Source organism: Escherichia sp. MOD1-EC5433, from assembly GCF_002966005.1.
GTDB lineage: Bacteria > Pseudomonadota > Gammaproteobacteria > Enterobacterales > Enterobacteriaceae > Escherichia > Escherichia ruysiae.
In genome coordinates, this window is sequence record NZ_PTRL01000011.1 from 1 (window position 1) to 100,224 (window position 100,224).

The window sequence follows — 100,224 nt, forward strand, 5'->3', positions numbered from 1 at the left end:
CCTCTTTACCGCTTTCACGCAGGCGGCTGGCGGTTTCCAGTACCTGATCGCTTTGCAGGCGGTTTGCCAGTTCCTGAATATTGCTGTTCCACTGCGCGCGCGGCAGGCTGTTGATATGCGCCAGCGCGGCTCTGTCCTGGTCGTGACCGGAAAGATACAGTCCGTAAGCGTAAACCTGCTCCGGGTCGTTCGGCTTCTGTTGCGCCAGGCTGCGCATTAACGTATCGGCCTGGCTGCGTTGCCCGGCCAGCCAGAGATCCTGCGAAAGCCGGTAAGTAATCCACACACTGCCGGGATCGAGCGCCAGCCGCTGACGCTGAAGTGCTGCCGCCTGTGCCCATTTACCCTGATTTTCCAGTGCCTCCGCCTGCTGTGATAAGCGGTCGTTTTGCAGGCTGCGTTCGATGTCATCAACGCTGCGCCGCTGGCTGGCAGAAAGCGAGGCAATAAACGCTTCGGCTTTTTCCGGCGACTGCTGGCGATAAAGATTCGCCAGCCCGCGCACGGCGTTGGTGTTGCCGCTGTCCATACGCAAAGTCTGCTGATAATAGCGTTCGGCAGCGGGGTAATCTTTACGTGCCATCGCCACATCACCCAGCCCCAGTACCGCATAGCTGTCGGCGTTATCGACATTGCGCGCCTGCTGGAACAGGCGTTCTGCCCGGTCGGGATTATTGGCTTTCAGCGCAGCATCGCCCTGCTGGATCGCCAGCCAGTAGCGGTTCACCTTCAGCAGACTGTTCCATTTGTCGTTGTTGCTGCTGTTCGGATCCAGCGCGAGGGCTTTTTCCAGATTCGCCACCGCATTAGCGCGATCGCCATTCTGGGAATACGCCTGCCCCAGCGCCCCAAGTGCTTCACTGTCTTTCGGGTTAGCGCGCACCGCCTGTTGCAGTTCGGGAATGGCTTTACCTGCCATGCCTGAGTCCACAGCGGCTAAACCTTGCGCACGGGCGCGGAAATTAGGATCGGCCAGTTGCTTTTGTTGTTCTGCCAGTTGCGATTGCGCAGCCACCACATTATCGCCATCGCTAAAAACAGAGAGATATTTTTTCAGCGCCGACACGCTGGCGTCGCTGACGGGCATATCTTTTATCTGCCCGTACCAGATTTTAGAAGCCCCCTCGCGCCCGGCGTTAGATTTCGCCATCTGTTCCAGTACGGCAAAACCTTCGTCACGGCGATCGCTGCTAAACAGCAATAGCGCCAGATTGTTTTGCAAACCTGTATTGCCCGGCGTATCCGCATTGATGCGTTTTAGCTGATTAATCGCTTCGCCACGGCGAGCCGGAATTTTCGCTACCGTACTCCAGTACTCGACGGCAATGTCACCTGCTGGCGGCGCTCCGTTGAATAGTTTGTTGTAACCCGCCACGGCTTCTTCCGCATGACCGGTGGTGGCCTGCAATCGTGCCTGTTGCAGTGCCTGACGACCATCCGGCGTGGAAAGTAGCATTGTGGTACGCGATGATTTATACGCATTTGAACTCGGCGCTAATTGCGACAATCGTTCGAGTTGTTTTTGCGCACCATCAACATCGCCCTGACGTAACAGAGAACGGAAACGGGCGGCAACGACATCCGGGTTATTCGGATCAATAAGTTCCAGACGATACAGCGACTGCTGCACCAGGTCTTCGCGGTGGGTCGCTTCGCCCACACGAACCTGTTCCAGCAACTGTTGCTGGGCGGTTGGTGCCGCCTCGACCATCGGCATCACGGCCAGACCGAGGGAAAGCGTAAGAATATTTAGTGTGAATTTGCGCATTCCAGGCCCCAGTCAGGTAATAACTCACCTTTTGTCGAGAAGCGGAAACGGTGTTGATCCCAGCCTTGTCCAAACAGGGTCAACACATAGTTGTAATAGGCATCGCTACCAGGAAAGTTATCTGCAATACGCTGACGCTGTACGGCCTGGGCATCACGATCCTGAAGAAATGGCAACATAGCCGCAGAAAAGCCGACTGGCCCTTTACCCTGCGCTTTACCCGTAGCGACATCGACTTTCTCCGGCGGATAGCCGTTTTTCTCGGTGAATGTCGCCATCGGTTTAAAACGGTTGAGCATCCGCGCTTTTTGCGGATCGCTGTCGGGCATCATGCCAACCCACATATAGACGCGAATAGCGTCGTAACTGCTGATCAGCGTTTTCTCTGGCTTTAACTGCCAGCCTTTGTCTTTCTCATAGCGTACCCAGTCTGGTGAAAAACCTTTCGGGGCGGTTTCCAGCAATAAACGTTGATTCGTTTCGCGCAACGTGGTCCACGGTGCGCCAAAGCGGGTGAAATACTGCGCCAGCGTCGGGGGCAAATAACTTGGGTTAAAACGCCAGGTGTTATTCTCGGCAAAACCCACTTTGCCCGGTAACAGCATGGAACCCAGTCCCGGCACTGTCACCACTTCCTCTTGCGCAATGCGTTTTAACAACGCGCTGCCAATGTCAGTATAACGTTGCTCTTTCCACAATCGACCGGCCTCCAGCAGTGACCAGGCCATCCAGATATCGCCGTCAGAGGCTGAGTTGCTGTCCAGCACTTCCCACTTCGCATTCTCTTTCTTGCCCCATAGCCAGGCGGGCAAATGCTCTTTTAACGAGCCCTGGGCAAGATTGTTCTGTGTCCAGTCGAGAAGGTTATCGAAAGCAGCACGGTCGTTAGCCGCCAGAGCAAAGAACATGCCGTAACTTTGCCCTTCGGAGGTGGTAATTTTGCGCGCATCACTGGGGTCAATGACGCGCCCCTCCTGACTGATGTAATCCTTTTTAAACTGCTCCCAGGCAGGCCAGGTACAGGCTGCCTGAACACTAAAGGCAGCCAGCAGCAGCATCGTCACGATTCCACTACGCAAAACATTCATCATCAATTACTCATTATCCGGGTTAAGACGACGACGGCTGATGATACGCAGCAGACGCCACAGTACCCAGGCCAGCAACACCACGCTGATTGCCGCCAGCACCGCCAACAGAATCGGGTGATTAGCCAGTGCATACCACAAACGTTCGAACCACGGCAGATGTCCAACGTAATAGATGTCGCCGACACGCAAACTGTTAACGCCAGATTCACGGATCACGGCTACCGAGCCGAACATGGTGGCGCGTTTGCCGCTATCGTTCACCGCATCGTTAAGCATTTCGTAACCGCGCGGACTGTCAGCCAGGAGAGCAATCACGCTGCGCTGGTCGTTATACGGTGACTGGAAGCCAATCACCGCTGCCATCGCGCCGGAAGAGGTCAGCGTTGACTGAGTTTCTGCCGCGCGGTCGTTTTCGTCCGGCACAATGCCGGGGAATGGCGTCTGGCGCATTGGCGTTTTCACCCAGCTTTCGGTGGCCTGTACCAGCATGTCAATCTGCTTGTCGTCTTTTAATTTGTCCGGGATACCACCGACGATCATGATGTCGGCATCTTTACCCTGAATGGTGCTGCCATCATCGGTCACGGTCAGGTTAATCGCCGGGAAGCCCGTCTGCGCGCCGATAAAGCCAACGGTATTTAGCAGCGTTTCCATCTGTGCTTCGTTGGGCGCTTTCGGCATTACGGTGATGGTTTGCGACAGATCCGCCATCCGGCTGAACGGGAAGCCCGCATTGGCAAACGCGCGCAGATCCGGCATCGGGATGAAGTGGTAATACTTCGAGAAGTCGATGGTAGAGTCGTCGCCAATCACCACATGGTTCTGCACCGGCTGGAAGGTAATACAGTTATCCACCGATCCGCCCGGCATCGGGTTCATGTACTCAAAGTCGAAGCGCAGCTGGTTGGTCGCCCCCAGCTTCAACGCCGGAATAGAGACATCCGTTTTGCCGTCCAGCAAACCTTGTAATACCGGAATACGCAGCAGCAGGCGGTTCGCCTCCTGTTTGCTACTCAGGTTAAATGATTGCAGGAACTGGTTGTTCAGGCTGATATCCATCCGCGAGCTGTCTTTCACCGGCGGCATGGTGTAGCGATAGTTGATATCCATATCAATACCGGTACTGCGCATCAGGTAGAGATCTGGCGGCAGATTTAGCGAAACGTTAATCGCTGCTGGTTCCAGACCGCTGGACTGTAACTGCTCTTCATAGGTTTTTAGTTCGCCAAAGGTGACAGGACGATCGGTACGCACCCAGTTCGGCGCATCGTATGGCTTACGCGGCAGCAGCGGTTTGACTTCATTCACCACTACGCTATCGCCACGGAACAAAATATTGCCCTGGGCGATACCTTTCGCTGCCTGCAACAGGTCTTTGTCGTCACGACCAAACACGACCAGCAGTTTGACGTAAGGATTTTCCGGGTGGTTGATCATCTCAATCACCGGGGCTTTTACCGCCGGATGATCGCGCAGGAAGTCCGGGCGTTTGTCGTTAGTCGCAAAAACAATCGCATTGCGATCGGGAAGCTGGTTATAGAGTACCGGGAAGTTCTGCCCACGCCAGCCGGAACGGGAACCAAACCACGAGGCAACAATGGCGGAAGCCTGTTGCAGAGCAACATCCGGCGCGCCCGCAAAGACCATCGGTAAGGTGTTAGCACGGTTATCGCGTGGGTCAAAGAACGGAATCGGGAAGTGCGACAGGTCATTCTTCACATTCAGTGATTGATACGTCAGATCCAGTCCACTACTGCGCCCGACATCCAGCCAAAGTGTGGTGCTGGCTGGGTTTTCGCACACATCCTGATAATGACCGACAAACTCCAGCCGCACGCGGTTGAAGTCGGTAATAAACAGCGGGTTAATCGGCATTTGCGCCAGCGTCTTTTTGCCCAACTGCTCTTTAGTCACTGGTAGCACGCCCATCAGTTCATCATTGAGATAAACCTTTAACTGCGACTGAACTGGCAGCAATGACGGCGATGGCGTGTATTCGAGATTGAGCATCGCCTTCGTCACCACTTCGTCGCTGCGCATACCAAACTCAATGCTGCCGTTCGGGTTGATACCACGCAGCACCATGCTGCCCGGCGGCGGCGCGATTTGCGCAAAGGTCAGCTTCACATCACGCGAAGAGCCGTTCTGCGCGACGACTGGCGCATCCGCTCCCTGCACGCCCGGCATCACCTGCCCCACCTGCGGATTTTGTTCCGTCTGGGCAGGAACAACTGGCTCAGCATTGATCAGTGGTTGCGTTGCTGGCGTCGCCTGCGTCATAAAAGAGGGGAATGCGCTCATCCCCATTGCCACTGCACAAATCCAGAATAGTTTTCTTTTCATCGCGTTATCATCATTGTTGAGCCAAAGCCTGATCCGATGGTTGTACCGTTTCGCTCCGCTCCGGGCGGCGCGGAATGAACGAAACAACCCAGGAAACCAGAGAAGTCAGCGCACGGAAAATACCCTTCACTGAAGAAGGTGCAAATTCCGCCAGATGGCGGTAGCCACGGAAGCCGAGCTTCAGAATATCCAGCAGACTTTCCAGCGGCTTATCTTCCGGGTAGCTGTCCTGCCAGAGCGCCCATGTATCCGCACGGGCAAACGTACACTGCACAAAATCGATATGTTGCTGGGTGGTGAGCGGCATCAATTGCAGCCCGACTTCGTTACCCATCACGCGTGCCACCTGGGTCGGGAAGACGTATTCCTGTTGACCGCGTTTGAGCAGCAGATTCACTTTCTGCCCTTCGAGGATCTGCGCCTGACCGTGGATTTTGATCCCCAGCCCACCGTCGGAGAAGTCCTGAACGGTGCAGGAGAAAAGGTGACCATCTTCGCGGGCAATTGCCGCTGGCATCGTCATCTCAACACGATGCGAACGACGAACCTGTTTACTTTCAACCGATACCGCTACCGCGCCGCCGAGAATAATCAGGTTGTAGAACACCCACACCATACTGACGACAACGGTAAGCATTTCGGTTGGCGGACCATAGAAGTAACGCCAGATGCCAACAGCGACACCAACCAGGTTGAGCAGCACGAGGAAGATGTACGGTCTCGAGATCACCCAATCGACATACTCTTCCTCTACCAGGCCCCCTTTGGCGGTGACGTTAAATTTGCCTTTGTGCGGGTTAATCAGCGCCACCAGCGTCGGTGGTGCGATATACCATGCCAGCACTGTTTCGTAGATTTCACTCCAGAATGAGTGGCGATATTTGCCCTGAATCTTCGAGTTAGTCAGGCTGGCGTGGATCATGTGCGGCAGCACAAACAGGGCGATCATCAACGCAGGTGCGTAGATGATATAGGCATGAAGCAGCAGGAACGCCAGCGGCGCAGTCAGGAAGATCAGCCGTGGAATGCCCGACAAGAAATGGAACATGGCGTTGACGTAGCACAGCCGTTGCGCGAACTTCAGCCCTTTACCGGTGAGCGGGTTATCAAGGCGGAAGATTTGCACCATCCCGCGCGCCCAGCGAATACGCTGACCGATATGCGCTGACAGACTTTCGGTCGCCAGCCCCGCCGCCTGCGGAATGCGCATATACGCGGAGGTGTAGCCACGACGGTGCAAACGCAAAGAAGTGTGCGCATCTTCAGTTACCGTTTCGACGGCAATACCGCCAATCTCATCCAGCGGTTTACGGCGGATCACCGCACAAGAACCGCAGAAGAAAGTGGCATCCCACATATCGTTGCCATCCTGCACCAGACCGTAGAACAGCGTGCCTTCGTTCGGCGTTTTACGAAAACGCCCCAGGTTGCGTTCAAACGGGTCCGGCGAGAAGAAGTGGTGCGGCGTCTGCATCATCGCCAGTTGTTTTTCTTTCAGGAACCAGCCCATGGTCATTTGCAGGAACGAGCGCGTTGGCACGTGGTCGCAGTCGAAAATCGACACAAACTCGCCTTTGGCATATTTAAGCGCATTGTTGATATTGCCCGCTTTCGCATGTTCATGAGTGGTACGGGCGATATATTTCACCCCTACGTTTTGTGCAAACTGGCGAAACTCCTCCCTGCCACCGTCATCGAGGATCCAGATATTTAGCTTATCTTTCGGCCAGTCGATACCCAGCGAGGCATAGATAGTGTTTTTCACCACGCTGAGATCTTCGTTGTACGTCGGCACAAAAATATCCACCGACGGCCACAGCGACATATCTTTCGGCAACGGCACTGGCTGACGATTCAACGGCCATACGACCTGGAAGTAGCCGAGCACCAGCACAATCCATGCGTAAGTTTCAGCGAACAGCAGAATTAAACCGCACACCAGACTGACCGGATCATCCCAGTTCAGCGTGGAGGTGTAACGCCACCAGATATAACGGCACGAGACAGTGAGCGACAGCACAATCAGCATCAGTGCAGAGAAGCGTCCCGGCATTCGCCGTACCATCAGAGCCACGCCCCACAGCAACATCAGGAAGATAAACTGCGACAGCGGGTTAAACGGCTGGGTGACGCAAATCAGCGCCAGAATCAGCGAGAATGTCACAATGATGCCAAGAATAAAACGCCGCGCTCCGGCGCTCAGATGTCCCAGCTCTTTTTTCTCATCAAGATGTTGCGTGTTATGGCTGAAGCGAGCCGGCAATTCATCCATCCATTGATGATAACGCCCACGAATATTCTGCAAGCGTGAAAACGACCGCCAGCGCGGTTTCGGCGTTTCTCTGCGCGAAGCACTGATCAGCAACCAGCAGGTCTGGATGACATAGCGCACAGGATCCAACGGACGCGGGCGCGAGGCGTTGATATGAGGGAACAGGATTTTATGTTGCGCACGAATACGCTGCCAGCGCGGGTGCTCCAGCGGAATAAAAATCCAGGCAAGGATCAGCCAGAAACAGCCGAGCGTCGCGCTGAAAGGCGACGCGCCATGACGACGATATTCCCGATAACGCCCAATAAGACGTGCGTTAACCGGCGGGATAAGCAACCACCGGGTCAGGATACTCATGATGCGCTCCCGACTGGCGTTTTCAGCCCGGAATAGTTCAACAGACACCAGTTCGCCAGCGTCAGAATTTCTTCTGCCGCCAACGCATCGCTACGGTATTCGCCCAACGGTTGTTTCGCCGCCAGACATTCAGCCATCGCTTCATCACGATGGATCAACATTGGCAACAAGCGCCGCTGGCTTTGCAACCATAGCTGATAAATATCGTCCTGAACCTGGCTGCCTACACGAAAATCATTAATCAAAATATGCGCGCCAGCGGGCAGTGCCTGCTGATGCAGCCGAATATGACAGTTAGCATCCACGTTGACGATTGCCAGGGTGTGATCGCACAGGCTCATGATTTGATGCGTTATCTGCGAGGCGTCGCGTGGTAAATCGATCAAAATCCATTGATAACGCCCGCTGGTCTTTAGTTGCTGAATACCGCTACAAATCTCGCCCAGCCGTGTTTGCCAGTGCTGGGGATTTTCGTGTTCTTCGAGAGTCAGTTGACCAAAGGGCAGCAGATCGAGCTGCGAGGTATAGCGTAGCCCGGCATCACGCCAGTCCTGGCCATCCAGCATGGCTCTTGCCCAGCCCTGGCGGTGAGAAAAATCAACGTTGAATGACAGGCGCAGCAAATTGTCCGGGCAGGCATCCACCAGCAGGACATTTTCTCCCAACATTTGCAATGACCAGCCTAACGCGGCAGTGATCGTTGTCGTTCCCACGCCACCCCGCATCCCCTGCAATCCCAGAACGGCCATTCACCACACCCCTACTTTTTTTGCGCAAACTCAGCCAGCAACGGCCAACGTTTTAATGCCGCAGCCAACTGCTCTCGTTGGGAAATATCGGCATAATCAATATCAGGCAGTGAAAAAGCCTGTTTTAACGCCAAAATATCATTCTGGAAGATATAGCCTATCGCGGGATCAGGCAGAATATCGGGTTCGTTGTTATTCATTATGGTTGATCCCTATAAAATAAACATATTACACAGCAAGACAATTTCGCCGCTTTATTGCTTATGGCAGCACAGAAACCCGCTCATTTTTTGACTTTCCGTTACGCAACAGAAAAACTAAAAAACGAAAAGGCTGATATCACAAGGTTTCTGGCCTGTTAAATTGATTCACATGCTAAATCTGATAAGTTTTAATTTCAATGGTAGGTTTATTTCTTAGCTTTCGCTAGTAAACTGATAATCAGACAAAATGGCGACTTGAGGGACACTGTGGACCCCGTATTCTCTATCGGTATCTCATCCTTATGGGATGAGCTGCGACATATGCCAGCAGGCGGCGTCTGGTGGTTTAACGTCGATCGTCAAGAAGATGCTATTAGCCTGGTGAATCAAACGATGGCTTCTCAAGCTGAAACCGCGCAAGTCGCGGTCATTAGCATGGATAGCGATCCCGAGAAAATTTTCAAATTAGATGATTCTCAAGGACCAGAAAAAATAAAATTATTTTCAATGCTAAATCATGAAAAAGGTCTATACTATTTGCCCCGTGATTTACAATGTTCAGTTGTTCCCAATAATTACCTGTTCATTCTTGTTTGCGCAAATAACGCATGGCAAAACATTCCTGCCGAGCGCCTTCGCCTATGGCTGGAAAAAATGAATAAATGGTGCAGGCTAAACCATTGTTCACTGCTGGTAATTAATCCCGGAAATAATAACGATAAACAATTTTCATTGTTACTGGAGGAGTACCGTTCGCTTTTTGGACTTGCCAGTTTGCGTTTTCAGGGCGATCAGCATCTGCTGGATATTGCTTTTTGGTGTAACGAAAAAGGCGTCAGCGCCCGTCAGCAACTGACCGTCCAGCATCAAAATGGCGTCTGGGCGTTAGTTCAGCGCGAAGAGGCGGAGATCCAACCACGCAGCGATGAAAAACGTATTCTCAGTAATATTGCCGTACTGGAAGGCGCGCCACCGCTATCGGAACACTGGAAGCTATTCGACAATAACGAAACGCTGTTCAATGAAGCGCGTACCTCTCAGGCCGCGACGGTCGTGTTCTCTTTGCAGCAAAATGGGCAAATTGAACCGCTGGCCCGCAGTATTCATACATTGCGTCGCCAGCGTGGTAGCGCGTTGAAAATCCTCGTGCGGGAAAATATTGCCAGCCTGCGCGCCACCGACGAACGTTTACTGTTGGCCTGCGGCGCAAATATGGTTATTCCATGGAACGCCCCGCTCTCTCGCTGTCTGACAATGATTGAAAGCGTGCAGGGACAGAAGTTCAGCCGCTATGTACCGGAAGATATCACCACGCTGTTGTCGATGACTCAGCCGATTAAACTGCGGGGGTTCCAGAAGTGGGATGTATTCTGTGACGCGGTCAATAATATGATGAATAACACCCTGTTACCCGCTCACGGGAAAGGCGTTCTGGTGGCTTTGCGCCCGGTGCCTGGTATTCGCGTTGAACAAGCTCTGACGCTGTGTCGCCCTAATCGTACCGGCGATATTATGACGATTGGCGGCAATCGACTGGTGCTGTTCCTCTCTTTCTGCCGGATTAACGATCTGGATACCGCATTGAATCATATTTTCCCACTACCTACTGGCGACATTTTCTCTAACCGCATGGTCTGGTTTGAAGATGACCAAATCAGCGCCGAGCTGGTGCAAATGCGTTTACTCGCCCCGGAACAATGGGGGATGCCGCTGCCTTTAACGCAGGGTTCCACGCCAGTCATCAATGCCGAACACGATGGTCGCAACTGGCGACGCATACCTGAACCACTGCGATTATTGGATGATGCTGTGGAGCGTTCATCATGATGACCATCAGCGATATCATTGAAATTATTATCGTTTGCGCACTGATATTTTTCCCGCTGGGCTATCTGGCGCGGCATTCTCTGCGGCGTATTCGTGACACTTTGCGTTTGTTATTTGCTAAACCTCGTTATGTAAAACCGGCCGGTACATTACGCCGTGCGGAAAAAGCCAGGGCAATCAAAAAATGACTCAATTTACCCAAAACACCGCTATGCCTTCTTCCCTCTGGCAATACTGGCGCGGCCTTTCTGGCTGGAACTTATATTTTCTGGTCAAATTTGGCCTGTTATGGGCGGGATATCTTAACTTCCATCCGCTGCTTAACCTGGTGTTTGCCGCGTTCCTGCTAATGCCTATTCCGCGCTATAGCCTGCACCGTCTACGCCACTGGATAGCCCTGCCAATCGGTTTTGCATTGTTCTGGCACGACACCTGGCTGCCAGGCCCGGAAAGTATCATGAGTCAGGGTTCGCAAGTGGCTGGTTTCAGTAGCGATTATTTAATCGACCTCGTTACTCGCTTTATTAACTGGCAGATGATCGGAGCCATTTTTGTATTGTTAGTGGCGTGGTTGTTCCTGTCACAATGGATTCGTATCACCATATTTGTCGTCGCTATTCTGGTATGGTTGAACGTACTTACGCTGGCTGGACCAAGTTTCTCCCTGTGGCCAGCCGGTCAACCGACCACGACGGTGACAACGACGGGCGGTAATGCAGCGGCAACGGTCGCAGCCGCAGGAGGTACGCCGGTGGTGGGTGATATGCCTGCGCAAACCGCGCCGCCGACAACGGCGAATCTTAATGCATGGCTGAATAATTTCTATAACGCCGAAGCGAAACGTAAATCGACCTTCCCATCCGCGCTTCCGGCAGATGCACAGCCATTTGAATTGCTGGTCATCAACATCTGCTCACTCTCCTGGTCGGACATTGAGGCTGCCGGGTTAATGTCGCATCCGTTATGGTCGCATTTCGATATTGAGTTCAAGAAATTCAACTCTGCGACCTCATACAGCGGCCCGGCGGCGATTCGTCTGCTGCGCGCCAGTTGTGGGCAAACTTCGCACACCAATCTGTATCAACCAGCCAATAATGACTGCTATCTGTTCGATAACTTGTCAAAACTGGGCTTTACCCAGCATCTGATGATGGGGCATAACGGTCAATTCGGCGGCTTCCTGAAAGAAGTGCGCGAAAATGGCGGTATGCAGACAGAATTGATGGATCAAACGAATCTACCGGTTATTTTGCTGGGCTTTGATGGTTCGCCAGTTTATGACGATACCGCCGTACTTAACCGCTGGCTGGAAGTTACTGAAAAAGATAAAAACTCCCGTAGCGCCACGTTCTACAACACGCTCCCTCTGCATGATGGCAACCATTATCCTGGCGTCAGTAAAACAGCGGACTATAAAGCGCGGGCGCAGAAGTTCTTTGATGAACTGGATGCATTCTTTACCGAGCTGGAGAAATCTGACCGTAAAGTAATGGTGGTGGTCGTGCCAGAACACGGCGGCGCGCTGAAAGGCGACAGAATGCAGGTATCTGGCCTACGTGATATCCCTAGTCCATCAATTACTGATGTCCCCGTTGGCGTGAAATTCTTCGGCATGAAGGCACCACATCAGGGGGCTCCGATTGTCATCGACCAACCAAGCAGTTTCCTGGCAATTTCTGATCTGGTTGTTCGCGTTCTCGACGGTAAAATTTTCACCGAAGACAATGTTGACTGGAAAAAACTCACCAGCGGATTGCCACAAACAGCACCGGTATCCGAGAACTCAAACGCGGTGGTGATTCAATATCAGGATAAACCGTACGTTCGCCTGAACGGCGGCGATTGGGTGCCATACCCGCAGTAAACGCGAAAAAGGCCGCAGAGTTTACCCCTGCGGCCTGGTCCGGGCGCAAATTGCCATTACGGCAGCCTGACGCCCGCACGACACGTTACTTCCGCTTATTCAGCCAGCTCACGATCATGCTGGCGAGAATGCCAGCAATGACCGGAGCCGCTAAATCGTGCCAGAAGACCATGCCTAACTGCGCGAACGTCATATAGCCGCCTGTGTTGTAATGACAACGTTTCGCGGCTATTCTTGAGTTGTTTGGGTTCAAGATTAGCCCCCGTCATATTGTCAGGTATATACCTGCAACGTGCGGGGGTTTTCTCTCTCCAGCAACCAATGCCACCAGGGATAAAGCCCCCGCAACATTGCGCCTCACCGGACTCTTCCGGCTTGAGGCTGATTCTACGACTGTTTTTCTGCTTCGAAATCCATCACTTCTTCACTCTGTGCTGTGCATTCCGCACAATATTACCGGCTTGCAGCCGTTGCATTTTTCTTACGAAAAAGGCCGCAGAGTTTCACCCCTGCGGCCTGGTCCGGGCGCAAATTGCCATTACGGCAGCCTGACGCCCGCATGACACGTTACTTCCGCTTATTCAGCCAGTTCACGATCATACTGGCAAGAATGCCAGCAATGACCGGAGCCGCTAAATCGTGCCAGAAGACCATGCCCAGTTCTGCGAGCGTCATATAGCCGCCTGTGTTGTAATGACAACGTTTCGCGGCTATTCTTGAATGGTCTAGAGTCAAGAATGGCCCCCGTGATGTTGTCAGGTGCATACCTGCAACGTGCGGGGGTTTTCTCTTTCCAGCAACCAATGCCACCAGGGATAAAGCCCCCGCAACATTGCGCCTCACCGGAATGTTCCGGCTTGCCGCTGATTCTACGTCTGTTTTTCTGCTTCGAAATCCATCACTTCTTCACTCTGTGCTGCGCGTTCCGCAGAATATTACCGCCTTGCAACCGTTGCATTTTTCTTACGAAAAAGGCCGCAGAGTTTCACCCCTGCGGCCTGGTCCGGGCGCAAATTGCCATTACGGCAGCCTGACGCCCGCATGACACGTTACTTCCGCTTATTCAGCCAGTTCACGATCATACTGGCAAGAATGCCAGCAATGGCCGGAGCCGCTAAATCATGCCAGAAGGCCATGCCCAGTTCTGCGAGCGTCATATAGCCGCCTGTGTTGTAATGACAACGTTTCGCGGCTATTCTTGAGTTGTTCAGGTTCAAGAATGGCTCCCGTGATGTTGTCAGGTGCATACCTGCAACGTGCGGGGGTTTTCTCTCTCCAGCAACCAATGCCACCAGGGATAAAGCCCCCGCAACATTGCGCCTCACCGGAACCCTCCGGCTTGCGGCAGATTCTACTGACGCTTTCTGCCCCTGGCACCTGCCTGTTTTTCACTTTGCGCGATACATTCCAGCTTATTTTCATGTTTGCAGAATTTTCACTTTACGCATTACCCGCGATCTGACACCAGGCTAGTAGTGAAATGCGCAATTTTGTAGAATTGCGCTCCTCGCGATTCTCCCCGGTGAATCCGTTGCCTCATTCTTAGCACACTGCGTATTCGACTTCTCCGCCTGTTGCACAAGAGAAACGGGGGATAACCATCTTTGCGGGGCTGACTTCTTTCTGGACAGGACTTTATGCAGGACAACACATTACAACTACGCGATCAAAAATTACCATTTACGCGATATGACTTCGGCTGGGTTTTATTATGCATAGGAATGGCAATTGGTGCCGGAACGGTGCTGATGCCAGTACAAATTGGGCTAAAGGGAATTTGGGTATTTATTACCGCCGCCATTATTGCTTATCCGGCAACCTGGGTAGTGCAGGATATTTATTTAAAGACACTATCTGAAAGTGACTCCTGTAATGACTACACCGATATTATCAGTCATTACCTTGGGAAGAACTGGGGAATATTTCTTGGTGTTATCTACTTTTTGATGATTATCCACGGAATTTTTATCTATTCCCTCTCCGTGGTTTTTGACAGCGCCTCGTACCTGAAAACCTTCGGTTTGACCGATGCCAATCTTTCACAATCTCTACTTTATAAAGTGGCTATTTTCGCCGTACTGGTAGCTATCGCGTCAGGTGGAGAAAGGTTATTGTTTAAAATTTCCGGCCCGATGGTGGTGGTCAAAGTGGGCATTATTGTGGTGTTCGGTTTTGCGATGATCCCGCACTGGAATTTCGCCAATATAACCGCGTTCCCGCAAGCCTCCGTCTTCTTCCGCGACGTTCTGCTTACTATTCCTTTTTGCTTCTTTTCTGCGGTATTTATTCAGGTGCTTAACCCGATGAATATTGCCTATCGTAAACGGGAAGCGGATAAAGTACTGGCAACTCGGCTCGCGCTGCGTACCCACCGGATTAGTTATATCACGCTCATCGCGGTGATCCTGTTTTTTGCCTTTTCGTTTACCTTCTCAATTAGCCACGAAGAAGCCGTTTCTGCCTTTGAACAAAATATCTCGGCACTGGCACTGGCGGCGCAGGTGATCCCTGGGCATATCATTCATATCACCTCTACGGTGCTGAATATCTTTGCCGTACTGACCGCATTCTTTGGCATTTACCTCGGTTTCCACGAGGCCATTAAAGGCATTATTCTCAATCTGTTAAGCCGAATTATTGATACCCAAAAAATTAACTCGCACATGCTGACTCTGGCAATTTGCGCTTTTATCGTCATTACGTTGACGATTTGGGTTTCATTTCGGGTATCGGTGCTGGTGTTCTTTCAGATGGGAAGTCCGTTGTATGGCATTGTGTCGTGCCTCATTCCGTTTTTCCTGATCTCTAAAGTCACACAACTGGAAAAACTTCGCGGGTTTAAAGCCTGGCTGATTCTCTTTTACGGCATTTTGCTGTGCTTGTCGCCACTGTTGAAGTTGATTGAGTAAACCGGAGCGCATGGCCCCGGTTTTGTGAGTTAACGCTGCGGATTTTCATCCTGATCAACAGCAAAACAAGCTACCAGTTGACCGCCGTAGTCTTTTAGCTGCGGCTGCAACTGGGTGCAGGGGCCGAAGCGCCGACGACAGCGGGCGTTGAAGGCGCAACCCGGCGGTGGATTCAGCGGGCTTGGCAGTTCACCGGTGAGCTTGATGCGCTCGCGGCGATCGTCCGGATTCAGGCGCGGCGTCGCGGAAAGTAGCGCCTGAGTGTACGGATGGCGCGGGTTATTGAAGATTTGGTCTTTCGTTCCCTTCTCCACGCAGCGGCCCAGGTACATCACCATCACTTCATCAGCAATGTGCTCCACCACCGACAGGTCGTGGGAGATAAAGACATAAGAAAGCCCCAGTTCCTGCTGCAAATCCATCATTAGATTCAGCACCTGCGCACGCACTGAGACATCCAGCGCAGAAACCGGCTCATCGGCAATCACCACATCCGGGTCGAGCATCAGACCTCGGGCAATGGCGATACGCTGACGCTGACCGCCGGAGAACATGTGCGGATAGCGGTCGTAATGCTCGGTTTTCAGGCCGACTTTCGCCATCATCGACAGGGCTTTTTCCCGACGCTGTTCTTTGCTTAAGCTGGTGTTAATAAGCAGCGGCTCTTCGAGAATTTGCCCAACTTTTTTACGCGGATTCAGCGAACCGTAAGGGTTCTGAAAGACAATCTGGATTTTCTGCCGACGCAGCTTCTGCGCCTGCGGATCGTGCTTGAGCAGATCCTGCCCCTGGTAATACAGTTCACCACCGGTAGGTATTTCGATCATCGTCAGCAATCGACCAAGCGTCGATTTACCGCAACCGGATTCACCTACCACCGCCAGCGTTTTACCGCGTTCAAGGGTAAATGAAACGCCATCCAGCGCCTTCACCAGACGTTCCGGTGCGAACATGCCTTTCTTCACCGGATAATGTTTTTTCAGGTCGATAGCCTGCAACAGCGGTTGTTGCGAGGTGGCCTCTTGCGTATTCATAGTATGGGCCTCCCGGCATCATCAAGTGGGTAATGGCATTTGGACTGACGCCCGTCAGCGAGCATATTCAGCGCCGGTTCTTCAGCGCGGCATCTGTCAGTGGCATAGGGACAGCGCGGGTTAAGCAGGCAGCCGTTCGGGCGGTCGTACTTGCCGGGAACGACACCAGGCAACGACGCCAGACGTTCTTTGTCCTGAGCAAATTCCGGCAGCGCGCGTAGCAATGCCTGAGTATACGGATGACGCGGCGCACGGAAGATGGCGTGAGCATCGCCCGTTTCCACCACCTGACCTGCATACATCACGATGATTTTATGTGCCGCTTCCGCCACCAGCGCCAGGTCATGGGTAATTAACACCAGCGTCATATTCTCTTTCTGCTGTAGCTCCAGCAGCAGTTCGATGATTTGCGCCTGAATGGTCACGTCCAGCGCGGTGGTCGGTTCATCCGCAATCAGCAGTTTTGGCCGACAGGCAATTGCCATCGCGATCATTACACGCTGGCTCATGCCGCCGGAAAGCTGATGCGGGTAAACATCCAGACGCGACGCCGGATCGGGAATGCCGACCTGATTCAGCAGGTCAATTGCCCGCTGACGGCGGGTACTTTTGTTACCGCCCTGATGCACCTTAATCGCTTCCATAATCTGGAAACCCACGGTGTAGCACGGGTTGAGACTGGTCATCGGGTCCTGGAAGATCATCGCTACTTCGGCACCTACCAGATTGCGGCGCTCTTTTTCCGAGATACGCTGCAAATCCTGGCCGTTAAATTCCAGCTTTTCCGCCATCACGCGACCCGGATAATCAATCAGCCCCATAATCGCCAGTGAACTGACCGATTTACCCGAACCGGATTCACCCACAATCCCGACCACTTCGCCCTGTTTCACGCTGTAGCTGATGCGGTCTACGGCGCGGAATGGTGCGCTTTCGTCACCGAAATGCACCGATAATTTATCTATATTTAATAACGCCATCTCGAACCTCTTACTGCTTCAGTTTGGGATCGAGCGCGTCACGCAGACCGTCACCCATCAGGTTAAATGCCAGCACCGTCAGCAGGATCGCCAGACCAGGGAAGGTCACGACCCACCAGGCGCTTTGCGCGAACTGCAACACGTCGGAGAGCATGGTGCCCCACTCCGGCGTTGGCGGTTGTGCCCCCATGCCGAGGAAACCAAGAGCAGCCATATCGAGAATGGCGTTAGAGAAACCGAGCGACGCCTGGACAATCAGCGGCGCAAGGCAGTTGGGAAGAATATTGATAAACATCTGCCGCAGCGCCCCGGCTCCCGCCACGCGGGAAGCGGTCACGTAGTCGCGGTTCACCTCCACCAGCACGGCGGCGCGAGTTAAGCGGACATAGTGCGGCAAGGCAACGAAGGTCAGCGCCAGCGCGGCGTTACCAATCGACGGGCCGAAGATAGCCACCAGCACCAGCGCCAGCAGCAGGCTTGGCAGCGCCAGCATGATATCGACCACGCGCATGATGATGTTATCGACCAGGCCGCCGAAGTAGCCGGCGATCAGGCCGAGAATAACGCCCATAATCAGCGATAACACCACCACCAGACAGCCAACCAGCAGCGACAAGCGTGCGCCGTACATCAGGCGCGACATCACATCGCGACCGACGTCATCAGTGCCCAGCAAGTGCGCCATGCTGCCGCCTTCCTGCCAGGCTGGCGGGGCGAGCAGCGCATCGCGGAACTGTTCCGCCGGGTTATAGGGTGCAATCCAGTTGGCAAAGATCGCGATAAACAGCACGATGACGACATAAACCAGTCCGACGACCGCGCCTTTGTTGCGTTTAAAATAGTGCCAGAACTCCTGTAAAGGGGTCATCGGCACCGGTGCAGTAATCACTTTATTTTCAGTAACCTGTGACATGATGTTCCCTTACTTCTTATGACGAATACGCGGGTTCACCACGCCGTACAGCAGATCGACCAGCAGGTTGACGAGGATAATCATCGTCGCCACCAGCAATACGCCGCCCTGCACCACTGGATAATCGCGGCGTTGCAGTGCGTCAATCAACCAGCGACCAAGACCGGGCCACGAGAAGATGGTTTCAGTCAGAATCGCCCCCGCCAGCAGCGTCCCTACCTGTAGGCCAATAACGGTTACCACCGGCAGCATGGCGTTACGCAGCGCATGGACGATAATCACCCTAAGGCGGGTCAACCCTTTGGCTCGCGCGGTGCGGATGTAATCCTCGCCCAGCACTTCCAGCATGGAGGAGCGCGTCATACGCACAATGACCGCTAGCGGAATTGTGCCCAGCACCATCGCAGGTAAGATCATATGGGCGACGGCATCGATAAAGTTGCCGTCTTCACCCCAGATGGCGGTGTCGATTAGCATAAAACCGGTTAACGGATTGGAATCATCGAGGAACACCATATCGCTCACGCGACCGGAGACGGGCGTCAGGTTCCAGTGCACCGAAACCAGCATGATCAGCATCATGCCCCACCAGAAGATCGGCATCGAGTAGCCGGTCAGCGCCAGGCCAACCGCAGTGTGATCGAAAATGGAACCGCGTTTAACCGCAGCCAGCACACCAACCGGAATACCGACTGCCGTAGCAAAAATCATCGCGCAGACGCCAAGTTCCAACGTGGCCTGGAAGCGCGGCACGAACTCTTCCCAAACCGGGATGCGGCTTTTCATTGAAATGCCAAGATCGCCATGCATAACGCCCCAAATGTAATGGAGATACTGCTGCCACATCGGTTTATCTAAGCCGAGTTCAGCCAGCAGCTGCGCGTGACGCTCTGGGGAGATCCCACGTTCGCCCGCCATGATCATCACCGGATCGCCGGGGATCATGTGGACAAAGGCAAAAGTGAGAAGGGTAATACCGATAAACGTGGGGATGACGAGTCCCAAACGTCGGAGAATAAACTGCAACATAACCCGGATTCTCTATAGTGACCCGCAGCCTGGAACTGCGTGTCTGTATTGCTCACCAATCAATTCCCGCCCGTGCCGGACAGGGAATGAAGTATTGCTGCCGGATGGCGCTGTGCGCAGAGGCACAGCACCACCGGGTATGGCTTTTAATTATTCGATAGAGACGTTTTCGAAGTGATGTTTGCCTAATGGATCAACCACATAGCCTTTAACTTCTTTGCGTACCGGTTCAAACACGGTGGAGTGAGCGATGATCAGTGCCGGAGCCTGATCGTGCATCACTACCTGTGCTTGTTTGTACAGTTCAACGCGCTTGTTGTGGTCGTCGGTGGCACGCGCCGGTTGAATCAGATCTTCAAACGGTTTGTAGCACCATTTTGAGTAGTTGGAGCCTTGTTCAGAGGCGGCGCAGCTGAACAGGGTGGCGAAGAAGTTATCCGGATCCCCGTTATCGCCAGTCCAGCCCATCATTACCGTTTGGTGCTCGCCATCTTTCGCACGCTTGAGGTACTCGCCCCATTCGTAAGTGACGATTTTGGCCTGTACGCCCACTTTCGCCCAGTCTGCCTGAATCATCTCCGCCATGCGGCGAGCGTTCGGGTTATACGGACGTTGTACCGGCATCGCCCACAGGTCGATGGAGAAACCTTTTTCCAGACCCGCTTCTTTCAGCAAGGCTTTCGCTTTTTCAGGATCGTAGGTGTAGTCCTGAACGTCGTCGTTATAGCCCCACATGGTTGGCGGGATCAGGTTTTTCGCTGCTACGCCCGCGCCCTGATAAACCGCTTTGATGATCGCGTCTTTGTTCACCGCGTAGGTCAGAGCCTGGCGAACTTTCACGTCATCGAGCGGTTTTTTCTGCACGTTATACGAGAGATAACCGACGTTCAGCCCCGGCATTTCCATCAGATTGATGGATTTATCCTGCTTCATGCGAGCGATATCTGCCGGGTTCGGGTACGGCATCACCTGGCATTCATTCTTCTGCAATTTCGCATAACGCACGGAAGCGTCAGGAGTAATAGAGAAGACCAGCGTATCGATCTGCGGTTTGGTGCCCCAGTAGCCATCAAACGCTTTGTAGCGAATACGGGAATCTTTTTGATACTGCTGTAACTGGAACGGGCCGGTGCCGATCGGGTTGAGGTCCAGTTTTTCCGGCGTACCGGCTTTCATCATCGCGTCAGCATATTCTTTTGACAGAATAGAGGCGAAGTCCATTGCCAGGTCAGCGAGGAACGGCGCTTCCGGGCGAGTCAGCACGAACTGAACGGTGTTATCGTCCACCTTTTTCACTTCGCTGATCAACTCCGGCAAGCCCATGCCTTCGAAGTATTCGTAGCTGCCGCCAGAGACTTTATGGTATGGGTTTTGCGCGTTTTTCTGACGATCAAACGAGAACACCACGTCATCGGCGTTCAGTTCGCGCGTCGGTTTGAATTCTTTGTTGTCGTGCCACTTCACACCTTTACGCAGATGGAAGGTATAGGTTTTACCGTCTTCGCTGATTTCCCACTTTTCAGCGAGGCCCGGGATCACTTCGGTGGTGCCGATTTTAAATTCAACCAGGCGGTTATAAAGCGGTACGGAAGAGGCGTCATAGGTGGTGCCGGAGGTAAACAGCTGCGGGTTAAACCCTTCTGGCGAACCTTCTGAGCAATAAACCAGAGTTTTAGCCTGAACACTTGCTGCGACGGTCATAGCCACCAGGCTGAGACCAAGCTTCAGCATCCCTGACTTTTTCAAGGAAATACGCATTATTCTGCTCCAATTGTGATGTTTGTTGTTTTAACCCTTTGCAGTGGGTTGTCGCTGCCTGACCTTTTTTGTTTTTTGCCCGGTCGGGTCAACGTTATGAGGTGGGGATGCCGTACTAATTAACATCAGTGTAACAGTGCGGATCCTCCATAAAATGCCCCTCGTGACCTACAATCTGTCAACAGAATGTGAAAACGTCAATACAGCTAACCGGGATTTACACCAACGGTGAGAATCCACAAACAAAGATTAAAAAAACTTCAAACCGCTATTTGCAGCAGAGAAATTTGTGCTACTCCAACATAACCAGAACAATCAGCTTAATATTTAGCAACAATTGGTGATTAAGTTTTATGCATTTAATGAAAAAAATCTGAGGAAAAGGTGGATATCTGAGCGATTAATACCATGAACGCTAAAACGCACAGCGGAAAATGCCAGCGCCAGCCATAAGTAACGCAATAATAGATTTAAGCAAATATAAAAAAAGACAATGGATTCTGTCACAAATTCGTTAATGGATAGTGAGATGTGGGGCGCAAATTTGGCAGGGAAATGTGTGGTGTGTAGGTTGGATAAAGCGGTCGCGCCGCATCCGACAATGGGCCGGCACATTTGCCTGATGCGACGCTGGCGCGTCTTATCAGGCCTACCGGAAGAGATGCAATTTATTGAATTAGTACAACCCTGTAGGTCGGATAAGGCGTTCACGCCGCATCCGACAATGGGCTGGCACATTTGTCTGATGCGACGCTGCTGCGTCTTATCAGGCCTGGGTTCGAGCGGGCACAGATGCAAAAAAGCCTGCTCGTTAAGCAGGCTTTTCGAATTTGGTCGGTGATAGAGGATTCGAACCTCCGACCCCTTCGTCCCGAACGAAGTGCGCTACCAGGCTGCGCCAATCACCGAATGCGGGGCGCATCTTACTGCGCAGATACGCCCTCGTCAATCCCTTAATAGCAAAATGCCTTTTGATCGGCGAGAAAGTCAGCAGGCCGTTTAGTTAGCCACAACGGTCTTCGCTTGCGGGATGTGACACCAGTTGTTGTTTTCGTTAATTCCACCATCCGGTGAAGTATAGCCGAGACAGCCCATGATGGTGTCGTACAGCTCTACGTGACGGCGCGGTACTTTCATATCGGCTTCTTTTTTCAACTGCGCGAATGCCTGCGCATTGGCCGGATTTTCCAGATATTTATCTGACATCCAGACCATCATCGGTACGCGGAACTGCTCCGGTGGTGCATATTCGCGTGGTGTACCATGCAAGTGCTCACGCTCGTTAATCGACTCACCGTGATCCGCTGCATAGAAAATAATGGCCTTCTTATCGCGGAATCTGTCGATCACCGAGTCGATAAAATGATCTACGTAGGTAATGGAGTTATCGTATGAGTTAATCATCGGCGCTCTTGGACATTTGCGATCAATTGCATAACACTCTGGCTTCCACTGGGCAAACTCACGTGGATAACGCTGAGTATAGTTGTAGTGCGACCCTTTGGTATGCAGCACAATCAGATGCTTACCTTCTGGTTTTTTCTCCAGAGAACGTTCAATTTCATTAACCAGCAACATGTCGTCTACCGCTTTCCCACGGTTACGTGGCTCAGCCGCGATTTGCTCACGGTAGGCAATGTTGTCAGCCATGGTATTGCTGTAGAACCACATCTCGCTCTGCATGGCGTACAAATCAGAGCTAAAACCCAACTGCTTGAGAACCGCAAATACGTTCTGCTCTTTGAGCGTACGTTGAGGGTTATCTTCCGTTCCGCCCTCACGAACAAACATACAGCGTAGTGATAATTTAGTCGCGGTATCGCAAGAATAACCACGGTACATCACCAGATTTTTCTCTTTCGCCAGCTTCGGCGTGGTATCACGCTCGTAACCCAGCATCCCCATATGATCCCAACGCGTGGTTTCACCAATAATGAAAATCACATAGGTGTCGTCGAGATTTTGCGTCGGGGTATAGGTGAATTTTTTCGCCGGATTCATCAACGAACGATTGTCAGAAGATTCATCCACTTGCGCCCAGGCGTACAGACCCAGCGCAGAAAGCCAGTTCGAGGGTAAATAAGAGTTCGCCAGCACCCCGCCATAACTTGGCATATCCACCCCAGCCATGCGGTCTGCACGCTTTTGTGCTACATCCATAAGACGGATTGGGCCCCATACCAGCAAGCCCGCTAACAGCACAGTAAGCGCGCTACGCCAGCGTGTTTTCGGGGTACAAAGCTGACGCCAGAAGGTGTCTTGTGAGCGGTTCATCCAGATAAAGAGCAACGGGATAATACTCACCAGTACAACCCATGCGATAAGTGTCCAGCCAACCACTTCTTTCGACAGGTCGATGTCGGTGGTCATCACCGAAGCGACAATCCCGTAGCCAATCATGACGTTCATAAATGTCATGTAGTAACTGGCTCCGGCAGAAATCAGCACCAGCAATGAAGCCAGCACTTTCCAGGCCGTTCTGCCAAAGAGTGAAATTAAGCGTAAAAAGAAGAAGGTTGCCAGAACCGTCCCTGCCAGTTCGATAACCGCCGAGACACCATTAAGAAAAGTGAAGTTATGCGCGTAACCATCAAACCGACGGAAATAGACTGCGCAATTCATAAACAAACCAATATAGACAGCGAGCAAAAAGCTTAGCTTTTGCTGCGTTATCGTTTTGATATATCTCATGCAAACAAACCCTGGAAAAACAGGTGATAACACCCTGCATAATGGCCTTTCAAGCCAGGCAAGGGAAAAGTGCGAAGGTCGTCAGATAAGGAAAATCTGCACACGCTGATAAGTAGACCACAGCAAAGGGAAAAAGTGTGGGGAAAGAGTGTGCGTGAAGCACAAATTTACAAAAATACAAGTATGAAAGGAGACTTTCATTAATTGAACACTTAAAAGGGCCAGCTAACTGGCCCCGACTTTATCAATGACTCATCCTGAATTGTTTTGATACATTGGCTCATTCACGGTGAAAAATGTGCCACTCTATCTCAGGACGAGACTGAAACCAGTCGCCAAACTTAACCATGCACCTCACGAAACGCCCTGAGCCCTGGTTGGCGAATGGTCGTAGAGAGCGCCAGTGACAGAATCAACAGGGCGAAAATCACGTAGAAGGTCACATAGAAACCGCCAAACAGTGAGGCAATAATCGAGCCGCAAATACTACCAATACCGAAACCGAGGTAAATTACACCGTAGTTTTTCGCCAGATTATTAAGTCCAAAGAACTCGCTGACCAGTGACGGGAACACCGTGATTGTACCGCCGAAGTTAAAGGCCACGCAGGCAATCGCTGCGAAGAACGTTAACGCATTGAGTGGAGCAAACAGTAGTGCCGCCATGCCCACCAGCGAAACTACCTGTCCAATGGTGATGACCCGAATACGAGCAATTTTGTCAGACAGAATACCCAACACCAGACGACCAGAAAGGTTAGCAATAGAAATAACCGTCACTGCATTGGCTGCGGAAATTGCATCAAGATGCGCCAGACTCTGGGCGATATCTTTCGCCACCCCAATTACATACAGACCGCTCATGCAGGCAGTCAGGAACATCACCGCTAACATCCAGTATTGTGGTTTTCGCATCGACTCTGCCAGAGTGAAATCATTTTCCACCACACCATTATGGGTTTTGACTTCCTGTTTCGGCGCATCTTTCATTAAGGTCGCACCAAAAACAATCATCACCAGCGCAATCGCACCCCAAATTATAAAGGTTTTTTCCAGACCGACCGTTTCCAGCAGTTGCGTGTCGATAAATTTGAAACCCAGGCTACCCAGGCCATAGGAACCAATGGCGAATGCGGAGATCAAACCTTTACGTTCCGGGAACCACTTCACGCAGTTAGAGAGCGTCAGCAAGTAACCCGCGCCATCTGCCAGACCGACCAGCACACCGGCACTCAGCCACAGCATCATCAGGTTGTTGGAATGCGCGGTCAGGAAGAAGCCTAATCCCAGCAAAATACCGGAAGCCATAGTGACGCGTTTAACGCCAAAACGTTCCTGTAATTTTCCCGCGACAGAAGAAGAAATTGCCAGTCCCAGACTCAACAGGCCAAAAGAAAATGCCACCTGGCTTACCGGTGCATCTAGTTTGGCGGAAAGTGCACCGTTAAACAGGCTCCAGGTATAAACCGAACCCAGGGCAAACTGGGTAATAATAGTACCGATAAGCGTCAGCCAGCGCGTACGTTGATAGTTGGAAGGTGTCATGGCAGTGTTCCTGCATTAATAAAAAGGAAAGGTCTCTGCCGACAACCATATCGAAGTGCACTTTATGCCAGGGGAAAAACGGCATGAAATGCCATCAGAACGGAATGAAATGCCTTAGTTCAGGAATGAATGACGTGACAAATATTCACCGCAATAATAATTATGTCAGTTAGTACCCACTATCAGCACAATGATTGTTATACACGGCCTTGAATTGTAAATGACAAGTTAAAATCTGGCGCTAACGCCCATGCTATACAAATAATCATTATTATTGTTGCTGTTTTCTGCCTGAGATAACGCGGCATAAGCGGCAATATTTGGATTAAGCAACATATCGGCTCCCACCGTCACATCAAGCCAGTTGCCGTTCTGATTTGTCGCCGTCATGCGGCTCAGGCCTGATTGAGCCTTCCAGATATTCTCGCCAAATTGCTGGTTATAGCTGATTTGCGCCCAGGGACGAAAATCACCAAGCCGGGAATCAACACGCCAGCCTAATGTACTGACGCTGGCATGCCATAACGGATCGGTCAATGTTGCAGTGCTGTCGCCAAACTCGTTATACATCGAATTGGTCGTACCATCATAATGCAATGCGGCGACTGGGCCTGTTGTAACATGTTCATATAAAGGGAAATTCCAGCCCATACTCATACTGCTGGTCACATCCACAGGCGTATCCTCCGCCAGATTGACTTCCAGTCCCAGCGCCCTTTGGCTACTTTGAATACGTTGCGACAAAATATCATTGTAATCAGGTTGGTGATCGCTATCCCAGGTATAACGCTCCGTAGTATGCCCAGGCTGCGTATCAACGATATATTCTTGTTGCCAGGCATAAGCTGTGTTGAGAAAAAGAGAACTGGTTACAACGCTCGCCAGCAAACTTAACGTCCAGTGGCCACCGCATTTTTTTATGATCATTAACACGACTCCAGGAAAGAGCCGAATTCGGCGATATTATTGTCATTGTATGAAGGATATCGGGCATATTAGCCCTGTATTAAATATTGACTTTTTCACCGATGCGTCAAGAAAAGCAGGTGAAATTTTTACGACCGGGTATATAACGAGGGAAAGTATGGAACGTTGCGGCTGGGTGAGTCAGGATCCACTTTATATTGCCTACCACGATAATGAGTGGGGCGTGCCTGAAACCGACAGTAAAAAACTGTTCGAAATGATCTGCCTTGAAGGACAACAGGCTGGGTTATCCTGGATTACCGTCCTCAAAAAACGTGAAAATTATCGAGCTTGTTTTCATCAATTTGATCCCGTCAAGGTTGCGGCAATGCAGGAATACGATATCGAAAGACTGGTACAGGATGCCGGGATTATTCGCCATCGTGGAAAAATCCAGGCCATTATCGGCAATGCGCGCGCTTACCTGCAAATGGAGCAAAACGGCGAACCGTTTGCCGACTTTGTCTGGTCGTTCGTAAACCACCAGCCACAAGTGACACAAGCCAGAACATTGAGCGAAATCCCTACTTCAACGCCCGCCTCCGACGCGCTCTCCAAGGCTCTGAAAAAACGCGGCTTTAAGTTTGTTGGCTCGACGATTTGTTACTCCTTTATGCAGGCATGTGGGCTGGTGAATGATCATGTGGTTAGCTGCTGTTGCCATCCGGAGAACAAAACATGATTCGGGAAGCGCAACGTTCGGAACTGCCCGCGATTCTGGAGTTATGGCTGGAAAGCACAAGCTGGGGACATCCCTTTATAGAAACAAGCTATTGGCGTGACTGCATTCCGCTGGTACGTGATGCATATCTTGCCAACGCCCAAAACTGGGTGTGGGAAGACGATGGTGAATTTCTCGGTTTTGTCAGCATTATGGAGGGACGATTTCTGGCAGCAATGTTCGTTGCACCGAAGGCCATCAGGCGCGGTATCGGTAAGGCGCTGATGCAATATGTACAGCAGCGCCATCCCCATTTGTTGCTGGAGGTTTATCAAAAAAACCAACCGGCGCTAGATTTTTACCATGCGCAGGGGTTTCATATTGTCGACTGCGCATGGCAGGAGGAAACCCAACTCCCTACCTGGATTATGGATTGGCAGGCGGATCAAACGCCGTAAGCGACAGCTCCGGGCCATTATATTTTTCCAGCCACGCCAGCGCCGTGTTACCCGCACAGCCATTCCCCAGCCGCGAGCTGGGAAGGTCTTTAGTTAGCACGTTAACCGCACCATTTTTACAAATGGCGCCAGCAGATAAATCCAGATCTGGCCATGCACCTTCGTGAATACAAATCACGCCTGGCTTAATACCTTCGCTAATGACTGCTCCGGCAAGGATTTGCCCGCGCGAGTTCCACACCCGAACTGTATCGCCATCTTGTATGCCGCGCGCCCGCGCATCCTCTGGGTGAATGGTGACAGGTTCACGATTTGCCACCGCATACAATTCGCGTAGAGAACTATAATTCAGCTGACTGTGCAGACGATGTGCCGGGTGAGCAGAAAGTATCTGCAACTGTTCCGGTTCGGCATTGCCCTGCCACTCATCCGGCTCCAGCCACGTTGGATGTCCCGGACAATCCCGGTAACCATAATCCGCAATGCGCTGCGAGAATATTTCAATCTTGCCGCTGGCGGTTTTTAACGGATGAGCCTGCGGATCGCGGCAGAAATCGGCGAAGCGAATAAACCGCTCACTGTCTGGGTTTTCCGGCATCTCAATTAATTGGTTGGCTTCCCAAAATTCATCAAATGGCGGCAATTGTACCTGCTGACTTGCCCCACGCTGCCGGGCGACGTTATAAAACGTTTCCAGCCATTGCAGCTCACTTTTTCCTTCCGTAAATCGCGCATAACCGCCCTTTTCCCACCGTTCGCTTAATTCAGCAAAAACATCAAAATCATTACGTGCTTCATCACGCGGTGGCACCACTTGTTTCATCGGCACCAGATGCTGATTGCTGTAATCTCCGGTCATAGTGAGATCATTACGCTCAAACGAGGTGGTTGCAGGGAGGACAATATCGGCGTGTTTCGCCGCCGCCGTCCAGAAGCATTCAGATATCACCACCAGCTCTGGTTTTTGCCAGGCGCGGATCAGGCGATTAGTATCCTGATGATGAGTAAAGTTGGCGCCGCCCGCCCACCAGATAAAACGAATATCCGGAAAATGTCGGTTCATGCCGTTGTGTTGATATGCGCCACCGGGGTTTTCTAATGCTTCAACGATACGGGCAACGGGGATTTTATCTACTGCATCGGTACCGCCAGGCAAACTACTCTGCATGGAAGAGAGCACCGCAGCGCGGCGGGTCGGATTGCCGCCATTAGCAAAATGGTAAGAAAGGCCAAAACCGCCACCGGGTGTGCCGATTTGCCCCAACATTGCCGCCAGCGTGACGATCATCCAGTGTTTTTGCTCACCAAACTGCTGGCGCTGCATTCCCCATCCCGCCATCAGCATCGTAGTGTTTTGGTGGAAAATAGCCGCCAGCTCGCGAATTTTCTCCGCTGAAATGCCGCAAATCTCCGCCGCCCATTCGGCGGTTTTCGCTATTCCGTCGTTCTCACCCAGCAAATAAGAAGCGAAGATGTCATAACCCGTGGTGCAACGCGCCAGAAACGCCTCGTCGTGCCAGCCATTTTCCACCAGCGTATGGGCGATCCCCAGCATTAGCGCCACATCGGTGCCCATATGTGGCGCTATCCACTCCATTTTATCGCCAAAGAAATCGACGGTTTCCGATCGCATTGGATCAATGCAGATCAGCTTTTTCCCGCTATCACGCAATGCGGAAAAATAAGAAAGTCCCTGCTCATCAGACGCATTCCACGCAATTTTCAGCGTATTTAGAGGGTTAGCACTCCACAGCACCACCACATCGCTATGTTGCAGCACCAGCGGCCAGCTGGTCTGCTGCTGATAGACTTCGCTACCCCCCACGACATACGGCATGATCGCCTGTGCCGCGCCGGTCGAATAATCCCCCAGATGTCCGGTATAACCGCCTGCCAGCGCCATATAGCGTTGTAATAAAGTTGACGCTTTATGCAATACACCGTTTGAACGCCAGCCGTAGGAACCAGCAAAAATCGACGCTGGTCCATAAGCATCACGAATACGTTTATGTTGGTGGTGGATGAGCTCCAGCGCCTCATCCCAACTCACGCGAACAAATTCATCCTGCCCACGAATGCCTTGCGGGGTTTCTGGAGACGCGAGAAAGCCTTTGCGCACCATTGGAAATCGCACCCGCGTATTGCTGTGAACCTGGTCGCGAACCGCGCTCTGCAAGGAGTTTTCCAGCTCTGTTGCTAACGCGCCACGCGAGCTAAACACGGTTTCGCCGTCGGTTTCAACCAGCATGGGTCCCCAGTGGGCGGCAGTAAGAACGGAATAACGTGAGGATGAATTGGCCAAACCGAAGGCTCCTGAAAGGTTAGATGTATTGAGCAGTTAAATATTACTTACAAATTTCCGAGTATTCCCAGGAATAATCTTCATGTTCACACGGCATAATCTCCCGCCACGGCACCCGTGAACAAGAATAAAAAGGTTATTAAGGATTAACAATGAAGAAACGTGTTTATCTTATTGCTGCCGTCGTGAGCGGCGCTCTGGCGGTATCTGGCTGTACAACTAACCCTTACACCGGCGAACGTGAAGCAGGTAAATCTGCTATCGGTGCAGGTCTGGGCTCTCTCGTTGGCGCGGGTATTGGCGCACTCTCTTCTTCGAAGAAAGATCGCGGTAAAGGTGCGCTTATTGGCGCAGCCGCTGGCGCGGCCCTGGGCGGCGGCGTTGGTTATTACATGGATGTGCAGGAAGCGAAGCTGCGTGACAAAATGCGCGGCACCGGCGTTAGCGTAACCCGCAGCGGGGACAACATTATCCTTAACATGCCGAACAATGTGACCTTTGACAGCAGCAGCGCAACTCTGAAACCGGCTGGTGCTAACACGCTGACTGGCGTGGCAATGGTGCTGAAAGAGTATCCGAAAACAGCGGTTAACGTGATTGGTTACACCGACAGCACGGGTGGTCACGACCTGAACATGCGTCTCTCCCAGCAGCGTGCGGATTCCGTTGCCAGCGCGTTGATCACCCAGGACGTGGACGCCAGCCGCATCCGTACTCAGGGTCTTGGCCCGGCTAATCCGATCGCCAGCAACAGCACCGCAGAAGGAAAAGCGCAAAACCGCCGCGTAGAAATCACTTTAAGCCCGCTCTAATCCCTTTCATGCCGGGTGATGCAGAAATCACCTGGCATTCTTCAGTTTTCCTTCATCATGTTTCAGGCTAAGGTGATCGCCTTATCAGTGAATGGAGAGAAGAATGAAGCCGTCCGTTATCCTCTACAAAGCCTTACCTGATGATCTACTGCAACGCCTGCAAGAGCATTTCACCGTTCACCAGGTAGCAAACCTCAATCCACAAACCATCGAACAAAACGCGGCGATTTTTGCCGAAGCTGAAGGTTTACTGGGTTCAAACGAGAATGTTGATGCCGCATTGCTGGAAAAGATGCCAAAACTGCGTGCCACATCAACTATCTCCGTCGGCTATGACAATTTCGATGTCGACGCGCTTAACGCCCGAAAAATCCTGCTGATGCATACGCCAACCGTATTAACAGAAACCGTCGCCGATACGCTGATGGCGCTGGTGTTATCTACCGCTCGCCGGGTTGTGGAGGTAGCAGAACGCGTAAAAGCAGGTGAATGGACCGCCAATATCGGCCCGGACTGGTACGGCATTGATGTTCACCATAAAACACTGGGCATTGTCGGGATGGGACGGATCGGCATGGCGCTGGCACAGCGCGCGCATTTTGGCTTCAACATGCCAATTCTCTATAACGCTCGCCGCCACCATAAAGAAGCAGAAGAACGCTTTAACGCCCGCTACTGCGATCTGGATACGCTGTTACAAGAATCAGATTTCGTTTGCCTGATCCTGCCGCTAACTGAAGAAACTCATCACCTGTTTGGCGCGGAACAATTCGCCAAAATGAAATCCTCCGCTATTTTCATTAATGCAGGGCGTGGCCCGGTAGTTGACGAAAATGCGCTGATTGCAGCGTTGCAGAAAGGGGAAATTCACGCCGCTGGTCTGGATGTCTTCGAACAAGAGCCATTGCCAGTAGATTCGCCGTTGCTCTCAATGGCAAATGTCGTTGCAGTACCGCATATTGGTTCAGCCACTCATGAGACGCGTTATGGCATGGCTGCCTGTGCCGTGGATAATTTGATTAATGCGTTGCAGGGGAAGGTTGAGAAGAACTGTGTGAATCCGCACGTCGCGGACTAAGCCGCGACTGCGTGGAGTAAAGCCCGATAATCGCTCGGGCTTTTACTCTTTATTGGGTTGCAGTAACTGCCGTAGTCCAGGCCTGATTAAACGCCTGATGCTGTGCCGGTAATGGCGCAATCAGTTTGTTATATTCACTCGCCTGCTGTGAAGTCGGGAACTGGATGCCATTCGCGACAAAGCTCACCTGAGTACCTTGTTGAGCGATGTAGTCCCCCACCATCACCAGTTGCTGCGTAAACGTTTGAGCCGCCGGAATCAGCGGTTGCAACGCATCAGCTGGGGTCGTCACTACTTTAGTGAATGCCTGATCAAAGACCGGTTTCAGGTCATCGGTCTGTTTTAGCGCAGAGTGTGCGGCATCGGCCTGCAACTTCGCATTTTGCAATTGTTGCGCCAGTACGCCCAGAGATCCGTTCATTTCACGCAGTGGACCACTTTGCGTGACATAATCCTGTGGTACGCGAATCGCGTTAACGCTGTCTACAACCGGACGCAGACCGGAATCCATCGCCTGATTAACCTGTTGGGAATAGCCATACAGGATCGCGTAATCAGAGACAAAAGGACCAAACTGTTTTTTCTGATCGGCAGTCAGGGTTGGTAGACGTTCACCGCTACGCATCACTGTATTCTGCAGGAAGTCGATAAACGCTTTACGCTGATCGCCTTCTTTATCAAAACACCCACTCAGGCTAACTACCATTAATAACGCCGCAAGAGGCGCAAACCAGCGAGAGCAGGACTTTCCTGTCGCCATTTTCTTACTCCTTTCACCCAAAAAAAGCGCACAACGACACACGCGTGTCTGACGCTGACAAGGATAGTCCAGGACAGGCTTACAGGATACCCTTTATGCATAATCTTCCTGGGAAAATGATGTAGAAAATGAAGAAGAGTTAATTTGTTGTTTTATTGTTAAAAACAGGCATTACTATTGCGTTTTTGTGGCCAGCCCCTCCCTTCTCTTGGTAGCCAAATTTTCGGAATCTTTACAATCCCAGGACGCAACGAAATATATCGGCATTAATCATATTGTTAGGCGACTATAAGTCACGGCAACTTAGCAGCTGAATCGAATCATACTTAAATCACTCACGGGTTTCTCCCCGCTGTGTCTGCTTTTCCCGACTATTCTTAATGAGCTTCGATGAAATTCACGATCCCGCAGTGTGATTTGAGGAGTTTTCAATGGAATATAAAGATCCAATGCATGAGCTGTTGAGTAGCCTGGAACAAATTGTTTTTAAAGATGAAACGCAAAAGATTACCCTGACGCACAGAACAACGCCTTGTACCGAAATTGAGCAATTACGTAAAGGGACAGGGTTAAAAATTGATGATTTCGCCCGGGTTTTGGGCGTATCAGTAGCCATGGTGAAAGAATGGGAGTCCAGACGCGTAAAGCCTTCCAGTGCCGAACTAAAATTGATGCGCCTGATCCAGGCCAACCCAGCATTAAGTAAACAGTTGATGGAATAGACTTTTATCCACTGTATTGATGTTTACGGTCCTGATGACAGGACCGTTTTCCGACCAATTAATCATAAATATGGAAAATAATTGTTGCATCACCATTCAATGCGTGGCTTAATGCACATCAACGGTTTGACGTACAGACCATTAAAGCAGTGTAGTAAGGCAAGTCCCTTCAAGAGTTATCGTTGATACCCCTCGTAGTGCACATTCCTTTAACGCTTCAAAATCTGTAAAGCACGCCATATCGCCGAAAGGCACACTTAATTATTAAAGGTAATACACTATGTCCGGTAAAATGACTGGTATCGTAAAATGGTTCAACGCTGACAAAGGCTTCGGCTTCATCACTCCTGACGATGGCTCTAAAGACGTGTTCGTACACTTCTCTGCTATCCAGAACGATGGTTACAAATCTCTGGACGAAGGTCAGAAAGTGTCCTTCACCATCGAAAGCGGCGCTAAAGGCCCGGCAGCTGGTAACGTAACCAGCCTGTAATCTCTGCTTAAAAGCACAGAATCTAAGATCCCTGCCAATTGGCGGGGATTTTTTATTTGAAAAAACGCTTTAAATGTAGAGAAGAGCAGTCGCAGGAGCAATCCAGATCTGGCACAGGAATATTCGGACAAAAGTCCGGCATGTGGCAATCACGACAGACCGCACCATCACAGCCGGTACAATCACAATCATTATTCTTCTTTTTACGTATACTCTCACCCAGGCGTTGTTTCTGCCTGATTGTCTGTGCTGCAAGTCGGCAATCTGCAAAACGCTGACGTATCTCGCTCCACCCAGCAAGAACACCTTTCTGTTGAATAATATTTTTGACGGCACCAGAACATCCCTGCGTTTGGTACAACACACTGTAAGCACAGCGATATCCTTTACGAGGAGAAAGATGTCGTTGATAAAACATTATCAATAGTAAAAGCAGCTTATTCATGAATGCTCCGAGCCATTCCTGTTCCCGATGTAAAAACTGATCTAATAGCCAAATCCATTCGCTTTTATTTTAAATAACATTCATTAAACAGATAAATTTGGGTGCAATGAGAATGCGCAACGCCGTAAGAAAGGCGGGAATAATTTCCCGCCAGAGACTCTTACTTTTTCAAATTGCAGGCTAAAAATGCCGCCAGCTCATAACTCCCCTGTTTAATATGCAATTCACACAGTGAATCTCTTATCATCCAGGTGAATAATAAAAGCGTGAAACAAATCACTATTAAAGAAAGTAATCTATATTTCTGCGGCATTCCCAGCCTCCTGTGTTGATTTCCAACGAGTAAGAGGCTAACCTTATGGTGTCTATGCATAGAGGGGCCTCACTTTGATTTATAGTCAGGTGGGGCTTTTCTCTGTCTGCCTTTTGGTGAATACCTGAGACAAACAGTCTCAAGCACCCAGACTTATTTTAGCGTAATAACTCTTTTCCTCTCCTTAATAAATTCCGAAAAAAAATCTCATGAAATTAATATATGAGATAATTTTTATTCAGCAGAAGATTATTACAGGTAGCTGTATTATTTAGTGATAAAAAAAGTCTGCCATCTGGCAGACTTTTTAACAAAGGAGTTATTACTGCAGTAAAGAAATATCCGCAACGCGCAGGAATAATTCGCGCAGTTTTTCCAGCATGGTCAGGCGGTTGATACGCAGATCTTTATCATCAACCATAACCATTACTTTATCGAAGAAGGCATCAACCGGTTCACGCAGCTCAGCCAGCTCGACCAACGCATCCTGGTAACGACCTTCAGCGAAGTACGGCTCCAGCTTGTCGCGCAATACGACCACCTGCATCGCCAGTTTAATTTCTTCCGGCTCTTTCAGGGTGGAGGCATTCACGCGATCGCTCAGCACTTCGTCTGATTTCGCCAGAATGTTAGATACACGCTTGTTCGCCGCCGCCAGTGCTGCCGCTGCTTCCAGGGTACGGAAGTGCGATACTGCTTTCATACGCGCATCGAAATCAGCCGGACGAGTCGGACGACGCGCCAGTACCGCCTGGATGGTGTCGACGGTGTAACCTTCGTCCTGATACCAGGCGCGGAAGCGACCGAGCATAAAGTCGATAACGTCATCAACCACATTGGCGTTAGTCAGCTTATCACCGTACAAGCGCACCGCTTCTTCGGTCAGCGTTTGCAGATCAAGATTGAGGTTCTTCTCAACGATAATACGCAGCACGCCCAGCGCCGCACGACGCAGCGCAAACGGGTCTTTATCACCTTTCGGATGCTGACCAATACCGAAGATGCCCGCCAGGGTATCCATCTTGTCAGCAATCGCCAGTGCACAGGCTACCGGGTTAGACGGCAGGGAATCACCAGCAAAGCGCGGTTGATACTGCTCGTTCAGCGCCACCGCGACATCTTCCGCTTCACCATCATGACGCGCGTAGTGCATACCCATAACGCCCTGGGTGTCGGTGAACTCAAAGACCATGTTGGTCATCAGGTCACACTTGGACAGCAGCCCCGCACGAGTTGCGTGGTTAACGTCAGCGCCAATCTGTTCAGCGATCCAGCCAGCCAGAGCCTGAATGCGGTCAGTTTTATCGCGCAGTGTCCCCAACTGTTGCTGGAACAGTACGGTTTGCAGGCGCGGCAGGTTATCTTCCAGACGTTTTTTACGGTCGGTGTTGAAGAAGAACTCGGCATCCGCCAGACGCGGACGAACGACTTTCTCGTTACCGGAAATGATCTGCTGCGGATCTTTCGACTCAATGTTGGCAACGAAGATAAAGTTCGGCAGCAGTTTGCCGTCATTCGCATACACCGGGAAGTATTTCTGGTCACCTTTCATGGTATAAACCAGTGCTTCAGACGGTACAGCGAGGAATTTTTCTTCGAATTTCGCGGTCAGAACAACCGGCCATTCAACCAGCGAAGCCACTTCTTCCAGCAGGCTTTCGCTTAAGTCAGCATTACCACCAATCTTACGCGCCGCTTCTTCAGCATCGGCTTTAATCTTCGCTTTACGCTCTTCGTAATCGGCAATGACTTTACCGCGCTCACGCAGAATTTCCGGATACTGATCGGCATTGTCGATGGTAATTTCCGGCTCACCCATAAAGCGATGTCCGCGAATTACGCGATCGGACTGAATACCCAGAATAGTTGCCGGAATGACTTTATCGCCCAGCAGCAAAGTTACGGTGTGCACCGGACGCACAAAGTGCACGTCAGACGCGCCCCAGCGCATCAGTTTCGGGATCGGTAATTTCGCCAGCGAAGTGGCTACCATGTTCGGTACAAGCGCCTCGGTGCTTTCGCCTTTCACGTGAGCGCGATACAGCAACCATTCACCTTTGTCAGTAGTCAGACGCTCAGCCTGGTCAACGGAGATCCCGCAGCCACGCGCCCAGCCTTCTGCTGCTTTACTCGGTTTGCCTTCGGCGTCGAAAGCCTGGGCAATCGCCGGGCCGCGTTTTTCGATTTCACGATCCGGTTGCGCTTCCGCCAGGTTAGCTACTTTCAGCGCCAGACGACGCGGAGCAGCAAACCATTGAACGGTGCCATGAGCGAGGCCAGCGTTATCCAGCTCCGCAGTAAAGTTCGCAGCAAAGGACTCAGCCAGGCTGCGCAGTGCTTTTGGTGGCAGCTCTTCAGTGCCGATTTCCACCAGAAAAGTTTTCTCAGACATAGCCGCCTCTTACTTATCTTTGTTGCACATCGGGAAGCCGAGGGCTTCACGGGAAGCGTAGTATGCTTCTGCCACTGCTTTGGTCAGGGTGCGAATGCGCAAAATATAACGCTGACGCTCGGTGACGGAGATAGCTTTACGCGCATCCAGCAGGTTGAAGCTGTGGGCGGCTTTCAGAATACGCTCGTAGGCAGGCAGCGGCAGCGGATTTTCCAGTGCCAGTAGCTGCTGCGCTTCTTTCTCGTACTGCTCGAAGCAGGTGAACAGGAAGTCCACGTCCGCGTATTCGAAGTTATAAGTGGACTGCTCCACTTCGTTCTGATGGAACACGTCGCCATAAGTGGTTTTACCCAGCGGGCCGTCGCTCCAGACCAGGTCATAAACACTGTCTACGCCCTGAATGTACATCGCCAGACGTTCCAGACCATAGGTGATCTCGCCGGTAACCGGTTTACACTCCAGACCACCAACCTGCTGGAAGTAAGTGAACTGAGTCACTTCCATGCCGTTCAGCCACACTTCCCAGCCCAGACCCCAGGCACCCAGCGTCGGGTTTTCCCAGTTATCTTCCACGAAACGAATATCGTGGATAGTCGGATCCATGCCCAGCTCTTTCAGAGAACCGAGGTACAGCTCCTGGATATTGTCCGGCGATGGCTTAATCACCACCTGGAACTGATAGTAATGCTGTAAGCGGTTGGGGTTTTCGCCGTAGCGACCATCGGTCGGGCGACGAGAAGGCTGGACATAAGCAGCCGCCATCGGTTCTGGCCCCAGCGCGCGCAGACAGGTCATTGGGTGAGAGGTTCCCGCGCCGACTTCCATGTCCAATGGTTGAACAATGGTGCAGCCCTGGCGAGCCCAGTAATCCTGTAAGGTCAGGATCAAGCCCTGGAAGGTCCTGGTATCAAACTTTTGCATATTATTTCGTGCTGGATACGTGTGGATTTAAAGGAAGGGATCAGTATACCCGCTGGATGGAAGATATACAGTACGAAACGGGAAAAAGCAGGGCTTAACGCATGGAAAGATGCAAAAAATGGCCATCTGCGTCAAAAGAACAGACAAACTGCTCTTTCCGAAAGGTATAGCCGCGCATTTCGTAACTCCCCTGGAACTGTTCAAATGCGGTGACGTCGATTTTTTGCTCGCCGGTGTTATAACGTTTTGCTGCCTGATCCTTGCACAAGGCTTCCATATTCAACGAACGCAGAGGATCAACTTTTACCCGTTGTGCTTTCTGTACGGGTGGCGGTGTCGAGCATCCCACTAACACCATAAGCGCCATTGCCGGAAAGAAATAGTTCATCATCATTAAATTACCGTCTGGTTTGCAGGTGAGTCTTATTATTTATATCGGTATAGTGGCTGATATCTTACGAATTTTCTTAAGCCTCTATAAGCTGTAGTGATAAAACTCAGATTATTCCAGTGCGCCAACCGAATGATTTATCGGTCAGACTTTTTTTAACCAGATACAGAGACACAGATGCAGCCCAAAATTTACTGGATTGATAACCTGCGAGGGATAGCGTGTTTAATGGTGGTGATGATTCACACCACTACCTGGTATGTGACCAATGCCCATAGTGTTAGCCCCATCACCTGGGATATCGCGAATATTCTAAATTCTGCCTCTCGTGTCAGCGTACCCCTATTTTTCATGATTTCCGGCTATCTCTTTTTTGGCGAACGTAGCGCCCAGCTGCGTCATTTCTTACGTATCGGCTTATGCCTGCTGTTTTATAGCACTGTCGCACTGCTCTACATTGCACTGTTTACTTCCATCAATGTGGAGTTATCGCTGAAAAATCTGCTGCAAAAGCCGGTGTTTTATCACTTATGGTTTTTCTTCGCGATTGCGGTGATTTATCTGGTTTCGCCGCTGATTCAGGTAAAGCACGTCGGCGGTAAAATGTTGTTGGTGCTAATGGTGGTGATTGGCATCATCGCCAACCCAAACACTGTGCCACAGAAGATCGACGGTTTTGAATGGCTACCAATTAACTTATATATCAATGGCGATACCTTTTACTACATCCTGTATGGCATGTTGGGCCGCGCCATTGGGATGATGGACACGCAACATAAGCCACTGTCGTGGATGAGCGCCGCACTGTTTATAGCCGGGGTATTTATTATCTCTCGTGGGACATTATATGAATTACGGTGGCGCGGAAATTTTGCCGATACCTGGTATCTTTACTGTGGGCCGATGGTTTTTATCTGCGCAATTGCGTTACTGACTCTGGTAAAAAATACACTGGATACGCGTACTGTTAGCGGGCTTGGACTGATATCCCGTCATTCTCTGGGTATATACGGGTTCCACGCGTTGATTATCCATGCGCTGCGCACCAGTGGTATTGAGCTTAAAAGCTGGCCAATACTGGATATTATTTGGATCTTTTGCGCGACGCTGGCAGCAAGCTTGTTACTTTCTGTGCTGGTGCAACGAATCGATAAAAACAGATTAGTGAGTTAAGTAAAAACCCGGTCACACTGGGCTGACCGGGCTTACCTGGATTATTCGCTATATTCTTCCTGCGCAGCCATCGTTTCTTTTGGGGCGTTGATTCCGGCATCACGGATATTTTTCTGCACCGCTACTGCACCAAACAAGCTTAAAAAGAAGGCCAGACCATAAAAGCCTTTTTCACTGAGTAATAACGTTGCATTCCACAGACCTACCATCAGTAACGCGACAGAGATGATAAATACCACCAGGCAGGTCATATAATAAATAGATGTGGTAGGAATACCTTCATACTTATCCCGAACGGTCTTTTGATAGGAAGCTGCCGAAAACAGCCCTAACACCAATACGGCAAAATAATATCCCTTTTCATTTAACTGCATCTCTGCATTCCATAGCCCCAACAGATAGGTAACGATACCACCAGCAAGAGCTACCCATGACACAATACTGAATGCCGGAGAATAGGTTGATATTTTGTTTTCCATCACAGATTTCCTTTCATTCCTGAACTATTAAGAGCTTTATGGCGATCATGCCGAGCGAAACAAGCGCATTTGACCAAACAAGCAAACAAAAAAGGCAATCGGGTAGATCACCATTTCATAAGCGTTAATGGGTGCGTTTAAAACGCCGATAAACAAAAGGCCGATAGTGATTAACGCAACTAACTGGCAAATGCGAATAAAGAAATCATCCAGTTGCCCGAGTTTCTCTGCGCGCAGATAGGCATAGTTGCCAAAAGTCCCCGTCATTAACACGCCAAGAAAATAGCCTTTGCCACTTAACAATGGACATGAGATCCATAATCCAATCAGATAAACCAGCGCCCCGACCACAAATAATAGTTTTGCCACAGTCTTTGAGGTTTTCATAACGATCTCCGTATCTACCGGTGATACATTACGAGTAACCAACGAAAGACAAAACTGAAAAACACCATTAACAAATGATTTTCAGAATAAATCCATATAAAAAATTAATATATTCTAAATATATATAGATGGAGATTATCCCCCGCCACATAAGGCAGGGGGAAATATTATGCCATTAGCGGCAGAAGTTGCTGATAGAGACGACGGAACGTTTCACGCCGTGGCTGATAAGCAGCATAACGCTGCGCGTTCGGCAGATGCGACTGTTCTAAAGGAAGTTGCGGCAACAACTCAATGAGAGATTTAACTGGATTTACCGCAATCTGTGCCAGCCTTGCTGCGCCTAATGCTGGCCCCACATCCCCCCCCGTGCGGTAATCCAGTTGCTGACCGCTAATATCCGCCAGCATCTGACGCCAGTACTCGCTACGCGCTCCGCCACCAATCAGTGTAATGCTTTGCGGTTGAATGCCACAGGCATGTACGACATCCATGCCATCCGCCAACGCATACCCCACGCCTTCCAGTACCGCGCGTGCCAGTTCTGCGGGGCCGTGTTGATGGGTGAGGCCGAAGAAAACGCCCTTTGCCTGTGGATTATTGTGCGGCGTACGCTCGCCAGAAAGATAAGGCAAAAACCAGACAGGATCGACGCTCTCATCGGCCTGCTGGGCTGCGGCAATTAAAACAGGGACATCACTCAGACCGGTTAATTTCGTCGCCCAGTCCAGACACGACGCCGCACTCAACATCACAGACATTAAATGCCAACGCTGCGGCAATGCATGACAAAAGCTATGTACGGCACTTTCCGGCTTACTTAGGAAACCTTCGCTCACCGCAAAATAAACGCCTGAAGTCCCCAGCGATAACATTGCCTGGTTGGCATCAACCATACCCACACCAACCGCGCCAGCCGCATTATCGCCGCCGCCCGCAACAACCGGCACTGCATTCATTCCCCACGCTTTTGCAACCTCAGGTAGCAAAGTGCCGGTAATTTCGCTGCCTTCGTATAATGCTGGCATCTGATCTCGAGATAACTGGCAAGCCTCCAGCATAACATCACTCCAGTCACGCTTTGCGACATCCAGCCACATGGTGCCAGCTGCATCAGACATATCACTGGCGAATTCTCCAGTCATCCGCAGACGCAAATAATCTTTCGGCAATAATACTTTGTCTACCTGAAGGAATATCTCTGGCTCATTTCGCTGAATCCACAGCAATTTAGGCGCGGTAAATCCGGGCATCATCAGGTTGCCTGTAATATCCCGCGACTGCGGAACTCGCGCTTCCAGCAAAGCACACTCCTCCGCGCAGCGCCCGTCGTTCCACAAAATGGCGGGACGTAGCACCCGCTGCTGAGCATCAAGTAAAGTTGCACCATGCATTTGCCCGGCAATACCCAATGCTTTAACGTCTCGCAGAGAATGCTGTTCACCCAGAGTTTTCATCGCGCGACCAGTCGCCAGCCACCACTGTTCCGGATCTTGCTCCGACCAGAGTGGATGCGGACGCGAAACGGTTAGTTTTTCCGTTTGCGAAGCGACCACTTCACCTTGCTCGTTGAGCAAAATAACTTTTACGCCCGATGTGCCAAGATCTATCCCGATATACATAGCGATTGTTCCTTAAAAAAATGCCCGGTATCGCTACCGATAACCGGGCTTGCGGACTGCACAATTAGCCGTTATTTGTCGAACAGATAATGATTTACCAGATTTTCCAGTTGCTCCTGGCGTCCACTCTGATGCACCGGCGCCAGATTGTTGTCCTGAGCATATTTTGCTAAATCAGCCAATGACATTTGGCCTTTCAGGATTTGCTGACCCAGTTCGCTATTCCAGCCGGAATAACGCTGCGCTACGCGTTTATCCAGTTCGCCGTCTTCAATCATGCGTGCTGCAATTTTCAGTGACAGCGCCATCGTATCCATCGCCCCAATATGACCGTAGAACAGATCGTATTTATCAGTGCTCTGACGACGTACTTTGGCATCAAAGTTCAGACCACCGGTCGTGAAACCACCTGCTTTGAGGATTTCATACATTACCAGCGCGTTCTCTTCCACGCTGTTCGGGAACTGGTCAGTATCCCAGCCCAATTGCGCGTCGCCACGGTTAGCATCGACAGAACCGAACAGACCAAGCGCAATGGCTGTGGCAATTTCATGGTGGAAAGAGTGACCCGCAAGCGTCGCGTGGTTCGCTTCAATATTCAGTTTAATCTCTTTTTCCAGGCCAAACTGTTTCAGGAAACCGTAAACCGTTGCGGCATCGTAATCATATTGATGTTTGGTCGGTTCTTGCGGTTTCGGTTCGATAAGCAGCGTGCCCTGGAAACCGATTTTATGTTTATGCTCAACCACCATCTGCATAAAGCGACCAAGCTGTTCACGCTCCTGACGAAGATCGGTATTCAACAGAGTTTCGTAACCTTCACGACCGCCCCACAGCACATAGTTTTCACCACCCAGTTTATGCGTTGCTTCCATCGCGGTAACAACTTGTGTAGCTGCCCAGCTAAAGACCTCGGGATCTGGGTTCGTCGCCGCGCCCGCGCCATAGCGAGGGTTAGTAAAGCAGTTAGCGGTTCCCCACAACAGTTTCACGCCGCTCTCTTCTTGCTTGCCAGCCAGCACATCGACCATTTGTGCAAAGTTATTGATGTACTCTTTTAACGATGTGCCTTCCGGGGAAACATCCACGTCATGGAAGCAATAAAACGGCACATGTAATTTGTGGAAAAACTCGAATGCGACATCGGCTTTACGCTTCGCCAGCGCCAGAGCTTCGCCAGGCTGCTGCCACGGACGATTAAAAGCGCCCACACCAAACATGTCCGCCCCGTTCCAGCAGAAGGTGTGCCAGTAGCAGGCGGCAAAACGCAAGTGGTCTTCCATACGCTTGCCCAACACCAGTTCGTCGGGATTGTAATGACGGAATGCTAACGGGTTAGAGGATTTCGGACCTTCATAACGAACGCGATCGAGCTGGTCAAAATAGGCTTGCATAATGAACTCCATAATCAGGTAATGCCGCGTGTGATGGATGATGTCGTAATATTGGGCACTCCCTTTCAGTTGCTCAATTATGTTATTTCACACTGCTATTGAGATAATTCACAAGTGTGCGCTCGCTCGCAAAAATAATATGGAATGATGAAATTGGGTGATTTCTCGAATAGAAAAATGCAACAAGTACAATTAATCAACAAAAGTAAGATCTCTGTCATAAATCAAGAAATAAACCAAAAATCGTAATCGAAAGATAAAAATCTGTAATTGTTTTCCCCTGTTTAGTTGCTAAAAATTGGTTACGTTTATCGCGGTGATTGTTACTTTTTTAAGCTGACCTCTAACAACAGAAGGCCTCTGAATCATGAAAATAAAGAACATCTTACTCACCCTTTGCACCTCACTCCTGCTTACTAACGTCGCAGCGCACGCCAAAGAAGTAAAAATAGGAATGGCGATTGACGACCTTCGTCTTGAACGCTGGCAAAAAGATCGGGATATCTTTGTTAAAAAAGCAGAATCTCTCGGTGCAAAAGTATTTGTACAATCTGCGAATGGCAATGAAGAAACCCAAATGTCGCAGATTGAAAACATGATTAACCGGGGCGTCGACGTTCTTGTCATTATTCCATATAACGGTCAGGTATTAAGTAACGTTGTAAAAGAAGCCAAACAAGAAGGTATAAAAGTATTAGCTTACGACCGCATGATTAATGATGCAGATATAGATTTTTATATTTCTTTCGATAATGAAAAAGTCGGCGAACTGCAAGCAAAAGCCCTGGTTGATATCGTCCCACAGGGCAATTATTTCCTGATGGGTGGCTCCCCGGTCGATAACAACGCCAAGCTATTTCGCGCCGGGCAAATGAAAGTATTAAAACCTTATGTTGACTCAGGAAAAATTAAAGTCGTTGGCGACCAATGGGTTGATGGCTGGTTACCGGAAAATGCGCTGAAAATTATGGAAAATGCGCTAACTGCCAACAATAACAAAATTGATGCGGTTGTTGCCTCAAACGATGCTACCGCTGGCGGGGCGATTCAGGCATTAAGTGCTCAAGGTTTATCAGGCAAAGTGGCAATTTCCGGTCAGGATGCGGATCTCGCGGGCATAAAACGTATTGCTGCCGGTACGCAAACTATGACGGTGTATAAACCCATTACGTTGTTGGCAAATACTGCCGCAGAAATTGCCGTTGAGTTGGGCAATGGTCAGGAACCAAAAGCAGATACCACACTGAATAATGGTCTGAAAGATGTTCCATCCCGCCTGCTGACACCAATCGATGTTAATAAAAACAACATCAAAGATACGGTAATTAAAGACGGATTCCACAAAGAGAGCGAGCTTTAAGCGTCACGCTCCGGCGCTGACCGGGGCGTGATTTCTCTCCATGCCGCGTGAACTGATTGGCTTAGGTGGAGTCGTTATGTCTTATCTACTTGAAATGAAGAACATTACCAAAACCTTCGGCACCGTGAAGGCGATAGATAACGTCAGCTTGCGGCTAAACGCTGGCGAAATCGTCTCACTCTGTGGGGAAAATGGGTCTGGTAAATCAACGCTGATGAAAGTGCTGTGTGGAATTTATCCTCATGGTTCCTACGAAGGCGAAATTATTTTTGCTGGCGAAGAGATTCAGGCAAGTCACATCCGCGATACCGAACGCAAAGGTATCGCCATCATTCACCAGGAATTGGCCCTGGTGAAAGAATTGACCGTGCTGGAAAATATCTTCCTGGGTAACGAAATAACCCACAATGGGATTATGGATTATGACCAGATGACGCTACGCTGCCAGAAGCTATTAGCGCAGGTCAGTTTATCCATTTCACCAGATGCCCGCGTTGGCGATTTAGGGCTTGGGCAACAACAACTGGTTGAAATTGCCAAGGCGCTTAATAAGCAAGTGCGTTTATTAATTCTTGATGAACCGACAGCCTCATTAACTGAGCAGGAAACGTCGGTTTTACTGGATATTATTCGCGATCTACAACAGCACGGTATCGCCTGTATTTATATTTCGCACAAACTCAACGAAGTCAAAGCGATTTCCGATACAATTTGCGTTATTCGCGACGGTCAGCACATTGGTACGCGTGATGCTGCCGGAATGAGTGAAGACGATATTATCACCATGATGGTCGGGCGAGAGTTAACCGCGCTTTACCCTAATGAACCACATACCACCGGAGATGAAATATTACGTATTGAACATCTGACAGCATGGCATCCGGTTAATCGTCATATTAAACGGGTTAACGATGTCTCTTTTTCTCTGAAACGCGGTGAAATACTGGGTATTGCCGGGCTGGTCGGTGCCGGACGCACCGAAACCATTCAATGCCTGTTTGGCGTTTGGCCCGGACAGTGGGAAGGGAAAATATATATTGACGGAAAACAGGTGGATATTCGCAACTGCCAGCAAGCGATCGCCCAGGGTATTGCGATGGTGCCAGAAGACAGAAAGCGCGATGGTATCGTTCCGGTAATGGCGGTTGGTAAAAATATTACTCTCGCCGCACTCAATAAATTTACCGGAGGGATCAGCCAGCTTGATGATGCCGCAGAGCAAAAATGTATTCTGGAATCCATCCAGCAACTCAAAGTTAAAACATCCTCCCCCGACCTTGCTATTGGACGTTTAAGCGGTGGCAATCAGCAAAAAGCGATCCTCGCACGCTGCCTGCTATTAAATCCACGCATTCTCATTCTTGATGAACCCACCAGGGGTATTGATATTGGCGCTAAATACGAGATCTACAAATTAATTAACCAACTCGTCCAGCAAGGTATTGCCGTTATTGTCATCTCTTCTGAATTACCTGAAGTACTCGGCCTTAGCGATCGTGTGCTGGTGATGCATGAAGGAAAACTAAAAGCCAACCTGATAAATCATAACCTGACTCAGGAGCAGGTGATGGAAGCCGCATTGAGGAGCGAACATCATGTCGAAAAGCAATCCGTCTGAAGTGAAATTAGCCGTACCGACATCCGGTGGCTTTTCTGGGCTGAAATCACTGAATTTACAGGTCTTCGTGATGATTGCAGCGATCATCGCAATTATGCTGTTCTTTACCTGGACCACCGATGGTGCCTACTTAAGCGCCCGTAACGTTTCCAACCTGCTGCGCCAGACCGCAATTACCGGCATTCTCGCGGTAGGTATGGTGTTCGTCATAATTTCTGCTGAAATCGACCTCTCGGTCGGCTCCATGATGGGACTATTAGGCGGGGTCGCCGCTATCTGTGACGTTTGGTTGGGCTGGCCGCTGCCACTCACTATCATTGTGACATTGGTTCTGGGGCTGCTTCTCGGAGCGTGGAATGGGTGGTGGGTCGCGTACCGCAAAGTCCCGTCATTTATTGTCACCCTGGCAGGTATGTTGGCATTTCGCGGCATCTTGATTGGTATCACCAACGGCACGACCGTTTCCCCCACCAGCGCCGCGATGTCACAAATTGGGCAAAGCTATCTACCAGCCAGTACCGGTTTCATCATCGGCGCGCTTGGTTTAATGGCTTTTGTCGGCTGGCAATGGCGCGGAAGAATGCGCCGTCAGGCTTTGGGTTTGCAGTCTCCGGCATCTACGGCGGTGGTCGGTCGCCAGGCATTAACGGCTATCATCGTTTTAGGCGCAATCTGGCTGCTAAATGATTACCGTGGCGTTCCCACTCCTGTTCTGCTGCTGACGTTGCTGTTACTCGGTGGAATGTTTATGGCAACACGGACAGCCTTTGGGCGACGTATTTACGCTATTGGCGGTAATCTGGAAGCGGCGCGGCTATCCGGGATTAACGTTGAACGAACAAAACTTGCCGTGTTTGCTATCAACGGTTTGATGGTAGCCATCGCCGGGTTAATTCTTAGTTCTCGACTTGGCGCTGGTTCACCTTCTGCGGGGAATATCGCCGAGCTGGACGCAATTGCAGCATGTGTGATTGGCGGTACTAGTCTGGCAGGCGGTGTGGGGAGTGTTGCCGGTGCAGTAATGGGGGCATTCATCATGGCTTCGTTGGATAACGGTATGAGTATGATGGATGTACCGACCTTCTGGCAGTATATCGTCAAAGGTGCGATTCTGTTGCTGGCAGTATGGATGGACTCCGCAACCAAACGCCGTTCCTGATTTTGATAAAAATTTTCTCAAAGCCGGTAACGTATTACCGGTTTTGAGTTTTTGCATGATTCAGCAGGAAAAGAACCATGTTTACTAAACGTCATCGCATCACGTTGCTGTTCAATGCTAATAAAGCCTATGACCGTCAAGTAGTAGAAGGTGTAGGGGAATATTTACAGGCGTCGCAATCGGAATGGGATATTTTCATTGAAGAAGATTTCCGCGCCCGCATTGATAAAATCAAGGACTGGTTAGGAGATGGCGTCATCGCCGACTTCGACGATAAACAAATCGAGCAAGCATTGGCTGATGTCAACGTCCCTATTGTTGGGGTTGGTGGCTCGTATCACCTGGCAGAAAGCTATCCGCCCGTACATTACATTGCCACCGATAACTATGCGCTGGTTGAAAGCGCATTTTTGCATTTAAAAGAGAAAGGCGTTAACCGCTTTGCTTTTTATGGTCTGCCAGAGTCGAGCGGCAAACGCTGGGCCGCCGAACGCGAGTATGCCTTTCGTCAGCTTGTGGCTGAAGAGAAGTACCGAGGTGTGGTTTATCAGGGGCTGGAAACCGCACCAGAGAACTGGCAACACGCGCAGAATCGGCTGGCAGACTGGCTGCAAACACTGCCACCGCAAACAGGGATTATTGCCGTCACTGACGCCCGGGCGCGGCATATTCTGCAAGTATGCGAGCATCTGCACATCCCCGTACCGGAGAAATTATGCGTGATTGGCATAGATAACGAAGAATTGACCCGCTATCTTTCGCGTGTCGCCCTCTCTTCTGTTGCGCAGGGTGCCCGACAAATGGGCTATCAGGCGGCAAAACTTTTGCATCGCTTATTAGATAAAGAAGAAATGCCGTTGCAGCGGATTTTGGTTCCGCCAGTCCGTGTCATCGAACGGCGTTCAACGGATTACCGTTCGTTGACCGATCCCGCCGTTATTCAGGCCATGCATTACATCCGCAATCATGCCTGCAAAGGAATTAAAGTGGATCAGGTTCTGGATGCGGTGGGCATATCGCGATCCAATCTTGAAAAACGGTTTAAAGAAGAAGTGGGTGAAACTATTCACGCCATGATCCATGCCGAGAAGCTGGAGAAAGCGCGCAGCCTGCTGATTTCTACTACCTTGTCGATCAATGAGATATCGCAAATGTGTGGTTATCCATCGCTGCAATATTTCTACTCTGTATTTAAAAAAGCGTATGACACGACGCCAAAAGAGTATCGCGATGTAAATAGCGAGGTAATGCTGTAGCGGGAGGGGAAAATCCACCATGCGTGATGAGAAGCGTCGGATCAGGCAACGCTGCGTGGTTGTCGGATGCGGCGTGAACGCCTTATCCGACCTACCCGCCAGGCATGATAAAACGCGCCAGCGTCGCATCAGGTAACTCAGCACAACCACCTGATGCGAACAAAAGCCCTATCCGACCAACAAGTCGGATAAGGCTCAAGGGAATGCAATTACATATGCGCGGCGATTAACCGCTGGTTATCCTGGTACATCGCGAACAGGTAGTTGTTATAGCTCTGCCCTTTCGTGGAATAACCTTTCAGCTTATGAATCATCGCTGTGGCGGTAACTTCCTGATCCGCTTTACGCAATTGTGCGCGTGATTTGCGGAAAGAAGCGTAAGCCGGATGCGTATTCAGGTTAGTGACATAGGCGCTCACCGATTCTTTTACAGAACTGAACTGTGAGTACCCCTTCACTTTACCCGGCGCATTGGTACAACGTCCTTTCATGCACTTCATGCCGAACAGGTTATTGTTGCTACGCGCCAGTTTCGACGTTCCCCAACCGCTTTCTGCTGCAGCCATCGTCGCCACCATACTGGTCGGGATAATGTCTACACGTTCGAGCAGCGTATTCCACGGGATTTTTCGCGTATTACCGGACCACTTCACCTTATAGCGTTTGGCAATGTCTTGCAGACGTGCACGCTCTGAAGGCGACCATTGACCCTGGTACTGTTTTGAGATCAGCCAGTTACGTTCAGCCGTAATGGCAGCATTTTGGCTGGTAATATAGGGCATTACAGTCCGGAGAAACGCTTTTTTTCTTGGTGTTCCGGAAGGGTATTTTCGCAAATCAGGAAGTGAACTGCTCTTTGCACTATTGCGAGAATACTCTTGTTTACTGCTTACCTGTTTATTACTAGCTTTAGTTAAGTGGGACTGTTGACTCGTTGTTGTCGTGTGCGTCTTCGCTAACACCTCACTCGAAAACACCAGAGTGAGTAACATAAGAATCATCGCCCCATATCGTCGTATGGGAGTCAAAATCATCAGGTCTCCTGATCGGATTTAATCATTCAAACACCTTATACTCGTCATACTTCAAGTTGCATGTACTGCGCAAACGCTGTTCAAAACGCCATTGGTGTTTTGTCCTGCAACTCGAATGATTTAGAGTAATATTTTTCCCAAATTTGAGAGTTGAATCTCAAATCATATCAAAAATAGCGGTCGAGCGCACCCCAAGGAATAGTCCAAATCTGAAACTATGTCACGTGGTAATGGTTCAGATTGGTGCAAGAACGCAGAAAATGTGGATTTTATCGCAAAATTCAGCTGTTTTTTGCGCGCGATCGCTCACCCCTGCGTCTCATCCTGTGGACTTACTACTCAGGGATGAGTTTTGTCTGGTTATTCGCTGGCAAACTGTCTGAAATCGCAGCAATAAGGACTCATCCGCCATGAAACTCGCCGCCTGTTTTCTGACACTCCTTCCCGGCTTTGCCATTGCCGCCAGCTGGACTTCGCCGGGGTTCCCCGCCTTTACCGAACAGGGGACAGGAACATTTGTCAGCCACGCGAAGCTGGCTAAAGGTACGCGTCCACTAACGCTAAATTTTGACCAACAGTGCTGGCAGCCGGTGAATGCGATAAAACTCAATCAGATGCTTTCCCTGCAACCTTGCAACAACACACCGCCACAATGGCGATTGTTCAGAGATGGCGAATATACGCTGCAAATCGACACCCGCTCCGGCACGCCGACGTTGATGATATCGATCCCAAACACCGCCGAACCAATAGCAACCCCAATCCGTGAATGCCCGAAATGGGATGGTCGCCCACTTACGCTTGATGTCAGTGCCACCTTCCCGGAAGGTGCGCCTGTCCGTGATTATTACAGCCAACAAATCGCGACAGTGAAAAACGGCCAAATTACATTACAACCTGCCGCCACCAGTAACGGCTTACTACTACTGGAACGGGCAGAAACTGACACCTCTGCCTCTTTCGACTGGCATAACGCCACCGTTTACTTTGTGCTGACAGACCGTTTCGAAAACGGCGATCCCAGCAATGATCAGAGCTACGGTCGTCATAAAGACGGTATGGCGGAAATTGGCACTTTTCACGGCGGCGATTTACGCGGCCTGACCAACAAACTGGATTATCTCCAGCAGCTGGGCGTCAATGCCCTGTGGATCAGCGCCCCGTTTGAGCAAATTCACGGCTGGGTGGGCGGTGGTACAAAAGGCGATTTCCCGCACTATGCCTACCACGGTTATTACACACAGGACTGGACGAATCTTGATGCAAATATGGGCAACGAAGCCGATTTACAGGCGCTGGTTGATAGCGCGCACCAGCGCGGTATTCGTATTCTCTTTGATGTGGTGATGAACCATACCGGTTATGCCACGCTGGCGGATATGCAGGAGTATCAGTTTGGCGCGTTATACCTTTCCGGTGATGAGCTGAAAAAAACACTGGGTGACCGCTGGAGCGACTGGAAACCCGCCGCCGGGCAAACCTGGCATAGCTTTAACGATTACATTAATTTCAGCGACAAAACAGGCTGGGATAAATGGTGGGGAAAAAACTGGATCAGAACGGATATTGGCGATTACGACAATCCTGGATTCGACGATCTCACCATGTCGCTGGCCTTTTTGCCGGATATAAAGACCGAATCTACCACCGCTTCAGGTCTGCCGGTGTTCTATAAAAACAAACCGGATACCCACGCTAAAGCCATCGATGGTTTTACCCCCCGCGATTATTTAACGCATTGGTTAAGCCAGTGGGTTCGCGACTACGGGATTGATGGTTTTCGGGTCGACACCGCCAAACATGTTGAGTTGCCCGCCTGGCAGCAACTGAAAACCGAAGCCAGCGCCGCACTTCGCGAATGGAAAAAAGCTAACCCCGATAAAGTGTTAGATGACAAACCTTTCTGGATGACCGGCGAAGCCTGGGGTCATGGCATAATGCAAAGTGACTACTATCGCCACGGCTTCGATGCGATGATCAATTTCGATTATCAGGAACAGGCCGCGAAAGCCGTCGATTGTCTGGCACAGATGGATACCACCTGGCAGCAAATGGCAGATAAATTGCAGGATTTCAACGTGTTGAGCTACCTCTCGTCGCATGATACCCGCCTGTTCCGCGAAGGGGGCGACAAAGCAGCAGAGCTATTGCTATTAGCGCCAGGTGCGGTGCAAATCTTTTATGGTGATGAATCCTCGCGTCCGTTCGGAGCTACCGGTTCTGATCCGCTGCAAGGTACGCGTTCGGATATGAACTGGCAGGATGTTAACGGTAAATCTGCCGCCAGCGTTGCGCACTGGCAACGCCTCGGTCAGTTCCGCGCCCGCCATCCAGCGATTGGCGCGGGTAAGCAGACCACATTGTCACTGAAACAAGGTTATGGATTTGTCCGTGAACATGGCGACGATAAAGTGATGGTTGTCTGGGCGGGGCAACAGTAACTTTTCCGGCTTCCCACTTGCGGTATGTCGGGAAGCCGTATTCCAGTATAAAAGACCAGACATATCATAAAGCTTAGCATGATACGCCAATCCTCTTGCAGCAACCCGATTTGCACCCCAGCAAATGTAGCGTTATTGTTACTTTCCTTGCTACAGAGTTCGACAGATATCCCGCTATGACATTCTCCCTTTTTGGTGACAAATTTACCCGCCACTCCGGCATTACGCTGCTGATGGAAGATCTGAACGACGGCTTACGCACGCCCGGCGCGATTATGCTCGGCGGCGGCAATCCGGCGCAGATCCCAGAAATGCAGGACTACTTCCAGACGCTGCTTACTGACATGCTGGAAAGCGGCAAAGCCACTGATGCGCTGTGTAATTACGACGGCCCGCAGGGGAAAACGGAGCTACTCACACTACTTGCCGAAATGCTACGCGAGAAGCTGGGTTGGGATATCGAACCACAGAATATTGCACTAACAAACGGCAGCCAGAGCGCGTTTTTCTACTTATTTAATCTGTTTGCCGGACGCCGCGCCGATGGTCGGGTCAAAAAAGTGCTGTTCCCGCTGGCACCGGAATACATTGGCTACGCTGACGCCGGACTGGAAGAAGATCTTTTCGTCTCTGCGCGTCCAAATATTGAACTGCTGCCAGAAGGCCAGTTTAAATACCACGTCGATTTTGAACATCTGCATATTGGCGAAGAGACCGGGATGATTTGCGTCTCGCGACCGACGAACCCAACAGGCAATGTGATTACTGACGAAGAGTTGCTGAAGCTGGATGCATTGGCAAATCAGCACGGTATTCCGCTGGTGATTGATAACGCTTATGGAGTCCCATTCCCGGGCATTATCTTCAGCGAAGCGCGCCCACTGTGGAATCCAAATATCGTGCTGTGCATGAGCCTTTCCAAACTGGGGCTGCCTGGTTCACGCTGCGGCATTATCATCGCCAATGAAAAAATCATCACCGCCATCACTAATATGAACGGCATTATCAGCCTGGCGCCTGGCGGTATTGGTCCGGCGATGATGTGTGAAATGATTAAGCGTAACGATCTGCTGCGCCTGTCAGAAACGGTCATCAAGCCGTTCTACTACCAGCGTGTTCAGGAAACTATCGCCATCATTCGCCGTTATTTACCAGAAGATCGCTGCCTGATTCATAAACCCGAAGGCGCTATTTTCCTCTGGCTATGGTTTAAGGATTTGCCGATTACCACCGAGCAGCTTTACCAGCGGCTTAAAGCGCGCGGCGTGCTGATGGTGCCAGGACACAACTTCTTCCCTGGGCTGGATAAACCGTGGCCGCATACGCATCAATGTATGCGCATGAACTATGTGCCGGAACCGGAGAAAATCGAGGCAGGAGTGAAGATTCTGGCAGAAGAGATCGAACGCGCCTGGGCTGAGAGTCATTAAAAATTGCCTGATGCGCTGCGCTTATCAGGCCACATAATTTCTGCAATATATTGAATTTGTAAGATTTTGTAGGCCAGATAAGACGTTCACGCCGCACCCGGCATAAACGAAACGCACTATTCCGGCGTTGAGAACCGCCGGAATAATGTCTCAAACAGGCTGCTGTAGTAGCCGATTCCGCAGCACTTTCTCAACATCCATACACTGCAACGCCTTTGTCGGGCAAGCTTCAACACAGGCTGGTCCCGTTGCCCGATGCCAGCACAGGTCACACTTAATCGCTCTCGCCTTTGTGCGCGAAGAAACCACTTCCATCGCACCAAACGGGCAAGCCAACATACAGCTTTTACAGCCAATACAACGTGATTGTTCAACGAAGATATGCCCATGTTCGCGGCGAATAGCGTCCACAGGGCAAACATTCGCGCACGGTGCATCTTCACACTGATGACAGGCTACTGCCGTGGTCCAGGTGTGGTCTTTGATGACACGAATACGGGAAATAAACTCGCCAGGTAACAACGAAGCGCAATCCTGATTCTCCTGATGCGACACTGCACAAGCCACTTCACAGGTACGGCAACCGATACATTTCGTCGCATCCGCAATAATAAACCGGTTCATGATCACTCCTTTGCACTAAAACCGCAGCGTGCCAGAGAGTGCGCCATTATTGCTTTGATCCAACGAAGGAAATATTAAAGTTTTGCCACCTGCCAAAAGCGTTATGTGATCGCGCCCTGGTCATCCCGGACGGTAAATCCCAGTTCATTGGAGATAGCCTGCGCAGTTTCAAGCAGCGGTTTCAGGAGATTTTTCTCCCCCACCTGTTTCAGGCGTGATGTCGAAAGCGAAATCGACACCGCATACGGCACCCGCCCATGAATATCAAACACCGGAACAGCAATACAGGAGACGCCGAGTTCATTCTCTTCTCTGTCCATTGCCACGCCACTTTCACGAATGTGCGCCAGTTCATCGAACATCGCGGGCAGTTCGGTAATGGTGTTGCGGGTTAGCGGCTGGATTTCATTCTGATGGCTTTCCCAATACGATTTCACGTAGTCCTGATGACCAAACGCCATATAAACCTTACCCATCGCCGAACAGTAGAGCGGCATATGCTGACCAATATAGGCGCGGGTTCGTAGCATACCGGTAGTAGGTTCCAGTTTATAAATCAAAATAGCGTGATCATCTTCTCGACTGGAAAAGTTAATGGTTTCACCAGTGGAGATGTTCAGCGTCTCAAGATGCGGCGCGGCAATATGAATGATATTCAGCGACGACAGCGCCTTTTGCCCGACAGCAATAAATTTTGTGGTCAGGCGGTAACTCCCCGCAGCGGGAGCAGTTGTCACATAGCCACAGGACTGTAGCCCCTGCAATAAACGATGGACCGTGCTTTTATTTAAGCCAGCCAGTTCAGAGAGATGCGCCAGCGGACAACCGTTTGGATAGTTGCTCAAAATCTCAATCAGCATCAACCCGCGAAACAGGCTCTGACTTCCAGCTGGGCGCTCTTTTTCCTGCGCCAACTCGTGCTCTTTTTTTCCCATCGCTTTCTTCCCCTTTTTATCGCGCCCTGATGGTAACGCAAAGTGTGTCGCAGTTCACGATCTCGACAGATAATTTGTAACTATTTGATTTTAATAATTTTTGAAAATCATGGCGCGGATTGCTTTGTTAAAAAGCGATCGATATATTTGAAATCAAATTTCGCATAGTGGAATTTTAAGCTAAAAAAGCGATCAATACACACAAGGAAGCCAGGGATGAAAGTGACATTTGAGCAGTTAAAAACAGCCTTTAATCGGGTATTAATTTCACGTGGCGTTGACAGCGAAACAGCCGATGCCTGTGCAGAGATGTTCGCCCGCACCACCGAATCCGGCGTTTATTCTCATGGCGTTAACCGCTTCCCCCGTTTCATTCAGCAACTGGAAAACGGCGATATCATTCCTGACGCCCAACCCAAACGTATAACCAGCCTCGGCGCGATTGAGCAGTGGGACGCCCAGCGTTCGATCGGTAACCTGACGGCGAAAAAGATGATGGACCGCGCCATTGAACTGGCGGCAACTCACGGGATTGGCCTGGTCGCGTTACGCAATGCCAACCACTGGATGCGCGGCGGCAGCTACGGCTGGCAGGCGGCGGAAAAAGGCTATATCGGCATCTGCTGGACCAACTCTATCGCCGTAATGCCGCCGTGGGGCGCAAAAGAGTGTCGCATCGGCACCAACCCACTGATCGTCGCTATTCCTTCTTCACCCATCACCATGGTCGATATGTCGATGTCGATGTTCTCCTACGGCATGTTAGAAGTGAATCGTCTGGCGGGACGCGAGCTGCCGGTCGATGGTGGGTTTGATGATGAGGGCAATTTGACCAAAGAACCTGGCATTATCGAGAAAAATCGCCGCATTTTGCCGATGGGTTACTGGAAAGGTTCTGGCATGTCGATTGTGCTGGATATGATAGCCACTCTCCTTTCTGACGGCGCATCGGTTGCTGAAGTCACCCAGGACAACAGCGACGAGTACGGCATTTCACAAATCTTTATTGCCATTGAAGTGGACAAACTGATCGACGGTTCCACCCGCGATGCCAAACTGCAACGCATTATGGATTACGTTACTAGCGCCGAGCGCGCAGACGAAAACCAGGCCATTCGTTTACCCGGTCACGAATTCACTACCCTGCTGGCAAAAAACCGCCGTAACGGCATCACCGTTGATGACAGCGTGTGGGCAAAAATCCAGGCATTATAAGGAGATAGACCATGATATTTGGACATATCACACAACCTAATCCGTGCCGTTTGCCCGTCGCCATTGAAAAGGCGCTCGATTTTCTGCGCACCACCGATTTCAACGCCCTGCCACCGGGCATTGTCGAAATCGACGGCAAGAATATTTTTGCGCAAATTATCGATTTAACCACACGCGAGGCGGTGGAAAACCGCCCTGAAGTTCATCGGCGCTATCTGGATATTCAGTTTCTGGCCTGGGGCGAAGAGAAAATCGGTGTAGCCATTGATACCGGGAATAATAAAGTCAGCGAATCACTATTAGAGCAACGCGATATTATTTTTTATCACGATAGTGAACATGAATCATTTATAGAAATGATACCGGGTAGCTACGCTATTTTCTTCCCGCAGGATGTTCACCGACCGGCATGTAATAAAAATGCCCCAATGGCAATCCGCAAAATCGTGGTTAAAGTAGCCCTCTGCGCTTTATAAAAAGTTATTACTGGAGCACAAAATGAAAGCGAATAATGTCGGTTATATTATCGGCGCGTATCCCTGTGCACCTTCTTTTCATCAAAGAAGTGAAGAGGAAGAGAAGGAATTCTGGCGACAATTATCAGATACCCCTGATATTCGCGGTCTGGAACAACCCTGCCTGGAAAACTTCCATCCTCTTGGCGATCAATGGTTACTTCGCCATACGCCGGAAAGCTGGAAATTTGTCGTCACCGCTGTGATGGAAACCATGCGTCGCCGCAGCGAAAACAGCGGCTTTGGTCTCGCCTCCAGCGATGAAGAACAACGCAAGGCCTGCGTGGCGTACTATTGTCACCTGTTCCATAAAATCAACTCATTGCAGGCTAATAAAGTGCTCGCACTGGAGATCCAGGCCGCACCGTTAGCAACGAATCCCAATGTTATGCAAGCAACGGATGCTTTTGCCCGCTCGTTGAAAGAAATCGCCAGTTGGGACTGGCCGTGCAAACTGGTGCTGGAACACTGCGATGCCATGACGTCTGCCGCTCCCCGCAAAGGCTTTTTGCCTTTGGAAAATGTGCTGGAAGTCATTGCCGATTATGACGTCAGCATCTGTATCAACTGGGCGCGATCCGCCATTGAAGGCCGCAATACAGCGTTGCCGCTGACCCATACCCAAATGGCGAAACAGGCCGGGAAACTCGGCGCGTTGATGTTCTCTGGTACGACGCTAAACGGAGCATACGGAGAATGGCAGGATTTACACGCGCCGTTTGCACCATTCTGTGCAGAAAGCCTGATGACCACAGATCATGTTCGCGAGTTATTTAATGTAGCAGAGCCATCAACATTGCAATTTTCGGGCATCAAGTTATTAGAAATCCATGCAGCTGCTGATGTTCAGCACCGCATCGAAATATTACGCAATGGCATTCACTCTCTAAATGAATCTATTTAAAACGATTCATTTATTTTGCCAGATTCTAATTAATCGCTCTCCAATAAATATTACGAATACCAACAACATTAATTAATGAAAACATATTGCATAACAAGAAGGACTCGTTATGAAACGGATACTCGAAGGCATTCTTGCGCTCATCATCGCAATACTGTCTTGTATTATTTTTATTAATATCATTCTTCGATATGGATTTCACACAAGCATATTATCGATTGATGAATTATCCCGGCTTTTATTTGTCTGGTTAACCTTTATTGGCGCTATCGTTGCTTATATGGACAACAGCCATGTGCAGGTTACTTTTTTAGTCGAAAAACTCTCTCCCACTAATCAACAACGTGTTTCGCTGCTAACCCATACGCTCATTTTATTGCTGTGTCTGGGTCTGGCCTGGGGTGCAATAGAAAAAACGTCACAGGACTGGAGTAACTTATCGCCCATTCTCGGCGTACCCGTTGGCTTAATGTACGCCGCCGCTATCCCCACCAGCCTGATTATCGCATTGCTGGAATTGCGTCACTTATACCGGCAGTTCACAAATACCACCAGCCAAAACCAACAAGGAGTCTGACGATGACAATTCTTATATTTATTGTCAGTTTGTTAGGCGCTATCGCGATTGGTGTTCCCATCGCCTGGGCATTATTGCTGTGCGGCATCTCATTGATGTTCTGGATGGATATCTTTGATGTGCAAATTCTGGCGCAAACGCTGGTCAACGGTGCGGACAGTTTCTCTCTGTTAGCCATTCCCTTCTTTGTGCTGGCGGGTGAGATCATGAACGCGGGCGGCCTGTCGCAACGTATTGTCGACCTGCCAATGAAACTGGTGGGTCACAGGCCAGGCGGTCTGGGTTACGTTGGCGTGCTGGCGGCAATGATCATGGCAAGCCTTTCCGGTTCTGCGGTTGCTGATACCGCAGCTGTCGCGGCGCTGCTGGTGCCGATGATGCGTCAGGCCAACTATCCGGTAAACCGCGCCGCCGGGCTTATCGGATCGGGCGGTATTATTGCGGCCATTATCCCTCCCTCTATTCCACTCATTATCTTCGGCGTCTCCAGCGGACTCTCTATCAGTAAACTGTTTATGGCGGGCATCGCGCCGGGCATCATGATGGGCGTCACGCTGATGATTACCTGGTGGTGGCAGGCAAAACGGCTGAATCTGCCTTGCCAGCCAAAAGCCTCACTGCGGGAAGTCTGGCAATCTTTAGTCTCCGGTATTTGGGCGCTCTTTTTGCCGATAATTATTATTGGCGGTTTCCGTTCGGGGTTATTTACGCCTACCGAAGCAGGCGCGGTTGCCGCCTTCTACGCTCTGTTCGTCTCGGTGGTGGTCTATCGCGAAATGACCTTCTCCACGCTTTATCATGTTCTGATTAACGCGGCGAAAACCACATCCGTGGTCATGTTCCTGGTGGCTTCTGCTGCGGTATCTGCATGGCTTATTACGATCGCCGAATTACCCATGATGGTATCGGAGCTATTACAACCGTTGGTTGATTCGCCTCGCTTATTATTCATCGTCATTATGCTCGCTATTATGGTGATCAGCACGGTAATGGACTTAACGCCCACCGTATTAATTCTTACACCTGTATTAATGCCATTAGTGAAAGAAGCGGGAATAGATCCGGTCTATTTCGGCATCATGTTTATTATCAACTGTTCAATATCACTGATTACGCCCCCGGTCGGTAACGTCCTTAACGTGGTATGCGGCGTGGCAAAACTTAAATTTGACGATGCGGTAAAAGGCGTTGCGCCTTACGTCATGGTTTTATTCATGTTGTTAGCATTATTTATTTTTATACCGGAGCTTATTACCGCTCCTCTTAAATGGATGAGTTAAAAGGAAATCATAATGAAATTACGTTCTGTAACCTACGCTTTATTATTTGCCGGAGTGGCGGCGTTCAGTACATCTTCTCTGGCGGCACAATCATTACGTTTTGGTTATGAAACCTCGCAAACCGATTCACAACATATTGCAGCAAAAAAATTCAACGAATTATTGCAAGAAAAAACCAAAGGCGAACTGAAGTTAAAACTGTTTCCGGACAGCACCCTCGGCAATGCGCAGGCGATGATCAGCGGCGTGCGCGGCGGCACTATTGATATGGAGATGTCTGGCTCCAATAACTTTACGGGACTCTCGCCCGTCATCAACCTGCTCGATGTCCCTTTCCTGTTCCGCGATACCGCTCATGCGCATAAAACCCTCGACGGTAAAGTCGGTGATGAGCTGAAAACTTCCCTTGAAGGTAAAGGGCTGAAAGTACTGGCCTACTGGGAAAACGGCTGGCGCGATGTCACCAACTCGCGTGCACCAGTTAAAACTCCCGCCGATCTGCAAGGGCTGAAGATCCGTACCAACAATAGTCCAATGAATATTGCGGCATTCAAAATCTTCGGTGCTAACCCGATCCCGATGCCATTTGCCGAAGTCTATACCGGGCTGGAAACCCGCACCATCGACGCCCAGGAACACCCGATTAACGTCGTCTGGTCAGCAAAATTTTATGAAGTGCAGAAGTACCTTTCTCTGACCCATCACGCCTACTCCCCACTTCTGGTGGTGATCAACAAAGCGAAGTTTGATGGCTTAACCCCTGAGTTCCAGCAGGCACTGATCACATCTGCGCAAGAAGCGGGTAGTTATCAGCGCAAACTGGTCGCCGAAGATCAGCAAAAAATCATCGACGGCATGAAAGACGCGGGCGTTGAAGTGATTACCGATCTCGACCGCAAAGCCTTTAGCGATGCATTGGGTAATCAGGTTCGCGACATGTTTGTTAAAGATGTTCCGCAGGGCGCTGAACTGCTGAAAGCCGTGGATGAGGTGCAATAAACCATGACGCAATACTGGCTGGGGTTAGATTGTGGCGGTAGCTGGCTGAAAGCCGGACTGTATGACCGCGAAGGCCGGGAGGCGGGCGTGCAGCGCCTGCCGCTGTGCGCATTAAGCCCGCAGCCAGGCTGGGCAGAGCGCGATATGGCAGAACTGTGGCAATGCTGCATGGCTGTCATTCGCGCCCTGCTTACCCATTCTGGCGTTAGCGGGGAGCAAATTGTGGGTATCGGTATCTCCGCACAAGGGAAAGGTTTGTTTTTACTCGATAAAAATAACAAACCGCTAGGTAACGCCATTTTGTCCTCTGACCGCCGGGCGATGGAAATCGTCCGTTGCTGGCAGGAAGATGGCGTCCCGGAAAAACTCTACCCGCTGACCCGCCAAACCTTGTGGACCGGGCATCCGGTGTCGCTGTTACGCTGGCTGAAAATGCACGAACCTGAGCGTTATGCGCAAATTGGCTGCGTGATGATGACGCACGACTACCTGCGCTGGTGTTTAACCGGCGTCAAAGGCTGCGAAGAAAGCAATATTTCCGAGTCCAATCTCTACAACATGAGTCTTGGGGAATATGATCCGTGCCTCACCGACTGGCTGGGGATCGGTGAAATCAATCACGCCCTGCCGCCTGTTGTTGGATCTGCCGAAATCTGCGGGGAGATCACCGCTCAGACAGCCGCACTGACCGGTCTGAAAGCGGGTACGCCCGTTGTCGGCGGCCTGTTTGATGTGGTTTCCACCGCACTTTGTGCCGGGATCGAAGACGAATCTACCCTCAATGCGGTGATGGGAACCTGGGCGGTGACCAGCGGCATAACCAGCGGTTTACGTGACGGTGAAGCGCATCCGTATGTCTATGGCCGCTACGTTAATGACGGTCAATTTATCGTTCACGAAGCCAGCCCTACCTCTTCCGGCAATCTCGAATGGTTTACCGCGCAGTGGGGAGAAATCTCTTTTGCTGAGATTAATCAGGCCGTTGCCGGCTTGCCGAAAGCCGGAGGCGATCTGTTTTTCCTGCCGTTCCTGTACGGCAGTAACGCCGGACTTGAGATGACCAGCGGTTTCTACGGGATGCAGGCCATTCACACCCGCGCGCACCTGTTGCAGGCCATTTATGAAGGCGTGGTGTTCAGCCACATGACCCACCTCAACCGGATGCGTGAACGTTTTACCGCTGTTCACACCCTGCGCGTGACTGGCGGTCCGGCGCACTCCGATGTCTGGATGCAAATGCTGGCGGACGTCAGCGGTCTGCGTATCGAGCTGCCGCAGGTGGAAGAAACGGGATGCTTTGGCGCGGCGCTCGCTGCCCGTGTCGGTACGGGCGTTTATCGCAACTTCAGCGAGGCCCAGCACAGCTCGCAACATCCGCTACGCACATTACTGCCGGACATGACCGCGCATCAGCATTACCAACAAAAATATCAACGCTATCAGCAACTCATTGCCGCACTTCAGGGTTATCACACCCGCATTAAGGAACACACACTATGAGCAGACCACTTCTGCAACTGGCTCTCGACCACTCATCACTTGAAGCCGCGCAGCGCAACGTGACGCGGTTAAAAGACAGCGTCGATATCGTCGAAGCGGGCACCATTCTCTGTTTAAACGAAGGTCTTGGCGCGGTGAAAGCCTTGCGTGAACAGTGCCCGAACAAAATCATCGTCGCTGACTGGAAGGTCGCTGATGCCGGTGAAACACTCGCGCAACAGGCGTTTGGCGCGGGCGCCAACTGGATGACCATCATCTGCGCCGCGCCGCTCGCCACGGTGGAAAAAGGCCACGCGATGGCGCAACGCTGCGGCGGTGAAATCCAGATAGAGCTGTTCGGCAACTGGACACTGGACGACGCACGTGACTGGCATCGCATTGGTGTACGGCAGGCGATTTATCATCGTGGTCGCGACGCACAGGCCAGCGGGCAGCAATGGGGCGAGGAGGATCTGGCGAGGATGAAGGCACTTTCTGATATCGGCCTCGAACTTTCTATTACTGGCGGGATTACCCCTGTTGACCTGCCGCTGTTTAAAGATATCCGCGTGAAAGCGTTTATTGCCGGGCGCGCACTGGCGGGCGCTACCAATCCAGCGCAGGTTGCCGCTGATTTTCATGCGCAAATTGACGCAATCTGGGGAGGTGCTCGTGCGTAATCATCCGTTAGGTATTTATGAAAAGGCGCTGGCGAAAGATCTCTCATGGCCGGAGCGGCTGGTGCTGGCAAAAAGCTGCGGTTTTGATTTTGTCGAAATGTCGGTGGATGAAACCGACGAACGTCTGTCACGCCTGGACTGGAGCGCCGCACAACGTGCTTCGCTGGTTACCGCGATGATCGAAACGGGCATTGCCATTCCATCAATGTGCCTGTCTGCCCATCGCCGTTTTCCTTTTGGTAGCCGCGACGAGGCGGTACGCCAGCGAGCGCGGGAAATCATGAGTAAAGCGATTTGCCTGGCTCGCGATCTCGGCATTCGCACCATTCAACTGGCGGGTTATGACGTCTATTACGAAGAGCATGACGAAGGCACACAGCAGCGATTTACTGAAGGGCTGGCGTGGGCGGTTGAACAAGCGGCTGCTGCACAGGTGATGCTGGCGGTGGAGATCATGGACACCGCGTTTATGAACTCCATCAGCAAATGGAAAAAATGGGACGAGATGCTCGCCTCGCCATGGTTCACCGTCTACCCGGATGTCGGCAACCTCAGCGCCTGGGGCAATGATGTGCCCGCCGAACTAAAACTGGGCATTGACCGTATCGCGGCTATTCACCTGAAAGACACCCTGCCAGTCACCGAGCAAAGCTCCGGACAGTTCCGTGATGTGCCGTTTGGCGAAGGCTGCGTCGATTTCGTTGGCATCTTCAAAACGCTGCATGAACTGAACTATCGCGGTTCTTTCCTGATTGAGATGTGGACCGAAAAAGCCAAAGAGCCGGTGCTGGAGATTATTCAGGCGCGGCGCTGGATTGAAGCGCGTATGCAGGAGGCTGGTTTTATATGTTAGAGCAACTGAAAGCCGACGTGCTAGCGGCGAATCTGGCGCTTCCAGCTCACCATCTGGTGACGTTCACCTGGGGCAATGTCAGCGCGGTAGACGAAACGCGGCAATGGATGGTAATCAAGCCTTCCGGCGTCGAGTACGACGTGATGACCACCGACGATATAGTGGTGGTTGAAATAGCCAGCGGTAAGGTGGTGGAAGGCAGCAAAAAGCCCTCTTCCGACACGCCAACGCATCTGGCGCTTTATCGCCGCTATGCAGAAATTGGCGGCATTGTGCATACCCACTCGCGCCATGCCACTATCTGGTCGCAGGCCGGGATTGATCTCCCTGCCTGGGGTACGACTCACGCTGACTATTTTTACGGTGCGATCCCCTGCACGCGCCAGATGACCGCCGAGGAGATCAACGGCGAGTATGAATACCAGACTGGCGAAGTGATCATTAAAACCTTCGAAGAGCGCGGCAGGAGTCCGGCACAAATCCCGGCGGTACTGGTGCATTCCCACGGCCCGTTCGCCTGGGGTAAAAACGCCGCCGATGCGGTGCATAATGCCGTGGTGCTGGAAGAGTGCGCGTATATGGGGCTGTTCTCGCGCCAGCTCGCGCCGCAGCTTCCTGCCATGCAAAATGAACTCTTAGATAAGCACTATCTGCGTAAGCACGGGGCTAATGCCTATTACGGGCAGTAATCTCTCACGCCGGGGCTTCATCGCCCCGGTACTATGAATTGATATGCTCCCGACTACATTGCGCACAAGAATCAGAAACGTTTAACGTAGGCGATTATAATCATCGACCATTTCGTTGTACTCGCGTAATGCTCGTGGAAATGAGTCTTCGACCATCCAGCTTGAGTTTGCGTCCTGAAGTTGCTCTTTATCCCAGTCGGAGTACGGGACTTTATCTCTAATGCGGCGAACATATTTTTTAGCCTCAAGCTGATATTGGTCTGCCGAATGGATGAATGAGAAATTCATGCCACCTTTATCCGCTTCTTTGGCCTGCGCCACCAGCGTTTCCAGCTCAGTCACTTTCTTCATTGCCGCTTCGGCATCAAACTTATCTTGCGAGATCAGGTTATTAATTTGTTTCGCTGAGATCATGACTGCCAGAGAGTAGTAGTGGAATGTTTTCCCTTCTCTTTCTTCAATATTTTTCAGTTCCGCAAGCTGGCGCTTATCATTAATTTCCTGAATTGCCGCATGATAAGATTCTGCTACAGGTTCAAAGGCTTCAAGATTTTTTAAGAATGTCTGGTGCAGCGTTTTCCCTTTGGCAAACGCATCGTCTTTATAATTTTCCTGGGTGTAATATTTATCCATTTCGTTAATGGTATTACCCAACGCCACGGCAGCATCGATATAACTCACCGCCACGCCGTCAATAGGTTGCAGTGCAGGCGTTAACGCCACAGCACTTTTCACTCCTTTCTCACACTCTGAGAGATTGGATTCACTAATACTGTAGATGCCATAGACAGTCCTCTCTTTACCGGTAGGCCCCTGTTTAAAATCTTCCAGCCAGTCAGCATAACGCGCCAGACTACGCTGTACAGGGATCTGTAACTTGTTGTAGCACTTGATATAGACATCCATTTTTTCGTCGAAAACCGCTTGTTCATCGACCACCGGTTGCGCAGGCGTTTCAGGCTTAGCTTCTGCTTTTGCAACGGGGGCTTCAGGAGCTGGTGCGGCAGGTTGACTATTGGCGGGCGGGGGAGTTTCTGTTTCGGCTTTTTTATCATCACATCCAGTGATACCGAGGGCCATTATGGCGATAATAATAGCTGAAGATAATAAATTCCTTTTCATTTAATTGCCTTATAAATAGATAAATAAGAGAGTGAATATAATAAAGGAAAAAAGAAAGCGTCACTACACGCGTTTTGTTTATAAATAAATAGCTACAATTCACTGAATGAATAAGTCCTGTAATTTCATATATAAATTACAGGACTTAATTCAATTAACAGTTCAACCGTTACGGGAGGGAAGTTTCTGCCCCCCATTATTTAAACCTACATTACATCCCATAACGTTCAGAAATAGCAGCATGTTTCTCTTCGTTCGCTCCGGCTTCTTTGGCAAGTCGCCACCAGCACAACGGATGTTCCCAGTCTGCGGTTAACTCACTTAGCGTTTTATCAATATTAGCTTTAGCAACCGAACGCGGCGCGCTGATAACAAAATAGAACGCGGGCAGTGGCTCGGCATCTTCTCCCTGATGACTGTCCGTTAACGTATAGTCATCGTTACTGTTGCTCCAGTAGTACCAGTTTCGTTCACGTAGCGCCTCACGGAAGGCATTAAACTGTTCTTCACCAGGCATAACGCCTTCGCAGAACCAGGACTCGCCGTACTCAGTCGGGATAATGGTTTTCAGGCAGGCATAAAGCGGGGTGAAATTCTTCTGTTCTTCCTCATCTTCAGGCCGGGTATTCAACATTTCCGCATCGAAAACGACAATTTCATCAACATGTTGTGGGTAATCAGTCCGGTAGGTTGGTTCAATAATCCTTGCCGTTACCGGTCCAATCCGCTGGGCATAGTAATAGCGGTATTCGAAGTTTTCCCGGAAACGGATATTCAGTAACCCCCATTTTTCGTCAATAAAACCTTCACCTTCCGTGAGTTCGATTTCCAGTTCTGCGGCGATAGTCCGCACCAAATCCCACTGTTGTAAGATGCTGGCGGTCGCCATGATATCCCACTGGAGATTGCGAATATCTTCTTCACGGCTAATCATAAGTTGCTGCAATTGCTGTAAATAATCCAGCTGCCGATCCCAGGCTTCCTGTTTTTGTGCTGCCCAGGAGCACATGCGATAAACGCCGATCCACTCACGCCCTTTTTCATTTTGCAGCAACTGTTGCCCAATCGACTCCAGTTCACTCCAGTCTTCCTGTTGGTTGATCACTCGCGCGCGGAACCACAAGGCCATATGTAGTAGCCCAGCCCGTTCATACTGCTTCGCCAGTTGTTCGATCGCTTGCTGATCGCCACGGTGTAGCAGGAGATCCAGCAGATCGAAGCAAAGGCCGTTATCTTCCTGGATGTGGCTTTCAACATAGCTTTGCAGCAGTTCAATCGACTCATCAATCGCATTGCAAGCCTTTAACGCATTGACCAGTTTACCCAGCAATTCCGTATCATCTGGCGTGTTCAGGTAAGCACGGCGGAATATTTCGACGTCTTTTTCGGGGTCAGGCTGCGTTTCTTCATCGCTATTTTCAGGCGATTCAACAACCGGGCGAGCAAGCAGTTCCGCCTCTTTAGCGGCAATTTTTTCACTAAGTTCGAGAAACTCGCGATCAACCCCCAATAACGCGCGTAATTTCGGTATGTGCCGCTGAGCCAGTTTCATCGCCATTTTGGCAACCCAGACGGATTCACGCTCCAGTGCCAGAGTGATTTGCAGTTTCGCCAGATCAACCACTTTGCGGTGCGCCCCGGCCTGTGAACGGTGCTCCAGCATTTTTTGGATGATTCGCGCCAGTTGCCAGTGGTTTCTCTGTGGATTGCGGGGCAGTAATTCAGTAATAATCTTCAGCCATAGTCCCCATGAATAGGGAGTCAGATCTGACCAACGCGGCAATTCCTCCCAGACTTCTTTGTCCTGCCCGCATAACGCCATGATGTACAGTTTTTTGAGTTGATAATTGATGCGGTCGCGTCCCCAATAATCATTCTCTTTTGCCAGTTCATCAATCACTTCACGTGCTTCATCGTAACGCTGAAGGGCAACCAAAATATCGGCACGGGTTGCCAGCAGTGCTTCTAAATATTCACTCCCCGATACTTTTACCGCATCGATTTGCCTGTCGATATAAACCAACGCCTCTTCTGTTCTGTTGGAATCCATCAGCGCACTGGCATATTCGCAGGATAAACACATAAAGCAGCTCCAGGTCGGATCAATGCGCGCGATGGTTTCTTCACACACCGCCATGCGTTCATTGGCCCAGCCTGGGGCATCTATATTCTCGTAGCAGGCGGATAAATCCTGTGTAACGCAGATAGATTGCGGGCAATCTTTCGCCTCTTCCCGATGCGCTTTTTCAAACAGCGCCACCACGTCAGGCAGCACTTTTTCGCCTTCTTCGTAGTTGGTCAGACGATGGCGCATCTCCCAGTGTCCGATAAATATTTCCAGCCACGGATTTTTTGCCACCTGATTCAGTGCTTTCATTTCCGGTAATAACGAATCGCACTTTTCCATTTGCAGATGTAAAACACCTTCAGAAAAATCATCAATTATCTGCGGAATATACTCCTGCCCGGCATCACGCAACTCCTGGCTATATTTGTTGTACCACTCCCATGTATCCATTTTATTTTCCTTGATTAATTAAGACAGGAATAACCTGAGTAAAATCATCCAGCGCCTGGTGTAAATCCCACTGCTGTTCTTTATTACCGCTGGAGCACAAAATTACTTTCAGCGATTTTAATAACCGTAATGCCGCCGCTGGCTGTTGCTGATGTTGTAATGCCGTCACCAGTTGCATAACGCAGGGGTTATTGAGATTAATATACAGACTTGACGTTTTGGTCTTTTGGATTTGCGAGGTGAATTGCCGCGCCAACATTAACGCTGCGGTGCTAATACGTTTATCCGCGTCATCCTGTTCAAGAATTTTTTTTAATTCCGCTTCCCGATCTGGCGTTACCACTAATGGTAAAACGGCCGGTTCGAAGCGCGAGATAATTAATTGTTCGCCATCGCAAAGATGCTCTTCGAGATAAGCCACCTGCTCTTCGGGTAATTCCGCCAGGCTGAACAACTGCTCATTGCCCGTTTGCGTACCGACTTCGATAATCCGGCAATGATATAACAGCGCCCAGCGGCGTAAAAATGGCACCACCGCATAGCGATCGCCACGGGCTACAGGTCGTTGCAGAATGTGGAACAACATCTCTTCAAAACCGCCGTCGCGGCTTAACAGAATATGAATGCTGTTATTAACGCGTAAATCTTTCGCCAGCAGCGCACCTTTTGACGTTGGCACCTGTAAACGGTCTTTGAGCAAATCAAACAGACGGTCATCACACAACGCAGCACCAAGCAACGCTTCGTTGTGGCGCATTAATACCCTTCGCCAGATTTCTGGCTGATTTTGTGCGAGATCGGACAAACCAGAAATCAGCGCCTCTTTTAACGCCTCCTGCACCGCGACCCAGGTTTCGTCCCGTTGCAGATCTTCCCGGCTCGCCGTCGGCGTCAGTTTCGAAGACTCAATCACACCGCCGATAAAACCGGCCCAGGGCGGTAACAGCTCACGCGCTTCATCATCAAGTAACATGCCGCGCAAAAACAGCGACAGGTTGCGGTTATCGCTGGTGCCGTAGGTTGCGCCATCCTGAATCCATAAAATTCCAACTGCATCGCTCATTCCCGCTGGCACCACCGGAATGGTGCAAATAGGTTCAAAAGAAGATTCAAACTGGGCGGCAAAGGCGAGATTTTTCCGCTGTACCAGCGCGCGGTGCATCGTTACGCCATCTGGCGTTTCTTCACGCCACGGTGGCTGGAGTTTGTTCACCGGCTCGCTGGCGTCCCCCACATAGACCGGTTCGTGCAGCAATATGCAGTAGCGGGAAAGGACGCGGTTCAGCAAATTGTTACTCGCCAGATGGCTGTACTCTTCTTTGAGCGTCAGAATCACCTGCGTCCCCGGCTCCGAGGCCTGATGCGGCGTAACGGTATATTTTTGCCCGTCGGTAGAGTGGTATTTCCAGCTCTGATCCGGCGTTTGCCAAGATGTAGTCAACACCGTGACCTCTTTCGCCAGTACAAATGCCGACAAAAAACCGAGGCCGAACATACCAATTAAACCGGTGTTGTAATCCTGCTGGCGCAGCATTCGGGTATAACCCACGCCCACTGTAGCCAGGAAGCCGTGAATTTCGCTTTCTGTCAGGCCTGCGCCAGTATCGCTGATGGTGATGGTTGACTTCGCTACGTCTGCCACCACACGAATCGCGTTATCCTTTGGCGCATCGGGCTGCTCAATCCTGCGGCGCACGATCGCATCATGGCCGTTCTGCACCAGCTCGCGCACGGCAACCACGGGAGTGGAGTAAAGATGCTTACTGAGCACCTCAATTAAGCCGTTTAAATTAACTTCTGTAGAATATGAACTGCCAGGTAACTGTAATGTACTCATTTTTCAATACTCATAATCCATCACCCACTATTGAAAATACATCGCTGTTTTTACAACCGGTGCAAGGTTTGTTATTTTCATTCACTCATCGGAAACATTTATTTATTGACACGATGATTAAAACAAAATGTCTTATATAAATAATGATTAATTCTTAAAGGATTAATGCGACTGGAGTATATCGATATAAACCGGAGTTAACGAGATAATTTCTTGTGGTGAAATTATTATTTAAATGCTGAATAACATATTCAGCATTATTTAATAAAAAAATAAAACCGCAATCCAGGATCAGAATTGCGGTACTTCTTTAATTATGAATCAACCGTTGCGGATGGGTATAAATCGTCGCCCGTCCCGGCTTACAAAAACCTACCAGCGTCAGGTTACATCGCTCGGCGACTTCTACGGCAAGCGTTGTCGCGGCAGACACCGCAAACAGAATTTCTACCCCGCACATCGCTGATTTTTGCACCATTTCATAGCTGGCACGGCTGGAAACCAACACCGCACCCTGCTGCCAACGTTCACCTTCTTGCGCCCGCCGACCTAACAGTTTATCCAGCGCCACATGACGACCCACATCTTCATGTCCGCCCGCCAGTTCGCCAGACAGCAACATCCAGGCTGCGGCATGGGTACAACCGGTCAGTTGCCCCACGGGCTGGAAGTCATTGAGATGGCGTAATGCATCATCCAGTTTGTTGAGATCAAACGTCTGGGTGAACGGCAGCGGCTGCACCGGTTTACCGATGTCGTTAAGTTGCTCCACGCCACATACGCCACAGCCCGTACGCCCTGCCAGCGCCCGGCGGCGCTCCTTCAGCCCCATAAAGCGACGGCTGGAAAGTTCGATTTGCACTTCCAGACCATTACACGAGGGAACAACATCCATGCCGAAAATATCACGCGGGCTTTCGATTATTCCTTCGGAAAGCGAAAAACCAAGCGCAAAGCGTTCAAGGTCTTTTGGCGAAGCCATCATCACTACGTGCGAAATGCCGTTGTAGACCAACGCAACGGGAACTTCTTCCGCGACTTCATCAAGCCGGGAATGTTGTAAATCGTCACGCTGCCATAACTCAATTTGTCGCATTCCCGTGATATTTGTCACATTTTTGATTTCTTTTTGCTGTGTTTTTTTCACTTTCTCTTAACCAGATAAGAACACACACACCAAGATTATGGTATTCTGTTACAAACCCTTCCTGGATGGAGGGAAATTGAGCCAATTCTGGACCTTTGCGGCCCCTTCCGCAAAGAAAAATAACTCCCACTCCCTGCACACGCAGCAAGCGAATGTAAATGGGACGTGACAATGTCGAAACAAGGAGCAATCCATGCAGGTCAGCAGAAGGCAGTTCTTTAAGATCTGCGCTGGCGGTATGGCAGGCACCACGGCAGCGGCACTGGGCTTTGCACCCAGCGTAGCACTCGCGGAAACAAGGCAGTATAAACTGCTGCGCACCCGCGAAACCCGTAATACCTGCACCTATTGTTCTGTTGGTTGCGGGCTGTTGATGTACAGCCTCGGTGACGGAGCAAAAAACGCCAAAGCATCTATCTTCCATATCGAAGGCGATCCGGATCACCCGGTCAACCGTGGTGCACTTTGTCCGAAAGGCGCTGGCCTGGTGGATTTTATCCACTCCGAAAGCCGTCTGAAGTTCCCGGAATACCGTGCGCCTGGTTCTGATAAATGGCAGCAAATCAGTTGGGAAGAGGCGTTTGATCGCATCGCCAAACTGATGAAAGAAGACCGCGATGCGAACTACATTGCGCAAAACGCCGAAGGCGTGACTGTTAACCGCTGGCTCTCCACCGGGATGCTGTGTGCTTCCGCGTCGAGTAACGAAACCGGCTATTTAACGCAAAAATTCTCCCGCGCGCTGGGTATGCTCGCGGTCGACAACCAGGCGCGTGTCTGACACGGACCAACGGTAGCAAGTCTTGCTCCAACATTTGGTCGCGGTGCGATGACCAACCACTGGGTCGACATCAAGAACGCCAACCTCGTCGTGGTGATGGGCGGTAATGCCGCTGAAGCTCACCCGGTAGGATTCCGCTGGGCGATGGAAGCCAAAATTCACAACGGCGCGAAGCTAATTGTGATTGATCCTCGCTTTACGCGTACGGCGGCGGTGGCTGACTACTATGCCCCTATTCGTTCCGGTACTGACATTGCTTTCCTGTCAGGCGTATTGCTGTACCTGCTGAACAATGAAAAATTCAACCGCGAATACACCGAAGCCTATACCAACGCCAGCTTGATCGTGCGTGAAGATTACGGCTTTGAAGATGGCCTGTTCACCGGCTACGACGCGGAAAAACGCAAGTACGATAAATCCTCCTGGACTTACGAACTGGACGAAAACGGCTTCGCCAAACGCGATACCACGCTGCAACATCCACGCTGCGTGTGGAACTTGCTGAAACAGCACGTTTCCCGTTATACGCCAGATGTGGTTGAAAACATCTGTGGTACGCCAAAAGACGCGTTCCTGAAAGTCTGCGAATACATCGCCGAAACCAGTGCACACGATAAAACCGCCTCGTTCCTCTACGCGCTCGGCTGGACGCAACACTCCGTTGGTGCGCAGAACATCCGTACCATGGCGATGATCCAGCTGCTGCTCGGCAACATGGGGATGGCAGGTGGCGGCGTTAACGCCCTGCGCGGTCACTCCAACATTCAGGGGCTGACGGATCTGGGGCTGCTGTCGCAGAGCCTGCCGGGTTACATGACGCTGCCAAGCGAGAAGCAGACCGATCTGCAAACCTACCTTACCGCCAACACGCCGAAACCGCTGCTGGAAGGCCAGGTAAACTACTGGGGCAACTACCCGAAATTCTTCGTCTCAATGATGAAGGCCTTCTTTGGTGATAAAGCGACGGCGGAAAATAGCTGGGGCTTTGACTGGTTGCCGAAGTGGGATAAAGGTTACGACGTCCTGCAATACTTCGAGATGATGAAAGAGGGCAAGGTCAATGGCTATATCTGCCAGGGCTTTAACCCCGTTGCCTCATTCCCGAACAAAAACAAAGTGATCGGTTGTCTGTCGAAACTGAAGTTCCTCGTCACCATCGACCCGCTGAACACTGAAACCTCTAACTTCTGGCAGAACCACGGTGAGCTGAACGAAGTTGATTCGTCGAAGATCCAGACCGAAGTGTTCCGCCTGCCATCGACCTGCTTCGCGGAAGAGAACGGTTCAATCGTTAACTCTGGTCGCTGGTTGCAGTGGCACTGGAAAGGTGCGGACGCCCCAGGGATTGCACTGACCGACGGCGAGATCCTCTCCGGTATCTTCCTGCGCTTGCGCAAGATGTATGCCGAACAGGGTGGCGCGAACCCGGATCAGGTACTGAACATGACCTGGAACTACGCCATTCCGCATGAGCCATCTTCAGAAGAAGTGGCGATGGAGAGCAACGGTAAGGCGCTGGCCGATATTACCGATCCAGCAACCGGTGCGGTTATCGTTAAGAAAGGCCAACAACTTAGTTCGTTCGCCCAACTGCGCGATGATGGTACGACTTCCTGTGGCTGCTGGATTTTCGCAGGTAGCTGGACGCCGGAAGGCAACCAGATGGCACGCCGAGATAACGCCGATCCGTCTGGCCTCGGTAACACGCTGGGCTGGGCATGGGCATGGCCGCTTAACCGCCGCATCCTGTATAACCGCGCCTCCGCAGACCCGCAGGGTAACCCGTGGGATCCGAAGCGTCAGTTGCTGAAATGGGACGGCACCAAGTGGACCGGCTGGGATATTCCGGACTACAGCGCAGCGCCTCCGGGCAGCGGCGTTGGGCCGTTTATCATGCAGCAGGAAGGCATGGGGCGTCTGTTTGCTCTCGATAAGATGGCGGAAGGTCCGTTCCCAGAACACTACGAGCCGTTTGAAACGCCGCTGGGGACTAACCCGCTGCATCCAAACGTTATCTCGAATCCGGCTGCGCGTATCTTTAAAGATGACGCTGAAGCATTGGGTAAAGCCGATAAGTTCCCGTATGTCGGAACCACCTATCGTCTGACCGAGCACTTCCACTACTGGACCAAACACGCGCTGTTGAACGCGATTTTGCAACCAGAGCAGTTTGTGGAAATCGGTGAGTCGCTGGCGAATAAACTTGGCATTGCTCAGGGCGATACCGTGAAAGTCTCCTCCAACCGTGGCTATATCAAAGCCAAAGCGGTGGTGACCAAACGTATTCGCACGCTGAAAGCGAACGGCAAAGATATCGATACCATCGGTATTCCGATTCACTGGGGCTATGAAGGCGTGGCGAAAAAAGGCTTTATTGCCAATACGTTGACGCCATTCGTCGGTGATGCGAACACGCAGACGCCGGAGTTTAAGTCCTTCCTTGTGAATGTGGAAAAGGTGTAACGGAGACGACATATGGCTTATCAATCTCAAGATATCATTCGTCGTTCCGCGACTAACGGTCTGACCCCCGCGCCTCAGGCGCGGGACTTCCAGGAAGAAGTGGCGAAACTCATCGACGTCACCACCTGTATCGGCTGTAAAGCCTGTCAGGTGGCGTGTTCAGAGTGGAACGACATTCGCGATACCGTCGGCAATAACATTGGGGTGTACGATAACCCCAATGATTTAAGCGCCAAATCGTGGACGGTAATGCGCTTCTCGGAAGTGGAGCAGAATGACAAACTGGAATGGCTGATCCGCAAAGACGGCTGTATGCACTGTTCCGATCCGGGCTGCCTGAAAGCGTGCCCGGCGGAAGGTGCAATTATTCAGTATGCCAACGGCATCGTCGACTTCCAGTCCGAGCAGTGCATTGGCTGCGGTTATTGCATTGCGGGCTGTCCGTTCGACATTCCGCGCCTCAACCCGGAAGACAACCGCGTCTACAAATGTACGTTGTGCGTTGACCGCGTGGTGGTTGGGCAAGAACCGGCCTGTGTGAAGACCTGCCCGACGGGCGCGATTCATTTCGGTACGAAAGAGTCGATGAAAACGCTGGCGAGCGAGCGTGTGGCTGAGCTGAAAACCCGTGGTTACGACAATGCGGGTCTGTACGATCCGGCTGGCGTCGGTGGTACACACGTTATGTACGTGCTGCACCATGCTGACAAGCCGAATCTGTATCATGGCTTGCCGGAGAACCCGGAAATCAGCGAAACCGTGAAATTCTGGAAAGGCATCTGGAAACCGCTCGCGGCTGTTGGCTTTGCGGCTACCTTTGCGGCCAGTATCTTCCACTACGTGGGTGTCGGTCCGAACCGTGCGGATGAGGAAGAGAACAATCTGCACGAAGAGAAAGACGAGGAGCGCAAATGAAACGACGTGACACCATCGTGCGCTACACCGCGCCGGAACGTATCAACCACTGGGTAACCGCCTTCTGCTTCATCCTGGCGGCGGTGAGTGGGCTGGGCTTTTTGTTCCCATCCTTCAACTGGTTGATGCAAATCATGGGCACACCGCAGCTGGCGCGTATTCTGCACCCGTTTGTCGGCGTGGTTATGTTTGCCTCGTTCATCATCATGTTTTTCCGTTACTGGCATCACAACCTAATCAATCGGGATGATATCTTTTGGGCGAAGAATATTCGTAAGATCGTCGTCAACGAGGAAGTAGGTGACACCGGGCGTTATAACTTCGGTCAGAAATGCGTTTTCTGGGCAGCGATTATTTTCCTGGTTCTGCTGCTGGTGAGCGGTGTGATTATCTGGCGTCCTTATTTTGCGCCTGCTTTCTCAATCCCGGTGATCCGATTCGCGTTAATGCTGCATTCATTTGCCGCAGTAGCGTTAATTGTGGTTATCATGGTGCATATCTACGCCGCCCTTTGGGTGAAAGGCACGATTACCGCCATGGTGGAAGGATGGGTTACCAGCGCATGGGCGAAGAAACACCATCCACGCTGGTATCGTGAAGTCCGCAAGACAACGGAAAAGAAAGCTGAATGAGTATTCGCATAATCCCGCAAGATGAGCTGGGTTCGAGCGAGAAACGTACGGCGGATATGATTCCGCCGTTATTGTTCCCTCGGCTCAAAAATTTGTACAACCGCCGCGCCGAGCGTCTGCGCGAACTGGCAGAAAATAATCCGCTGGGTGATTACCTGCGCTTTGCTGCGCTTATCGCCCACGCCCAGGAAGTGGTGCTGTACGACCATCCGCTGGAGATGGATCTGACTGCACGCATTAAAGAAGCCAGCGCACAAGGCAAGCCACCGCTGGATATTCACGTTCTGCCGCGCGATAAGCACTGGCAAAAACTGTTGATGGCGCTGATTGCCGAGCTGAAACCTGAAATGAGCGGTCCGGCGCTGGCCGTGATTGAGAATCTGGAGAAGGCATCAACCCAGGAGCTGGAAGATATGGCCAGCGCGCTGTTTGCCTCTGATTTCTCCTCCGTCAGCAGCGATAAAGCACCGTTTATCTGGGCCGCGCTGTCGCTCTACTGGGCGCAAATGGCTAACCTGATCCCCGGCAAAGCCCGCGCAGAATACGGCGAACAACGTCAATATTGCCCGGTTTGTGGTTCTATGCCGGTGTCCAGCATGGTGCAAATTGGCACCACTCAGGGTTTGCGTTACCTGCACTGCAACCTGTGCGAAACCGAATGGCACGTGGTGCGCGTAAAATGCAGCAACTGCGAGCAGAGCGGCAAACTGCATTACTGGTCGCTGGATGACGAACAGGCCGCGATTAAAGCCGAAAGCTGCGATGACTGTGGCACTTACCTGAAGATTCTTTATCAGGAAAAAGAGCCGAAAGTTGAAGCCGTGGCAGATGACCTCGCCTCCTTGGTACTGGACGCACGAATGGAGCAAGAAGGCTATGCCCGTAGTTCCATCAACCCGTTCCTGTTTCCAGGTGAAGGGGAGTAATCTCTGACGTTTTCCGGGTGGCGCAGGTCGCCCGGATTACAGCTCATAGGGTGTGATACACCATCTCTCGTATTCCGCGTTACCAATTCAAGTCCATGCTGTCAGTGCCTGTTTGGTCTCAATTTTCCCAGCAACACATCGATAAGGTTATTGGTATGTCACTGATGACAAACGTAAGATTGCCTGATGCGCTACGCTTATCAGGCCTACCCCAAAAACTGCAATATATTGAATTGGCATGATTTTGTAGGTCGAATAAGGCGTGCAAGCCGCATCCGGTATGAACAACGCGCACTTTTCAGTATTCTGATTGGTATCATTTTTGCCATTACCATTCCTCGCGCAGCTTACACTATTCTTCAACACCTACTGCCTCACTCCTTTGCTTGCCGCCTTTTACCCTACGCACCGGAAATTGCTGACGCTCCAGATATTGCTCTACCGCTTCGCGTAAAATTGCAGATCGCGAAACCTTACGCCAGCCCCTGAGCTTATTCAGCCGTTTAATTGCCTCTTCTGATAAATGAAGAAAAACCGTATTCATCGCCATTTTCACCACCTTACATAAATTACTCATTAATGTATGTGCGAAAATTACGCCGAAAAATTAACTGACGAAAGCTTATTTTTTCATACGGTTTTGTTTTTGCGAGACGTTTTCCAGAAATAATACAACAGTTGCAATTATTTTAATTGTTACTCAAAAATGGCTTAGTTATCGCCCAGAATAATTTATTACTCTTAATTAGGCGGGGACACTCCCACAGAAAAGCGACAATAAATAATAAGGATGAGTTATGGGTGTTATGAATATATTATATTCAAGAATATTTTTTTGATTGGGTCTTCATTTGCATCATCCAGGTGGTGTACCCGAAAAAAGTCAGCTTCTTTACAGCACCGGAGATTAAGGTGAAATTAATCATCCGTAACTGACCGGTCAGTGCCACCACCAACCGGTCTTTAATTAAAACGTCCACCCTACTCTTCTTCGTTCCCGCCCTCTTCATACGGGCCAAATGGCTTAGCGGGAAGAACGATATACGTCCCTTCAAACACCGCACCAGGCGTCTCGTCGCCAAAGATTTCAACCTGCATTTGCACCCGCGCTTTACGCCCGCGCGCCAGACGGTCGAGATCGCCACTTAACGCACCGAGGTCGGCTACCGCATGGGGTTTACCGCTAATCGGTTTGCTGTAGCGGATATGCGCATCGGCCAGAATAATCGTTCCGCCGAGATGGCGTTCACGCAGCATCAGCCAGATAAGCCCCCAACCGGTGAGTGTTGCCAGCGAGAATAAACTCCCGGCAAATAACGTATGATGCGGATTCTGATTGCCGGTTTCCGGCATGGTGGTGATAAATTTTTGCCCAGTATATTGCTGAATACGCACGCCCATTTTTTCACTTAATGGGATGTGTTCATACCACGCCTGCTGGAGCTGTGCGCACCAGTCGCCGCGATGCAAAATATCATCCAGAGTAGCGACAGGTTTAATCATCAAAAAATGACGAATGGGCGTGGTAGTTGGTGTGGTGATTTCTCCCTGATTCACAAACCCCAGCTTGGCGAAAAACTCCACCGCATCTTCGCGGGCGCTACAGGTCACGCGTTTAACACCTTCCTGACGCGCCACCGACTCAAGCGTCATCGCCATCAGCGTCCCCAACCCTTTGTCCTGCACGTCCGGGTGTACCGCCATAAAACGGATGGAGGCTTCGTTATCGGCATTGATATACAGCCGCCCTACCGCCACCAGATTACCCTGCTCGTCAACGACCATCTGGTGATGCGCCATCGCATCCCACGCGTCGCGTTCCGAACCTTTCGGTTGATGCAGGGGTTTACGCAACATCTCCCAGCGAAACTGATAGTAACGCTCTAATTCTTCTTCTGTTTGTGGAACCCGAAGGTGATACATAGCGATACTCTCTCTTGTTTCCCGTGATACCCCTGGAAGCTGGCTCATACCTGCAACCAGAATGTCACGGGGCCATCATTGACCAGCGATACCTGCATATCCGCAGCGAAGCGTCCTGTTTGCGTGTTCATCTCCTGCTGACGGCAGCGTTCGACGAAATAGTCATATAACGCCTCTGCGCGATCCGGTGATGCGCCTTTGGAGAAACTTGGGCGCATCCCTCGTTCGGTATCTGCGGCAAGGGTAAACTGGGAAACCACCAGCACACTGCCGCCGGCCTGTTGCACGTTGAGATTCATCTTGCCTTCGGCATCGCTAAAGATGCGATAGCCGAGCACACGCTCGCACAGACGGTTTGCTTTCTGTTCGTCGTCATCCTTTTCGACACCCAATAACACCAAAAGTCCCGCGCCAATTTCGCCCGTCACTTCTCCCTCCACGGTGACGCTGGCACGGGTTACGCGTTGAATTAATGCAATCATGGTTCGTCGTCTTCTTCTTGTTCAGCTGCTTGTTTTAGTTTGCGGTATTCCCCGAGAGTGACAGTAATTTCCGCGCCAAGCAAGACGATACACCATGTCCAGTAGACCCAGACGAAGAGAATGGGGATCACCGCCAGTACGCCGTAAATGAGCTGATACGACGGGAACATGGTGATATAAAGCGCGAAACCTTTCTTTCCTGCTTCGAACAGGAGCGCGGCGACAAACGCGCCGACAATAGCGTCGCGGTTAGGTACGCGGATGGTAGGAACAATGCTGTACAGCAGCCAGAAGGAGATCCACGACAACAGCAGCGGAAAAATACGCAGCACATTGTCGATGACGGTATTGAGATCGCTCGCCCAGCGCAGGGAGAGCAAATAGGAACTGATCGCCAGACTGGCCCCTGCCAGCAGCGGCCCCAGCGTTAAAATCATCCAGTACACGGCAAACGAGTAAATTTTGGGACGCACCCGTTTACTGCGCCAGATGGCGTTAAGTGCGCTATCGATGGAGTACATCAGCAATAACGCCGTGACGATCAGGCCACATGCCCCGACGGCGGTCATCTTGTTGGAATTGGCAACAAACTGTTCGATATATTGCTGGATAACATCGCCGGTGGCAGGCAGAAAGTTGGCGAAAATAAAGTGACGCAACTGAATGCTGACGTCGGAAAACATGGGAAAAGCGGCGAAAAGCGCAAAAACAACGGCAACCAGCGGCACTAATGAGAGCAACGACACATAGGCAAGGTTACCTGCCAGGGTTGTCATGTTGTCCTCATTAATGCGTTGCCAGAGTAGTTTCAGCCAGGCCCATAGCGGACGGGTACGATGCCTGGCTTTTTCATGGATGGTTTTTAGCATAACACCTTCGCGAAATAGTCCGGGATGGTGGTTTTATCTTTTACCTGAATGCTGGTAATGCCTAGCTGATTAGCCCCTTCTATATTATCGGCGTTGTCATCGAAAAAGACGGTATCATCTGGTGAAAAACCTTCTGCCTGTAAAACATGCTGGTAGATCCGCGCTTCCGGTTTGCGCATACCTAAATCTTGCGACAGATAGATATGGTCGGCAGCGTTGCGGATTTCCGGGTATTCCTCCGGCCAGAAAGTGGTATGCAGGCGGTTAGTATTGGAAAGCACCACCACGCGATGCCCCTGTTCACGCAGTTTATGCATGATATCGATCACTTCCGGGCGCAGCGCGACAAACACTGCCTGCCAGCCGTGGGAGAACTGCTCGTAGCTTAGCGGTAAGGCCATCTCATGGCACAGCGCCTCTGCGAACGCTTCATCGCTAATTTCCCCACGTTCATGCTGATGAAACGCCTCCCCCATATGAAAACTCTTCTTAAGCGTAGCCAGCGGAACGCGCGTTAAATCGCTCCAGGTTCCCAGCACACGGTTAAAGTCGATATCGACAATCACATTACCTAAATCAAAGATATAGAGCATTTTTGCCTCCTTTCTCGCCACAGGAAATTAACTGTAGCGGGAAAGGAGGGGTTTGGCTATGTGGCAATAAGGGTAATCTTGTGACGCTGATTGCGAAAAAGCAGAGTAATTTCACTGGCTTTTTCGCAATAGATGAATGGTTAAGATTCAGGCGTAAATGGCCAACGGGTTTCGATGACCAGCGGCTTATCTTGCGTCACAAATTCCGGCGTTAGATTTATTGCGTCAGGTGCCTGGGTAAGCGGGTTAACCCAGGTGCATCGCGCTGGATGAAATCATAGCCTTTATTTTGAGGATGGCTGGGAAAGGCATTGCGATGGGTAATGGCGAGTGCCTGTGCTGAAAGTGTTATTGGTCACAACAACACTGACGCGATTGCGGATTTTCTCCGTGTGCAGGGCTTTCGATAATGCCTGATGCGATGCTGACGCATCTTATCAGACCTGCAAAGGCAAAAAAAAACCTGCCATCACTGGCAGGTTTTTCACGACTAAAAAGAAAAATTAATCTTCTTTTGGACCACGGTTCGCGCGGCGACGATCGTTTTCCGTCAGGTGACGTTTACGAATACGGATAGAGGTCGGAGTAACTTCTACCAGTTCGTCATCATCGATGAACTCCAGTGCTTGTTCCAGAGTCATGCGGATTGGCGGAACCAGAACAACGGCTTCGTCAGTACCGGAAGCACGCATGTTGGTCAGTTTCTTACCGGTCAGGCAGTTTACAGTCAGGTCGTTAGAGCGGCTGTGAATACCGATAATCTGACCTTCGTAAACTTCTGCACCGTGACCGAGGAACAGCTTACCGCGATCCTGCAGACCAAACAGCGCGAACGCTACCGCTTTACCCTGGCCGTTAGAGATCAGTACGCCGTTCTGACGCTGACCCACTTCACCCGGACGTACGTCGTCGTAGTGGCTGAAGGTGGAGTACAGCAGACCCGTACCGGAAGTCATGGTCATGAACTCAGAACGGAAGCCAATCAGACCACGGCTTGGGATCACGTAGTCGAGACGTACGCGGCCTTTACCGTCTGGATTCATGTTTTTCAGCTCGCCTTTACGCTCGCCCAGCGCCTGCATTACAGAACCCTGATGCTGTTCTTCAACGTCCAGAGTCACGTTTTCGAACGGCTCTTGTTTACGACCGTCGATTTCACGGAAGATAACTTTCGGACGGGATACCGCCAGTTCGAAACCTTCACGACGCATGTTCTCAATAAGAACAGACAGGTGCAGTTCGCCACGACCAGAAACGCGGAACGCATCGGCGTCTTCGGTTTCTTCTACGCGCAGCGCAACGTTGTGTACCAGTTCTTTGTTCAGACGATCCAGAATCTGACGAGACGTTACGAACTTACCTTCTTTACCGCAGAACGGAGAGGTGTTAACGCAGAAGAACATGGAAACGGTCGGCTCATCAACGGAGAGTGCCGGCAATGCTTCAACGTTTTGCGTGTCGCAAACGGTGTCAGAAATGTTCAGCTCGCCAAGGCCAGTGATCGCCACGATATCGCCAGCTTCCGCCAGATCGGTTTCGATACGCTCCAGACCGAGGTGGCCCAGCACTTTACCGACTTTCGCGTTACGGGTTTTGCCTTCGCTATCGATGATAGTAACCTGCTGGTTCGGCTTCACTTTACCGCGCTTGATGCGGCCAATGCCGATAACGCCAACATAGCTGTTGTAATCGAGCTGAGAAATCTGCATCTGGAACGGACCGTCAAGGTCAACGTCCGGCGCAGGAACGTGGTCAACAATCGCCTGGTACAGCGGGGTCATGTCTTCCGCCATATCTTCGTGATCCAGACCCGCGATGCCGTTCAGCGCAGAAGCGTAAACGATCGGGAAGTCCAGCTGCTCGTCGGTCGCGTCGAGGTTAACGAACAGGTCAAATACCTGATCCACAACCCAGTCAGGACGCGCGCCAGGGCGGTCAACTTTGTTGATAACAACAATCGGCTTCAGGCCGTAAGCAAACGCTTTTTTGGTTACGAAACGCGTTTGCGGCATCGGGCCGTCAAATGCGTCAACCACCAGCAGCACTGAGTCTACCATGGACATTACACGTTCAACTTCACCACCGAAGTCGGCGTGCCCCGGGGTATCAACGATGTTGATACGGTAATCATTCCATTTGATAGCGGTGTTTTTCGCGAGGATGGTAATCCCACGCTCTTTCTCCAAATCGTTGGAGTCCATCACGCGCTCTTGGGTTTCGGCACGAGAGTCGAACGTACCGGATTGTTGGAGCAGCTTGTCTACCAGGGTGGTTTTACCATGGTCGACGTGCGCGATGATGGCGATATTACGCAATTTTTCGATCACAACTTTGCCTCAGGCATTAGAAATAGCGCGTTATTGTACACGGATTAATCGCACTACAAAACAGGATCACAAACATCCTCCGCAAACAAGTATTGCAGAGTCCCTTTGTGATCGCTTTCACGGAGCATAAAAAGGGTTATCCAAAGGTCATTGCACCAACATGGTGCTTAATGTTTCCATTGAAGCACTATATTGGTGCAACATTCACATCACGGTGCAGCCCTTTTGCACGATGTTAAGCATGATAACGCCTTTTAGGGGCAATTTAAAAGTTGGCACAGATTTCGCTTTATCTTTTTTACGGCGACACGGCCAAAATAATTGCAGATTTCGTTACCACGACGACAATGACCAATCCAGGAGAGTTAAAGTATGTCCGCTGAACACGTACTGACGATGCTGAACGAGCACGAAGTGAAGTTTGTTGATTTGCGCTTCACCGATACCAAAGGTAAAGAACAGCACGTCACTATCCCTGCTCATCAGGTGAATGCTGAATTCTTCGAAGAAGGCAAAATGTTTGACGGCTCCTCGATTGGCGGCTGGAAAGGCATTAACGAATCCGACATGGTGCTGATGCCAGACGCATCCACCGCAGTGATTGACCCGTTCTTCGCCGACTCTACCCTGATTATCCGTTGCGACATCCTTGAACCTGGCACCCTGCAAGGCTATGACCGTGACCCGCGCTCCATCGCGAAACGCGCCGAAGATTACCTGCGCTCTACTGGCATTGCCGACACCGTACTGTTCGGGCCAGAACCAGAATTTTTCCTGTTCGATGACATCCGTTTCGGATCTTCTATCTCCGGTTCTCACGTTGCTATCGACGATATCGAAGGCGCATGGAACTCCTCCACCCAATACGAAGGTGGTAACAAAGGTCACCGTCCGGCAGTGAAAGGCGGTTACTTCCCGGTTCCGCCAGTAGACTCAGCTCAGGATATCCGTTCTGAAATGTGCCTGGTAATGGAACAGATGGGTCTGGTGGTTGAAGCACATCACCACGAAGTAGCGACCGCAGGTCAGAACGAAGTGGCAACCCGCTTCAATACCATGACCAAAAAAGCTGACGAAATTCAGATCTACAAATATGTCGTTCACAACGTGGCGCACCGCTTCGGTAAAACCGCGACCTTTATGCCAAAACCGATGTTTGGTGATAACGGCTCCGGTATGCACTGCCACATGTCGCTGTCTAAAAACGGCGTTAACCTGTTCGCAGGCGACAAATACGCGGGTCTTTCTGAGCAGGCGCTGTACTACATTGGCGGCGTAATCAAACACGCGAAAGCGATTAACGCGCTGGCAAACCCGACCACTAACTCTTACAAGCGTCTGGTTCCGGGTTACGAAGCACCGGTAATGCTGGCTTACTCTGCGCGTAACCGCTCTGCTTCTATCCGTATTCCGGTGGTTGCGTCTCCAAAAGCGCGTCGTATCGAAGTACGTTTCCCGGATCCGGCCGCTAACCCGTACCTGTGCTTTGCTGCCCTGCTGATGGCGGGTCTTGATGGTATCAAGAACAAGATCCACCCAGGCGAAGCGATGGACAAAAACCTGTATGACCTGCCGCCGGAAGAAGCGAAAGAGATCCCACAGGTTGCAGGCTCTCTGGAAGAAGCACTGAACGAACTGGATCTGGACCGCGAGTTCCTGAAAGCCGGTGGCGTGTTCACTGATGAAGCAATCGATGCGTACATCGCCCTGCGTCGCGAAGAAGATGACCGCGTGCGTATGACTCCGCATCCGGTAGAGTTTGAGCTGTACTACAGCGTCTAATAGTTGAAGTTGTACTACCCGGCGCGAACAACGCCGGGATTTAGTTGCCGTGGAAACTTTCAGCCCATCTCTGCATGGGCTTTTTTCTCCGTCATTTCTCTGATGCTTCGCGCTTTTTATCCGTAAAAAGCTATAATGCACTAAAATGGTGCAACCTGTTCAGGAGACTGCTTTATGGCAACAGGCACGCAGCCCGATGCTGGGCAGATCCTCAACTCGCTGATTAACAGTATTTTGTTAATTGATGACAATCTGGCGATACATTACGCCAACCCCGCCGCGCAACAACTGCTCGCCCAAAGCTCCCGCAAATTGTTCGGTACGCCGTTACCGGAACTGTTGAGCTACTTCTCATTAAATATCGAATTAATGCAAGAAAGTCTGGAGGCGGGGCAAGGGTTTACCGATAACGAAGTGACGCTGGTGATTGACGGGCGCTCGCATATCCTTTCTGTGACAGCTCAGCGTATGCCTGATGGCATGATCCTGCTGGAGATGGCACCAATGGATAATCAGCGCCGCTTAAGTCAGGAACAGCTACAGCACGCCCAGCAGGTGGCTGCCCGCGATTTGGTACGCGGCCTGGCACATGAGATTAAAAATCCGCTTGGCGGTTTACGTGGCGCGGCACAGCTACTCAGCAAAGCGTTGCCCGATCCATCGCTGCTGGAATATACCAAAGTAATTATCGAGCAGGCGGACAGATTACGTAATCTGGTCGACCGTCTGTTGGGGCCGCAACTGCCCGGTACGCGTGTTACCGAAAGTATTCACAAGGTGGCAGAGCGCGTAGTGGCGCTGGTATCGATGGAACTGCCGGGTAACGTGCGGTTGATTCGTGATTACGACCCCAGCCTGCCGGAACTGGCGCACGATCCGGATCAAATTGAACAGGTATTGCTGAATATTGTGCGTAATGCGCTACAGGCACTGGGACCGGAAGGCGGCGAAATTATTCTGCGTACCCGCACCGCGTTTCAACTGACCTTGCACGGCGAACGCTATCGGCTGGCAGCGCGGATCGATGTGGAAGATAACGGGCCGGGTATCCCGCCTCACTTACAGGATACGCTGTTTTACCCGATGGTCAGCGGTCGCGAAGGCGGCACCGGGCTTGGCTTATCCATCGCCCGTAATTTGATTGATCAGCATTCAGGCAAAATTGAATTTACCAGTTGGCCAGGTCATACCGAGTTCTCGGTTTACCTGCCTATCAGGAAATAAAGGTGACGTTTATGCAACGAGGGATAGTCTGGGTAGTCGATGACGATAGTTCCATCCGTTGGGTGCTTGAACGTGCGCTCGCTGGGGCGGGTTTAACTTGTACGACGTTTGAGAACGGCGCGGAGGTGCTGGAGGCGCTGGCGAGCAAAACGCCGGATGTGCTGCTTTCAGATATCCGTATGCCCGGAATGGACGGGCTGGCGCTGCTCAAACAGATTAAACAGCGCCACCCGATGCTTCCGGTCATCATTATGACCGCGCACTCGGATCTGGATGCCGCCGTTAGCGCCTATCAACAAGGGGCGTTTGATTATCTGCCCAAACCGTTTGATATCGACGAAGCCGTGGCGCTGGTTGAGCGCGCCATCAGCCATTACCAGGAACAGCAGCAGCCGCGCAATATTCAGCTTAACGGCCCAACAACCGATATCATCGGCGAAGCGCCAGCCATGCAGGACGTGTTCCGTATTATCGGTCGGCTCTCGCGCTCTTCTATTAGCGTGTTGATCAATGGCGAGTCCGGCACCGGTAAAGAGCTGGTCGCTCATGCCCTGCATCGCCACAGCCCGCGAGCCAAAGCGCCGTTTATCGCGCTGAATATGGCGGCTATCCCAAAAGACTTGATCGAATCAGAACTGTTTGGTCACGAGAAAGGCGCGTTTACCGGTGCCAATACCGTTCGTCAGGGCCGTTTTGAACAGGCCGATGGCGGCACGTTATTCCTTGATGAAATTGGCGATATGCCGCTGGATGTGCAGACACGGTTACTGCGCGTGCTGGCAGACGGTCAGTTTTACCGCGTTGGCGGCTATGCGCCGGTGAAAGTGGATGTGCGTATTATCGCTGCGACCCACCAGAACCTGGAACTGCGCGTGCAGGAAGGCAAGTTCCGCGAGGATCTGTTCCACCGCCTGAACGTTATCCGCGTTCATCTGCCGCCACTGCGCGAGCGTCGGGAAGATATTCCCCGCCTGGCGCGCCATTTTTTACAGGTTGCCGCGCGCGAATTGGGCGTAGAAGCGAAGTTGCTGCATCCGGAAACCGAAGCCGCCCTGACGCGTCTGGCGTGGCCGGGGAACGTGCGCCAACTGGAAAACACCTGCCGCTGGTTAACGGTGATGGCCGCCGGACAGGAAGTGTTGATTCAGGATTTGCCAAGCGAACTGTTTGAATCAACCGTACCGGAAAGTCCTTCCACTATGCAACCGGACAGTTGGGCAACATTGTTAGCACAGTGGGCAGATCGGGCGCTGCGTTCCGGTCATCAAAACCTGCTTTCTGAAGCGCAGCCAGAGCTGGAGCGGACGTTACTAACTACTGCTTTGCGACATACGCAGGGGCATAAACAGGAAGCAGCGCGACTGCTTGGTTGGGGACGTAACACCCTGACACGTAAGTTAAAAGAGTTGGGGATGGAGTGATTCACGGCTGGTGTGTAAAGATTGATTATTGAGCGCAAATTGCTGTTATTTTGCACTTTACTGTTCCGATAAGTTCAGTATGATCTTGCCCGGAAAACGGGGGAAGTCATTATGCTGGAATCAATAATTAATCTGGTATCGAGTGGCGCAGTTGATAGCCACACACCGCAAACTGCCGTTGCGGCCATCCTGTGTGTCGCGATGATTGGGCTGTTTAGCTGAAGCTCGTGGTTTATGCCGGATGCGGCCTACAAAAGCAATAATTTCAACAGGTTTTGTAGGCCTGATAAGCGTAGCGCATCAGGCAACCTTGTTCTCAGTACATTGATGGCGCTTTCGTTTTCTAACTTGTAAACGAAGCGCCATTCACTATTTAAATCACCCGTGAGAACTGCTGCATCCGCGCTTTCTGGCGCAGATAAGTATCGAAGCACATGCAAATGTTGCGGATCAGCAAGCGGCCTTTCGCCGTCACCTGAATCCCCTTCTCATTGACATCCACCAGCCCATCTTTTGCTAACGGGGCGAGAAGCTTGAGATCTTCCGCAAAGTAATCAGCGAAGTGCAAATCCCACTGTTGCTCAATGGGGGCGTAATCCAGACGGAAATTGCAGATAAGCGACTTAATCACATCGCGGCGAATACAGTCATCGCGCGTTAACGCAATACCGCGCCACAGCGCATTGCCTTGTTCATCCACCTGCTGATAGTACTGCTTCAACTCTTTCTGGTTTTGCGCGTAGCAGTCGCCAATCATGCTGATGGCTGAAACGCCCATCCCCAGCAGGTCGGTATCCCCCTGAGTGGTGTAGCCCTGGAAGTTACGATGCAGCACGCCTTCACGCTGAGCCACAGCCAGCTCGTCATCCGGGCGGGCAAAGTGATCCATACCAATAAACTGATAGCCCGATTGCGTCAGGAAGGCGATGGTTTCTTGCAGAATATCGAGTTTCTGCTGCGGACTCGGCAGGTCAGCATCTTTGATTTTACGCTGAGCAGCAAAAATGGTCGGCAGATGTGCGTAGTTAAAGACACTCAGACGATCGGGGTTAAGTTCCGCTACGCGTTTCAGGGTAAAAGCGAAACTCTCCGGCGTCTGTTTCGGCAGGCCGTAAATCAGGTCAATGTTGGTGGAGGTAAAGCCAATCTCACGCGCATGGTTAAGCAGCGCAAAGATGAACTCTTCATCCTGCTCACGGTTAACCAGACGCTGCACTTCTTTGTTGAAGTCCTGCACGCCCATGCTCAGACGGTTAAAACCTTCGGCACGTAAATGATCGAGTACATCCAGTTCGATTTCACGCGGATCGACTTCGATCGAGATTTCCGCGTCGGCATTGAACTGGAAGTTTTCCCGCAGCAGCTTCATCAGGCGGCTGATTTGCGTTTTATTCAGATACGTCGGCGTACCACCGCCCCAGTGCAACTGACTAACGTGACGCCCGGCAAACAGCGGTGCACGATGGACGATTTCTTGCTCCAGCGCGTCCAGGTATTGGTCAGCCTTGTGCTGCTGGCGTGTGACAATCTTATTGCAACCGCAGAAGTAACAAAGCTTATGGCAGAACGGGATATGTACGTAGAGAGATAATGGACGCTCAGGATAGCGCGCCACGGCTTGTAAAAACGCCTGTTCGCCAAAGTTTTCTGAAAACTCCAGCGCGGTCGGGTACGAGGTGTATCGTGGCCCGGAATAATTATATTTCTGGATCAGGGCCAGATCCCAGTCGATTTGCTGTACAGACATGCTCACTCCTTCCGATGGCGTCTCTGGCGGCTACGGCGTACCGACGGATGCCCGGTTCGGGTCATCAGCCGGTTGCGCAGCCACTTTTGTCGCCGCGACAACCGTTGTAGTTTAACGAATAACCACACCAGATAACATATAACCGGAAGGGTTATCAGCAGAACGGGAAGGCCCACGGTGGCAATCCGTTAGTTGCCCCGCAGCAGACGCATCATGTCTTCTTGCTTCTCGTCTTCTTCCTCTTCTTCATCGTCGTCATAAGAGAGGCCGAGTTTCTGCATCAACTCATCAATACGATCCAGTTTGGCATCAACCCAGGATTGCTCTTCGGCGCTCAGGGTTTCGCCTGCTTCCAGACGTTCCAGCAGCGCATCCAGACGCTCATCCGTTTCCAGTAACTCCAACTCCGCCTGCGGTGAAAGCATAGGTTTCTCACTCTTCGGTTTGTGCTGTTTGGTGACTTTTTCAGTCACACCCAATGGAATAGGGGTTTTACTGCCAATACGTGGATCTTTCGGTGCGTTCTGGCCTTTGTTGCCTGATGTAGTGTTACCGCCCGCTGCGCGGCTGCCCGGCGCATGACCACGGCGTTTTTTCTGGCGCTTGCGGTCACGAGCTTCCTGATCCAGCTCCTCGCGTGTTTTTCGACGCGCTTTTGCGTGACCTTTGCTGCGTGAGTTTGAAGATGATGGTTTCATAATGGTTCGTCTTTTTGCCGTTTTATTCAGTATAGATTTGCGGCGGAATCTAACAGAAAGCAAGCAAAGAAAAAAGGCGACAGATTACTCTGTCGCCTTTTTTCCTGACTCATAACCCTTAACGGGTCTTACAATCCTTGCAGGCCGCCAACACACCCTGTTTTTCCATTAGCCAGAACATTCCGTGTTGATTCCATTTCCGTTTAATTACGTCTCCGGACGTTTGTCTTCCTGACAATCCTCTGTCTTCGCCTCCTGGCGCTCCTGACCCTCATCCTGAGTCATCTTCCTTTAGCGTCCTCGCTCTATGGGTGCTACTTTACGCTTCTGCGCTAAACAAACAATAAACTATCATCAGTATTTTCTCATTTTCAGATTATTGTATAAAACTAATCACATGATTTATTTGACCTATTTGACATGCATCGCAGAATTTTCTCTTCGATTTCGCATAAAGATGATCGGCAATGTCTCACAAAGCATGTGGCTTTTACTTACACCATGCCCCCCGAAAAATCCGTCTTTTATTGTGGTTCAGGTATAATCGCTGAAAAGCTTTGACTGACGGAGACGACCGCTTTGACTAATTTGAATTATCAACAGACGCATTTTGTGATGAGTGCGCCTGATATTCGCCACTTACCTTCCGATACCGGGATCGAAGTGGCTTTTGCAGGCCGTTCCAACGCAGGTAAATCCAGCGCGCTGAACACGCTGACTAACCAGAAAAGCCTGGCTCGTACCTCGAAAACGCCAGGGCGCACCCAGCTTATCAACCTGTTTGAAGTGGCTGATGGCAAGCGTCTGGTTGACTTGCCTGGCTACGGTTATGCGGAAGTCCCGGAAGAGATGAAGCGCAAATGGCAGCGCGCGCTCGGCGAATACCTCGAAAAACGTCAGAGCCTGCAAGGTCTGGTGGTACTGATGGATATTCGCCATCCGCTGAAAGATCTCGATCAGCAGATGATTGAGTGGGCGGTGGACAGCAATATCGCCGTGTTGGTGCTACTGACCAAAGCGGACAAACTGGCGAGCGGTGCACGTAAAGCGCAATTGAATATGGTGCGTGAAGCGGTGCTGGCATTTAATGGTGATGTGCAGGTAGAAACCTTCTCTTCGCTGAAGAAACAAGGTGTGGATAAGCTGCGTCAGAAGCTGGATACCTGGTTTAGCGAAATGCAGCCCGTCGAAGAGAATCAGGACGGCGAATAATTTTCTTTCCCCGGTGCCGGATGCAGCTTAAATGCTTTGTCTGGCCAGGGTCTTCAAAATATTGCGACTCACGCCGTAAATCTGATAAGCGTTATGCATCAGGCAATTCAGATCTTTTCTCTCGCCCAATAAAAAACGCCCCAGTCATTACTGACTGGGGCGGCTAAAAAATTCAGCCAAATCCGATTACGTGAAGTAAAAGGTCTGAAAGATAGAACATCTTACCTCTGTACCCTACGCGAATAACTTTACTCTTTTTTGTTCAGTTCAGAAAGCATTTTTTGTAATTTTTTTTCAGTTGTTGCATAGGAATTTCTAATAGCCATCACAAAACGTGACAGCTTATGTTGCTTACTTACGAAAAAAGGGCATATTCAGGCGAATCTTAGTGCGCCTGATCCCAGTTTTCACCGCTTCCGACTTCCACCAGCAACGGCACATCCAGACAGGTACAGTTTTCCATCAATTGATGGATTTTCTTTGATACCACATCGAGATCATCTTTATGAACTTCAAATACCAGTTCATCGTGTACCTGCATGATCATACGAACGCGCGGTTGCTCGGCCTGTAACCATGCATCTACGGCAATCATCGCCCGTTTGATGATGTCGGCTGCGGTTCCCTGCATCGGTGCGTTAATTGCTGCACGTTCAGCCGCAGCACGACGCGCACCGTTGCTGGACTTGATATCCGGCAAATATAGACGGCGTCCGTCCAGCGTTTCAACGTAGCCCTGCTCTTTCGCCTGTGTGCGGGTACGTTCCATATACTCCAGCACGCCCGGATAGCGTTCGAAGTAAAGATCCATGTACTTCTGCGCTTCTTTGCGCGGAATGTTTAACTGGCGCGCCAGGCCGAAAGCACTCATGCCGTAAATCAGACCAAAGTTGATTGCTTTCGCGCTGCGGCGTTGCTCGCTGGTGACGGTTTCTAGCGGCAAACCAAACACTTCTGCGGCCGTTGCCCGGTGAATATCTTTTCCTTCCGCGAATGCGGTCAGCAGGCCTTTGTCACGCGAGAGATGCGCCATAATGCGCAGTTCAATCTGCGAGTAGTCCGCCGAGACAATCACATAATCCTCTGGCGCAATAAACGCCTGGCGGATACGGCGACCTTCTTCGTTACGCACCGGAATGTTTTGCAGGTTAGGATCGGTTGACGATAAACGTCCCGTTGCGGTTACAGCCTGGTGATAAGAAGTATGTACGCGCCCGGTTTTCGGGTTAATCATCAACGGTAGTTTGTCGGTATAGGTTGATTTCAGCTTCGCCAGACCACGATACTCCAGAATCACCTTCGGTAACGGATAGTCCAGCGCCAGCTCTTCCAGCACCTCTTCCGACGTTGACGGCGCACCACCCGGCGTTTTCTTCAGCGGTTTAATGCCCTGTTTTTCAAAAAGAATAGTTTGCAACTGCTTGGTCGAAGAAAGATTAAATTCTTCACCCGCAATTTCATGCGCTTTCTTTTCCAGCTCCGCCAGACGTAGAGTGAGCTCTTCAGAATGATTATGCAGAACTTTCGGATCGATCTTCACACCGTTACGTTCAATGCGTGAAAGCACCGGCACAAGCGGCATTTCGATATTCTCGAAGACGTCTAACGGCCCTTTGTGTTTCTGCAGATCCGGCCACATTTTCAGATGCAATTGTAAGGTGACGTCTGCATCTTCGGCGGCGTAGCGACCGGCCTCTTCCAGAGCAATCTGGTTAAAGGTCAGTTGATTTTTGCCTTTACCGGCAATCTCTTCAAAAGTGATGGTTTTGTGCTTCAACCAACGTTCCGCGAGGCTGTCCATATCATGACGCCCGGCAACGCTATTGAGAATGTAGGACTCGAGCATGGTATCAAACGCAATCCCACGGAGCTCAATGCCGTAGTTCGCCAGAATACCGCGATCGTATTTCAGGTTTTGCCCGACCTTCAGCGCCTTTTCATCTTCCAGTAGCGGTTTTAGCAACTCGAGTGCACGCTCGCGAGAGATTTGATCGGGCGCATCGAGATAATCATGAGCAACCGGAATATATGCCGCTATGCCTGGCTCGATAGCAAAGGAAAGCCCCACCAGATTGGCAGAGATGTTATCGAGGCTGTCAGTTTCGGTATCAAATGCAAACACCGGCGCTTTTTCCAGCTTCGTAATCCATTCTTTCAGCGTATCTTCATCAAGGATAGTGACGTAGTTATCGTAAGAAATCGCCGTTGCCGTCACTTCTGGCATTTCGTCGACAACAAGCGTTTCCTGTGGCTTCGCGGCAGGTTTAGCCCCTTTGGCCTGTAACCATTTGCCCGCCTCTACATCAGCAGTCCAGCGTTTGAACTCATACTTTTTGAACAGCCCCAACAACTCTTCAGCTGCCGGTTGCTGCACTTCCAGTTGTTCACAGGTCAGCTCCAGTTCAACGTCGGTTTTAATCGTCGCCAGCTGGTAAGAGAGATAAGCCACTTCTTTGTTTTGCTCGAGCTTGGCTGCCATTGTTTTCGCGCCACGGAAGCTTAGGCCAGCAATTTTTTCCGGCTCGGCATACAGCGTATCCAGCCCGCCAAGACCCTGCAGCAGTGCCTGCGCGGTTTTTTCACCCACGCCCGGTACGCCAGGAATGTTATCGGAGGAGTCGCCCATCAGCGCCAGGAAGTCGATGATCAGTTCTGGCGGTACACCGTACTTATTCACCACTTCTTCCGGGCCGAGGATGGTGTTCGTCATGGTATTGATAAGCGTAATATTTGGCGTCACCAGCTGCGCCATATCTTTGTCGCCAGTGCTGATCAACACCGGACGCCCGGCTTTTTCGGCTTCGCGCGCCAGTGTACCGATAACGTCGTCCGCTTCTACGCCAGAAACCGCCAGCAGCGGCAGTCCCATCGCCTTGACCATTGCGTGCAGGGGTTCGATTTGCGCTCGCAAATCGTCCGGCATTGGCGGGCGATGTGATTTGTAATGTTCAAACAGTTCATCACGAAAGGTTTTTCCCTTGGCGTCAAAGACCACCGCTGCATGTGTCGGTTTATATTGCATGATTAGACTACGCAGCATGTTGAGGACACCGTACATCGCACCGGTCGGCTCGCCTGCGCTGTTGGTCAGCGGCGGAAACGCGTGATATGCGCGATAAAGATAAGATGAACCATCTACAAGGATAAGTGGATTTTGGGGGATCTGAACCATAATGTCCGTGCCTGTTTATCAGATTATGGGTAAAGGATGCCACAGACAGGATGAAAACATGAGTTTTTCACCGCTTTTCGTGAAAATCTTTTGTAGATCTTCTGGATCGCTCGCAAATCGTCATGTGGATAACTTTGTGCATAAATTATTTACATCGCTTTTAATTTATTATCATGCTTTTTACAGCATGATGTTTATCTTTGTTTTTCATGCAGTTAAAAATAAAGCCATCCCTGATAATTGAGATAATAGGATTTCTTCTAATGTGGATAGATATAAATTATTTTTCTACTTCAGGATCATCCGTTATTTGGGGCGTTTTCTGCTAAAATCTGCGCCTTGCGCTTCTTTCGCGCACTGTCTATGGCTAACTTTTTGAATAAATTAATTATGACGAGAATACTCGCTACGATAACCCTTTTGCTGAGTATCGTATTGACCATTTTGGTTACCATTTTTTGTTCCGTCCCGATCATCATTGCCGGGATCGTAAAACTATTGTTACCTGTGCCAATGATATGGCGAAAAGTTTCACGTTTTTGTGATTTTATGATGTATTGCTGGTGCGAAGGACTGGCGCTATTACTACACCTTAATCCACATTTGCGATGGGAAGTTCACGGGCTGGAAGGGTTAAGTAAAAAGAACTGGTATCTGCTTATTTGTAATCACCATAGCTGGGCAGATATTGTCGTACTGTGTGTGCTGTTTCGTAAGCACATTCCGATGAATAAATATTTCCTCAAACAGCAACTGGCCTGGGTGCCTTTTCTTGGCCTGGCGTGTTGGGCGCTGGATATGCCGTTTATGAAGCGTTATTCGCGCGCTTATTTGTTACGTCATCCGGAGCGACGCGGTAAAGATGTAGAAACCACTCGTCGTTCCTGCGAAAAATTTCGCCTGCATCCCACCACTATTGTGAATTTTGTTGAGGGTTCCCGCTTCACTGAAGAGAAACACCAGCAAACCCACTCAACATTTCAAAATCTTCTGCCGCCAAAAGCTGCCGGTATTGCGATGGCGCTGAATGTACTGGGTAAACAATTCGATAAATTGCTCAACGTTACGCTGTGTTACCCGGATAATCACCGTCAACCATTCTTCGATATGCTAAGTGGCAAACTGACCAGAATTGTCGTGCATGTGGATTTACAACCTATTGCTGAAGAATTGCATGGCGACTATATCAATGACAAAAGCTTTAAACGCCATTTTCAGCAATGGCTGAACTCACTGTGGCATGAAAAAGACAGGCTTCTGACGTCATTGATGTCATCGCAGCGCCAGAATAAGTAGCTTTTCTCGCCTCTGAATTAGCAGAGGCGAGATATTATATTAATGTGCAAAACGTCCGGCACGAGACATAAATTCTTCTTCGCTCATCTCCTGCCCGTTAAAAACAACTTTACCCGGTGTATAACGCAACTGTAGCGAGGCGGTATTGTTGTCAATCGTGATTAACTGAAACATCTGACCTAATGTCATCATCCCGCTGATTTGTTTATCCGCTCGCTTCTGAGCTTTTTCAGCATCCATACCTTCAGATAAATTAAGTTGTTTTGCTGTTTCTGTAACAACATTAAGCGGTAAAGCCACGTTTAAATTGAACGATTTGATATCTTTGTTTGTGGATGATGAAGATTTGGCTGGATCATCAATACTAAGATCCAGATTGGCGTTTAGTTCTCCGAGAGTATTTCTCCAGCTAACCGGTAATTTAATAACTGGCTCACTTTTTTGTAATAACGGTAAATACTCTTTGAACAATGCAGCATTCACTTCTTGCAGAGCAGCTTCATCGTTTGCTAACTCAGGGTGTGCAGCAAGCTGCTTTTGCATCGCAATGTTATACTGGATGATAAATTGACGCACCGCTAAGGGATCAATAGATTCAGCAATCAATGACCACTCACCACTACCGAGTTGCTGATTCCCTTTTGTTAACTTATCAAGTTCGTAGGTCAGATTGACATTGATATAATCTTTATCTTTTACGCGATCTAGCCTGGTTTTTGCAACGAAATTATCGAGTTGGGCAACGCCTTCACCGCGATTGATAATGTTAATCTGATTAAATTTTGACTCGCTTTCACCAACCGGAAATTTCTTTTCTTCTAATCGCGTCAGAGAATTAATGGTAAAACTCTTCGCCGTTACTTTGCTCATTGGCGATAATTTCAGGACAATATCTTCGACCTTGCCTTCAATATCCAGGTTAGACAATGAACTATCATCACCATTAAAAGTAAACTGGCCTTCACCAAAGGAAAACTCTCCATACTCTGCAGGGGCAACATCTAATGTCGTGGAGAATGAGCCACCAAACGCGAATCGCAATTTCGCTTCAACGGGCGATTTATTTTTCGCGGCGGTAAATAGCGGTTGTGTCAGTTCATTATTCACTAAGTTCACTTTTGCCGCTGCCAGTGCGGGGATGACATTACCACGCATTAACATTGTGATGGGTAACGGACCGTGCTCAACATCCACATCAAATGCAACGTTCTGGCCTGACTTGATATTGAAATCGGGTGCGCCGTTATCAAATGTAAGTTGCATTTCAAAACGGGAATTAAAAAAGCCTTTTTCAAAGTTTTTATAACTTAATGTCATATCGTAGGCATGTTCACCTTTCTTTTTAGCATCGTTAAAATCTTTAATAAACTTTTCGACACCAGGCTGAATTTGCGTACCTGTGTACCATGTGCCACCACCCCAGATAACGGTTAACGCAACAATGACACCTGTAACTGACTTACGTATCATATAAATATTCCCTGATAAAACAGCAAAACTTTGAATATCCACTTATGCTGAAATAATGTCCAGTAACAGGGTGCATTATCAGAATGTATTTATATTTATTAAATAATAAAAAAAGCCCGTGAATATTCACGGGCTTTATATAATTTACATTGAATTATTTTTTCTCGGACAGATATTTCACAGTATCAGCATACTGCTGAACAAAAACATCCATATTGCTGGTATCCATACCCTGCGGATTCAGCTGATATTTACCGTTAACAAACATCGCCGGAACACCACGCAATTGCACGTCAGCTGCAGCTTTTTCCTGCTGAGCGACCAGGGATTTCACCACGAAGCTGTTCCAGGCCGCGTCGTACTCTTCACCTTTAATACCTGCGTTGATAAATACATCGCGGATATCAGATGCTGAACGAATGGTCTGGGTTTTCTGTACGCCTTCAAACAGCGGAACAGTGACTTTGTCTTCCACGCCCAGCGCCATCGCCACAGCCCATGCCTGAGTCAGATCTTTGCCCAGGTCACCACCCATGAAGTTGACGTGGTATTTAGTCATCTTCACGCCTTCCGGCAGTTTTTTCTTCACGTTCTCAGAAATATGTAGAACTTCTTCAAACTGATAGCAGTGCGGGCAGAAGAAAGAGAAAAACTCCAGCACTTGCGGCGCGCCAGCTACCGGTTTTTCCAGGGTAGTGTACTGTTTACCATCTTCATACTGCGCCGCCGATGCGCTAAACGCTAAAACTAAACCAGCCAGCGCCAGCCAAATCTTTTTCATGATCTACTCTCTCCGATTAATACATAGGTGTTAATTGCAAAGGGGGTTCTTGTAGAACTTTTGCCTGTTCTATAAAAGTCGCCGTCTGTCGCAGCCAGTAATCTTCCCCGGTTAACCACGGGAAATTTTTCGGGAACGCGGGGTCAGCCCAACGCCGCATTAGCCAGGCAAGATAATAAACCAAACGCATGGCGCGTAAAGGTTCAATCAGTCCGATTTCAGCGGTGTCGAACTCGCTAAATTCTTCATAAGCTTCAATAATAGTTTCCAGTTGCATCCGCTGCTCGGCTTTATCACCATTCAGCAACATCCACAAATCCTGAATAGCCGGACCATTACGTGCATCATCCAGATCGACAAACATCGGACCATCGCGCCAGAGGATGTTCCCGGCATGGCAGTCACCATGTAGCCGCAGAACGGTGAAATCTTCCCACCAGTGCGCTGTAACGGCGGTGATCAGCTCATCTGTCGCTTTCAGGAATGCCGCTTTCAACCCAGAAGGTATCAGCGTAGCGTCCTCAAACAGTTTACGTGGCTCAATGAAATATTCATTCAGGCCGATGGTCGGGCGATGGATAAAAAGCTGTTTGCGCCCCGTCTGGTGCATACGCCCCAGATAACGACCAACCGCTTCCATCTGATCGATATTATCAGCTTCGAACTGGCGACCACCGACGCTTGGGAAAACGGCGAAATAAAATCCCTGATGATTCAATAAAGTCTGGCCATTGAACACCACTGGCGCTGCGACCGGCACTTCATCGTTTACCAACTGCAACGCAAATTGATGTTCTTCGAGGATTTGATCGGCTGTCCAGCGTTCAGGGCGGTAAAATTTGACGACAAAACGTCGACGATCTTCGTCCTGAAATTGATAGACACGGTTTTCATAGCTGTTAAGCGGGGTAAGCCCGGAATCCACCCGGATCCCTTGCTCAAACAGAGCGTCCATGATGGTATCCGGGTGTAGTGTCTGGAAAGTAAAAGCGTTGTTGTTCATCCCATCATCCGGAAAACATTACGAATGATGAAGGATATCATTTCACGATGATTTTGGTCGCGCCGCTTACAAGCTTTTACTCTTTAATTACGCCGCGTGCGCGTAATAGCGCCGTTTTGAAGTCTTCTTCATAATCTTTCTGCAAACCTGGGATCACCGCATCTTTCGCGGAATCACGCATTTTCAAATGATAGATCAGAATGTCATCCGTCAAATCCGCCAGTTCGCCGTCAAAACCTGACTCTTTCGCCAGTTTCTGCAAAAATTGCAGCAGGTTAAGATCTGGCTCTTTTTGCCAGGCTGGCTGGAGGAGTTCAATAACTTCATTCAGACGTTTACATTTCATAGTGATGCTCCTTACTCTTGAGACAGACACGTTAGCAGGGTCAATCCCACAATAAAAGAGGCGATATCGGTGAATCTGATGACGATGATAACAGGCGTTGTGCTGGCAGGAGGTAAAGCCAGACGAATGGGCGGCGTAGATAAAGGATTGCTTGAATTAAATGGCAAACCGCTGTGGCAACATGTCGCTGACGCGCTTATGACGCAGCTCTCTCACGTCGTGGTTAATGCCAATCGCCATCAGGAAATCTATCAGGCAACCGGTCTGAAAGTGATAGCGGATTCTCTGGCGGATTACCCTGGGCCACTGGCGGGAATGCTTTCAGTAATGCAGCAGGAAAAAGGCGAGTGGTTTCTGTTTTGTCCGTGCGATACACCCTATATTCCCCAGGATTTAGCCTCCCGACTTAACCATCAGCGCAAAGATGCGCCTGTCGTATGGGTTCATGACGGCGAACGCGATCACCCGACTATAGCCCTGGTAAACCGCACTATTGAGCCATTATTGCAGGAATACCTGCTGTCCGGAGAGCGCCGGGTGATGGCTTTTATGAATCTTGCTGGCGGTCACGCGGTTGATTTCAGCGATCGCAAAGAGGCATTTATAAACGTGAATACGCCAGAGGAGCTTGCCCGATGGCAGGAAAAACGATGATACCGTTAATCGCCTTTGCTGCGTGGAGTGGCACCGGAAAAACTACGCTGCTGAAAAAACTGATCCCGGCATTATGCGCCAGAGGGGTCCGTCCGGGGCTGATTAAGCATACGCATCATGATATGGATGTTGATAAGCCAGGCAAAGATAGCTATGAGCTGCGCAAGGCTGGCGCGGCGCAAACCATCGTTGCCAGCCAGCAACGATGGGCTTTGATGACGGAAACGCCAGATGAAGAAGAACTGGATCTACATTTCCTCGCAAGCCGAATGGATACCTCAAAGCTGGATTTGATTCTGGTCGAAGGGTTCAAGCATGAAGAGATCGCGAAGATTGTGCTATTTCGCGATGGAGCCGGACATCGACCAGAAGAGTTAGTGATAGACAGGCATGTCATTGCTGTAGCCAGCGATGTACCGCTTAATGTTGATGTCGCGTTACTGGATATTAATGATGTTGAGGGGCTGGTTGATTTTGTGGTGGAGTGGATGCAAAAGCAGGACGGATGAGCAAGTGTAGGCTGGATAAGACGCGCCAGCGTCGCATCCGGACTTTTTTCTGCACCAGCGCAAAAAGGCCATCCTTCCGGATGGCCTTCTGCTTTATCTGATGCCTGGCAGTTCCCTACTCTCGCATGGGGAGACCCCACACTACCATCGGCGCTACGGCGTTTCACTTCTGAGTTCGGCATGGGGTCAGGTGGGACCACCGCGCTACGGCCGCCAGGCAAATTC

At 50.6% G+C, this 100,224-nt stretch carries 89 protein-coding genes, 1 tRNA gene, 1 rRNA gene and 1 pseudogene; 40 read left to right on the forward strand and 52 right to left on the reverse strand.

Going from position 1 to position 100,224, the window contains the following annotated elements:
• The 6 genes from bcsC to bcsR form a co-directional block, all read right to left on the reverse strand.
• Window positions 1-1,768 (reverse strand): cellulose synthase complex outer membrane protein BcsC (gene bcsC, locus C3D30_RS18765; RefSeq protein WP_105287248.1); only part of this gene is annotated, 1,768 nt, incomplete at its 3' end.
• Window positions 1,750-2,856, reverse strand: a complete 1,107-nt coding sequence (bcsZ, locus tag C3D30_RS18770) for a cellulose synthase complex periplasmic endoglucanase BcsZ (RefSeq protein WP_024192198.1) — start codon at window positions 2,854-2,856, stop codon at window positions 1,750-1,752. The genes bcsZ and bcsC, both read right to left, overlap by 19 nt.
• 6 nt (window positions 2,857-2,862) lie before the next feature.
• Entirely contained in the window at window positions 2,863-5,202 is a 2,340-nt protein-coding gene (bcsB, locus tag C3D30_RS18775; protein WP_024192197.1) for a cellulose biosynthesis cyclic di-GMP-binding regulatory protein BcsB, read from the reverse strand.
• 10 nt (window positions 5,203-5,212) lie between these two features.
• Window positions 5,213-7,831 carry a UDP-forming cellulose synthase catalytic subunit gene (gene bcsA / locus C3D30_RS18780; protein WP_000025927.1) on the reverse strand — a complete coding sequence of 873 codons (2,619 nt, stop codon included), beginning with the start codon at window positions 7,829-7,831 and terminating at the stop codon, window positions 5,213-5,215.
• Window positions 7,828-8,580 carry a cellulose biosynthesis protein BcsQ gene (gene bcsQ, locus C3D30_RS18785; RefSeq protein WP_000279495.1) on the reverse strand — a complete coding sequence of 251 codons (753 nt, stop codon included), beginning with the start codon at window positions 8,578-8,580 and terminating at the stop codon, window positions 7,828-7,830. Before bcsQ ends, bcsA begins: the two co-directional genes overlap by 4 nt.
• Before the next feature lie 11 nt (window positions 8,581-8,591).
• Window positions 8,592-8,780, reverse strand: coding sequence for a cellulose biosynthesis protein BcsR (gene bcsR, locus C3D30_RS18790; RefSeq protein ID WP_001063311.1), 189 nt, complete (start codon window positions 8,778-8,780; stop codon window positions 8,592-8,594).
• 258 nt (window positions 8,781-9,038) lie between these two features.
• Here bcsR and bcsE point away from each other — a divergent pair, with 258 nt between their 5' ends.
• The 3 genes from bcsE to bcsG are packed head-to-tail and all read left to right on the forward strand — an operon-like array spanning window position 9,039 to window position 12,474.
• Complete coding sequence (gene bcsE / locus C3D30_RS18795) at window positions 9,039-10,610, forward strand: cellulose biosynthesis c-di-GMP-binding protein BcsE (RefSeq protein ID WP_001205752.1); 1,572 nt, start codon at window positions 9,039-9,041, stop codon at window positions 10,608-10,610.
• Window positions 10,607-10,798, forward strand: a complete 192-nt coding sequence (bcsF, locus tag C3D30_RS18800; RefSeq protein ID WP_000988301.1) for a cellulose biosynthesis protein BcsF — start codon at window positions 10,607-10,609, stop codon at window positions 10,796-10,798. The genes bcsE and bcsF overlap by 4 nt, the downstream gene beginning before the upstream one ends.
• Window positions 10,795-12,474 (forward strand): cellulose biosynthesis protein BcsG, encoded by a 1,680-nt coding sequence (gene bcsG, locus C3D30_RS18805; protein ID WP_000191630.1) that lies wholly within the window; start codon window positions 10,795-10,797, stop codon window positions 12,472-12,474. The genes bcsF and bcsG overlap by 4 nt, the downstream gene beginning before the upstream one ends.
• An 85-nt stretch (window positions 12,475-12,559) precedes the next feature.
• On the opposite strand, the gene C3D30_RS20425 is transcribed toward bcsG, so the two are convergent.
• From C3D30_RS20425 to C3D30_RS20430, 3 genes are all read right to left on the reverse strand, one after another.
• Complete coding sequence (locus tag C3D30_RS20425) at window positions 12,560-12,667, reverse strand: type I toxin-antitoxin system toxin Ldr family protein (RefSeq protein ID WP_123058539.1); 108 nt, start codon at window positions 12,665-12,667, stop codon at window positions 12,560-12,562.
• Window positions 12,668-13,041: 374 nt separating this feature from the next.
• On the reverse strand, window positions 13,042-13,149 hold the full coding sequence (locus C3D30_RS18815; RefSeq protein ID WP_105287250.1) for a type I toxin-antitoxin system toxin Ldr family protein: 108 nt from the start codon (window positions 13,147-13,149) through the stop codon (window positions 13,042-13,044).
• 374 nt (window positions 13,150-13,523) lie between these two features.
• On the reverse strand, window positions 13,524-13,631 hold the full coding sequence (locus C3D30_RS20430; protein WP_123058540.1) for a type I toxin-antitoxin system toxin Ldr family protein: 108 nt from the start codon (window positions 13,629-13,631) through the stop codon (window positions 13,524-13,526).
• A 480-nt stretch (window positions 13,632-14,111) separates the two neighbouring features.
• Here C3D30_RS20430 and C3D30_RS18830 point away from each other — a divergent pair, with 480 nt between their 5' ends.
• Window positions 14,112-15,383, forward strand: coding sequence for an SLC5/6 family protein (locus tag C3D30_RS18830; RefSeq protein WP_105287252.1), 1,272 nt, complete (start codon window positions 14,112-14,114; stop codon window positions 15,381-15,383).
• 29 nt (window positions 15,384-15,412) lie between these two features.
• Here the strand turns inward: C3D30_RS18830 and dppF are convergent, their stop codons facing one another.
• The 9 genes from dppF to C3D30_RS18890 form a co-directional block, all read right to left on the reverse strand.
• Window positions 15,413-16,417 (reverse strand): dipeptide ABC transporter ATP-binding subunit DppF, encoded by a 1,005-nt coding sequence (gene dppF / locus C3D30_RS18835; protein ID WP_105287253.1) that lies wholly within the window; start codon window positions 16,415-16,417, stop codon window positions 15,413-15,415.
• Complete coding sequence (dppD, locus tag C3D30_RS18840) at window positions 16,414-17,397, reverse strand: dipeptide ABC transporter ATP-binding protein (RefSeq protein ID WP_105287254.1); 984 nt, start codon at window positions 17,395-17,397, stop codon at window positions 16,414-16,416. Before dppD ends, dppF begins: the two co-directional genes overlap by 4 nt.
• Window positions 17,398-17,407: 10 nt before the next feature.
• On the reverse strand, window positions 17,408-18,310 hold the full coding sequence (gene dppC, locus C3D30_RS18845) for a dipeptide ABC transporter permease DppC (protein WP_000084683.1): 903 nt from the start codon (window positions 18,308-18,310) through the stop codon (window positions 17,408-17,410).
• A 9-nt stretch (window positions 18,311-18,319) separates the two neighbouring features.
• Window positions 18,320-19,339: a dipeptide ABC transporter permease DppB gene (gene dppB / locus C3D30_RS18850; protein ID WP_021550012.1), complete on the reverse strand. Its 1,020-nt coding sequence runs from the start codon at window positions 19,337-19,339 to the stop codon at window positions 18,320-18,322.
• 150 nt (window positions 19,340-19,489) lie between these two features.
• Window positions 19,490-21,097, reverse strand: coding sequence for a dipeptide ABC transporter substrate-binding protein DppA (dppA, locus tag C3D30_RS18860; RefSeq protein ID WP_001222867.1), 1,608 nt, complete (start codon window positions 21,095-21,097; stop codon window positions 19,490-19,492).
• A gap of 831 nt (window positions 21,098-21,928) precedes the next feature.
• Window positions 21,929-22,005: transfer RNA gene (locus tag C3D30_RS18870), tRNA-Pro, on the reverse strand.
• Window positions 22,006-22,096: 91 nt separating this feature from the next.
• Window positions 22,097-23,788 (reverse strand): kdo(2)-lipid A phosphoethanolamine 7''-transferase, encoded by a 1,692-nt coding sequence (gene eptB, locus C3D30_RS18875; protein WP_001269271.1) that lies wholly within the window; start codon window positions 23,786-23,788, stop codon window positions 22,097-22,099.
• A gap of 341 nt (window positions 23,789-24,129) precedes the next feature.
• Window positions 24,130-25,332, reverse strand: coding sequence for an L-lactate MFS transporter (locus C3D30_RS18880; protein WP_000189032.1), 1,203 nt, complete (start codon window positions 25,330-25,332; stop codon window positions 24,130-24,132).
• 228 nt (window positions 25,333-25,560) lie between these two features.
• Window positions 25,561-26,259: an autotransporter outer membrane beta-barrel domain-containing protein gene (locus C3D30_RS18890; RefSeq protein ID WP_000584409.1), complete on the reverse strand. Its 699-nt coding sequence runs from the start codon at window positions 26,257-26,259 to the stop codon at window positions 25,561-25,563.
• Between the two features lie 157 nt (window positions 26,260-26,416).
• On the opposite strand from C3D30_RS18890, the gene tag reads away from it, so the two are divergent.
• Both tag and C3D30_RS18900 read left to right on the forward strand, forming a co-directional pair.
• Entirely contained in the window at window positions 26,417-26,980 is a 564-nt protein-coding gene (tag, locus tag C3D30_RS18895; RefSeq protein WP_105287278.1) for a DNA-3-methyladenine glycosylase I, read from the forward strand.
• Window positions 26,977-27,417 carry an N-acetyltransferase gene (locus C3D30_RS18900; protein ID WP_000617463.1) on the forward strand — a complete coding sequence of 147 codons (441 nt, stop codon included), beginning with the start codon at window positions 26,977-26,979 and terminating at the stop codon, window positions 27,415-27,417. The genes tag and C3D30_RS18900 overlap by 4 nt, the downstream gene beginning before the upstream one ends.
• Here C3D30_RS18900 and bisC read toward each other — a convergent pair.
• Window positions 27,386-29,719, reverse strand: coding sequence for a biotin sulfoxide reductase (gene bisC, locus C3D30_RS18905; protein ID WP_105287256.1), 2,334 nt, complete (start codon window positions 29,717-29,719; stop codon window positions 27,386-27,388). The genes C3D30_RS18900 and bisC overlap by 32 nt on opposite strands.
• 152 nt (window positions 29,720-29,871) lie before the next feature.
• Between bisC and C3D30_RS18910 the strand changes: the two genes are divergently transcribed.
• A complete protein-coding gene (locus tag C3D30_RS18910; RefSeq protein WP_047081495.1) occupies window positions 29,872-30,531 on the forward strand; it encodes an OmpA family lipoprotein in 660 nt (219 codons plus the stop codon).
• Window positions 30,532-30,634: 103 nt separating this feature from the next.
• Window positions 30,635-31,609: a glyoxylate/hydroxypyruvate reductase GhrB gene (gene ghrB, locus C3D30_RS18915; RefSeq protein ID WP_000805002.1), complete on the forward strand. Its 975-nt coding sequence runs from the start codon at window positions 30,635-30,637 to the stop codon at window positions 31,607-31,609.
• Between the two features lie 49 nt (window positions 31,610-31,658).
• Here ghrB and C3D30_RS18920 read toward each other — a convergent pair whose 3' ends face one another.
• Window positions 31,659-32,369 (reverse strand): DUF3053 domain-containing protein, encoded by a 711-nt coding sequence (locus tag C3D30_RS18920; protein WP_000190517.1) that lies wholly within the window; start codon window positions 32,367-32,369, stop codon window positions 31,659-31,661.
• 431 nt (window positions 32,370-32,800) lie between these two features.
• Between C3D30_RS18920 and C3D30_RS18925 the strand changes: the two genes are divergently transcribed.
• Window positions 32,801-33,091 (forward strand): HTH-type transcriptional regulator, encoded by a 291-nt coding sequence (locus tag C3D30_RS18925; RefSeq protein ID WP_010344962.1) that lies wholly within the window; start codon window positions 32,801-32,803, stop codon window positions 33,089-33,091.
• 280 nt (window positions 33,092-33,371) lie between these two features.
• Window positions 33,372-33,584 (forward strand): transcription antiterminator/RNA stability regulator CspE, encoded by a 213-nt coding sequence (gene cspE / locus C3D30_RS18930; protein ID WP_000014594.1) that lies wholly within the window; start codon window positions 33,372-33,374, stop codon window positions 33,582-33,584.
• A 52-nt stretch (window positions 33,585-33,636) separates the two neighbouring features.
• Here cspE and yidD read toward each other — a convergent pair whose 3' ends face one another.
• On the reverse strand, window positions 33,637-34,029 hold the full coding sequence (yidD, locus tag C3D30_RS18935) for a membrane protein insertion efficiency factor YidD (protein ID WP_016160038.1): 393 nt from the start codon (window positions 34,027-34,029) through the stop codon (window positions 33,637-33,639).
• Between the two features lie 112 nt (window positions 34,030-34,141).
• On the opposite strand from yidD, the gene C3D30_RS20680 reads away from it, so the two are divergent.
• Window positions 34,142-34,213 carry a hypothetical protein gene (locus C3D30_RS20680; protein ID WP_212735822.1) on the forward strand — a complete coding sequence of 24 codons (72 nt, stop codon included), beginning with the start codon at window positions 34,142-34,144 and terminating at the stop codon, window positions 34,211-34,213.
• Here the strand turns inward: C3D30_RS20680 and hokA are convergent.
• The 4 genes from hokA to C3D30_RS18955 form a co-directional block, all read right to left on the reverse strand.
• Window positions 34,190-34,342: a type I toxin-antitoxin system toxin HokA gene (hokA, locus tag C3D30_RS18940; protein WP_001135745.1), complete on the reverse strand. Its 153-nt coding sequence runs from the start codon at window positions 34,340-34,342 to the stop codon at window positions 34,190-34,192. The genes C3D30_RS20680 and hokA overlap by 24 nt on opposite strands.
• Window positions 34,343-34,664: 322 nt before the next feature.
• Window positions 34,665-36,734 (reverse strand): glycine--tRNA ligase subunit beta, encoded by a 2,070-nt coding sequence (gene glyS / locus C3D30_RS18945; RefSeq protein ID WP_105287257.1) that lies wholly within the window; start codon window positions 36,732-36,734, stop codon window positions 34,665-34,667.
• A gap of 9 nt (window positions 36,735-36,743) precedes the next feature.
• A complete protein-coding gene (gene glyQ / locus C3D30_RS18950; protein WP_001168544.1) occupies window positions 36,744-37,655 on the reverse strand; it encodes a glycine--tRNA ligase subunit alpha in 912 nt (303 codons plus the stop codon).
• Between the two features lie 94 nt (window positions 37,656-37,749).
• Window positions 37,750-38,049 carry a YsaB family lipoprotein gene (locus tag C3D30_RS18955; RefSeq protein WP_105287258.1) on the reverse strand — a complete coding sequence of 100 codons (300 nt, stop codon included), beginning with the start codon at window positions 38,047-38,049 and terminating at the stop codon, window positions 37,750-37,752.
• A 174-nt stretch (window positions 38,050-38,223) separates the two neighbouring features.
• Between C3D30_RS18955 and C3D30_RS18960 the strand changes: the two genes are divergently transcribed.
• Window positions 38,224-39,219, forward strand: a complete 996-nt coding sequence (locus C3D30_RS18960; RefSeq protein ID WP_021550003.1) for an acyltransferase — start codon at window positions 38,224-38,226, stop codon at window positions 39,217-39,219.
• A gap of 41 nt (window positions 39,220-39,260) precedes the next feature.
• Here the strand turns inward: C3D30_RS18960 and yiaA are convergent, their stop codons facing one another.
• From yiaA to xylA, 4 genes are all read right to left on the reverse strand, one after another.
• On the reverse strand, window positions 39,261-39,698 hold the full coding sequence (gene yiaA, locus C3D30_RS18965; RefSeq protein WP_010349690.1) for an inner membrane protein YiaA: 438 nt from the start codon (window positions 39,696-39,698) through the stop codon (window positions 39,261-39,263).
• A 45-nt stretch (window positions 39,699-39,743) separates the two neighbouring features.
• Window positions 39,744-40,085: an inner membrane protein YiaB gene (gene yiaB / locus C3D30_RS18970; RefSeq protein ID WP_010355159.1), complete on the reverse strand. Its 342-nt coding sequence runs from the start codon at window positions 40,083-40,085 to the stop codon at window positions 39,744-39,746.
• Window positions 40,086-40,252: 167 nt separating this feature from the next.
• Window positions 40,253-41,707: a xylulokinase gene (xylB, locus tag C3D30_RS18975; RefSeq protein WP_105287259.1), complete on the reverse strand. Its 1,455-nt coding sequence runs from the start codon at window positions 41,705-41,707 to the stop codon at window positions 40,253-40,255.
• Between the two features lie 71 nt (window positions 41,708-41,778).
• Window positions 41,779-43,101 carry a xylose isomerase gene (gene xylA, locus C3D30_RS18980; RefSeq protein WP_001149551.1) on the reverse strand — a complete coding sequence of 441 codons (1,323 nt, stop codon included), beginning with the start codon at window positions 43,099-43,101 and terminating at the stop codon, window positions 41,779-41,781.
• Window positions 43,102-43,468: 367 nt separating this feature from the next.
• On the opposite strand from xylA, the gene xylF reads away from it, so the two are divergent.
• The 4 genes from xylF to xylR all read left to right on the forward strand — a co-directional run bounded on the left by xylF (window position 43,469) and on the right by xylR (window position 48,494).
• Window positions 43,469-44,461: a D-xylose ABC transporter substrate-binding protein gene (gene xylF, locus C3D30_RS18985; protein WP_000694881.1), complete on the forward strand. Its 993-nt coding sequence runs from the start codon at window positions 43,469-43,471 to the stop codon at window positions 44,459-44,461.
• Between the two features lie 76 nt (window positions 44,462-44,537).
• Window positions 44,538-46,079: a D-xylose ABC transporter ATP-binding protein gene (gene xylG, locus C3D30_RS18990; protein WP_105287279.1), complete on the forward strand. Its 1,542-nt coding sequence runs from the start codon at window positions 44,538-44,540 to the stop codon at window positions 46,077-46,079.
• Window positions 46,057-47,238: a xylose ABC transporter permease XylH gene (gene xylH / locus C3D30_RS18995; protein ID WP_000045978.1), complete on the forward strand. Its 1,182-nt coding sequence runs from the start codon at window positions 46,057-46,059 to the stop codon at window positions 47,236-47,238. Before xylG ends, xylH begins: the two co-directional genes overlap by 23 nt.
• A 77-nt stretch (window positions 47,239-47,315) precedes the next feature.
• A complete protein-coding gene (gene xylR / locus C3D30_RS19000; RefSeq protein WP_000494493.1) occupies window positions 47,316-48,494 on the forward strand; it encodes a D-xylose utilization transcriptional activator XylR in 1,179 nt (392 codons plus the stop codon).
• A gap of 209 nt (window positions 48,495-48,703) precedes the next feature.
• Here the strand turns inward: xylR and C3D30_RS19005 are convergent, their stop codons facing one another.
• The gene (locus C3D30_RS19005; RefSeq protein WP_105285844.1) at window positions 48,704-49,528 is read right to left on the reverse strand and encodes a protein bax; all 825 of its coding nucleotides are present in this window, start codon (window positions 49,526-49,528) and stop codon (window positions 48,704-48,706) included.
• A 410-nt stretch (window positions 49,529-49,938) separates the two neighbouring features.
• On the opposite strand from C3D30_RS19005, the gene malS reads away from it, so the two are divergent.
• Both malS and avtA read left to right on the forward strand, forming a co-directional pair.
• Entirely contained in the window at window positions 49,939-51,969 is a 2,031-nt protein-coding gene (gene malS / locus C3D30_RS19010) for an alpha-amylase (RefSeq protein WP_105287260.1), read from the forward strand.
• Between the two features lie 176 nt (window positions 51,970-52,145).
• On the forward strand, window positions 52,146-53,399 hold the full coding sequence (gene avtA / locus C3D30_RS19015; RefSeq protein ID WP_000144334.1) for a valine--pyruvate transaminase: 1,254 nt from the start codon (window positions 52,146-52,148) through the stop codon (window positions 53,397-53,399).
• A gap of 150 nt (window positions 53,400-53,549) precedes the next feature.
• On the opposite strand, the gene C3D30_RS19020 is transcribed toward avtA, so the two are convergent.
• Together C3D30_RS19020 and yiaJ are read right to left on the reverse strand one after the other, a co-directional pair.
• A complete protein-coding gene (locus C3D30_RS19020; RefSeq protein ID WP_010349697.1) occupies window positions 53,550-54,023 on the reverse strand; it encodes a 4Fe-4S binding protein in 474 nt (157 codons plus the stop codon).
• A 101-nt stretch (window positions 54,024-54,124) separates the two neighbouring features.
• Window positions 54,125-54,958 carry an IclR family transcriptional regulator YiaJ gene (gene yiaJ, locus C3D30_RS19025; RefSeq protein ID WP_000516598.1) on the reverse strand — a complete coding sequence of 278 codons (834 nt, stop codon included), beginning with the start codon at window positions 54,956-54,958 and terminating at the stop codon, window positions 54,125-54,127.
• A gap of 216 nt (window positions 54,959-55,174) precedes the next feature.
• On the opposite strand from yiaJ, the gene yiaK reads away from it, so the two are divergent.
• The 10 genes from yiaK (at window position 55,175) to araD (ending at window position 64,149) form a co-directional block, all read left to right on the forward strand.
• Window positions 55,175-56,173, forward strand: coding sequence for a 3-dehydro-L-gulonate 2-dehydrogenase (yiaK, locus tag C3D30_RS19030; RefSeq protein ID WP_105287261.1), 999 nt, complete (start codon window positions 55,175-55,177; stop codon window positions 56,171-56,173).
• Window positions 56,174-56,184: 11 nt separating this feature from the next.
• Complete coding sequence (locus C3D30_RS19035; protein WP_021549996.1) at window positions 56,185-56,649, forward strand: NanQ anomerase/TabA/YiaL family protein; 465 nt, start codon at window positions 56,185-56,187, stop codon at window positions 56,647-56,649.
• 22 nt (window positions 56,650-56,671) lie between these two features.
• The gene (locus tag C3D30_RS19040; protein WP_105285848.1) at window positions 56,672-57,592 is read left to right on the forward strand and encodes a DUF4862 family protein; all 921 of its coding nucleotides are present in this window, start codon (window positions 56,672-56,674) and stop codon (window positions 57,590-57,592) included.
• Between the two features lie 109 nt (window positions 57,593-57,701).
• Window positions 57,702-58,169, forward strand: coding sequence for a 2,3-diketo-L-gulonate TRAP transporter small permease YiaM (yiaM, locus tag C3D30_RS19045; protein WP_000821450.1), 468 nt, complete (start codon window positions 57,702-57,704; stop codon window positions 58,167-58,169).
• Between the two features lie 2 nt (window positions 58,170-58,171).
• On the forward strand, window positions 58,172-59,449 hold the full coding sequence (gene yiaN, locus C3D30_RS19050; protein ID WP_000153835.1) for a 2,3-diketo-L-gulonate TRAP transporter large permease YiaN: 1,278 nt from the start codon (window positions 58,172-58,174) through the stop codon (window positions 59,447-59,449).
• A gap of 12 nt (window positions 59,450-59,461) precedes the next feature.
• Window positions 59,462-60,448: a 2,3-diketo-L-gulonate TRAP transporter substrate-binding protein YiaO gene (gene yiaO, locus C3D30_RS19055; protein ID WP_105287262.1), complete on the forward strand. Its 987-nt coding sequence runs from the start codon at window positions 59,462-59,464 to the stop codon at window positions 60,446-60,448.
• Between the two features lie 3 nt (window positions 60,449-60,451).
• Complete coding sequence (gene lyxK, locus C3D30_RS19060; RefSeq protein ID WP_105287263.1) at window positions 60,452-61,948, forward strand: L-xylulokinase; 1,497 nt, start codon at window positions 60,452-60,454, stop codon at window positions 61,946-61,948.
• On the forward strand, window positions 61,945-62,607 hold the full coding sequence (gene ulaD, locus C3D30_RS19065; protein ID WP_105287264.1) for a 3-keto-L-gulonate-6-phosphate decarboxylase UlaD: 663 nt from the start codon (window positions 61,945-61,947) through the stop codon (window positions 62,605-62,607). The genes lyxK and ulaD overlap by 4 nt, the downstream gene beginning before the upstream one ends.
• Window positions 62,600-63,460, forward strand: a complete 861-nt coding sequence (locus tag C3D30_RS19070) for an L-ribulose-5-phosphate 3-epimerase (RefSeq protein ID WP_105287265.1) — start codon at window positions 62,600-62,602, stop codon at window positions 63,458-63,460. The genes ulaD and C3D30_RS19070 overlap by 8 nt, the downstream gene beginning before the upstream one ends.
• On the forward strand, window positions 63,454-64,149 hold the full coding sequence (gene araD / locus C3D30_RS19075) for an L-ribulose-5-phosphate 4-epimerase (protein ID WP_105287266.1): 696 nt from the start codon (window positions 63,454-63,456) through the stop codon (window positions 64,147-64,149). The genes C3D30_RS19070 and araD overlap by 7 nt, the downstream gene beginning before the upstream one ends.
• 81 nt (window positions 64,150-64,230) lie before the next feature.
• Here araD and C3D30_RS19080 read toward each other — a convergent pair whose 3' ends face one another.
• The 4 genes from C3D30_RS19080 to fdhD form a co-directional block, all read right to left on the reverse strand.
• Window positions 64,231-65,271 carry a YiiG family protein gene (locus C3D30_RS19080; RefSeq protein WP_105285853.1) on the reverse strand — a complete coding sequence of 347 codons (1,041 nt, stop codon included), beginning with the start codon at window positions 65,269-65,271 and terminating at the stop codon, window positions 64,231-64,233.
• Window positions 65,272-65,482: 211 nt separating this feature from the next.
• Window positions 65,483-67,789 carry a tetratricopeptide repeat protein gene (locus C3D30_RS19085; protein WP_000382008.1) on the reverse strand — a complete coding sequence of 769 codons (2,307 nt, stop codon included), beginning with the start codon at window positions 67,787-67,789 and terminating at the stop codon, window positions 65,483-65,485.
• A gap of 1 nt (window position 67,790) precedes the next feature.
• Window positions 67,791-69,626, reverse strand: coding sequence for an ATP-binding protein (locus tag C3D30_RS19090; protein ID WP_105287267.1), 1,836 nt, complete (start codon window positions 69,624-69,626; stop codon window positions 67,791-67,793).
• Window positions 69,627-69,936: 310 nt separating this feature from the next.
• Window positions 69,937-70,773 carry a formate dehydrogenase accessory sulfurtransferase FdhD gene (fdhD, locus tag C3D30_RS19095; RefSeq protein WP_105287268.1) on the reverse strand — a complete coding sequence of 279 codons (837 nt, stop codon included), beginning with the start codon at window positions 70,771-70,773 and terminating at the stop codon, window positions 69,937-69,939.
• Between the two features lie 193 nt (window positions 70,774-70,966).
• On the opposite strand from fdhD, the gene fdnG reads away from it, so the two are divergent.
• The 4 genes from fdnG to fdhE are packed head-to-tail and all read left to right on the forward strand — an operon-like array spanning window position 70,967 to window position 76,490.
• Window positions 70,967-74,017 (forward strand): formate dehydrogenase-N subunit alpha, encoded by a 3,051-nt coding sequence (gene fdnG / locus C3D30_RS19110; protein ID WP_010723259.1) that lies wholly within the window; start codon window positions 70,967-70,969, stop codon window positions 74,015-74,017.
• Between the two features lie 12 nt (window positions 74,018-74,029).
• Window positions 74,030-74,932: a formate dehydrogenase O subunit beta gene (gene fdoH, locus C3D30_RS19115; protein ID WP_000331377.1), complete on the forward strand. Its 903-nt coding sequence runs from the start codon at window positions 74,030-74,032 to the stop codon at window positions 74,930-74,932.
• Entirely contained in the window at window positions 74,929-75,564 is a 636-nt protein-coding gene (gene fdoI / locus C3D30_RS19120; RefSeq protein WP_000829031.1) for a formate dehydrogenase cytochrome b556 subunit, read from the forward strand. The genes fdoH and fdoI overlap by 4 nt, the downstream gene beginning before the upstream one ends.
• Complete coding sequence (gene fdhE / locus C3D30_RS19125) at window positions 75,561-76,490, forward strand: formate dehydrogenase accessory protein FdhE (RefSeq protein WP_000027708.1); 930 nt, start codon at window positions 75,561-75,563, stop codon at window positions 76,488-76,490. The genes fdoI and fdhE overlap by 4 nt, the downstream gene beginning before the upstream one ends.
• A gap of 352 nt (window positions 76,491-76,842) precedes the next feature.
• Here fdhE and C3D30_RS19130 read toward each other — a convergent pair whose 3' ends face one another.
• From C3D30_RS19130 to typA, 7 genes and pseudogenes are all read right to left on the reverse strand, one after another.
• Window positions 76,843-77,040, reverse strand: a complete 198-nt coding sequence (locus tag C3D30_RS19130; RefSeq protein ID WP_001251295.1) for a ribbon-helix-helix domain-containing protein — start codon at window positions 77,038-77,040, stop codon at window positions 76,843-76,845.
• Between the two features lie 431 nt (window positions 77,041-77,471).
• The gene (gene fabY, locus C3D30_RS19135) at window positions 77,472-78,413 is read right to left on the reverse strand and encodes a fatty acid biosynthesis protein FabY (protein WP_001297068.1); all 942 of its coding nucleotides are present in this window, start codon (window positions 78,411-78,413) and stop codon (window positions 77,472-77,474) included.
• Between the two features lie 44 nt (window positions 78,414-78,457).
• On the reverse strand, window positions 78,458-78,895 hold the full coding sequence (dtd, locus tag C3D30_RS19140; RefSeq protein ID WP_000560983.1) for a D-aminoacyl-tRNA deacylase: 438 nt from the start codon (window positions 78,893-78,895) through the stop codon (window positions 78,458-78,460).
• Window positions 78,892-79,764 carry a virulence factor BrkB family protein gene (locus tag C3D30_RS19145; RefSeq protein ID WP_000920721.1) on the reverse strand — a complete coding sequence of 291 codons (873 nt, stop codon included), beginning with the start codon at window positions 79,762-79,764 and terminating at the stop codon, window positions 78,892-78,894. Before C3D30_RS19145 ends, dtd begins: the two co-directional genes overlap by 4 nt.
• Complete coding sequence (yihX, locus tag C3D30_RS19150) at window positions 79,758-80,357, reverse strand: glucose-1-phosphatase (RefSeq protein WP_105287269.1); 600 nt, start codon at window positions 80,355-80,357, stop codon at window positions 79,758-79,760. Before yihX ends, C3D30_RS19145 begins: the two co-directional genes overlap by 7 nt.
• 140 nt (window positions 80,358-80,497) lie before the next feature.
• A pseudogene (locus tag C3D30_RS20515) lies at window positions 80,498-80,614 on the reverse strand (aldose 1-epimerase); the annotation flags it as partial.
• A gap of 246 nt (window positions 80,615-80,860) precedes the next feature.
• The gene (gene typA / locus C3D30_RS19165; RefSeq protein ID WP_000570663.1) at window positions 80,861-82,684 is read right to left on the reverse strand and encodes a ribosome-dependent GTPase TypA; all 1,824 of its coding nucleotides are present in this window, start codon (window positions 82,682-82,684) and stop codon (window positions 80,861-80,863) included.
• Between the two features lie 372 nt (window positions 82,685-83,056).
• Here typA and glnA point away from each other — a divergent pair, with 372 nt between their 5' ends.
• The 4 genes from glnA (at window position 83,057) to C3D30_RS19190 (ending at window position 87,333) form a co-directional block, all read left to right on the forward strand.
• On the forward strand, window positions 83,057-84,466 hold the full coding sequence (glnA, locus tag C3D30_RS19175; protein ID WP_001271712.1) for a glutamate--ammonia ligase: 1,410 nt from the start codon (window positions 83,057-83,059) through the stop codon (window positions 84,464-84,466).
• A gap of 174 nt (window positions 84,467-84,640) precedes the next feature.
• Window positions 84,641-85,690, forward strand: coding sequence for a nitrogen regulation protein NR(II) (glnL, locus tag C3D30_RS19180; RefSeq protein ID WP_000190576.1), 1,050 nt, complete (start codon window positions 84,641-84,643; stop codon window positions 85,688-85,690).
• An 11-nt stretch (window positions 85,691-85,701) separates the two neighbouring features.
• A complete protein-coding gene (gene glnG, locus C3D30_RS19185; protein ID WP_105285867.1) occupies window positions 85,702-87,111 on the forward strand; it encodes a nitrogen regulation protein NR(I) in 1,410 nt (469 codons plus the stop codon).
• A gap of 111 nt (window positions 87,112-87,222) precedes the next feature.
• A complete protein-coding gene (locus C3D30_RS19190) occupies window positions 87,223-87,333 on the forward strand; it encodes a YshB family small membrane protein (RefSeq protein WP_000893993.1) in 111 nt (36 codons plus the stop codon).
• Window positions 87,334-87,484: 151 nt separating this feature from the next.
• Here C3D30_RS19190 and hemN read toward each other — a convergent pair whose 3' ends face one another.
• Together hemN and yihI are read right to left on the reverse strand one after the other, a co-directional pair.
• Window positions 87,485-88,858, reverse strand: a complete 1,374-nt coding sequence (gene hemN / locus C3D30_RS19195; protein WP_000116119.1) for an oxygen-independent coproporphyrinogen III oxidase — start codon at window positions 88,856-88,858, stop codon at window positions 87,485-87,487.
• A gap of 188 nt (window positions 88,859-89,046) precedes the next feature.
• Window positions 89,047-89,556 (reverse strand): Der GTPase-activating protein YihI, encoded by a 510-nt coding sequence (gene yihI, locus C3D30_RS19200; protein ID WP_010348274.1) that lies wholly within the window; start codon window positions 89,554-89,556, stop codon window positions 89,047-89,049.
• 579 nt (window positions 89,557-90,135) lie between these two features.
• Between yihI and yihA the strand changes: the two genes are divergently transcribed.
• Window positions 90,136-90,768: a ribosome biogenesis GTP-binding protein YihA/YsxC gene (gene yihA / locus C3D30_RS19210; protein ID WP_000183348.1), complete on the forward strand. Its 633-nt coding sequence runs from the start codon at window positions 90,136-90,138 to the stop codon at window positions 90,766-90,768.
• A 172-nt stretch (window positions 90,769-90,940) separates the two neighbouring features.
• Here the strand turns inward: yihA and spfP are convergent, their stop codons facing one another.
• Window positions 90,941-90,988: a small protein SpfP gene (gene spfP, locus C3D30_RS20895; protein WP_071892919.1), complete on the reverse strand. Its 48-nt coding sequence runs from the start codon at window positions 90,986-90,988 to the stop codon at window positions 90,941-90,943.
• A 165-nt stretch (window positions 90,989-91,153) separates the two neighbouring features.
• On the reverse strand, window positions 91,154-93,940 hold the full coding sequence (polA, locus tag C3D30_RS19215; RefSeq protein ID WP_105287270.1) for a DNA polymerase I: 2,787 nt from the start codon (window positions 93,938-93,940) through the stop codon (window positions 91,154-91,156).
• A gap of 363 nt (window positions 93,941-94,303) precedes the next feature.
• Between polA and yihG the strand changes: the two genes are divergently transcribed.
• Window positions 94,304-95,236 carry a 1-acylglycerol-3-phosphate O-acyltransferase YihG gene (gene yihG, locus C3D30_RS19225; RefSeq protein ID WP_010350928.1) on the forward strand — a complete coding sequence of 311 codons (933 nt, stop codon included), beginning with the start codon at window positions 94,304-94,306 and terminating at the stop codon, window positions 95,234-95,236.
• Window positions 95,237-95,275: 39 nt separating this feature from the next.
• On the opposite strand, the gene C3D30_RS19230 is transcribed toward yihG, so the two are convergent.
• The 4 genes from C3D30_RS19230 to C3D30_RS19245 form a co-directional block, all read right to left on the reverse strand.
• Window positions 95,276-96,706 carry a DUF945 family protein gene (locus tag C3D30_RS19230; protein WP_105287272.1) on the reverse strand — a complete coding sequence of 477 codons (1,431 nt, stop codon included), beginning with the start codon at window positions 96,704-96,706 and terminating at the stop codon, window positions 95,276-95,278.
• 154 nt (window positions 96,707-96,860) lie between these two features.
• The gene (gene dsbA, locus C3D30_RS19235) at window positions 96,861-97,487 is read right to left on the reverse strand and encodes a thiol:disulfide interchange protein DsbA (RefSeq protein WP_105287273.1); all 627 of its coding nucleotides are present in this window, start codon (window positions 97,485-97,487) and stop codon (window positions 96,861-96,863) included.
• A 16-nt stretch (window positions 97,488-97,503) separates the two neighbouring features.
• Complete coding sequence (srkA, locus tag C3D30_RS19240) at window positions 97,504-98,490, reverse strand: stress response kinase SrkA (protein ID WP_105287274.1); 987 nt, start codon at window positions 98,488-98,490, stop codon at window positions 97,504-97,506.
• Between the two features lie 76 nt (window positions 98,491-98,566).
• Complete coding sequence (locus C3D30_RS19245) at window positions 98,567-98,836, reverse strand: YihD family protein (protein WP_001295263.1); 270 nt, start codon at window positions 98,834-98,836, stop codon at window positions 98,567-98,569.
• A gap of 69 nt (window positions 98,837-98,905) precedes the next feature.
• Between C3D30_RS19245 and mobA the strand changes: the two genes are divergently transcribed.
• The gene (gene mobA, locus C3D30_RS19250) at window positions 98,906-99,490 is read left to right on the forward strand and encodes a molybdenum cofactor guanylyltransferase MobA (protein ID WP_105287275.1); all 585 of its coding nucleotides are present in this window, start codon (window positions 98,906-98,908) and stop codon (window positions 99,488-99,490) included.
• The gene (mobB, locus tag C3D30_RS19255) at window positions 99,472-99,999 is read left to right on the forward strand and encodes a molybdopterin-guanine dinucleotide biosynthesis protein MobB (RefSeq protein ID WP_105287276.1); all 528 of its coding nucleotides are present in this window, start codon (window positions 99,472-99,474) and stop codon (window positions 99,997-99,999) included. The genes mobA and mobB overlap by 19 nt, the downstream gene beginning before the upstream one ends.
• 102 nt (window positions 100,000-100,101) lie before the next feature.
• Here the strand turns inward: mobB and rrf are convergent.
• Window positions 100,102-100,217 (reverse strand): 5S ribosomal RNA (gene rrf, locus C3D30_RS19260).
• Window positions 100,218-100,224 lie beyond the last annotated feature (7 nt).

What these genes read in the sequence shown, in the direction of transcription:
- bcsZ (WP_024192198.1), bottom strand. Translation starts at nt 2,856, where the DNA reads ATGAATGTTTTGCGTAGTGGAATCGTGACGATGCTGCTGCTGGCTGCC.
- bcsB (WP_024192197.1), bottom strand. Translation starts at nt 5,202, where the DNA reads ATGAAAAGAAAACTATTCTGGATTTGTGCAGTGGCAATGGGGATGAGC.
- bcsA (WP_000025927.1), bottom strand. Translation starts at nt 7,831, where the DNA reads ATGAGTATCCTGACCCGGTGGTTGCTTATCCCGCCGGTTAACGCACGT.
- bcsQ (WP_000279495.1), bottom strand. Translation starts at nt 8,580, where the DNA reads ATGGCCGTTCTGGGATTGCAGGGGATGCGGGGTGGCGTGGGAACGACA.
- bcsR (WP_001063311.1), bottom strand. Translation starts at nt 8,780, where the DNA reads ATGAATAACAACGAACCCGATATTCTGCCTGATCCCGCGATAGGCTAT.
- bcsF (WP_000988301.1), top strand. Translation starts at nt 10,607, where the DNA reads ATGATGACCATCAGCGATATCATTGAAATTATTATCGTTTGCGCACTG.
- bcsG (WP_000191630.1), top strand. Translation starts at nt 10,795, where the DNA reads ATGACTCAATTTACCCAAAACACCGCTATGCCTTCTTCCCTCTGGCAA.
- C3D30_RS20425 (WP_123058539.1), bottom strand. Translation starts at nt 12,667, where the DNA reads ATGACGTTCGCGCAGTTAGGCATGGTCTTCTGGCACGATTTAGCGGCT.
- C3D30_RS18815 (WP_105287250.1), bottom strand. Translation starts at nt 13,149, where the DNA reads ATGACGCTCGCAGAACTGGGCATGGTCTTCTGGCACGATTTAGCGGCT.
- C3D30_RS20430 (WP_123058540.1), bottom strand. Translation starts at nt 13,631, where the DNA reads ATGACGCTCGCAGAACTGGGCATGGCCTTCTGGCATGATTTAGCGGCT.
- C3D30_RS18830 (WP_105287252.1), top strand. Translation starts at nt 14,112, where the DNA reads ATGCAGGACAACACATTACAACTACGCGATCAAAAATTACCATTTACG.
- dppF (WP_105287253.1), bottom strand. Translation starts at nt 16,417, where the DNA reads ATGAATACGCAAGAGGCCACCTCGCAACAACCGCTGTTGCAGGCTATC.
- dppD (WP_105287254.1), bottom strand. Translation starts at nt 17,397, where the DNA reads ATGGCGTTATTAAATATAGATAAATTATCGGTGCATTTCGGTGACGAA.
- dppC (WP_000084683.1), bottom strand. Translation starts at nt 18,310, where the DNA reads ATGTCACAGGTTACTGAAAATAAAGTGATTACTGCACCGGTGCCGATG.
- dppB (WP_021550012.1), bottom strand. Translation starts at nt 19,339, where the DNA reads ATGTTGCAGTTTATTCTCCGACGTTTGGGACTCGTCATCCCCACGTTT.
- dppA (WP_001222867.1), bottom strand. Translation starts at nt 21,097, where the DNA reads ATGCGTATTTCCTTGAAAAAGTCAGGGATGCTGAAGCTTGGTCTCAGC.
- eptB (WP_001269271.1), bottom strand. Translation starts at nt 23,788, where the DNA reads ATGAGATATATCAAAACGATAACGCAGCAAAAGCTAAGCTTTTTGCTC.
- C3D30_RS18880 (WP_000189032.1), bottom strand. Translation starts at nt 25,332, where the DNA reads ATGACACCTTCCAACTATCAACGTACGCGCTGGCTGACGCTTATCGGT.
- C3D30_RS18890 (WP_000584409.1), bottom strand. Translation starts at nt 26,259, where the DNA reads ATGATCATAAAAAAATGCGGTGGCCACTGGACGTTAAGTTTGCTGGCG.
- tag (WP_105287278.1), top strand. Translation starts at nt 26,417, where the DNA reads ATGGAACGTTGCGGCTGGGTGAGTCAGGATCCACTTTATATTGCCTAC.
- C3D30_RS18900 (WP_000617463.1), top strand. Translation starts at nt 26,977, where the DNA reads ATGATTCGGGAAGCGCAACGTTCGGAACTGCCCGCGATTCTGGAGTTA.
- C3D30_RS18910 (WP_047081495.1), top strand. Translation starts at nt 29,872, where the DNA reads ATGAAGAAACGTGTTTATCTTATTGCTGCCGTCGTGAGCGGCGCTCTG.
- ghrB (WP_000805002.1), top strand. Translation starts at nt 30,635, where the DNA reads ATGAAGCCGTCCGTTATCCTCTACAAAGCCTTACCTGATGATCTACTG.
- C3D30_RS18920 (WP_000190517.1), bottom strand. Translation starts at nt 32,369, where the DNA reads ATGGCGACAGGAAAGTCCTGCTCTCGCTGGTTTGCGCCTCTTGCGGCG.
- C3D30_RS18925 (WP_010344962.1), top strand. Translation starts at nt 32,801, where the DNA reads ATGGAATATAAAGATCCAATGCATGAGCTGTTGAGTAGCCTGGAACAA.
- cspE (WP_000014594.1), top strand. Translation starts at nt 33,372, where the DNA reads ATGTCCGGTAAAATGACTGGTATCGTAAAATGGTTCAACGCTGACAAA.
- yidD (WP_016160038.1), bottom strand. Translation starts at nt 34,029, where the DNA reads ATGAATAAGCTGCTTTTACTATTGATAATGTTTTATCAACGACATCTT.
- hokA (WP_001135745.1), bottom strand. Translation starts at nt 34,342, where the DNA reads ATGCCGCAGAAATATAGATTACTTTCTTTAATAGTGATTTGTTTCACG.
- glyS (WP_105287257.1), bottom strand. Translation starts at nt 36,734, where the DNA reads ATGTCTGAGAAAACTTTTCTGGTGGAAATCGGCACTGAAGAGCTGCCA.
- glyQ (WP_001168544.1), bottom strand. Translation starts at nt 37,655, where the DNA reads ATGCAAAAGTTTGATACCAGGACCTTCCAGGGCTTGATCCTGACCTTA.
- C3D30_RS18955 (WP_105287258.1), bottom strand. Translation starts at nt 38,049, where the DNA reads ATGATGATGAACTATTTCTTTCCGGCAATGGCGCTTATGGTGTTAGTG.
- C3D30_RS18960 (WP_021550003.1), top strand. Translation starts at nt 38,224, where the DNA reads ATGCAGCCCAAAATTTACTGGATTGATAACCTGCGAGGGATAGCGTGT.
- yiaA (WP_010349690.1), bottom strand. Translation starts at nt 39,698, where the DNA reads ATGGAAAACAAAATATCAACCTATTCTCCGGCATTCAGTATTGTGTCA.
- yiaB (WP_010355159.1), bottom strand. Translation starts at nt 40,085, where the DNA reads ATGAAAACCTCAAAGACTGTGGCAAAACTATTATTTGTGGTCGGGGCG.
- xylB (WP_105287259.1), bottom strand. Translation starts at nt 41,707, where the DNA reads ATGTATATCGGGATAGATCTTGGCACATCGGGCGTAAAAGTTATTTTG.
- xylA (WP_001149551.1), bottom strand. Translation starts at nt 43,101, where the DNA reads ATGCAAGCCTATTTTGACCAGCTCGATCGCGTTCGTTATGAAGGTCCG.
- xylF (WP_000694881.1), top strand. Translation starts at nt 43,469, where the DNA reads ATGAAAATAAAGAACATCTTACTCACCCTTTGCACCTCACTCCTGCTT.
- xylG (WP_105287279.1), top strand. Translation starts at nt 44,538, where the DNA reads ATGTCTTATCTACTTGAAATGAAGAACATTACCAAAACCTTCGGCACC.
- xylH (WP_000045978.1), top strand. Translation starts at nt 46,057, where the DNA reads ATGTCGAAAAGCAATCCGTCTGAAGTGAAATTAGCCGTACCGACATCC.
- xylR (WP_000494493.1), top strand. Translation starts at nt 47,316, where the DNA reads ATGTTTACTAAACGTCATCGCATCACGTTGCTGTTCAATGCTAATAAA.
- C3D30_RS19005 (WP_105285844.1), bottom strand. Translation starts at nt 49,528, where the DNA reads ATGATTTTGACTCCCATACGACGATATGGGGCGATGATTCTTATGTTA.
- malS (WP_105287260.1), top strand. Translation starts at nt 49,939, where the DNA reads ATGAAACTCGCCGCCTGTTTTCTGACACTCCTTCCCGGCTTTGCCATT.
- avtA (WP_000144334.1), top strand. Translation starts at nt 52,146, where the DNA reads ATGACATTCTCCCTTTTTGGTGACAAATTTACCCGCCACTCCGGCATT.
- C3D30_RS19020 (WP_010349697.1), bottom strand. Translation starts at nt 54,023, where the DNA reads ATGAACCGGTTTATTATTGCGGATGCGACGAAATGTATCGGTTGCCGT.
- yiaJ (WP_000516598.1), bottom strand. Translation starts at nt 54,958, where the DNA reads ATGGGAAAAAAAGAGCACGAGTTGGCGCAGGAAAAAGAGCGCCCAGCT.
- yiaK (WP_105287261.1), top strand. Translation starts at nt 55,175, where the DNA reads ATGAAAGTGACATTTGAGCAGTTAAAAACAGCCTTTAATCGGGTATTA.
- C3D30_RS19035 (WP_021549996.1), top strand. Translation starts at nt 56,185, where the DNA reads ATGATATTTGGACATATCACACAACCTAATCCGTGCCGTTTGCCCGTC.
- C3D30_RS19040 (WP_105285848.1), top strand. Translation starts at nt 56,672, where the DNA reads ATGAAAGCGAATAATGTCGGTTATATTATCGGCGCGTATCCCTGTGCA.
- yiaM (WP_000821450.1), top strand. Translation starts at nt 57,702, where the DNA reads ATGAAACGGATACTCGAAGGCATTCTTGCGCTCATCATCGCAATACTG.
- yiaN (WP_000153835.1), top strand. Translation starts at nt 58,172, where the DNA reads ATGACAATTCTTATATTTATTGTCAGTTTGTTAGGCGCTATCGCGATT.
- yiaO (WP_105287262.1), top strand. Translation starts at nt 59,462, where the DNA reads ATGAAATTACGTTCTGTAACCTACGCTTTATTATTTGCCGGAGTGGCG.
- lyxK (WP_105287263.1), top strand. Translation starts at nt 60,452, where the DNA reads ATGACGCAATACTGGCTGGGGTTAGATTGTGGCGGTAGCTGGCTGAAA.
- ulaD (WP_105287264.1), top strand. Translation starts at nt 61,945, where the DNA reads ATGAGCAGACCACTTCTGCAACTGGCTCTCGACCACTCATCACTTGAA.
- araD (WP_105287266.1), top strand. Translation starts at nt 63,454, where the DNA reads ATGTTAGAGCAACTGAAAGCCGACGTGCTAGCGGCGAATCTGGCGCTT.
- C3D30_RS19080 (WP_105285853.1), bottom strand. Translation starts at nt 65,271, where the DNA reads ATGAAAAGGAATTTATTATCTTCAGCTATTATTATCGCCATAATGGCC.
- C3D30_RS19085 (WP_000382008.1), bottom strand. Translation starts at nt 67,789, where the DNA reads ATGGATACATGGGAGTGGTACAACAAATATAGCCAGGAGTTGCGTGAT.
- C3D30_RS19090 (WP_105287267.1), bottom strand. Translation starts at nt 69,626, where the DNA reads ATGAGTACATTACAGTTACCTGGCAGTTCATATTCTACAGAAGTTAAT.
- fdoH (WP_000331377.1), top strand. Translation starts at nt 74,030, where the DNA reads ATGGCTTATCAATCTCAAGATATCATTCGTCGTTCCGCGACTAACGGT.
- fdoI (WP_000829031.1), top strand. Translation starts at nt 74,929, where the DNA reads ATGAAACGACGTGACACCATCGTGCGCTACACCGCGCCGGAACGTATC.
- fdhE (WP_000027708.1), top strand. Translation starts at nt 75,561, where the DNA reads ATGAGTATTCGCATAATCCCGCAAGATGAGCTGGGTTCGAGCGAGAAA.
- C3D30_RS19130 (WP_001251295.1), bottom strand. Translation starts at nt 77,040, where the DNA reads ATGGCGATGAATACGGTTTTTCTTCATTTATCAGAAGAGGCAATTAAA.
- fabY (WP_001297068.1), bottom strand. Translation starts at nt 78,413, where the DNA reads ATGTATCACCTTCGGGTTCCACAAACAGAAGAAGAATTAGAGCGTTAC.
- dtd (WP_000560983.1), bottom strand. Translation starts at nt 78,895, where the DNA reads ATGATTGCATTAATTCAACGCGTAACCCGTGCCAGCGTCACCGTGGAG.
- C3D30_RS19145 (WP_000920721.1), bottom strand. Translation starts at nt 79,764, where the DNA reads ATGCTAAAAACCATCCATGAAAAAGCCAGGCATCGTACCCGTCCGCTA.
- yihX (WP_105287269.1), bottom strand. Translation starts at nt 80,357, where the DNA reads ATGCTCTATATCTTTGATTTAGGTAATGTGATTGTCGATATCGACTTT.
- glnA (WP_001271712.1), top strand. Translation starts at nt 83,057, where the DNA reads ATGTCCGCTGAACACGTACTGACGATGCTGAACGAGCACGAAGTGAAG.
- glnL (WP_000190576.1), top strand. Translation starts at nt 84,641, where the DNA reads ATGGCAACAGGCACGCAGCCCGATGCTGGGCAGATCCTCAACTCGCTG.
- glnG (WP_105285867.1), top strand. Translation starts at nt 85,702, where the DNA reads ATGCAACGAGGGATAGTCTGGGTAGTCGATGACGATAGTTCCATCCGT.
- C3D30_RS19190 (WP_000893993.1), top strand. Translation starts at nt 87,223, where the DNA reads ATGCTGGAATCAATAATTAATCTGGTATCGAGTGGCGCAGTTGATAGC.
- hemN (WP_000116119.1), bottom strand. Translation starts at nt 88,858, where the DNA reads ATGTCTGTACAGCAAATCGACTGGGATCTGGCCCTGATCCAGAAATAT.
- yihI (WP_010348274.1), bottom strand. Translation starts at nt 89,556, where the DNA reads ATGAAACCATCATCTTCAAACTCACGCAGCAAAGGTCACGCAAAAGCG.
- polA (WP_105287270.1), bottom strand. Translation starts at nt 93,940, where the DNA reads ATGGTTCAGATCCCCCAAAATCCACTTATCCTTGTAGATGGTTCATCT.
- yihG (WP_010350928.1), top strand. Translation starts at nt 94,304, where the DNA reads ATGGCTAACTTTTTGAATAAATTAATTATGACGAGAATACTCGCTACG.
- C3D30_RS19230 (WP_105287272.1), bottom strand. Translation starts at nt 96,706, where the DNA reads ATGATACGTAAGTCAGTTACAGGTGTCATTGTTGCGTTAACCGTTATC.
- dsbA (WP_105287273.1), bottom strand. Translation starts at nt 97,487, where the DNA reads ATGAAAAAGATTTGGCTGGCGCTGGCTGGTTTAGTTTTAGCGTTTAGC.
- srkA (WP_105287274.1), bottom strand. Translation starts at nt 98,490, where the DNA reads ATGAACAACAACGCTTTTACTTTCCAGACACTACACCCGGATACCATC.
- C3D30_RS19245 (WP_001295263.1), bottom strand. Translation starts at nt 98,836, where the DNA reads ATGAAATGTAAACGTCTGAATGAAGTTATTGAACTCCTCCAGCCAGCC.
- mobB (WP_105287276.1), top strand. Translation starts at nt 99,472, where the DNA reads ATGGCAGGAAAAACGATGATACCGTTAATCGCCTTTGCTGCGTGGAGT.